113 protein-coding genes and 1 tRNA gene (2 of these 114 cut by a window edge) are annotated in these 112,859 nt (G+C 63.8%); 45 read left to right on the top strand and 69 right to left on the bottom strand.

What is annotated here, in order from left to right; genetic code table 11:
• The 8 genes from radA to M8744_RS02175 all read left to right on the top strand — a co-directional run.
• Positions 1–1,055, top strand: partial view of a DNA repair protein RadA gene (gene radA, locus M8744_RS02210; protein ID WP_251408721.1) — the 3' portion only. 310 nt of this gene lie to the left of the window's left edge; only the last 1,055 of its 1,365 coding nucleotides appear in the window; the start codon falls outside the window, past its left edge; the stop codon is at positions 1,053–1,055.
• Between the two features lie 20 nt (positions 1,056–1,075).
• Positions 1,076–1,642 carry a CvpA family protein gene (locus tag M8744_RS02205; protein ID WP_251408718.1) on the top strand — a complete coding sequence of 189 codons (567 nt, stop codon included), beginning with the start codon at positions 1,076–1,078 and terminating at the stop codon, positions 1,640–1,642.
• Positions 1,643–1,754: 112 nt separating this feature from the next.
• Positions 1,755–3,239, top strand: coding sequence for an amidophosphoribosyltransferase (gene purF / locus M8744_RS02200; protein ID WP_251410010.1), 1,485 nt, complete (start codon positions 1,755–1,757; stop codon positions 3,237–3,239).
• A 121-nt stretch (positions 3,240–3,360) separates the two neighbouring features.
• A complete protein-coding gene (locus M8744_RS02195) occupies positions 3,361–3,621 on the top strand; it encodes an amidophosphoribosyltransferase (protein WP_251408715.1) in 261 nt (86 codons plus the stop codon).
• A 52-nt stretch (positions 3,622–3,673) separates the two neighbouring features.
• Positions 3,674–4,315, top strand: a complete 642-nt coding sequence (locus M8744_RS02190; protein WP_251408713.1) for an SDR family NAD(P)-dependent oxidoreductase — start codon at positions 3,674–3,676, stop codon at positions 4,313–4,315.
• A gap of 146 nt (positions 4,316–4,461) precedes the next feature.
• Positions 4,462–5,244: a 5'/3'-nucleotidase SurE gene (surE, locus tag M8744_RS02185; protein ID WP_251408710.1), complete on the top strand. Its 783-nt coding sequence runs from the start codon at positions 4,462–4,464 to the stop codon at positions 5,242–5,244.
• Positions 5,241–5,897, top strand: a complete 657-nt coding sequence (locus M8744_RS02180) for a protein-L-isoaspartate(D-aspartate) O-methyltransferase (RefSeq protein WP_251408707.1) — start codon at positions 5,241–5,243, stop codon at positions 5,895–5,897. Before surE ends, M8744_RS02180 begins: the two co-directional genes overlap by 4 nt.
• Before the next feature lie 81 nt (positions 5,898–5,978).
• Positions 5,979–7,187, top strand: a complete 1,209-nt coding sequence (locus M8744_RS02175; protein WP_251408704.1) for a peptidoglycan DD-metalloendopeptidase family protein — start codon at positions 5,979–5,981, stop codon at positions 7,185–7,187.
• A 145-nt stretch (positions 7,188–7,332) separates the two neighbouring features.
• Here M8744_RS02175 and M8744_RS02170 read toward each other — a convergent pair whose 3' ends face one another.
• The 6 genes from M8744_RS02170 to M8744_RS02145 all read right to left on the bottom strand — a co-directional run bounded on the left by M8744_RS02170 (position 7,333) and on the right by M8744_RS02145 (position 12,024).
• On the bottom strand, positions 7,333–8,175 hold the full coding sequence (locus M8744_RS02170; protein ID WP_251408701.1) for an ATP-binding protein: 843 nt from the start codon (positions 8,173–8,175) through the stop codon (positions 7,333–7,335).
• Complete coding sequence (tatC, locus tag M8744_RS02165) at positions 8,175–9,086, bottom strand: twin-arginine translocase subunit TatC (protein ID WP_251408699.1); 912 nt, start codon at positions 9,084–9,086, stop codon at positions 8,175–8,177. The genes M8744_RS02170 and tatC overlap by 1 nt, the downstream gene beginning before the upstream one ends.
• The gene (gene tatB / locus M8744_RS02160; RefSeq protein ID WP_251408696.1) at positions 9,083–9,565 is read right to left on the bottom strand and encodes a Sec-independent protein translocase protein TatB; all 483 of its coding nucleotides are present in this window, start codon (positions 9,563–9,565) and stop codon (positions 9,083–9,085) included. The genes tatC and tatB overlap by 4 nt, the downstream gene beginning before the upstream one ends.
• A gap of 3 nt (positions 9,566–9,568) precedes the next feature.
• Complete coding sequence (locus M8744_RS02155) at positions 9,569–9,793, bottom strand: twin-arginine translocase TatA/TatE family subunit (RefSeq protein WP_251408694.1); 225 nt, start codon at positions 9,791–9,793, stop codon at positions 9,569–9,571.
• A 206-nt stretch (positions 9,794–9,999) separates the two neighbouring features.
• A complete protein-coding gene (locus M8744_RS02150; RefSeq protein WP_251408691.1) occupies positions 10,000–11,127 on the bottom strand; it encodes an ABC transporter ATP-binding protein in 1,128 nt (375 codons plus the stop codon).
• Between the two features lie 117 nt (positions 11,128–11,244).
• Positions 11,245–12,024, bottom strand: a complete 780-nt coding sequence (locus tag M8744_RS02145; protein WP_251408689.1) for an SDR family oxidoreductase — start codon at positions 12,022–12,024, stop codon at positions 11,245–11,247.
• 159 nt (positions 12,025–12,183) lie between these two features.
• Here M8744_RS02145 and M8744_RS02140 point away from each other — a divergent pair, with 159 nt between their 5' ends.
• Complete coding sequence (locus tag M8744_RS02140) at positions 12,184–13,197, top strand: Hint domain-containing protein (RefSeq protein ID WP_251408684.1); 1,014 nt, start codon at positions 12,184–12,186, stop codon at positions 13,195–13,197.
• 6 nt (positions 13,198–13,203) lie between these two features.
• Here the strand turns inward: M8744_RS02140 and M8744_RS02135 are convergent, their stop codons facing one another.
• Entirely contained in the window at positions 13,204–13,632 is a 429-nt protein-coding gene (locus tag M8744_RS02135) for an Lrp/AsnC family transcriptional regulator (RefSeq protein ID WP_251408681.1), read from the bottom strand.
• 117 nt (positions 13,633–13,749) lie between these two features.
• Between M8744_RS02135 and rocF the strand changes: the two genes are divergently transcribed.
• Entirely contained in the window at positions 13,750–14,676 is a 927-nt protein-coding gene (rocF, locus tag M8744_RS02130) for an arginase (RefSeq protein ID WP_251408678.1), read from the top strand.
• A gap of 13 nt (positions 14,677–14,689) precedes the next feature.
• A complete protein-coding gene (ocd, locus tag M8744_RS02125; RefSeq protein WP_251408675.1) occupies positions 14,690–15,736 on the top strand; it encodes an ornithine cyclodeaminase in 1,047 nt (348 codons plus the stop codon).
• Positions 15,737–15,771: 35 nt separating this feature from the next.
• Here the strand turns inward: ocd and M8744_RS02120 are convergent, their stop codons facing one another.
• From M8744_RS02120 to putA, 4 genes are all read right to left on the bottom strand, one after another.
• Positions 15,772–17,178: a TRAP transporter large permease gene (locus M8744_RS02120; protein WP_251408672.1), complete on the bottom strand. Its 1,407-nt coding sequence runs from the start codon at positions 17,176–17,178 to the stop codon at positions 15,772–15,774.
• 3 nt (positions 17,179–17,181) lie between these two features.
• Positions 17,182–17,811, bottom strand: a complete 630-nt coding sequence (locus M8744_RS02115; RefSeq protein WP_251408669.1) for a TRAP transporter small permease subunit — start codon at positions 17,809–17,811, stop codon at positions 17,182–17,184.
• 88 nt (positions 17,812–17,899) lie between these two features.
• Positions 17,900–18,916 carry a C4-dicarboxylate TRAP transporter substrate-binding protein gene (locus tag M8744_RS02110; RefSeq protein WP_251408666.1) on the bottom strand — a complete coding sequence of 339 codons (1,017 nt, stop codon included), beginning with the start codon at positions 18,914–18,916 and terminating at the stop codon, positions 17,900–17,902.
• Between the two features lie 105 nt (positions 18,917–19,021).
• Entirely contained in the window at positions 19,022–22,540 is a 3,519-nt protein-coding gene (putA, locus tag M8744_RS02105) for a bifunctional proline dehydrogenase/L-glutamate gamma-semialdehyde dehydrogenase PutA (RefSeq protein WP_251408663.1), read from the bottom strand.
• Positions 22,541–22,657: 117 nt separating this feature from the next.
• Here putA and M8744_RS02100 point away from each other — a divergent pair, with 117 nt between their 5' ends.
• Positions 22,658–23,140: an Lrp/AsnC ligand binding domain-containing protein gene (locus M8744_RS02100; protein WP_251408660.1), complete on the top strand. Its 483-nt coding sequence runs from the start codon at positions 22,658–22,660 to the stop codon at positions 23,138–23,140.
• Positions 23,141–23,441: 301 nt separating this feature from the next.
• Here M8744_RS02100 and M8744_RS02095 read toward each other — a convergent pair whose 3' ends face one another.
• The gene (locus M8744_RS02095) at positions 23,442–24,455 is read right to left on the bottom strand and encodes an NAD-dependent epimerase/dehydratase family protein (protein WP_251408645.1); all 1,014 of its coding nucleotides are present in this window, start codon (positions 24,453–24,455) and stop codon (positions 23,442–23,444) included.
• A 30-nt stretch (positions 24,456–24,485) separates the two neighbouring features.
• A complete protein-coding gene (locus M8744_RS02090; protein ID WP_251408642.1) occupies positions 24,486–25,901 on the bottom strand; it encodes a pyridoxal phosphate-dependent decarboxylase family protein in 1,416 nt (471 codons plus the stop codon).
• Positions 25,902–26,472: 571 nt separating this feature from the next.
• Between M8744_RS02090 and M8744_RS02085 the strand changes: the two genes are divergently transcribed.
• From M8744_RS02085 to M8744_RS02055, 7 genes are all read left to right on the top strand, one after another.
• Positions 26,473–27,669, top strand: a complete 1,197-nt coding sequence (locus tag M8744_RS02085) for a tyrosine-type recombinase/integrase (protein ID WP_251408639.1) — start codon at positions 26,473–26,475, stop codon at positions 27,667–27,669.
• Complete coding sequence (locus M8744_RS02080) at positions 27,666–28,250, top strand: hypothetical protein (RefSeq protein WP_251408636.1); 585 nt, start codon at positions 27,666–27,668, stop codon at positions 28,248–28,250. Before M8744_RS02085 ends, M8744_RS02080 begins: the two co-directional genes overlap by 4 nt.
• An 81-nt stretch (positions 28,251–28,331) precedes the next feature.
• The gene (locus tag M8744_RS02075; protein WP_251408633.1) at positions 28,332–28,511 is read left to right on the top strand and encodes a helix-turn-helix transcriptional regulator; all 180 of its coding nucleotides are present in this window, start codon (positions 28,332–28,334) and stop codon (positions 28,509–28,511) included.
• 195 nt (positions 28,512–28,706) lie between these two features.
• The gene (locus M8744_RS02070) at positions 28,707–29,588 is read left to right on the top strand and encodes a toprim domain-containing protein (protein WP_251408629.1); all 882 of its coding nucleotides are present in this window, start codon (positions 28,707–28,709) and stop codon (positions 29,586–29,588) included.
• Entirely contained in the window at positions 29,585–31,081 is a 1,497-nt protein-coding gene (locus tag M8744_RS02065; protein WP_251408627.1) for a YfjI family protein, read from the top strand. Before M8744_RS02070 ends, M8744_RS02065 begins: the two co-directional genes overlap by 4 nt.
• On the top strand, positions 31,071–31,391 hold the full coding sequence (locus tag M8744_RS02060) for a hypothetical protein (RefSeq protein WP_251408624.1): 321 nt from the start codon (positions 31,071–31,073) through the stop codon (positions 31,389–31,391). The genes M8744_RS02065 and M8744_RS02060 overlap by 11 nt, the downstream gene beginning before the upstream one ends.
• Before the next feature lie 86 nt (positions 31,392–31,477).
• The gene (locus M8744_RS02055) at positions 31,478–35,011 is read left to right on the top strand and encodes a class I SAM-dependent DNA methyltransferase (protein ID WP_251408621.1); all 3,534 of its coding nucleotides are present in this window, start codon (positions 31,478–31,480) and stop codon (positions 35,009–35,011) included.
• 365 nt (positions 35,012–35,376) lie between these two features.
• Here the strand turns inward: M8744_RS02055 and M8744_RS02050 are convergent.
• Together M8744_RS02050 and M8744_RS02045 are read right to left on the bottom strand one after the other, a co-directional pair.
• Positions 35,377–35,452, bottom strand: a tRNA-Thr gene (locus tag M8744_RS02050).
• Positions 35,453–35,499: 47 nt separating this feature from the next.
• Positions 35,500–37,158 carry an ABC transporter permease gene (locus M8744_RS02045; RefSeq protein WP_251408618.1) on the bottom strand — a complete coding sequence of 553 codons (1,659 nt, stop codon included), beginning with the start codon at positions 37,156–37,158 and terminating at the stop codon, positions 35,500–35,502.
• Positions 37,159–37,247: 89 nt separating this feature from the next.
• On the opposite strand from M8744_RS02045, the gene M8744_RS02040 reads away from it, so the two are divergent.
• Positions 37,248–38,123 carry a hypothetical protein gene (locus tag M8744_RS02040; RefSeq protein WP_251408615.1) on the top strand — a complete coding sequence of 292 codons (876 nt, stop codon included), beginning with the start codon at positions 37,248–37,250 and terminating at the stop codon, positions 38,121–38,123.
• Between the two features lie 12 nt (positions 38,124–38,135).
• Here M8744_RS02040 and M8744_RS02035 read toward each other — a convergent pair whose 3' ends face one another.
• Positions 38,136–38,405 carry a DUF2312 domain-containing protein gene (locus tag M8744_RS02035; protein WP_251408610.1) on the bottom strand — a complete coding sequence of 90 codons (270 nt, stop codon included), beginning with the start codon at positions 38,403–38,405 and terminating at the stop codon, positions 38,136–38,138.
• Between the two features lie 140 nt (positions 38,406–38,545).
• Between M8744_RS02035 and M8744_RS02030 the strand changes: the two genes are divergently transcribed.
• The gene (locus M8744_RS02030; RefSeq protein ID WP_251408608.1) at positions 38,546–38,761 is read left to right on the top strand and encodes a hypothetical protein; all 216 of its coding nucleotides are present in this window, start codon (positions 38,546–38,548) and stop codon (positions 38,759–38,761) included.
• A 15-nt stretch (positions 38,762–38,776) separates the two neighbouring features.
• Here the strand turns inward: M8744_RS02030 and M8744_RS02025 are convergent, their stop codons facing one another.
• From M8744_RS02025 to M8744_RS02015, 3 genes are all read right to left on the bottom strand, one after another.
• Entirely contained in the window at positions 38,777–40,858 is a 2,082-nt protein-coding gene (locus M8744_RS02025; protein WP_251408605.1) for a 3-hydroxyacyl-CoA dehydrogenase NAD-binding domain-containing protein, read from the bottom strand.
• Between the two features lie 113 nt (positions 40,859–40,971).
• Positions 40,972–41,190, bottom strand: a complete 219-nt coding sequence (locus M8744_RS02020) for a hypothetical protein (RefSeq protein WP_251408602.1) — start codon at positions 41,188–41,190, stop codon at positions 40,972–40,974.
• Between the two features lie 27 nt (positions 41,191–41,217).
• Positions 41,218–41,544 (bottom strand): TraR/DksA family transcriptional regulator, encoded by a 327-nt coding sequence (locus M8744_RS02015; protein WP_251408599.1) that lies wholly within the window; start codon positions 41,542–41,544, stop codon positions 41,218–41,220.
• A gap of 131 nt (positions 41,545–41,675) precedes the next feature.
• On the opposite strand from M8744_RS02015, the gene M8744_RS02010 reads away from it, so the two are divergent.
• The 4 genes from M8744_RS02010 to M8744_RS01995 all read left to right on the top strand — a co-directional run bounded on the left by M8744_RS02010 (position 41,676) and on the right by M8744_RS01995 (position 43,928).
• Complete coding sequence (locus M8744_RS02010; protein WP_251408596.1) at positions 41,676–42,539, top strand: MBL fold metallo-hydrolase; 864 nt, start codon at positions 41,676–41,678, stop codon at positions 42,537–42,539.
• A gap of 85 nt (positions 42,540–42,624) precedes the next feature.
• The gene (locus tag M8744_RS02005; RefSeq protein WP_251408593.1) at positions 42,625–43,050 is read left to right on the top strand and encodes a YeeE/YedE family protein; all 426 of its coding nucleotides are present in this window, start codon (positions 42,625–42,627) and stop codon (positions 43,048–43,050) included.
• On the top strand, positions 43,050–43,484 hold the full coding sequence (locus tag M8744_RS02000; protein ID WP_251408590.1) for a YeeE/YedE family protein: 435 nt from the start codon (positions 43,050–43,052) through the stop codon (positions 43,482–43,484). The genes M8744_RS02005 and M8744_RS02000 overlap by 1 nt, the downstream gene beginning before the upstream one ends.
• 9 nt (positions 43,485–43,493) lie before the next feature.
• Entirely contained in the window at positions 43,494–43,928 is a 435-nt protein-coding gene (locus tag M8744_RS01995) for a protein tyrosine phosphatase family protein (protein ID WP_251408588.1), read from the top strand.
• 43 nt (positions 43,929–43,971) lie between these two features.
• On the opposite strand, the gene M8744_RS01990 is transcribed toward M8744_RS01995, so the two are convergent.
• The 5 genes from M8744_RS01990 to M8744_RS01970 form a co-directional block, all read right to left on the bottom strand.
• Positions 43,972–45,093 (bottom strand): FliM/FliN family flagellar motor switch protein, encoded by a 1,122-nt coding sequence (locus tag M8744_RS01990; RefSeq protein WP_251408585.1) that lies wholly within the window; start codon positions 45,091–45,093, stop codon positions 43,972–43,974.
• 69 nt (positions 45,094–45,162) lie between these two features.
• Positions 45,163–47,838, bottom strand: a complete 2,676-nt coding sequence (locus M8744_RS01985) for an ATP-binding protein (RefSeq protein WP_251410007.1) — start codon at positions 47,836–47,838, stop codon at positions 45,163–45,165.
• 8 nt (positions 47,839–47,846) lie between these two features.
• Positions 47,847–48,125 (bottom strand): hypothetical protein, encoded by a 279-nt coding sequence (locus tag M8744_RS01980; RefSeq protein ID WP_251408582.1) that lies wholly within the window; start codon positions 48,123–48,125, stop codon positions 47,847–47,849.
• Positions 48,122–48,490, bottom strand: a complete 369-nt coding sequence (locus M8744_RS01975; RefSeq protein ID WP_251408578.1) for a response regulator transcription factor — start codon at positions 48,488–48,490, stop codon at positions 48,122–48,124. Before M8744_RS01975 ends, M8744_RS01980 begins: the two co-directional genes overlap by 4 nt.
• 72 nt (positions 48,491–48,562) lie before the next feature.
• The gene (locus M8744_RS01970) at positions 48,563–49,870 is read right to left on the bottom strand and encodes a helix-turn-helix transcriptional regulator (protein ID WP_251408575.1); all 1,308 of its coding nucleotides are present in this window, start codon (positions 49,868–49,870) and stop codon (positions 48,563–48,565) included.
• Between the two features lie 226 nt (positions 49,871–50,096).
• Here M8744_RS01970 and M8744_RS01965 point away from each other — a divergent pair, with 226 nt between their 5' ends.
• The 6 genes from M8744_RS01965 to acs all read left to right on the top strand — a co-directional run bounded on the left by M8744_RS01965 (position 50,097) and on the right by acs (position 57,412).
• On the top strand, positions 50,097–51,440 hold the full coding sequence (locus M8744_RS01965; RefSeq protein ID WP_251408572.1) for a substrate-binding protein: 1,344 nt from the start codon (positions 50,097–50,099) through the stop codon (positions 51,438–51,440).
• Positions 51,441–51,546: 106 nt separating this feature from the next.
• Entirely contained in the window at positions 51,547–52,578 is a 1,032-nt protein-coding gene (locus M8744_RS01960; RefSeq protein WP_251408569.1) for a branched-chain amino acid ABC transporter permease, read from the top strand.
• Between the two features lie 3 nt (positions 52,579–52,581).
• Positions 52,582–53,787, top strand: coding sequence for a branched-chain amino acid ABC transporter permease (locus M8744_RS01955; protein ID WP_251408566.1), 1,206 nt, complete (start codon positions 52,582–52,584; stop codon positions 53,785–53,787).
• A 10-nt stretch (positions 53,788–53,797) separates the two neighbouring features.
• Positions 53,798–54,553, top strand: a complete 756-nt coding sequence (locus tag M8744_RS01950) for an ABC transporter ATP-binding protein (protein WP_251408563.1) — start codon at positions 53,798–53,800, stop codon at positions 54,551–54,553.
• Between the two features lie 68 nt (positions 54,554–54,621).
• On the top strand, positions 54,622–55,377 hold the full coding sequence (locus M8744_RS01945) for an ABC transporter ATP-binding protein (protein ID WP_251408560.1): 756 nt from the start codon (positions 54,622–54,624) through the stop codon (positions 55,375–55,377).
• A gap of 85 nt (positions 55,378–55,462) precedes the next feature.
• Complete coding sequence (gene acs / locus M8744_RS01940; protein WP_251408557.1) at positions 55,463–57,412, top strand: acetate--CoA ligase; 1,950 nt, start codon at positions 55,463–55,465, stop codon at positions 57,410–57,412.
• A 111-nt stretch (positions 57,413–57,523) separates the two neighbouring features.
• On the opposite strand, the gene M8744_RS01935 is transcribed toward acs, so the two are convergent.
• Positions 57,524–59,059: an AMP-binding protein gene (locus M8744_RS01935; RefSeq protein WP_251408554.1), complete on the bottom strand. Its 1,536-nt coding sequence runs from the start codon at positions 59,057–59,059 to the stop codon at positions 57,524–57,526.
• A gap of 311 nt (positions 59,060–59,370) precedes the next feature.
• Between M8744_RS01935 and accB the strand changes: the two genes are divergently transcribed.
• From accB to aat, 3 genes are all read left to right on the top strand, one after another.
• The gene (accB, locus tag M8744_RS01930) at positions 59,371–59,859 is read left to right on the top strand and encodes an acetyl-CoA carboxylase biotin carboxyl carrier protein (protein ID WP_251408553.1); all 489 of its coding nucleotides are present in this window, start codon (positions 59,371–59,373) and stop codon (positions 59,857–59,859) included.
• 7 nt (positions 59,860–59,866) lie between these two features.
• A complete protein-coding gene (gene accC / locus M8744_RS01925) occupies positions 59,867–61,216 on the top strand; it encodes an acetyl-CoA carboxylase biotin carboxylase subunit (protein ID WP_251408552.1) in 1,350 nt (449 codons plus the stop codon).
• Positions 61,217–61,305: 89 nt separating this feature from the next.
• A complete protein-coding gene (gene aat, locus M8744_RS01920; protein WP_251408551.1) occupies positions 61,306–61,962 on the top strand; it encodes a leucyl/phenylalanyl-tRNA--protein transferase in 657 nt (218 codons plus the stop codon).
• Here aat and M8744_RS01915 read toward each other — a convergent pair.
• The 5 genes from M8744_RS01915 to M8744_RS01895 all read right to left on the bottom strand — a co-directional run bounded on the left by M8744_RS01915 (position 61,926) and on the right by M8744_RS01895 (position 65,374).
• Complete coding sequence (locus M8744_RS01915; protein ID WP_251408548.1) at positions 61,926–62,282, bottom strand: DUF2155 domain-containing protein; 357 nt, start codon at positions 62,280–62,282, stop codon at positions 61,926–61,928. The genes aat and M8744_RS01915 overlap by 37 nt on opposite strands.
• Positions 62,279–62,731 (bottom strand): outer membrane lipid asymmetry maintenance protein MlaD, encoded by a 453-nt coding sequence (gene mlaD / locus M8744_RS01910; protein ID WP_251408543.1) that lies wholly within the window; start codon positions 62,729–62,731, stop codon positions 62,279–62,281. The genes M8744_RS01915 and mlaD overlap by 4 nt, the downstream gene beginning before the upstream one ends.
• A 4-nt stretch (positions 62,732–62,735) precedes the next feature.
• Complete coding sequence (locus M8744_RS01905) at positions 62,736–63,119, bottom strand: NADH:ubiquinone oxidoreductase subunit NDUFA12 (protein WP_251408540.1); 384 nt, start codon at positions 63,117–63,119, stop codon at positions 62,736–62,738.
• A 218-nt stretch (positions 63,120–63,337) separates the two neighbouring features.
• Positions 63,338–64,603 (bottom strand): ATP-dependent Clp protease ATP-binding subunit ClpX, encoded by a 1,266-nt coding sequence (clpX, locus tag M8744_RS01900; protein ID WP_251408537.1) that lies wholly within the window; start codon positions 64,601–64,603, stop codon positions 63,338–63,340.
• 138 nt (positions 64,604–64,741) lie between these two features.
• On the bottom strand, positions 64,742–65,374 hold the full coding sequence (locus M8744_RS01895) for an ATP-dependent Clp protease proteolytic subunit (protein WP_251408534.1): 633 nt from the start codon (positions 65,372–65,374) through the stop codon (positions 64,742–64,744).
• Between the two features lie 157 nt (positions 65,375–65,531).
• Here M8744_RS01895 and M8744_RS01890 point away from each other — a divergent pair, with 157 nt between their 5' ends.
• The 7 genes from M8744_RS01890 (at position 65,532) to M8744_RS01860 (ending at position 73,961) form a co-directional block, all read left to right on the top strand.
• A complete protein-coding gene (locus tag M8744_RS01890; RefSeq protein ID WP_251408531.1) occupies positions 65,532–66,728 on the top strand; it encodes an FAD-binding domain-containing protein in 1,197 nt (398 codons plus the stop codon).
• Positions 66,729–66,803: 75 nt separating this feature from the next.
• The gene (locus tag M8744_RS01885; protein WP_251408528.1) at positions 66,804–68,411 is read left to right on the top strand and encodes a peptide chain release factor 3; all 1,608 of its coding nucleotides are present in this window, start codon (positions 66,804–66,806) and stop codon (positions 68,409–68,411) included.
• Positions 68,412–68,415: 4 nt separating this feature from the next.
• The gene (locus tag M8744_RS01880) at positions 68,416–69,024 is read left to right on the top strand and encodes a hypothetical protein (protein ID WP_251408525.1); all 609 of its coding nucleotides are present in this window, start codon (positions 68,416–68,418) and stop codon (positions 69,022–69,024) included.
• A gap of 43 nt (positions 69,025–69,067) precedes the next feature.
• Positions 69,068–69,559, top strand: a complete 492-nt coding sequence (locus M8744_RS01875) for a DUF6869 domain-containing protein (protein WP_251408523.1) — start codon at positions 69,068–69,070, stop codon at positions 69,557–69,559.
• A gap of 44 nt (positions 69,560–69,603) precedes the next feature.
• Positions 69,604–71,361 carry a glycosyltransferase family 2 protein gene (locus M8744_RS01870; protein WP_251408520.1) on the top strand — a complete coding sequence of 586 codons (1,758 nt, stop codon included), beginning with the start codon at positions 69,604–69,606 and terminating at the stop codon, positions 71,359–71,361.
• A complete protein-coding gene (locus M8744_RS01865) occupies positions 71,358–72,332 on the top strand; it encodes a glycosyltransferase family 2 protein (RefSeq protein ID WP_251408517.1) in 975 nt (324 codons plus the stop codon). Before M8744_RS01870 ends, M8744_RS01865 begins: the two co-directional genes overlap by 4 nt.
• Positions 72,333–72,503: 171 nt before the next feature.
• Positions 72,504–73,961, top strand: a complete 1,458-nt coding sequence (locus tag M8744_RS01860; protein WP_251408514.1) for a DEAD/DEAH box helicase — start codon at positions 72,504–72,506, stop codon at positions 73,959–73,961.
• Positions 73,962–73,967: 6 nt separating this feature from the next.
• On the opposite strand, the gene gph is transcribed toward M8744_RS01860, so the two are convergent.
• From gph to M8744_RS01675, 37 genes are all read right to left on the bottom strand, one after another.
• A complete protein-coding gene (gene gph, locus M8744_RS01855; protein ID WP_251408511.1) occupies positions 73,968–74,612 on the bottom strand; it encodes a phosphoglycolate phosphatase in 645 nt (214 codons plus the stop codon).
• On the bottom strand, positions 74,609–76,276 hold the full coding sequence (locus M8744_RS01850) for a ribonuclease J (RefSeq protein ID WP_251408508.1): 1,668 nt from the start codon (positions 76,274–76,276) through the stop codon (positions 74,609–74,611). The genes gph and M8744_RS01850 overlap by 4 nt, the downstream gene beginning before the upstream one ends.
• The gene (locus M8744_RS01845) at positions 76,273–77,052 is read right to left on the bottom strand and encodes a type III pantothenate kinase (protein ID WP_251408505.1); all 780 of its coding nucleotides are present in this window, start codon (positions 77,050–77,052) and stop codon (positions 76,273–76,275) included. The genes M8744_RS01850 and M8744_RS01845 overlap by 4 nt, the downstream gene beginning before the upstream one ends.
• The gene (locus M8744_RS01840) at positions 77,036–77,812 is read right to left on the bottom strand and encodes a biotin--[acetyl-CoA-carboxylase] ligase (RefSeq protein WP_251408502.1); all 777 of its coding nucleotides are present in this window, start codon (positions 77,810–77,812) and stop codon (positions 77,036–77,038) included. The genes M8744_RS01845 and M8744_RS01840 overlap by 17 nt, the downstream gene beginning before the upstream one ends.
• A 63-nt stretch (positions 77,813–77,875) precedes the next feature.
• On the bottom strand, positions 77,876–79,315 hold the full coding sequence (gene nuoN, locus M8744_RS01835; RefSeq protein WP_251408499.1) for an NADH-quinone oxidoreductase subunit NuoN: 1,440 nt from the start codon (positions 79,313–79,315) through the stop codon (positions 77,876–77,878).
• Between the two features lie 13 nt (positions 79,316–79,328).
• A complete protein-coding gene (locus tag M8744_RS01830; protein ID WP_251408496.1) occupies positions 79,329–80,873 on the bottom strand; it encodes an NADH-quinone oxidoreductase subunit M in 1,545 nt (514 codons plus the stop codon).
• Positions 80,873–82,939, bottom strand: coding sequence for an NADH-quinone oxidoreductase subunit L (gene nuoL, locus M8744_RS01825; RefSeq protein ID WP_251408493.1), 2,067 nt, complete (start codon positions 82,937–82,939; stop codon positions 80,873–80,875). Before nuoL ends, M8744_RS01830 begins: the two co-directional genes overlap by 1 nt.
• Before the next feature lie 6 nt (positions 82,940–82,945).
• Complete coding sequence (gene nuoK, locus M8744_RS01820) at positions 82,946–83,251, bottom strand: NADH-quinone oxidoreductase subunit NuoK (protein ID WP_251408491.1); 306 nt, start codon at positions 83,249–83,251, stop codon at positions 82,946–82,948.
• 72 nt (positions 83,252–83,323) lie between these two features.
• On the bottom strand, positions 83,324–83,932 hold the full coding sequence (locus tag M8744_RS01815) for an NADH-quinone oxidoreductase subunit J (RefSeq protein ID WP_251408488.1): 609 nt from the start codon (positions 83,930–83,932) through the stop codon (positions 83,324–83,326).
• On the bottom strand, positions 83,929–84,336 hold the full coding sequence (locus M8744_RS01810) for a carboxymuconolactone decarboxylase family protein (protein ID WP_251408485.1): 408 nt from the start codon (positions 84,334–84,336) through the stop codon (positions 83,929–83,931). Before M8744_RS01810 ends, M8744_RS01815 begins: the two co-directional genes overlap by 4 nt.
• Complete coding sequence (nuoI, locus tag M8744_RS01805) at positions 84,333–84,827, bottom strand: NADH-quinone oxidoreductase subunit NuoI (RefSeq protein ID WP_251408482.1); 495 nt, start codon at positions 84,825–84,827, stop codon at positions 84,333–84,335. Before nuoI ends, M8744_RS01810 begins: the two co-directional genes overlap by 4 nt.
• 12 nt (positions 84,828–84,839) lie before the next feature.
• Complete coding sequence (gene nuoH / locus M8744_RS01800) at positions 84,840–85,871, bottom strand: NADH-quinone oxidoreductase subunit NuoH (RefSeq protein ID WP_251408479.1); 1,032 nt, start codon at positions 85,869–85,871, stop codon at positions 84,840–84,842.
• Between the two features lie 9 nt (positions 85,872–85,880).
• Positions 85,881–86,291 (bottom strand): YNQ4 family lipoprotein, encoded by a 411-nt coding sequence (locus tag M8744_RS01795; RefSeq protein ID WP_434481338.1) that lies wholly within the window; start codon positions 86,289–86,291, stop codon positions 85,881–85,883.
• The gene (gene nuoG, locus M8744_RS01790) at positions 86,291–88,273 is read right to left on the bottom strand and encodes an NADH-quinone oxidoreductase subunit NuoG (RefSeq protein WP_251408476.1); all 1,983 of its coding nucleotides are present in this window, start codon (positions 88,271–88,273) and stop codon (positions 86,291–86,293) included. Before nuoG ends, M8744_RS01795 begins: the two co-directional genes overlap by 1 nt.
• 6 nt (positions 88,274–88,279) lie before the next feature.
• A complete protein-coding gene (locus M8744_RS01785; protein WP_251408473.1) occupies positions 88,280–88,693 on the bottom strand; it encodes a DUF5333 domain-containing protein in 414 nt (137 codons plus the stop codon).
• A 59-nt stretch (positions 88,694–88,752) separates the two neighbouring features.
• Positions 88,753–89,094, bottom strand: coding sequence for a hypothetical protein (locus M8744_RS01780; RefSeq protein ID WP_251408470.1), 342 nt, complete (start codon positions 89,092–89,094; stop codon positions 88,753–88,755).
• A gap of 5 nt (positions 89,095–89,099) precedes the next feature.
• Complete coding sequence (gene nuoF / locus M8744_RS01775) at positions 89,100–90,398, bottom strand: NADH-quinone oxidoreductase subunit NuoF (RefSeq protein WP_251408467.1); 1,299 nt, start codon at positions 90,396–90,398, stop codon at positions 89,100–89,102.
• 4 nt (positions 90,399–90,402) lie between these two features.
• On the bottom strand, positions 90,403–90,624 hold the full coding sequence (locus tag M8744_RS01770; RefSeq protein ID WP_251408464.1) for a DUF5337 domain-containing protein: 222 nt from the start codon (positions 90,622–90,624) through the stop codon (positions 90,403–90,405).
• Positions 90,625–90,636: 12 nt separating this feature from the next.
• Positions 90,637–91,815: an NADH-quinone oxidoreductase subunit E gene (locus M8744_RS01765; protein WP_251408461.1), complete on the bottom strand. Its 1,179-nt coding sequence runs from the start codon at positions 91,813–91,815 to the stop codon at positions 90,637–90,639.
• Positions 91,815–92,126 carry a hypothetical protein gene (locus M8744_RS01760; RefSeq protein WP_251410001.1) on the bottom strand — a complete coding sequence of 104 codons (312 nt, stop codon included), beginning with the start codon at positions 92,124–92,126 and terminating at the stop codon, positions 91,815–91,817. The genes M8744_RS01765 and M8744_RS01760 overlap by 1 nt, the downstream gene beginning before the upstream one ends.
• Positions 92,126–93,349, bottom strand: coding sequence for an NADH-quinone oxidoreductase subunit D (locus M8744_RS01755; RefSeq protein WP_251408458.1), 1,224 nt, complete (start codon positions 93,347–93,349; stop codon positions 92,126–92,128). The genes M8744_RS01760 and M8744_RS01755 overlap by 1 nt, the downstream gene beginning before the upstream one ends.
• The gene (locus M8744_RS01750) at positions 93,346–93,549 is read right to left on the bottom strand and encodes a hypothetical protein (RefSeq protein ID WP_251408455.1); all 204 of its coding nucleotides are present in this window, start codon (positions 93,547–93,549) and stop codon (positions 93,346–93,348) included. The genes M8744_RS01755 and M8744_RS01750 overlap by 4 nt, the downstream gene beginning before the upstream one ends.
• On the bottom strand, positions 93,546–94,160 hold the full coding sequence (locus tag M8744_RS01745; protein ID WP_251408451.1) for an NADH-quinone oxidoreductase subunit C: 615 nt from the start codon (positions 94,158–94,160) through the stop codon (positions 93,546–93,548). Before M8744_RS01745 ends, M8744_RS01750 begins: the two co-directional genes overlap by 4 nt.
• Positions 94,157–94,774, bottom strand: coding sequence for a NuoB/complex I 20 kDa subunit family protein (locus tag M8744_RS01740; RefSeq protein ID WP_251408448.1), 618 nt, complete (start codon positions 94,772–94,774; stop codon positions 94,157–94,159). Before M8744_RS01740 ends, M8744_RS01745 begins: the two co-directional genes overlap by 4 nt.
• Positions 94,765–95,130: an NADH-quinone oxidoreductase subunit A gene (locus M8744_RS01735; protein WP_251408445.1), complete on the bottom strand. Its 366-nt coding sequence runs from the start codon at positions 95,128–95,130 to the stop codon at positions 94,765–94,767. Before M8744_RS01735 ends, M8744_RS01740 begins: the two co-directional genes overlap by 10 nt.
• A gap of 332 nt (positions 95,131–95,462) precedes the next feature.
• On the bottom strand, positions 95,463–96,248 hold the full coding sequence (locus tag M8744_RS01730) for a crotonase/enoyl-CoA hydratase family protein (protein WP_251408440.1): 786 nt from the start codon (positions 96,246–96,248) through the stop codon (positions 95,463–95,465).
• Positions 96,249–96,267: 19 nt separating this feature from the next.
• A complete protein-coding gene (locus M8744_RS01725; protein WP_251408437.1) occupies positions 96,268–96,645 on the bottom strand; it encodes a hypothetical protein in 378 nt (125 codons plus the stop codon).
• Positions 96,642–97,496: a hydroxymethylglutaryl-CoA lyase gene (locus tag M8744_RS01720; RefSeq protein WP_251408434.1), complete on the bottom strand. Its 855-nt coding sequence runs from the start codon at positions 97,494–97,496 to the stop codon at positions 96,642–96,644. The genes M8744_RS01725 and M8744_RS01720 overlap by 4 nt, the downstream gene beginning before the upstream one ends.
• Positions 97,489–98,139, bottom strand: coding sequence for a glutathione S-transferase family protein (locus tag M8744_RS01715; protein WP_251408431.1), 651 nt, complete (start codon positions 98,137–98,139; stop codon positions 97,489–97,491). The genes M8744_RS01720 and M8744_RS01715 overlap by 8 nt, the downstream gene beginning before the upstream one ends.
• A gap of 211 nt (positions 98,140–98,350) precedes the next feature.
• Positions 98,351–100,294: an ATP-binding protein gene (locus M8744_RS01710; protein ID WP_251408428.1), complete on the bottom strand. Its 1,944-nt coding sequence runs from the start codon at positions 100,292–100,294 to the stop codon at positions 98,351–98,353.
• Between the two features lie 208 nt (positions 100,295–100,502).
• Positions 100,503–102,107 carry a carboxyl transferase domain-containing protein gene (locus M8744_RS01705; RefSeq protein WP_251408425.1) on the bottom strand — a complete coding sequence of 535 codons (1,605 nt, stop codon included), beginning with the start codon at positions 102,105–102,107 and terminating at the stop codon, positions 100,503–100,505.
• A 46-nt stretch (positions 102,108–102,153) separates the two neighbouring features.
• A complete protein-coding gene (locus tag M8744_RS01700; protein ID WP_251408422.1) occupies positions 102,154–102,741 on the bottom strand; it encodes a hypothetical protein in 588 nt (195 codons plus the stop codon).
• Positions 102,738–104,303, bottom strand: coding sequence for an AMP-binding protein (locus M8744_RS01695; RefSeq protein ID WP_251408419.1), 1,566 nt, complete (start codon positions 104,301–104,303; stop codon positions 102,738–102,740). Before M8744_RS01695 ends, M8744_RS01700 begins: the two co-directional genes overlap by 4 nt.
• The gene (locus M8744_RS01690; RefSeq protein ID WP_251408416.1) at positions 104,297–104,587 is read right to left on the bottom strand and encodes a hypothetical protein; all 291 of its coding nucleotides are present in this window, start codon (positions 104,585–104,587) and stop codon (positions 104,297–104,299) included. Before M8744_RS01690 ends, M8744_RS01695 begins: the two co-directional genes overlap by 7 nt.
• A 31-nt stretch (positions 104,588–104,618) precedes the next feature.
• Positions 104,619–105,782 carry an isovaleryl-CoA dehydrogenase gene (locus M8744_RS01685; RefSeq protein ID WP_251408413.1) on the bottom strand — a complete coding sequence of 388 codons (1,164 nt, stop codon included), beginning with the start codon at positions 105,780–105,782 and terminating at the stop codon, positions 104,619–104,621.
• Positions 105,783–105,953: 171 nt separating this feature from the next.
• Positions 105,954–107,147, bottom strand: coding sequence for a DegT/DnrJ/EryC1/StrS family aminotransferase (locus M8744_RS01680; protein ID WP_251408410.1), 1,194 nt, complete (start codon positions 107,145–107,147; stop codon positions 105,954–105,956).
• A 137-nt stretch (positions 107,148–107,284) separates the two neighbouring features.
• Positions 107,285–107,956 carry an HAD-IA family hydrolase gene (locus M8744_RS01675; protein ID WP_251408407.1) on the bottom strand — a complete coding sequence of 224 codons (672 nt, stop codon included), beginning with the start codon at positions 107,954–107,956 and terminating at the stop codon, positions 107,285–107,287.
• Positions 107,957–108,097: 141 nt separating this feature from the next.
• Between M8744_RS01675 and M8744_RS01670 the strand changes: the two genes are divergently transcribed.
• Positions 108,098–108,784, top strand: a complete 687-nt coding sequence (locus tag M8744_RS01670) for a DNA alkylation repair protein (protein ID WP_251408404.1) — start codon at positions 108,098–108,100, stop codon at positions 108,782–108,784.
• A gap of 62 nt (positions 108,785–108,846) precedes the next feature.
• Here the strand turns inward: M8744_RS01670 and M8744_RS01665 are convergent, their stop codons facing one another.
• Positions 108,847–109,335: a hypothetical protein gene (locus tag M8744_RS01665; RefSeq protein ID WP_251408401.1), complete on the bottom strand. Its 489-nt coding sequence runs from the start codon at positions 109,333–109,335 to the stop codon at positions 108,847–108,849.
• An 83-nt stretch (positions 109,336–109,418) separates the two neighbouring features.
• On the opposite strand from M8744_RS01665, the gene moaA reads away from it, so the two are divergent.
• The 3 genes from moaA to M8744_RS01650 are packed head-to-tail and all read left to right on the top strand — an operon-like array spanning position 109,419 to position 112,767.
• Complete coding sequence (gene moaA / locus M8744_RS01660) at positions 109,419–110,429, top strand: GTP 3',8-cyclase MoaA (protein ID WP_251408398.1); 1,011 nt, start codon at positions 109,419–109,421, stop codon at positions 110,427–110,429.
• A complete protein-coding gene (locus M8744_RS01655) occupies positions 110,426–111,715 on the top strand; it encodes a 3-deoxy-D-manno-octulosonic acid transferase (RefSeq protein WP_251408395.1) in 1,290 nt (429 codons plus the stop codon). The genes moaA and M8744_RS01655 overlap by 4 nt, the downstream gene beginning before the upstream one ends.
• Positions 111,712–112,767: a glycosyltransferase family 4 protein gene (locus M8744_RS01650; protein ID WP_251408392.1), complete on the top strand. Its 1,056-nt coding sequence runs from the start codon at positions 111,712–111,714 to the stop codon at positions 112,765–112,767. The genes M8744_RS01655 and M8744_RS01650 overlap by 4 nt, the downstream gene beginning before the upstream one ends.
• Here M8744_RS01650 and M8744_RS01645 read toward each other — a convergent pair whose 3' ends face one another.
• A protein-coding gene (locus tag M8744_RS01645) for a M20 aminoacylase family protein (RefSeq protein ID WP_251408389.1) crosses the window boundary here: on the bottom strand, positions 112,768–112,859 show its end. It continues 1,072 nt past the right edge of the window; 92 of the gene's 1,164 nt are visible here — the last part of the coding sequence; its start codon lies beyond the right edge, outside the window; its stop codon occupies positions 112,768–112,770.

The following is a 112,859-nucleotide window of genomic DNA, read 5'->3' as shown; positions in this document are numbered from 1 at the left end:
TTCTGTTGCAAGCCGCCGCGCGGTTTGCGCAGGCGGGTCTGAAAACGCTCTACGTCAGCGGTGAAGAGGCCAGCGCACAGGTGCGCATGCGCGCCCAGCGGCTAGGCCTGGGCGATGCGCCGGTGAAACTGGCCGCCGAAACGAACCTGCGCGACATCCTGACAACGCTCGATGCCGAACGCCCGCAACTGGTGATCATCGACTCGATCCAGACGATGTGGGCCGACAATGTCGACAGCGCCCCGGGCAGCGTCAGCCAGGTGCGCGCCGCCGCCCATGAGCTGACGACATTCGCGAAACGACGCGGCGTCAGCGTGGTCCTCGTGGGCCATGTCACCAAGGAAGGCCAGATCGCGGGGCCCCGCGTGGTCGAGCACATGGTCGACACCGTCTTGTATTTCGAAGGCGAGCGCGGCCACCAGTTCCGCATCCTGCGCAGCGTCAAGAACCGTTTCGGCCCCGCCGACGAAATCGGCGTGTTCGAGATGACGGGCGGCGGCCTGGCCGAGGTGCCAAACCCCTCGGCGCTGTTCCTTTCGGAGCGGGGCGAGCCCAGCCCCGGCTCGGTTGTCTTTGCCGGCATCGAGGGCACGCGCCCCGTTCTGGTCGAATTCCAGGCGCTGGTCGCGCCCAGCCCGCACAGCCAGCCCCGCCGCACGGTCGTGGGTTGGGATGGCGGGCGCCTGGCGATGATCCTTGCCGTGCTCGAGGCGCGTTGCGGCATCCCCTTTACGGGGCTCGATGTCTATCTGAACGTGGCCGGCGGGCTGAAAGTGGGTGAGCCCGCGGCCGACCTGGCCGTGGCCGCCGCACTGCTTTCCGCGCGCGAAGACGCCGCCCTGCCCCCGGAAACGGTGGTTTTCGGCGAAATAAGCCTGTCGGGCGCGCTGCGCCCCGTCGGTCAGGCCGAAAACAGGTTGAAAGAAGCCCGAAAACTTGGTTTCAACGCGGCAATCGTTCCGGCAGGTGGAAAACTGACGGGCGATGGTGGCCTGACACTGACCCGAATGAAGGATCTGGCCACCTTCGTCGGAGACGTGTTCGGGGCAGGTTAGCGCGGCAGGCGGGGAGTGCCATGGAAGGCTTCACATTAATCGACGGCGTCGTGGCGCTGATCATCGTTGTTTCGGCGTTGCTGGCCTATGCACGCGGTTTCGTGCGCGAGGCACTGGCCATCGCCGGCTGGATCGTCGCCGGCATCCTGGCCTTCATCTTTGCCCCGCAAGTGCAACCACTGGTCAAGGAAGTGCCCATGGTGGGCGCGATGCTGGCCGACAGTTGCGAATTGTCGATCATCGCCGCCTTTTCCGCCGTGTTTGCCGTGGCGCTTGTTGTGGCATCGCTGTTCACGCCGCTGTTTTCATCGCTGGTGCAACGCTCGGCCCTGGGCGGGCTCGACCAGGGTGTCGGCTTCCTGTTCGGGGTGCTGCGTGGCATCCTGTTGGTGGCCGTGTCCTATTTCGTTTACGAAACGGTCATTACCAACCAGGATGTTGCAATGATCGACGACTCGCGCTCGGCCCGCGTGTTCGGACGACTTGCCGACAACATCCAGGGCCGCAACCCCGAGGCCGCCCTGGGCTGGGTCACAGCGCAGTATGAGCAGTTGGTCGGCGTATGCGACGCCCCGGTGAGCGAATAATCGTGCAAGCCGTCTTGGCAATTGTGATCCTTTCGTGACACGGGCGCCACAAGCCCTTATGAGTGGCGCGTAAGCAGGCCACACGGAATCGGAGCTGCCCTTGTCCAAGCATATGCCCCCCGCTCATCCTTTCGACTTTGACGCCTGGAACCCAGATCTGGGCGACGACAAGCTGCACGAGGAATGCGGCGTTTTCGGTGTCAACGGTGTCAGCGACGCCGCGAATTTCGTGGCTCTTGGCCTGCACGCCTTGCAGCATCGCGGGCAAGAGGCCGGCGGCATCGTCAGCTATGACCCGGAAAGCGGGTTCAACAGCGCCCGCCGCTTTGGCTACGTGCGCGACAATTTCACCAAGCAATCGCTGATGGAAACCCTGCCCGGCGCGCTGGCCATAGGGCATGTGCGCTATTCCACTGCCGGGTCCAAGGGCGCGACGCAAATCCGCGACGTGCAGCCGTTTTTCGGCGAGTTCAGCATGGGCGGCGCGGCGATCGCGCATAACGGCAACATCACCAATGCCGACGCCCTGCGCCGCGAGCTGATCGAGCGCGGCTCGATCTTCCAAAGCTCATCCGACAGCGAATGCATCATCCACCTGATGGCCCGGTCGCTGCAACGCAAGGTGCCCGAACGCATGATGGACGCGCTGCGTCGCGTCGAAGGGGCGTTTTCCATCGTCGCCATGACCCGCACCAAGCTGATCGGCGTGCGCGACCCGCTGGGCGTGCGGCCCCTGGTGATTGGCAAGATAGGTGACGAAGGCTGGGTGCTTTCGTCGGAAACCTGCGCTTTGGATATCATCGGGGCGGAATACCTGCGCGACGTTGAGCCAGGCGAAATGGTCGTGATCGAGGATGGTGAATTGACCAGCCTGCACCCGTTCATGCCCGCCGCGCCCCGTTTTTGCATATTCGAACATGTCTATTTCTCGCGCCCCGATTCAATCATCGGGGGGCGTTCGGTCTATGAAACGCGCCGCCAGATCGGCGTGGAACTGGCGCGCGAGGCCCCGGTCGATGCCGACCTGGTCTGCCCGGTGCCCGACAGCGGCACGCCCGCGGCCATCGGCTATGCCCACGAAAGCGGTATTCCCTACGGCATGGGCATCATCCGCAACCAGTACATGGGCCGCACCTTCATCGAACCGACCGAGCAGATCCGCAACATGGGCGTGCGGCTGAAGTTGAACGTCAACCGCGCCCTGATCGAGGGCAAACGCGTGATCCTGGTCGATGACAGCGTGGTGCGCGGCACCACCAGCCGCAAGATCAAGGAAATGATTCTCGATGCCGGTGCGGCAGAGGTGCATTTCCGTATCGCCAGCCCGCCGACCTCGTGGCCCTGTTTCTACGGGGTCGACACGCCGCAGCGCGAAAAGCTGTTGGCCGCCACCATGAGCGAAGACGAGATGCGCGAACACCTGGCCATCGACAGCCTGAAATTCATCTCGCTCGACGGGCTTTACCGCGCGGTGGGCGAAGCGCAGGGCCGCGATGTCAAATGCCCGCAATATTGCGATGCTTGTTTCTCGGGCGACTATCCGGTTGCGCCCTCGGACATGATCGAAAAGGGCTTTGAACTGAAAGCGGCCGAGTAACAGGCGACATCCCGCCACCAGGTCGGCAAGGGCGCGCGCATGGCCTGCACGCGCCCTTTTCGCTGCCGCAGCATTGCCATATCTGCCCGGTTCGACTTACCCAGCAACGGACAGATTCAAAATGGCCAACTCCACGCAGACTTCCCAGAAGGTGGCCGAAATCGCCACCAACAGCATACGCATGTCACGCGACGCGATGCTGATCGGCACGTTCGGACACGAGGCCGACAGCACGGCGTTGCTGCGCCTGCCCTCGGGGCGGGTCAAGCGCGTGCAGATCGGCGATCGCGTGGCCGGGCTGCGCGTCACGGCCATCATGCCGGGCCAGTTGCAAGCCACCAAGCGTGGCCAACCCGTGACGCTGACCATGCCCGGCCAATAGGCCACGTGCGCACCGCTTGACGCCCCGGTGCAAAAGGCGCAAAGCACGCCCCATGGAACAGAAGATCGCCCTTGTCACCGGGGCCTCGCGCGGGCTTGGCGCCGCGCTGGCCGAAACGCTTTGCGACACCTACCACGTCGTGGCCGTGGCGCGCACCACCGGCGCGCTCGAAGAACTGGATGACCGCATCCAGGCCCGAGGCGGCAGCGCAACGCTTGCGCCCATGGATATCACCAACACCGACGCGATGGCCCAGCTTTGCCGCTCGATCTTCGACCGTTGGGGCCGGATCGACCTTTGGGCACACACCGCCGTACATGCCGCCCCCATGGGCCCGGCCTTCTTTCTAGACCAGAAGGATTGGCGGAAATCCGTCGACGTGAACGTGACCGCCACTGGCGTGCTGATCCCGTTCGTCGCGCCCCTGCTGGGCGAGGCGGGCACGGCCCTGTTTTTCGATGACACCCACGCGGGCGAGAAATTCTTTGGTGCCTACGGTGCCAGCAAGGCCGCACAGATCGCCTTGGCGCAAAGCTGGGCTGCCGAAACGGTCAGAACCGGCCCGCGCGTGCATGTCTTGTCGCCCGCGCCCATGCCAACCGCCACGCGCGCGCGCTTCTTTCCCGGTGAAAACCGTGACGGGCTGGCCCGCCCGATGGACGAGGCAAAACGCCTGCTCGCCGGTCTGGCCTGATCTTCACCCTTCCCGGCCCCGGCCGTGCCGCAGCTTGCGACGACGGGGCAACGGTCTCCTTGCGCGTGTGATGGCGCGCGCCGCCACGCTTGCCCTGATCGCCCCCGTCCACTAAGGAAATCCAAGGGCAAGACAGGGGCAGGACATTGCGTATTCTGGTAACGAACGACGACGGCATAAACGCGCCGGGGCTGAAGGTGATGGAAGAGATCGCCGCCGAACTGGCCGGCCCCGAGGGCGAGGTCTGGGTGGTGGCGCCCGCTTTCGAGCAATCGGGCGTTGCCCATTGCATCAGCTACACCCACCCGACCCTTCTGGCCAAGATGGCCGAGCGCCGCTTTGCCGCCGAGGGCAGCCCTGCCGATTGCGTGTTGGCCGGCCTGCATGACGTGATGATGGAGGCCCGCCCAGACCTGGTGCTTTCGGGCGTCAACCGGGGCAACAATTCCGCCCAGAACGCGCTTTATTCCGGCACGCTTGGCGGCGCGATGGAGGCGGCGCTGCAGGGCGTGCCCGCGATGGCGCTGTCCCAATACCTGGGCCCGCAGAACTTCACAGCCGAGAACCAGTTCGAGGCCGCCGGCGTTCACGGCCCGGCCCTGATCCGCAAGTTGCTGGCCGCCATGCCCGAAGAGGAGGCCGATTACCGGCTGTTCTTCAACATCAACTTTCCGCCCGTCGGCGCCGAAGATGTTCTGGGCGCGGTTCTGGCTCCCCAAGGGTTCCGGCGCCACGCCCCTTTCAAGGTCGAACCGCACCTGTCGCCCTCGGGGCGGCGGTTCCTGTGGATCAAGGGGGGCGATCAGCATGTCCAGACCGAGCCCGGGTCGGATGCCGCGGTCAACCTCGATGGATATATCTCGGTCACGCCGATGCGCGCCGACCTGACCTGTCACACCACGATAGAGGCGCTGAAAGACACCCTATGAACGACGAGCCCGACGCCATCGCCGAACGCAAGATGCAGTTTCTTTTCGCGCTGCGTTCGCGCGGGGTGACGGATGCGCGCGTGCTGGGTGCGATGGAAAAGATCGACCGCGCGCCTTTCGTGCGCGGGATCTTTGCCGACCGGGCTTACGACGACATGCCGCTGCCCATCGCCTGCGGGCAGACGATCAGCCAGCCCTCGGTCGTGGGCTTGATGACCCAGGCGCTGAACATCCAGCCACGCGACAAGGTGCTCGAGGTTGGCACAGGCAGCGGGTACCAGGCGGCGATCCTCAGCCAGTTGGCGCGGCGCGTCTATACCGTCGATCGCTATCGCCGGCTGGTGCAGGCTGCGCGGCATATCTTTGAAACGATGGGGCTGGTGAATATCACCGCCGTCACCGCCGATGGCTCGTTCGGGCTGCCCGACCAGGCTCCGTTTGATCGCATTCTCGTGACCGCCGCCGCCGAAGACCCACCCGGCCCGCTCTTGGCTCAATTGAAGATCGGGGGTATCATGGTCGTGCCCGTGGGCCAGTCGGACACGGTGCAAAGCCTGATCCGCGTGACGCGCCACGACACGGGCTTTGAGTATGACGAACTGCGCCCGGTGCGCTTCGTGCCACTGGTCGAAGGGTTGGGCCGCGATGAGTAAGGGGGGTAACGGCCCCCGTGTCGAACGGTGAACAGGTGCAAAGCCCCGGCTACAAGGGGCACCAAGTATGAGGATATCGAGATGACAGACACCCACCCCCCTGTCCGCCTGCCGCGCAGCCGACGCGTGGTTTTGCCACTGGTCGCCACCGCCCTGCTGGCCGGCTGCCAGTCACCGCTGGATTTCGACCTGCGCGGTAATTTCGGCAATGCGCCATCAACGGCCGAAGCCGCGCGACAGGCCACCGCCAGCCGGCCCGCCCCTGATGATCGTGGCGTGATCTCGTATCCCGGCTACCAGGTCGCCATCGCTGAACGCGGTGACACCGTGCAGGACGTGGCGTTGCGCGTCGGCACCGACGGCGCGGCGCTGGCGCGCTATAACGGGCTGCGGCTTGACGACAAGCTGCGCGAGGGCGAGGTGATCGCCCTGCCCAACCGCGTGGCCGAACCCTCGACCGCCACGGGCGCCCCCGCCGGAGTCGATATCACCACGCTGGCCGGCAACGCCATTGATCGGGCCGGACCCGACGAACGCGCGCCGGTCCAGGCCGCGGGCAAGGACGGTGTCGAACCGGTTCGCCACCAGGTCAAGCGCGGGGAAACCGCCTATACCATCGCGCGGCTTTACAACGTGACCGTTCGCTCGCTGGCAGAGTGGAACGGGCTGGGCCGTGATTTCTCGGTGCGCGAGGGGCAGTATCTGCTGATCCCCGTGGCACAATCGCAAAGCGACGACACCGCCAGCGAACCTGTTGCAGCCGCCGCACCGGCCACAACCACCACCACGCTGGACACGGCCGCGCCCGGCACCGGCAGCCCCACGCCGACACCGCCCTCGGCCTCGAAACCGCTGCCAGACGACAACGAAGCCGCATCCGAGCCCGTCACCGCCGCGACTCCCGACCTGGGCGGCGCGGACGCCGCCACGAGCAATTCCGGCGCGCGCATGGGCTACCCGGTGCAGGGCAAGATCATCCGCGATTACGCCCAGGGCCGGAACGAGGGCATCGACATCCAGGCCGCCTCGGGCAGCGCCGTCAAGGCAGCGGCGGACGGCACGGTGGCCGCCATCACCTCGGATGCCAACGAGGTGCCCATCGTGGTGGTCAAGCACCCCGACAACCTGCTGACCGTCTACGCCAACGTGTCCAACATCCGCGTCAAGAAGGGCGACAGTGTCAGCCGCGGGCAAACCATCGCACAACTGCGTGACGGCAATGCCAACTACGTGCATTTCGAGGTGCGCGACGGCTTTGACAGCGTCGACCCCAACCCGTACCTGAACTGACTCGCGCCCGCGTAACACGGCCCCGCGCGGGGCCGTGCCACCTGCGTGTCACGTCAGGCCGCAGAGCGCCGGCCAGCAACATTCATCTGGCTTCAACAACCGTGAGGAAAGCCGGACACCGTCCGGGGTTGGCAAGCGTGTCGCGTCAGACGCGCACGCCCTTGCGACCGGCCAGGTCGGTAAAGAACTGCCACGCCACCCGGCCCGAGCGGCCACCGCGCGTGGCCTGCCACTCGATGGCCTCGGCGCGTAGCGTTTCATCGTCGATCTCGACCCCATGCGCATCGCAATAGCCGCGGATCATCGCCAGGTATTCATCCTGGTCGCAGGGATGGAAGCCCAGCCACAGCCCGAACCGATCCGACAAAGACACTTTCTCCTCGACCGACTCGGACGGGTTGATCGCGCTTGAGCGTTCATTCTCGATCATGTCTCGGGGCATCAGGTGGCGGCGGTTCGACGTGGCATAGAAGATCACGTTGTCCGGCCGTCCTTCGATCCCGCCATCCAGCACGGCCTTGAGGCTTTTGTAATGCTGGTCGTCATGGGAAAACGACAGGTCGTCGCAGAACAGCACGAACCTGTGCCGAGGCGCGGCACGCAGGATCGACAGCAATCGGCCCACGGTGGGCAGATCCTCGCGCTGCAACTCGACGATCTTGAGCGCCAACCCCTCGGCCAGCACGGCCGCATGGGCCGCCTTGACCAGGCTGGATTTGCCCATGCCCCGTGCGCCCCACAAAAGCGCGTTGTTGGCCGGCAGACCCTGGGCAAACTGGCGCGTGTTGGCAAGCAGCGTATCCCGCGACCGCCCGATCCCCACCAGCAGGTCGATATCCACCCGGTTGACGTCTGGCACCGGCACAAGCCGGTCAGGCGAAACGTGCCAGACAAAGGCATCGGCCCTGTCGAAATCGGGGGCCTCCATGGGCGCGGGCGCAATGCGTTCCAGCGCCTCGGCGATGCGGGTCAGTTCAGTGCTCTCCATCAGTCGCGGTTCACCGTTCCAGGATCGTCATCACCTTCGTCGAACTCGCGCATCAGCGGATCGTCGAACTCTTCTTCGTCATCCTCGAACCACAGCCCCTCTTCTTGCAGCTTTTCCTTGCGCTTTCGTTCAACCCGGCGCACGAGGAAAATCGAGACTTCGTAAAGGCCATAGACGACGACGAAAAGGATCACCTGTGTGATCACGTCGGGGGGCGTCACCAGCGCGGCCAACACCAGGATGCCGACCACGGCGTATTTGCGCACCTGTTTCAGGCCCTCCGAGCTGACCAGCCCGGCCTTGCCCATCAAAGTCAGCAAAACCGGCAGCTGGAAACACAAGCCGAAGGCGACGATGAACTTGATTGTCAGGTTCAGGTATTCCTGGGCCGAACCCTGGAAGACCACCGAAAGGCCCTGTTGCACCTCTTCGCCGACCACGGCCTCGCCTTCCTGGCCGAATTGCTGGAAGCCCAGGAAAAAGTCGTAGGCCAACGGCGTGACCACGTAGAACGCGAAAGACGCGCCCAGAAAGAACATGAAGGGCGACGCCACGAGGAAGGGCAAGAACGCGCCCTTTTCCGTCTTGTAAAGCCCCGGCGCCACGAACCGCCACATCTGGTTGGCGATATAGGGAAAGGCCAGGATGAACCCGCCGAGAAACGAGATCTTGATGGCGACAAAGAAACCTTCCTGCGGGCTGATGAAAATCAGGTCGCAATCCTGGCCGCGGCTGGCCAGCACCTCGCACAGGGGCGCTGTCAGGAAGTTGAAGATCGGCGTGGCAACGGTGAAACAGATGATCATGCCCACCAGAAAGGCCACGACCGAGTGGATCAGCCGGTTGCGCAACTCGGCCAGGTGCTCGATCAACGGGGCCGAGCTGTCTTCAATCTCGTCAGTGTCGCTCATGCGCTGTCCTTGGGGGTGGTGTCGGCCTTGGACGTATCCGCCGTTTCACCATCGGTTTTCAGGGCGGATTCGGCGGCGTCGGCCTTGGCCTTCGCCTCTTCCGCCTCGCGCTGCATCCGCTCGGCGGCCTTCCGGGCGGCGGCGGCCTCGATCTTTTTCTTGGCTTCCTGGCGCTCGGCCGATAGCCGGCCAGTGGCGCTGTCCGGGTCAATGTCGGTCAGCGACTTGGCCGCATCCTTGACACCGTCCATCGCGGTGCCAACCGGGTTGGTGGCGCTGCGGATGGTCTTTGTCACGTCACGCATTCCGCTTTCGTCGGCCGCATCTTCCATCGCGCGGCTGAATTCGCGCGCCATACCCTTGGCCTTGCCCACGAAGCGCCCGACCGACTTGAACAGGCCCGGCAGGTCTTTCGGACCCACGACAATCAGGGCCACGATGCCAATCAGCAGCAGCTCGGTCCAGCCAAGGTCCAGCATGGGTTACGCCTTGTCCTTGTCGCTCTCGGAGGTCACGTCCTTGGCGGAGTCGACCGTCTCTTCGTCGGTTTCCTCAAGCTCCTTGGTGCCTTCGGCGACGCCTTTCTTGAACGAGGTGATCCCCTTGCCGACCTCACCCATCAGCGAGCTGATCTTGCCACGGCCGAACAGCACCAGCACGACGACGGCAATCAGTAGAAGGCCGGGAAGGCCGATATTGTTGAGCATCTCATCTCTCCCTTGGTCCGGGCCACCCTGCTGCGACCCTGCAAAAATCATTTCCCGTATCTAATGGTGATAACGCGCACATGGAAGAACCAAAGCGCCGCAGCGGCGGGAAATTGAACATCCAGGCCCAAGTTATGGCCCGGCACCGGCCCAAGCCCCCCCTGCCGGCCCGGATTTGGCCCCGCGCATGGGGCGATTCGGCTGGTTCAATCGGTGGCGGGAAACACGAAACAGCGGTCACGCCGGATCATCAGCCACAGTGGCTTGCCCGGCGCCGGCAGGAACACGTTTGGAACCGTCGCCTTCAGGATGGAGCCGTCGTAATCCATGCGGATCTCGACCAGGCTTTCCGCGCCCATGAACCGTGCGCGCACCACCTCACCGCGCGCGGCGACCCCGTCCTGCGCGGTCGGGCTGGGCCCGCGACCGCCCCGGTCAAGGTCAAGCTTGATGTGCTGGGGTCGGATCACGATGTCCACCTCGGCGCCGTCAGGCACCCCCGGGGCCAGGAACTGGCCAAAGGGCGTTTCGGTCAGGGCACCGCGAACTGTTCCTCGTATAACATTGATATCGCTGAAAAATGCGACTGACTGCTTGTCGGCGGGCGCATTGTAGACGTTATAGGGCGCACCCTGTTGCACGATCCTGCCATCGCGCATCAGCGCGATCTCGTCGGCCATGCGCATCGCCTCTTCGGGTTCATGCGTGACCAGCAGAACGGCGGCATCCTCGGCCTTGAGCACGTCAAGCGTTTCGTCACGGATGTCGTCGCGTAAGCGATTGTCGAGCCCCGAGAACGGCTCGTCCATCAGCATGATCCGCGGTCGCGGCGCCAGCGCGCGGGACAGCGCAACGCGCTGCTGTTCGCCGCCCGACAGGCTGTAGGGGTATTCGTCGATGAACCGCAAAAGCCCGACCTTGCCCAGCAGTTCTTCGACGCGGGCGCGCTTGGCCTCGGCGGCGCCTTTCAGGCCGAATCCAACATTCTCACCAACGGTCAGATGCGGAAACAACGCGAAATCCTGGAACATCAGCCCGATATGGCGACGCTCGGGCGGAACGCGGAAAACGGTGTCGCAGATCAGGTTGCCATCAACATGAATCTCGCCCGCATCCTGCATCTCGACACCCGCGATCATGCGCAGCGTCGTGGATTTACCGCAACCCGAAGGGCCCAGCAGGCAGGTCACCTGTCCCGGCATCACCTTGAGCGACACGTTATCGACAACCAACTGCCCGCCGAAAGAGCGGCTCAGGTTGCGGATTTCCAGGCGCGGCACCGGCGGCGCCTTCCGCGCGCTGTCATGTCCTGGCCTTGGCGCGTCATGTTTCATGGGGGCGGCTTTGCTGATGAATTCTGTCGGGAATGACTAGCAACTTCGCCGACCATGGGCAAGCCCACCGCATGTGCGGCAGGTCGCCGGGGCATGGGCCCCGGCCCTGCCTGCCGATCAGATCGTCGCGTTGGTGGCACCGCCATCCAGCAGCACGTTCTGCCCGATCATGAAACCCGCATGTTGCGAACACAGGAACGCGCAGGCCGCGCCGAATTCCCCGGGCGTGCCGTAGCGGCGTGCGGGAATCGTGGCCTCGCGCTGCGCGCGGGCCTCGTCCATGGTGATGCCCTGTTTCTCGGCCACGCCACTGTCCAGTGACACGGCGCGGTCAGTGGCATGGATGCCGGGCAGAAGGTTGTTGATCGCCACGCCCCTTTCGGCCACTTGCCGCGCGGTGCCGGCGACATAGCCCGTCAGACCGGCACGGGCCGAATTCGACAGGCCCAGCACGGCGATGGGTGCCTTGACCGATTGCGAGGTGATGTTGACCACCCGCCCCCAGCCCCGGTCCATCATGCCGGGCACCAATGCCTTCATCAGCGCGATCGGCGTCAGCATGTTGGCGTCCAGCGCCTTGATGAAATCTTCGCGTTCCCAATCGGTCCACATGCCCGGCGGCGGGCCACCCGCGTTGGTCACCAGGATGTCGACCTGGCCCGCGGCCTCCAGCACGCGGGCCCGGCCCTCGTCGCTGGTGATATCTGCGGCCACGGCCGTCACCTCGACCCCATGTGCCTCGCGGATGGCCTGCGCGGCCTCTTGCAGCGGGCCATCGCTGCGCGCGTTCATCACCAGGTGCACGCCCTCGGCTGCCAGCGCCTCGGCGCAGCCCCGGCCCAGACCCTTGCTGCTTGCGCAGACCAATGCGCGCTTTCCCTTGATGCCCATATCCATATGTGTTGCTCCTTCCCTGATCGCATGATGAACAGCTAGCCCAGCGTTGGCCGGGCTGCAATGCCCGCAAATCTCCCTTGCGTTGACCGGCCCTTGCCACAATCCTAACCTAGCACAAATGAACACTGACAATTTTCAGCACGGGAAACAGAACCGCAAATGAGCCTTGCCGAGCAGAATGCAACATTTTCGCTGCCAGTCTTCCGATCGGCAGACCTGATGGTTGTGAGCGGGGCAAACACGGGCGACGCGCTTTCTTTTGCCGAAGAGCTGGAACACAGCGATGTCTACAACCTGTCGAAAGGCGCACGGATGACCCGGCTCAGCGTGCAGCCCCGGCACGACGAGACGCTTGTGATCGCAAGCGATACCGGCGCAGGCCATCCCGGTGCGCTTCTGCATCTCGACAGTTGCCTGACGTTGATGTCCCCCGATGGCCAGACCACCGAAGTGTTGCTTCTGGTCGAGGTCGATGACGAGGGCGGCGTGGTCGAGATCTACGCCCTGCCGCTGGCCGCGCTGCATTTCAAGACCGACTATTCGCTGGTCACCATCGACCGCGACAGCACCCGCGCCAAGCTGGCCGAACTGGCCTGCGTGTTCTTCACCCGCGGCACGCATATCACCATGGCCAACGGCGCGCAGAAACCGATAGAGGATCTGAAGGTGGGTGACCGGGTGCTGACGCGCGATGACGGGCCACAGGAAATTCGCTGGATCGGCCAGAATACCGTGCGCGCCGTGGGCGAATATGCCCCCATCGTGATCACGGCCGGCACGCTGCACAACGAACATGACCTGGTCGTCAGCCCCGAACACCGGCTGTTCATCTACCAGCGGTCCGATGCGCTGGGGGCCGGCCGGTCGGAATTGCTGGTACGCGCGCGCCACTTGGTCAACGGCCACAGCGTCTATCGTCAGGATGGCGGTTTCGTCGATTATTTCCAACTGCTGTTCGACAGCCACCAGATCATCTATGCCGAGGGCATCGCCGCCGAAACCCTGCTGATCGACCCGCGCACGCGGCCTGCGCTGCCGGCGGAACTGGCCGAAAAGCTGTCGGCGACGCTCAGCGTCCATGCGCAGAAACCGCACCTGGCCTACGAGGTGAAAGAGTCATTGCTTGACCGGCCCGACGCGGCCGAGATCTTGCGCCGCGCCTCGACGCGGTAGCGCGCCCTACCCGCCCGATTTCACCGTCGACAACAGCAGGCTGGTTTCGCTGGTCGCCACCCCGTCGAACCGCCGGATGGCGTTCAGCACGCCGTCAAGCTGCGCCAGGGTTTCCGTGCCCAGTTCCACGATCAAATCCCAGCGTCCGTTGGTGGCATGCACCGCCTGAACCTGCGGCAGCCCGGCCAGTTGCCGCTTGATCCGGTCGGCGCCGCGCCCCTCGATCCCCAGCATCATCAAGCCGCGCACCGGGTCGCGCGCCACGTCACCTTTCAACAAAACGGTAAACCCGACGATCTCGCCCGATTGGCGCAGCTTGTCGATCCGCGCACGCACGGTGGCCCGCGACACGCCCAAAAGCGCCGAAAGCGATGACAGGGGCGCGCGCGCATCCTGGCGCAACGCCCGGATCAGCGCATGATCAAGATCATCCATATCGAAACATTTATCTCTCTTTTTGGCATATTACTGACCATTATGCGCAAAATGCAGGCTTCATTCCATCACGAAATGGCGCAATACAGGGCACATCGCAACAAGAATGGCCGCTCAATGACTGCTGAAACCTGTATTCTCGTCGGCGCACCGATGGATTGCGGCAAACGCACCCATGGATGCCTGATGGGGCCCGATGCCTTTCGAACCGCCGGCTTGACCGATGCCTTGCAGGCGCTGGGGCACAAGGTTCTGGATATCGGCAACCTCGCGCCTGCGGCCCATGCGCCCGACGCGCCAGACACACATATTTTCCGGGCAAACGCCTGTATCGGCTGGACCGCAAAGCTGTTGGAAACGGCGCAATGGGCCATGTCGAAGGGCACGCCGATCTTTCTGGGCGGTGATCACGCGCTGTCGCTGGGCTCGGTCGCGGGGGTGGCGGCCCATGCCGCGCAGGCCGGGCGCCCGCAATTCGTGCTTTGGCTGGATGCGCATGCCGATTTTCACACGCCCCGAACCACGCAAAGCGGCAACCTGCACGGCACGCCGCTGGCCTATGTGACCGGGCAAACGGGGTTTGACGGCTTTCCGGCGGTGCCTGCGCCGGTGCCGCCGGAAAACATCTGCATCCTAGGGCTACGCTCGGTCGATGGCGCCGAAAAACAGGCGCTGCAAAAGGCACGAATTTCCCGACACGACATGCGCGAAATCGACGAAACCGGTATCGCACGGCCGCTCAAGGCGTTTCTCGATCGTGTCGCCGCGGCCGGTGGCGCGTTGCACGTGTCGTTGGATGTCGATTTTCTCGACCCAGCGGTGGCGCCCGCCGTGGGCACCACCGTGCCCGGCGGCGCCACCGTGCGCGAGGGTCATCTTGTTTGCGAGATGCTGCATGACAGCGGGCTTGTTACCTCGATCGACCTGGTCGAACTGAACCCGTTCCTGGACGAGCGCGGCCGCACCGCGCAGTTGATGGTCGACCTCTGCGCCAGCGCCATGGGCCGCCGCGTGTTCGACCGCCCTACCCGCGCCTATGCCTGAAGGAGCACACACCATGACCCAGCCATCAGACAAGGCGCTGGTGCCTTTCGTCTCGGTCGACAACATGATGCGGCTGATCCACCATGTCGGGATCGAACCCATGCTGCGCGATCTGGCCGCCTATATCGAAGAGGATTTCCGCCGCTGGCCCGAGTTCGACAAGACGGCGCGCGTGGCAAGCCATTCCGAGGTGGGCGTGATCGAGCTGATGCCCGCATCCGATGGCACGTCCTACGGTTTCAAATATGTCAACGGCCACCCCAAGAACACCAGCGAGGGGCTGCAGACGGTGACGGCGTTCGGCCTCTTGGCGGACATGTATACCGGATACCCGGTTCTGCTTACGGAAATGACGTTGTTGACCGCGCTGCGCACGGCGGCGATGTCGGCGCTGGCCGCAAAACACCTTGCCCCGGCTCAAGCCCGCGTCATGGCGATGATCGGCAACGGCGCACAGGCCGAATTCCAATGCCTGGCCTTTCGCGCCCTTTGCGGAATCGAGGAAGTGCGGCTTTACGATATCGACCCCGCCGCCACGGCAAAATGCGTGCGTAACCTGGCACGGTCCGGCCTGCGCGTGGTGCCCTGTGACAGCCCCGAACAAGCCACGCTTGGTGCACAGATCATAACCACCTGCACTGCCGACAAGCAATATGCCACGATCCTGACCGACAACATGGTTGGCGCTGGCGTGCATATCAACGCGATCGGCGGCGACTGCCCCGGCAAGACCGAACTTGCCCCCGCGATCCTTCACCGCGCGGATATTTTTGTAGAATATTCCGAACAAACGAGAGTCGAGGGCGAGATCCAGCAACTGCCATCCGACCATCCCGTGACCGAGCTTTGGCAGGTCATCGCCGGGCAGGCCACGGGACGACGCGAGGCCGTGCAGATCACGCTGTTTGACAGCGTGGGTTTTGCCATCGAGGATTTCAGCGCCCTGCGCTACATCCGCGACCGTATCAAGGGCACCGACCTGTTCGAGCCGCTCGACATGCTGGCCGACCCCGACGACCCGCGCGACCTGTTCGGAATGGTTCAGCGGGCGGCGGGCTGACGGGTGGGCGACATGCCCACCCGTCAGCCTGCTGTTTATCCTGCCGCCAGCGAAGGCAACCACAAGACGATGGCCGGAAAGGCCACCAGCAGCGCGATGGTAATCCCGTCGGCGATGAAAAACGGCGTGACGCCCTTGAACACGTCCTGCACGCTCAAATCGTCGCGCACGCCGGCCACCACGAAACAGTTCAGGCCGATGGGCGGCGTGATCAGACAGAACTCGGCCATTTTCACCACCAGGATGCCGAACCAGACCGCGCACATCGGGCCGGACATTCCGAATGTGCTGTCGGCGGCGCTCACGAACTCGCCCCCGTTCAGCGCCATGACCGCAGGGTAGACCACCGGCAGGGTCAATAGCAGCATCCCTATGGCATCCATGAACATGCCCAGCACGGCGTAGGCCAGCAGGATGCAAACCAGGATCAGCATCGGCGACACGGTAAGCGAGGTGATCCAGTCGGCAAAAGCATCCGGCAACTGCGCAAAGCCCAGAAAGCGCACGTAGATCAGCACGCCCCAGATGATGGTAAAGATCATCACGGTCAGCTTTGCGGTTTCGATCACGGCTGATTTCAGCTCGGTCCAGCGCATACCGCGCCCCAACGCCATAAGGAACACGATGAAGGCACCCAGCGCGCCGCCCTCGGTCGGTGTGCCCCAGGCATCTTCGCCAAAGGGGTTGTAGACGAAGAATATGATGATCACGACGACCAGCAAGATTGGCATCGCCGCTGGCAGCGATGCGAACCTCTGCCCCCAGGTAAATCCGCGTACGGGCGGACCCACCGACTTGAACACCACCGCGATGGTCACGATCAGCGTGGCGTAGACAAGCGCCGAGAACACACCAGGCACGAAACCTGCCAGCAACAGCTTGCCCACATCCTGTTCAACGATGATCGCGTAGATCACCAGGATAGCCGATGGCGGAATAAGGCTGGCCAGCGTGCCCCCAGCAGCCACCACGCCGGCGGCGAATTGCTTGTTGTAGCCGATCTTGAGCATCTCAGGGATGGCAATGCGGGCAAAGACCGCTGCCGTTGCGACCGATGCGCCCGACACGGCGGCAAACCCGGCCGTGGCAAAGACGGTCGATACGGCCAGCCCGCCAGGCAACCAGGCGATCCAGCGTTTCGCCGCCTCGAACAACGCACGGGTCAACCCCGCGTAATAGGCAAGGTACCCGATCAGGATGAAAGTCGGGATCAGGCTCAGCTCATGGCTGGCCACCTTGGAGTGCGGCACCTGGCCGGCCGTCTTCGCCGCCACGGTGATCGCCCAGCCCATTTGTTCGGGGTCGAAACCACGCTTTGACCAGAAGATCAGGAAAAGACCCACAAGCCCCGCGAGAGCGGCAGCAAAGGCCACGCGCATACCAAAGATCACGAGCAGCAACAGCCCGCCCGACACCCAAAGGCCGATTTCGATGGGTTCCATGGGTTATCCCTTCCTGTCCAGGGCTTCGGCCTCGGCTGCGGCTTGCGCCGCGGCGTCCAGCACCAACGGCACGGCAACGGGGTTTTCGAGCCCCAGGACCAACGCACGGCCATATCCCACGGCCTGGATGCACAGCCGAAGGCTGATGATGAAGAACGCGAGCGGCACCAACAACTTGGACGGCCAGATCGGCAGGCCGATGTCGATGGTGCTGTCACGGCTCCACAACGGGGCGTTGAAATCGAAACTGCGAATGAAATGCGCCCAACTGCCCCACAGCAGCATGATCATCAGCGCAAGGATCAGAAGAACCGAAAACAGTTCGAAAAACCACAAGGCCCGGCCCCGCAGAAAGCCCACGACCAGGTCCATGCGGATATGGGTGCCGTCGCGCTGCGCAAAGGACACCGCGAGAATCGCGATCAGGGGCATCAATTGCATGATCCAGTCGACATAGCCCGACAAGGGCGCGTTGAAGAGAACGCGCCCCCCGACCGAGCGCACGGCAAGAAACATCAATGCCAGCACACCAAGGCCGGCGATCAGCGCGAAAAACCGTTCAAGTTTCAAAAGCCCTACGTCAAGACGGCTCAGCAGGCTGCCGTCTTCCAATACGGGCGATGCCCCTGCCATGCGTGGCCTCCCATGTTCCGAAGTGTCGGAAAACACCGAAAAACCGCGCCCGGGGAATTCCTGGGCGCGGTCAGACTTTCAAATGGCATCAATTGGATGCGCGGTGCTCTTCAAGCGTTTTGAAAACCAGGTCATACAGCTCTTGCGCGGGCATACCCTGGGCCGACATGTCAGCGATCCACTTGTCATGGATTGGCTGACCGGCCACTTCGCGGAACTTCGCCAGCTCCTCGTCCGAGATCATGACCTTTTCAACGTCCTTTTCGGCCAGTACGTCATCCCAGCGCTGCAGCAGCTTTGCGTAGTTTTCCAGGTAATAATCGATCGACTCGGGCACTGATTCGTCCAGCACCTTGCGGTGCTCATCGCTGAGCGCTTCGTAGGCGTCGATATTCACCACGATCGGGCAGTTCACCGTGCCGGGGTTCAGGTTCGCGGTCCACCAGTCGGCCTTGTTGATCGTGCCAAAGGAAAGATGCGCGTGCTGGGCAAAGGCCACCGTGTCGACAACACCGGAATCCATCGCCTGGTATGCCTCGGAGCTGGTTACGCTGGTCGGAACGGCACCCACGGCGCGAAATGCCTCGCCCAGGCCGCCGGTGGCGCGCACGCGCATGCCTTCGAAATCGGAGAGCTCGTCACGCGGTTCGCCGGTGCCCACGATGTTGTATTGCGGCATCGGGCTGGTCATCAGCATCTTGGCGTTCCACTGGGCCATTTCCTCGGCGACTGCCGGGTGCTCATAGACCGCGTGGCTGACAGCCACCTCTTCGTCCAGGTTGCTGACCCCGATGAAGGGCAATTCCAGCACCGTGATCGCGCGGTTCTTGTCGGGGTGGTAGCCTGCGCAGAACTGCGCGACCTCGAACGCCCCGATGCTGATGCCGTCAAGGTTGTCCGTGTTCTTGGACAAGCCACCATAGCTGACATTCATGGTGAATTCACCGTTTGTCTTTTCCGACACCAGTTCGGCCAGCTTTTCCACATGCTCGGTAAAGGCGCGTCGCTTGCCCCAGACCGAAACGTTCCATTCCGTTGCCATCGCCTCGGTGGCAAAAGCGGTGGCAAGGGCCGCAACGGCGACCCGCGAAAACATCTTGTTCATTATCTCACTCCCTGATTTGCGGTTCGTTTTCCGAACCATTGCGTGCGAACCTAGCCCGTGATGCGGCGCGTGCCAAGAATTTTACGAACCAAATTCGTGCCGGTCTCAGCCAAGCTCCGAGACCGCGCCTGGCTGCGCCTGATCCGCTTCGGCAGCCAGCAACGCGGCGTTGCCGCCAGCGGCGGTGGTGTCGATGCAGATATGGCGCTCCAACCGGCAGCGCGCGGCCAGGCCATCCGGGCCGACCGCCAAGGGAATCAACGCCCCATCGCGGGCCGCCAACGCGCGACGCGCGGTTTCCAGATCCTCACCGCGCGACCAAAGCGCCACGACGGCGGCGCCCTGCAAGTCGGTCAACGCCTCGCGTGGCAAGACCCCGTCCAGCCCGTCGCCCGATGCCGCGCCGGGTGCAACGCGTAGCGCCGGACAGCCTGCCTTGTGCGCGAGCCTTGCCTGTTCCTCGGCATCTGCCGCAGTGGGGCCAAGGCAAAGAACCGGCCCGCGCCCGAACACCGACAGGCGGTTCGATTCGCCGGTGGGCCCGGGCAAGTCGGCCACCGACAGGCGCGGCATCTCCTGGTCCGCGACCCGGTCAAGCCACGCCTGCACCCGGCCCTTGTCAACCACTTGGCCCGGCACAATCTCATGGGCCGGCAACTCGGTGCGGGCAAAACGCGGCACGTAATGCGGCCCCCCCGCCTTGGGCCCGGTGCCCGACAGCCCCTCGCCGCCAAAGGGCTGGCTGCCAACGACAGCCCCGATCTGGTTGCGGTTCACATAGGCATTGCCCACGCGCAGGCGGCTGGTCACCTGCTCGACCCGGCCGTCGATGCGGGTGTGCAGGCCGAATGTCAGGCCATACCCGCTGGCATTCACGGCATCGACAACGGCATCCAGGTCCTCGGCCCGGAACGTGGCGATGTGCAGCACGGGGCCGAACACCTCGCGCGTCAGGTCGCCAATGCCGTCAACGCGGATCGCGGCAGGCCCGATGAAATGGCCCTGTTCGGGTGCGTCCAGCCGTTTCAGCACCCGCCCCTCGGCCCGGGCCGCCTCGATATAGGCGGCAAAATCGGCCTGCGCGCGCGCGTCGATCACCGGGCCGACATCGGTGCTGTGATGCCAGGGATCGCCCAGGCGCAGCTCGTCCATCGCGCCGTAAAGCATGGCCAGGAACCGCGGGGCAATATCGTGCTGCACGTAAAGGCAGCGCAGCGCCGAACAGCGTTGGCCCGCCGATTGAAACGCGCTGGCCACGATGTCGCGCACCGCCTGTTCGGGCAGCGCGGTGCTGTCGACGATCATCGCGTTCAGCCCGCCGGTTTCGGCAATCAGTGGCGCGTCGGCGGCCATGTGGCGGGCCATGGCGCGATTGATGGCCTGCGCCGTGTCGGTTGAGCCGGTGAAACACACGCCGTTCACGCGACGGTCGGCCGCCAGCGCCGCCCCCACATCGCGCCCGTGCCCAGGCAACAACTGTATCGCATCACGCGGCACACCTGCGCGGTGCATCAGCCGCACCGCCACATGCGCGGTCAGCATCGTCGCCTCGGCAGGTTTGGCCAGCACCGCGTTGCCCGCTGCCAGCGCCGCCGCGATCTGCCCGGTGAAGATGGCCAACGGAAAGTTCCAGGGGCTGATGCAGGTAAAGATGCCGCGCGGCCCTGCCGACAGATCCTTCCCCCGCGCCGCGTAGTAGCGCAGGAAATCCACCGCCTCGCGCAGCTCGGCCACGGCATCGGCGGGCGTCTTGCCCGCCTCGCGCGCGACGACGGCGAAGATCTCGCCGAAATTCTCTTCGTAGAGGTCGGCCAGGCGGTTCAGCACATCGGCCCGGTTGGCCGCATCCGCCCCCCAGGGCCGCGCGGCCGCAAGCGCGGTGTCCACATCCCCGCCCGAGGCCAGCGTGACCTGCCCCACCACGTCATCGGGCCGTGCCGGGTTGATCACCTGGTGCATGGCGCCGCCCGCCACGTCCCCGGCCAAAAGCGGCCCGGCCTGCCATCGCGCTTGGGCAAAAGGCGCGCGCGCGTCCTCGATACGGGCCAGGTCGCGCGCATCGTGCAGGTCGAACCCTCGCGAATTCGCCCGCTCGGGGCGAAACAGGTCGGTCGGGTCGCGCACCGCGTCAGATCGCCGAACGCTTTGCAACGCCTCGAACGGGTCAGCCGCCACGACAGCCGGCGGCACCTCCTCGTCAACGATCTGGTTGACGAAGCTGGAATTGGCCCCGTTTTCCAACAACCGCCGCACCAGGTATGCCAAAAGATCACGATGCGCCCCCACGGGGGCATAGATGCGGCACCGCGTGCCTGCCTGCGCCATGACCAGGTCGTGCAGGGATTCGCCCATGCCATGCAGGCGCTGAAATTCAAAGGCGTCCCGGTCATCGGTCATTTCCAGGATCGCCGCCACCGAGTGGGCATTATGCGTGGCGAATTGCGGATAGATCCGGCCCGTCATGCCCATAAGTTTGCGCGCGCAGCACAAAAACGAAACATCGGTGGCCGGCTTGCGGGTGAAAACCGGGAAGCTGTCCAGCCCCTCGACCTGCGCCCGCTTGACCTCGGTGTCCCAATAGGCCCCCTTGACCAGCCGCACCATCAGCTTGCGGTCAAGGGTTTCGGCCAGCGCATGCAACCAATCCAGCACCGGGCCCGCGCGCTTGCCATATGCCTGCACCACCACGCCGAACCCATCCCAGCCAACCAGCCGCGGATCGCGCAGAACCGCCTCGATCACGTCAAGCGACAGGTCCAGCCGGTCGGCCTCTTCCGCGTCGATATTCAGGCCCATATTGGCCTTTCGCGCCATCAGCGCGAGCTCCAGCGTGGTGTCGACCAGCTCTGTCATGACGCGGTCGCGCTGTCCCACCTCGTAGCGCGGATGCAGCGCGCTCAGCTTGATCGAGATACCGGGGTTGTCGCGCACATCATCCGATGCGCATTGCGCGGCAAGGGTCCGGATGGCGTCGGCATAGGCGGTTTTGTAGGCCTGCGCATCCTGAGCGGTCAGCGCCGCCTCGCCCAGCATGTCATAGGAAAACCCGTAGCCCTGCCGCGCCCGCTCGGCCCCGCGTTTCACCGCTTCATCGATGTCGCGGCCCAGAACGAACTGGTGGCCCATCTCTTTCATCGCGCGGGCGACAGCCGAACGGATCACCGGTTCGCCCAGGCGCTTCACCGCGCCATGAAGCACGTTGGCGATGCCCGGCTGTTCGTCCTCTTTCAGAACCCGGCCGGTCAGCATCAGGGCCCAGGTCGAGGCATTGACCAGGCTTGAGGACGACCGGCCCAGATGCGCGCCCCATTCCGAGGGCGCGATCTTGTCTTCGATCAGGTCGTCGATTGTTTCACGGTCGGGCACGCGCAACAAAGCCTCGGCCAGGCACATCAGCGCGACGCCTTCCTTGGTGGAAAGGCCGTACTCGGCCAGGAACACCTCCATCAGGCCAGCACGCCCGGTGCCGCGGATACCTTCGACCAGGGCGCGAGCCCGGTCATGCGCCGCGGCGCGCTGCCCGTCGTCGAGACGATGATCGGCTTGCAAGTGCTGCAACACCGTCTCCTCGGACGCGTGGTGCGCGGTGCGGATGGCTTGGCGGATCTGGTCAAGACGGGACATGCGCTGCTTCCTTTAGGGCATGGAACGATATCACGGTCATGATAGCAGAACCGCGGGCACCGATTGTCCTGTTGATCGTAAATTTGCCAGACGTTAGAATTTTAAATGAAACCAAAAATGGGACGATACATGCAAGACAGCTCGAATGCAGGCCACTTGGACCGGATCGACCGAAACATCCTGCGCGTTCTGTCCACCGAGGGCCGGATACCAATCGCCGAACTCGCCCGGCGGGTGGGGCTGTCGAAAAGCCCCGCCCAGGTGCGCATGAAACGATTGCAGGCGCAGGGGTATATCCAGGGCTTTCGCGCGGTTCTTGACCCCGCGAAACTGGACCTGAACCATGTCGCCTTTGCCGAGGTGAAACTGACCGACACGACCGAAAAGGCGCTGACGGCCTTTAACCGTGCAGTCGCAGATGTGCACGAGATCGAGGAATGTCACATGATCGCAGGCAGCTTTGACTACCTGATCAAGGTGCGCACGAAAGATATCCAGAGTTATCGCCGGGTGCTGGGCGAGGTCATCTCGGCCCTGCCCCATGTGGGCGCCACCTCAACCCATGTGTCGATGCAGGCGGTCAAGGAAAGCGGTGTCTGAGGAACTGCGCCGCGGGTTTTGCCCGCGTCGCCCGTGTTGGGGGCTCTGCCCCCAAACCCCCGGGATATTTTCCGAGAGAGGAAACAAGGGGGCCGCGCAAAACGACCCCCTTGCGGAAAGCTGTGACGCTTCCCCTCTCACGATCATCGGCGTCCCCGCCTGTACCGCGGCATCAGGAAAACCGATCCATGTTAAAAAATGGTTTCCTCTCTCCTGAAATATCCCGGGGGTTGGGGCAGCGCCCCAAGGCCCGCGCGGCCCGAGCGCAATCAAACATGTGCGCCGCAGGCGCGCCTTTGGGTCACACCCGGTAATAGTCCCGATACCACGCCACGAACCGCGCGATGCCCTCGCGGATCTCGGTTTGCGGGCGATACCCTGTCAGATCGTGCAAAAGCGTTGCATCGGCCCAGGTGGCAGGCACATCGCCTTTCTGCATCTCCATCAGGTTGCGCCTTGCAGGCATGCCAAGCTCTCGTTCGATCGCTTCGACGAAATCCAGCAGCCGCACGGAGTTGGAATTGCCGATATTGACCACGCGCCAAGGCGCGGCTTGCGACAGGCTGTCGCCCGGCGCAATATCCTCGGGCTTGTTCGGGCGCGCGGGCACCGTGTCGATCAGCAGGCGGATTCCGTGCACGAGATCATCGATATAGGTGAAATCGCGATACATCTCGCCACGATTGTAGATATCGATGGGCCGATCATCGAGGATCGCTGCCACGAACTTGAAAAGCGCCATGTCAGGCCGCCCCCAGGGGCCATACACCGTGAAAAACCGGAACATCGTCGTGGGCAACCCCCACAAATGGGCATAGGCGTGGCCCATGACCTCGGTCGCCTTTTTCGTGGCTGCATAGATCGTCAGCGGCGTGTCGGCCTTGTGGGTTTCGGCGTAGGGCAAGTCGGTATTCGCGCCGTAAACCGAGCTTGTCGAGGCCATCAGCAGATGATCCACCGCGTGGCGGCGCGCGGCCTCCATCACGTTGAAAGTGCCAACCACGTTCGCGTCGATATAGGCGCGCGGGTTTTCAAGGCTGTAGCGCACGCCGGCCTGCGCAGCGAGATGCACGATCACGTCAGGCGCGCAGGCATCCACCGCCGCGTCCAGCGCGGCTGTATCCTCCAGCATCGCCTCGGTCGCGGTGAAATGCGGATGCTGGCGCAACATCGCGTGGCGGCGCCGTTTCAGGGTGACATCGTAATAATCGGTCATCCCGTCAAAGCCCGCGACCTGCCAGCCCTCGTCCAGCAAGGACCGCGCCAGGTGATAGCCGATGAACCCCGCCGTGCCGGTGATGAAAGCCTTGCGCATCCTGCTGCCCCCTGCCTGCCTGCCTAGGGCTTACCGCGCATCTCGGGCACGGGCAACGGCGGCGATGGCGCGATCTACATCCTGTGCTTGTGTTCGATGGTTGGTAATCGCCGCGCGCAGGCCGGTTACGTCGCCGATGGTGACGGTCGAGAAGACCGCCTCGCCGGAAAGCTGCAGATCTTGCGCGATCCGGGTGTTGAGCGCTGATTGCCCCACTGTATCAAGCCGCGCGTCGGCGGTGAACACGCAAAGGTTCGACATCACCGGGGCAATCAGCGCCATGTGCGGATCGCCTGCGACCAGCGCCCCCATCTGGGCGGCCCGCGCGCAATTATCGGTGATCGCCGCGCCCAGCCTGTCGGGCCCATAGGCCACCAGCGCGGCCCAGACCTTGAGCGCGCGATTGCCCCGCGACAGGTCGGTGCCATAGTCACAAAACCACGGCTCGCCACCGGCCAGCCCGCGCGACTGCCCCGCAAGATAGGAGGGTCGCGCCGCAAAGGTGGCGCGGTGTTCGGCCTCGTCGCGAACCAGGACCATCCCGCAATCATAGGGCACATACATCCACTTGTGGAAATCGCAGGCCAGGCTGTCGGCGCGTTCGATCCCGTCGGTCAGCCCGCGCCAGGGTGCCCCGGCGAGCCGTGTCCAGGCACCGAACGCGCCGTCGACATGCAGCCACAGCCCCGCCTCCTGCGCGAGGTCCGCCAGCGCATGAAAATCGTCGAACCGCCCCAGGTCGACGGTGCCGGCGCTGCCGATGATGGCAAATGGCCGCGCGCCTGCCGCCCGGTCGGCGGCGATGGCCGCGCGCAGCGCCGCGATATCGACGCCCGCCGCGGTTTCGGGCACCGCGCGCAGGTTGTCGCCCCCCAGGCCCAGAAGCTCCAGCGCCTTTTTCGCCGCGTTGTGCACGCCCGCCCCGGCATAGGCGGTCAGCCAGGCGCCGCCTTGCCCATGCGCGCGGCAATCGGGCCCCAACGCGCGCATCCGGGCACAGGCCAGCGCGATCACCGTGGCCTGGCTGGTGCCGGTGACCATGACACCGCTGGACCCTTGCGGAAACCCGAACACGCTGCGCGCCCAGTCGATCACCGCGCGCTCGATATCGACCGCCCCGTGATCACGCCCGCCCAGATTGGCATTCATCGTCGCGGCCACCAATTCCGACATCAGCCCCGAGGCCAGCCCGGTGCCATGCACCCAGCCGAAGAAACGCGGATGCGTGTTGCCGGTGCCGTGGGGTAACACCTCGGCGGCAAGGCGTTGGGCCAGTTCCGCCTCGCCCACGCCAAGGCCGTGATCCAGTCGGTAACCATCGCGCACCGCCTGCGGCACCGGCTGCCAGGGATGGTCGCGCGCTGCCTCGAACTGGTCAAGGCAGGCATCGAGCAGCCGGTGGGCGGCGCGGCGGAACGCCTCGGGGTTCTCGGGATCAAGGGTCATGGCGTGCTCCGTCCTGCGTCAACGCAGCTTCGGCCAGGATTGCGGCGATGCCAAGCCCTTGTCATGCCACGCGACGCAAGATGGCCGTTGCTGCTCTGGTATGGGCTGTCTGCAGCATTCATGGCCCGCGCAGCCGGGTAGGCCCCAGGGGCGCGCATCCAAACCGCAAACGCGCCCCGCGTCGCCGCGCTGCCGGGCGTTGGGTATTGGGGAAAGGCCGAGGCCATGACTCGCACAAGCAAGCGGATGCCATGTATCCGCGCAAAAGCCGCTTGCCCTCAAGACACACGGCCTGATCAATCTTAAAGACAGGGCAAGCCCAAAACGCCAAGCCACCCAATGAAAACAATGCTTAACGTGGATGAAGTGGCGCCCCCACACGGAACCAAGTAACTGCTTTTTAATGTTTTTTTATTTCCATATTTGCGCGTATCCCCCTAAAGATATGGCATCAACTGTCCTGTCTTGTCTTGCTGTGTCCGCCCTTGTCCACTAACCTAGGGGGGATATTTGGGTGGATATAGATTGGCCGTCTGTTCGATTGCCAATCGGTGGATAGGAAAAATCGAACATGCGTGCACGTAATCGACTCTCTCCAGCCTTCCTTCGCAAAGCCCCGATGGGAAAATACTGTGATGGGGCGGGCCTTTGGCTGATTGTTCGTAACGATGGCGGCGCGCAATGGGTGTTGCGCGTGACCGTTCACGGCAGGCGGCGCGAGATGGGTTTGGGTGGATATCCTGAAATCGGACTCGCAAAGGCCCGTGAGATTGCCGACCGCTGGCGAGCAATGGCGAAGGATGGCCGCGACCCCATCAAGGAACGTGAACGCGAGATACGGGCAGCGCGGCGCGAGGATATATCGCTTGCCATCATCACGGCGGATGCGTTCGAAGCGCGTAAGGCCGAATTGAAGGGAGATGGAACAGCGGGCCGGTGGCTGTCGCCTCTGACCCTTCACGTTTTGCCGAAGCTGGGCAAGGTGCCGGTAACAGACCTGGACCAGCGCGACATTCGCGACACGCTGGCCCCCATTTGGCACACCAAGGCCGACACCGCACGCAAAGCCCTGAACCGACTTTCAATCGTCTTGCGCCATGCGGCGGCGCTGGGCTTGGACGTGGATTTGCAGGCGACCGACAAAGCAAAGGCGCTTTTGGGTAAATCGCGCCACAAGCCGAAGAACATACCCGCTATGGACTGGCGCGATGTGCCGGGTTTCTATGCCAACCTTGAAGAACCGACCCTGACCCATCTTGCCTTGCGCTTACTTATCCTTACCGGCGTTCGCTCGGGGCCGCTGCGCAATCTGCGGATTGAACAAATCGAAGGCGACGTGTGGACGGTGCCTGCCGAAGCAATGAAGGGCCGCAAAGGTGCGACCGATGATTTCCGCGTGCCCCTGTCGGCAGAAGCCCAGCGCGTCATTGACCTTGCGCGCCCACACGCCCGCAACGGCTATCTGTTTCCGAACACGCGCGGCGGCGTGATTAGCGACATGACGCTTTCACGGCATATGGAACGCAAGGGGCTGGAAGCGCGCCCGCATGGGTTTCGCACCAGCCTGCGCACATGGCTGGCCGAGGCAACCGACGCCCCGCACGAAGTGGCCGAGGCGATGCTTGCGCATGTGGTGGATGGCGGCGTGGTGCGGGCCTATCGGCGCACCGATTACCTAGAACAGCGCGCCAAGCTGGCCGAACGCTGGGCCGACCATGTAACCGGCGGCGCTGGGCAGGTGGTGAAGCTGGCGGGGGCCGCAAAATGAGCGATGAACCGCGCCAGAACTGCTACTTGCGCCTACTTTCCGAGGAGAGGGCGGCTTTCGAGCGCGCGTCCAAAGTGCCAGATGCGGACCGCGCAAGGCGAACAATTCTATCGCGCGAATGGTTCGAAGCATTGCATAAACTCTTGAATGAGTATTGCCACTCGCTAATGCAACCCGAAGAAACTGGACCGTTAAAACCATTCCCCTCCGACGCAATTCTCGCTTGCTCGAATATAGCGCAAATGCTTGCGTCCGGTAACATTCCACAGCCGATCAAAGATATTAATCTAATCGGCGGATCACCGGACCGTTGGCCTGGGGAGTGCCGGGATATTGCCACAGCTCTGGACTATATCGAGCATGCGCGGGCTGGCACAATAAGGGATCGAGCGTTTATCGTCAGCGTTTCGACTGTCTTTCAAGTGGATCGCACAACGGTTCGAGATTGGCAGAATGCCAGCGAACAAATCCGAACCGGGTTTGAGAAAATACCTGCCCACCAGTTTCCAAATGCACTTCTGAAGGCTGGCGCTCGCTACCATTTCAACCGCAAGGGCGAACGAACCGAGGGGGTGGAATAACCCTTGGGGTTTCCCCCGCAGGCACGAAGGCTTGAAACAAACATATTCGCATCTCCTGACACCTGAATGGATGAATGCGATATGAAACACCTCACTCTGACCGAACTGCGCACCAAGCTGGGCAATCGCTCACGCAGCGCAATCTATGCCGACCTCGCGGCGGGCCGACTGCCCCAGCCTATCAAGCTTGGAGGCCGGATTTACTGGGCCGAAGAAGACATTGACGCCCATCTGCGCAGCCTGCGCGACAAGGCCGCTTAAAATGGCCGGTGAAAACGAAATGGCCCGGAACCTGTTGCAGCAGGTTCCGGGCCGGGAAAATCGCCATGCGACTGCGGCGTATGCCCCGATACTAGCACAAAAAACGAACATGCAAACGCGCTTTCTCGTTCGGGCGCACGGCCTAACCGAAGCGCACGCTCACGCGCTTGCCCCGCTAATTTGGGGGGCAGGCCAATGAGCGATGCACGCGACCTGACGCAAGCGCTGGGCGGCAAATGGTATCGGAGTTACGGGGCGGCACCTTGCCCCGTGTGCCAGCCGCAACGCAAAAAGGGCCAGAACGCCCTGACCTTGGCTGATGGCCGCAACGGGCGGCTGCTGCTGGATTGCAAGAAAAGCGGTTGCGCCTTTCTGGACATTCTGGCGGCGGCGGGCGTGCGGACGGGGGATTACATTCCCCCGGACGCGGCAACGCTGGCCCAGCGCGAAGCGGAAAAAAGGGCCGAAGCCCAAAAGCGGGCGGCGCAAGCCAAACAGGTTTGGACCGAAGCCAAGCCCATCGCGGGCACAGTGGCGGAAACTTATCTGCGCGGGCGCGGCATCACCTGCGACTTGGGCCAGGTGTTGCGCTTTCACGACGAATGCTGGCACGGGCCGACTGCCAAGCGCTATCCGGCAATGGTGGCGGCGGTGCAGGGCGCAAGCCTTCCTGCGGTGCATCGCACCTACCTGCGTGCCGATGGCTCGGGCAAGGCCGACATTGACCCCGGCAAGCTGATGCTGGGGGCCGTTGCTGGCGGCGCTGTATGGCTCACTGAGGGGCCGGGGCCGCTGGTGGTGGCCGAGGGCATAGAAACCGGGCTTAGCCTTGCCTCTGGCCTTCTGCGCACGCCCGCGACCGTTTGGGCGGCGCTGTCCACATCCGGCATCCGGGGGCTGCGCCTGCCTGCCCAGCCGGGGCGGCTGACCATCGCCCCCGATGGCGACAAGGCGGGCCGTGAAGCTGCGAACGCATTGGCCGCACGGGCACACGCGCTGGGCTGGCAAGTCTCGCTCTTGCCTGCCCCCGATGGTCGCGACTGGAATGATATTCAAATGAAAGGGGAAACCGCATGACCGCGCCCCATGCAATTCAATACACACCCGAAGGGCCGCAACCGCTGGTGCGCGACATTGCGCCCGGTGTAGCCTATCCCGTTCACGCTTTGGGGCCGCTGCGCAACGCTGTGGAAGCGGTGCAAGGCATCACGCAAGCCCCTATCGCCATCCCGGCCCAATCGGCGCTATCGGTCGCCTCACTGGCGGTGCAGGGATTTGCCGATGTGGAAACCTTGGGCGGGCCGCGTGCCTTGTCGCTCTATGCGTTGACCATCGCCCGAAGCGGGGAACGAAAATCAGCCTGCGACGCGCCCCTGATGGCCGCGCTGCGCGACCATGAACGGGAACAGGCAACCGCCCAGCGCGACGCCATGGAAAGCTGGCGCAATGCGCAAGCGCTCTGGAAGGGAGAACGCGACCGCATCCTTCTGGACGCCAAGAAAGGCAAGGGCGAAAAGCGCACGGCGGCACAAGCCGACCTCGAATCGCTGGGGCCGGAACCCGACGCCCCGCAATCGGCTGACCGGACCGTGACCGAACCGACATTCGAAGGGCTGACCAAGCTTTTCGCAACAGGCCAGCCCAGCCTTGGCCTTTTCTCGGATGAAGGCGGCCAATTCCTTGGCGGGCACGCCATGAACTCGGACAACCGGCAAAAGACGCTGGCGGCGCTGAATGACCTTTGGCAGGGCAGTCCGATCCGGCGCACACGCTCGGGGGATGGGCACGCAACGCTCTATGGGCGGCGACTGGCGGTGCATCTAATGGTGCAGCCAACTGTCGCGCGTGCCTTCATGGCCGACCCGCTCGCAGCCGATACGGGCTTTCTGCCCCGCTTTCTGATGTGCGAACCGCCCAGCGCCATCGGAACGCGGATGCAAGCAAACGCACGACGCGATGACATGGCGCTTGGGGCGTTCGGTGGGCGGCTGCGTGCCACCCTCGAAACGCCCATGCCGATGGACCCGGACACCCGTGAATTGCAACCGCGCATCCTTGGCCTTGCCCCCGACGCCCGCACATTGCTGGCGGGCTTTGCGGATGCAACCGAAGCCGCGCAGGCCCCCGGTAGTGACTTGGCGCATATCACTGGCACGGCATCGAAGGCGGCGGAACAGGCGGCACGCATTGCGGGCGTGCTGACCTTGTGGCGCGACCTAGACGCCCATCAGGTGCAGCCCAGCGACATGGCCGACGCCATCACGCTGGCGCAATTCTACCTCTCTGAGGCGTCGCGGCTGGCAAGCGCTGCAACGGTATCTGCGGAAATCGACAAGGCCGAAAACCTGCGACGGTGGCTTCTGGAAGGCTGGCCGCATCCCGACGTGATGGCACGCGACGTGGTGCAAATGGGGCCGAACGCTTTACGCGAGACACCGAAGGCGCGGGCCGCGCTGGGCATCCTTGAAAAGCATGGATGGCTGGTGCGACTGGACGCGGGCACGGTGGTGCGTGGGGCGGCGCGTGCCGAAGCGTGGCGCATCGTGCGGGGCGGTGGCGATGTGGTTTGACGCGCAAGCGGAACTGGCAAAGCTGGGCGGGGGCCGCGAAAGCGATGCTTGCACCCCTGCTACACTCGCTACATCTGCTACACAGCGCGACCGTGTAGCGATTGTAGCGGATGTAGCACCGCCCCGGCCCAGCGCAAAGCCGGATACCCCCGGCCCGGCACCCTATTGCGAAAGCCCCGGCGGGCGGGCGCTGACATGGACGGGCCGCGTTGTGTCGCTCGACGCATGGCGCGCGCTGACCGAATGGGAGCGGCGCGGGCCGCACGGGCGGCGCTGGAACGGCATCACGCGGCAATGGGATGACGTGTGACTGAACAAAAAAACCAGTTTCACAAAGCCCCTTTCTATCGGCTTTCAACCGTTGCAAGAATGAGCGCGTGACCAGGTAACAGGGGCATGGTTTTGCAGGTTGAAGAATTTATCACCCGCTGGCAGCGATCCGGGGGCAGCGAACGGGCCAATTTCCAGACCTTCGCAAACGAGTTGTGCGACGTGCTGGACGTGCCCAGGCCGGCCCCGGCGACGGAAACCGTCACGGCCAATGCCTATAACTTCGAAACGCCCGTGACCTTCATTCATACGGGCAGCCAGACGCGGGGCTTTATCGACCTTTACCGCGCGGGCCATTTCGTCATGGAAGCCAAACAGGGTGTCACGGGCGAGGCACCCGAGGAGGACGCGCAACCTGCCCTGCTGGCGGACGTGCCGAAGCAAATTCGCAAGGGCCATGGCACGCGGGGCACGCGGGGCTGGGATGATACCATGCTGCGCGCACGCGGGCAGGCCGACAACTACGCCCGCGCCGTGTCGCGCACCGATGGCTGGCCCCCCTTCCTTCTGGTGGTGGATGTGGGCCACCTAATCGAGGTTTACGCCGATTTCTCGGGGCAAGGCCAAGGCTACACGCAATACCCGGACGGGAACCGTTATCGCATCACGATGGATGACCTGCGCGACGAACGAATCCGCGACCGGCTGCGCACCATCTGGACCGATCCGCACGCGCTGGACCCGTCAAAACTGACCGCCCAGGTCACCCGCGACGTGGCCGACCGCCTGGCGGCGCTGGGCAAATCCTTTGAAGGGCAAGGGCACAAACCCGACGCCGTGGCGAATTTCCTGATGCGGTGCCTGTTCACCATGTTTGCCGAGGATGTGGACCTTATCCCGCATGGCAGCTTCACCGACCTTCTGACGCGCCTGCGCGGGCATCCCGAACACGCGGCCCCAGCGCTCAAGGCGCTATGGGAAACCATGAACACGGGCGGATTTTCCGCCGCGCTGACAACCGACCTGAAACGCTTCAACGGCGGGCTGTTCAAAGAGGCCGACGCCTTGCCCCTGTCCGAGGTGCAACTGTCGCTGTTGATCGAGGCCGCGAAAAAGGATTGGCGCGAAGTCGAACCGGCGATTTTCGGCACCCTGCTGGAACGCGCGCTGGACAAGCGGCAACGCCACAAGCTGGGCGCGCATTACACGCCCCGCGCCTATGTCGAACGGCTGGTGGTGCCCACCATCATGGACCCTTTGCGCAGCGATTGGCGCAATGTGCAGGCGGCGGCGCTGACCTTGGCGAACCAGGGCAAGATAGAACAGGCCCGCGACACGGTGCGCGCCTTTCACGCCCAGCTTTGCGAAATCCGCGTGCTGGACCCGGCTTGCGGCTCGGGCAACTTCCTTTACGTCGCGCTCGAACTGATGAAACGGCTCGAAGGCGAAGTGACCGCGCTTCTGGCCGAACTGGGCGAGGAACAGGCGGCACTTTCGCTGGCGGGCCACACGGTGGACCCGCATCAATTCCTGGGGCTGGAATTGAACCCTTGGGCGGCGGCGGTGGCCGAACTGGTGCTGTGGATTGGCTATCTGCAATGGCATTTCCGCACCCATGGCAAGGCCAGCCCATCGGAGCCGGTGCTGCGCGATTTCCACAATGTCGAAAACCGCGACGCGGTGCTGACCTGTCAGGGCACGCAACCCCGGCTGGATGACACGGGCGCGCCTGTCACCCGGTGGGATGGCTTTTCCACCATCACCCACCCCGTGACGGGCGAGGATGTGCCAGACCCCGAGGCCCGCGTGGCGGTGCTGGACTACATCAAGCCCCAGCCCGCCAAGTGGCCCGAGGCGGATTTCATCGTGGGCAACCCGCCCTTCATCGGAAAAGGGGCAATGCTGCGCGATGCCCTGGGCGATGGCTATGCAGAGGCGTTGTGGAAAGCCTACCCGAAAATGCCGCACAGCGCCGATTTCGTCATGTTCTGGTGGGAAAAGGCGGCACTGGCGGCGCGCGGCTGGAAACCGGCAACCGCCAAGGCCCGCGCCAAGGGCACGCGACGTTTCGGGTTGATTACCACCAATTCCCTGCGCCAGACCTTCAACCGCAAGGTGCTGGAACCGCACCTGGCCGACCCGAAAACCGGCCTGTCCCTGACCTTCGCCATTCCTGACCACCCTTGGGTGGACGCGGGCGACGGCGCAGCGGTGCGTATCGCCATGACCGTGGCGGAAAAGGGTCGCGCAGCGGGGCGGCTGCTGACCGTGGCAGAGGAGGTGAAGGCCGGGCCAGAGGCCGAGGGCCGTTTGGTGCGCTTTGATATTCAGAAGGGCAAGATTTTCAGTAATCTTCGCATCGGGGCAGATGTAGCCGGGGCAAACCCACTACACTCAAATGATGGCCTGTCATCATTTGGGATGATGCTTGCGGGGCAAGGCTTCGTGATCTCTAAGGCGCAGGCTTACTCGCTTGGTCTCGGTATCAAGAAAGGCCTAGAGAGGTATGTTGGCCCATATGTGAAGGGGGGTGAGCTTGTCCAAGTAAGGCAAGAACGTTGGGTGTTAGACTTCTACGGACTATCCGAAAGTGAGTTATCATCACGGTATCCCGAGGCTTATCAATATCTGAAAGACAACGTGTTTCCAGAAAGGCAGGTTAAGAACGACAAAGGCTTCAGAGAAAAGTGGTGGGTTTTTGGTCGTCCGCGAACCGAACTTCGACCCGCGCTAGAAGGACTGTCACGCTTCATTGCGACTACAGAGACAACAAAGCATCGGATTTTCATGTTTCTTTCGGAGGGAACTCGACCCGATCACGCCATCGCTGCAATCGCGCTGGATGACGCCGCAGCACTTGCGGTGCTGTCATCGCGCTTTCATGTTTCTTGGGCGCTGGCCGCCGGTGCCCGACTGGGTTACGGAAATGACCCGAGATATTCAAAATCCAAGTGCTTCGACCCCTTCCCCTTCCCAGACCCGACCGACGCTCAGAAAGCCCGGTTGCGCAGCCTTGGGGAACAACTCGACGCGCATCGCAAGGAACGTCAAGCCGCCCACCCCAAGCTGACCCTGACGCAAATGTATAACGTGCTGGAAAAGCTGCGCGCGGGCGACCGGATCGAAGGCAAGGATCGCGAAATCTATGACCAGGGGCTGATCGGCATCCTGCGCGACATTCACGACCAGATCGACGAAGCGGTGGCCGACGCCTATGGCTGGCCCGCCGACCTGTCGGATGATGACATCCTGCACCGGCTGGTGGACCTCAACTTTGAGCGCGCAGCCGAGGAAGCGCGCGGGCATATCCGCTACCTGCGCCCCGATTACCAGAACCCCGATGGCCGCACGGCACAGGCCAAGGGCGAACAAGGCGCGCTCGACATTGGCCCCAAGGACACGACGCAAAAGGCCCCCTGGCCCAAATCCCTGCCCGAACAGATCGCGGCGGTGCAGGCCGCGCTTGCCGACCTTGGCGAAGCCACCCCCGAACAGATCGCGGCGGTGCAGGCCGCGCTTGCCGACCTTGGCGAAGCCACCCCCGAACAGATTGCCCGCCAATTCAAACGGGGCCGCGCGGCAACCGTGCAACCCCTTCTGGAAAGCCTGACCGCACTGGGGCAGGCAAGGCCGACCGAAGGCGGGCGGTTTGCAGTGTAACCTGACGTAGCCCGCTGTCGAGCGGCTGTGGTATCATGACACCACATCAACAGGCGATGCCAGGGGATACCGCGATGACGCATGAAAAGGACAAGACGGAAAACGACGCCATAAGTGTGGCGGAACGCCAACCGCCCCGCGCGGCGCTCGACTGGCCTGCGGGCGGGGCATGGGGGCCGAAGCGGCGGCGCGGTGGCTTTGCGATAGTTGGCCAATGAATTGAGCCGTGAATCGCGCGGTTTGGTGGATTCGATGAAGTGGCCGAAACCGGCTGGCATCAAGGATTTGAAAGGGGATAATTAGGGGGATAAAGAAATTCAAATTTCGTGAATTTCTTTTAAAATCAACCGTTTATATAATTAAGATGGTGCCCCCACACGGACTCGAACCGCGGACCTACTGATTACAAATCAGTTGCTCTACCAGCTGAGCTATAGGGGCACAGGCGCGGAATACGAAAAGCGGCGCGCCCGTGCAAGAGGGAAAGATCATCGATTTGCGCGCGCCAGCAACCCCACCGCGGCCAGCCCCACCCCGATCACCAGGATCGCGGCCGGCGCGGCATCGCCCAGGTTCTCAAGGCTGGCCTGTTCATGCACCCGCGTGGCCAGCGTATCGTAGTTGAAGGGGCGCAGCAGCAACGTCGCGGGAAGCTCTTTCACGCAATCCACGAAAACCAGCAGCAAAGCCGAGCCCACCGACGCCCGGATCAGCGGGTAATAGACCTGCCCCAAGACCTGGCCCTGCGTGCGCCCCAGGCTGCGCGCGGCCATCGGCAGGCTGGGAGAGACACGCCCCATCGCCGCATCGGCCGCGCCCTGCGCGATGGCGAAAAAGCGCACCGTGTAAGCCAGCACCAATGCAAAGGCGGACCCCGTCAACACCAGCCCGATATCGACGCCGGTCAACGCTTCGACACCGTCGGCCAGCCCGTGGTCGAGCGTGGCCAGGGGAATCAGGATGCCCACGCCCAGCACCGCCCCCGGCGCCGCGTAGCCGATGGTGGTCAACGGCAAAAGGATACGCGGCAGGCTGCGCCCGGACAGCCGGACACCATAGACCATGAACACCCCCGCCAGCACCGTCACGCCCGCCGCGATGCCGCAAACGACAAGCGTGTTCCACAGCGCACCCATCAATTCAGGGTCGGCCCATCGTTCGGCATTGGCCAGCGCATGGCTGCCGATCACCGTTGCGGGCAGAACGAAGCCTATGGCAAAGGGCAGCGCGCAGGCGAGGAAGGCCAGCCATCCCTTCAGCCCGGGCAAGGGCTGGCGCGGCACGGCGCGATGACGGCCCGACATGTTGAAAAAGCGCAACCGACGCCGGCCGAATTTTTCAAGCGTGACAAGCAGGATCACCAACACCAGCACCACGCTTGCAATCTGTGCGGCGCCCCCAGCGTTGTTGCTTTCCAGCCAGACACTGAAGATGCCGGTGGTCAGGGTTTGAACGGCGAAGTAATCGACCGTGCCGAAATCGTTGACCGTTTCCATCATGACAATGGCAACGCCCGCGGCGATGGCGGGCCGCGCCAGCGGCAGGCCGACACGCCAGAACCGCGACCAGGCGCCCGCGCCCAGGCTGCGCGCCACCTCTTCGCTGGCGCCCGATTGCTCACGAAAGGCCGCCCTGCTCAACAGGTAGACATAAGGGTAAAGCGCCGCCGTCAGCACCACGATCGCCGCACCGATCGAACGTATCTCGGGGAACCAGTAATCGCGCGCGTTCTGCCAGCCCATCACCTGGCGCAACCCCGTCTGCACGGGGCCGGCATATTCCAGCAGGTCAACCAGTGCATAAGCGCCGATATAGGCCGGGATCGCCAGTGGCAGCAGCAGCAGCCACTCAAGCCAGCGCGAGAACGGAAAGCGGTAGCGCGCGATCAGCCAAGCCGACCCTGTGCCCACCATGCCAGACAACATCCCGACCGCAAGCATCAGGATGGCGGTGTTGCCCAGGTAGCGCGGCAGCGTGGTGGCGATCAGGTGCGGCCAAATGTTTTCCTTCGGCGTCAGCGCGATGACCAGAACCGACACGATCGGCGCCATGACAACGATGGCAATCACCGCAGCCCCGATCGACCACAGGCCGCCACCGGGCAGGACGCGGCGCGCGCCCGCGGAGATCGTTGTTGCCTCGCTCATGCCGTTCCTCTGCCCGAAAGCGGTTTAACTGTCCAGAAAAGAGCGTATATTACGCCCTTGTCAGGCCCAGAAGAAACCGGAAAATCCCGATGCAAATCGTCTTACATGCAGGCGCGCATAACACCGACGAGGACAGGTTGGTCAAATGCCTTTTGCGCAACCGCGACGATTTTCGCCAGCGCGGCATCGCCGTGCCGGGGCCGTCGCGCTATCGCCGGCTGTTGCGCGACACGCTGCACGCCATGTCGGAGGGCGCGTTGGCGCCCGATGCGCGCAATATCCTGATGGATGCCATGCTTGAGGATGAGCAGCCCGAACGCGTGCTGTTGTCGAACGACAATTTCTTTTCCGTTCCGAAACTGGCGGTATCCAAAGGCGTGTTCTACCCTCGCGCCGAGGTCAAGATGGCCCAGGTGACCGAGATATTCGAGCGCGACCAGGTCGAACTGTTCCTGGCCATTCGCAACCCGGCGACATTCCTGCCGGCCGTTTTCAGCCAGGCCCCCGATGAGAGCATGGACGAGTTCCTGGCCGGCGCCGACCCGCAAGACCTGCGCTGGTCAGAGCTGGTTGCCCGCATCCGCGACCATGTGCCCGGCATCGCCATCACCGTCTGGTGCAACGAAGATACGCCCCTGATCTGGGCCCAGTTGATCCGCGAGATGGCCGGGCTGGAGCATAACGAAAAGATCGTCGGCGGATTCGACCTCTTGTCCGAGATCATGTCGAAGACAGGGATGAAGCGGTTCCGCGCCTATCTGAAGGAACACCCCAACATGAACGAGATCCAGAAACGCCGGGTCATCGCGGCATTCCTGGACAAGTTCGCGATCGACGACGAGATCGAGGAAGAGCTGGACCTGCCCGGCTGGACCGAAGAGCTGGTCGATACCCTGACCGAACAATACGACGACGACGTGTTCGACATAAGCCGGATGCAGGGCGTGACGATGATCGCGCCCTGACGCCGCGGCGGCTCAGCCCATGCCGAGGGCCGATTTGTACATCTCCAGCACCGCCTCTTCCTCGGCAATGTCGTCGGGCTCGCGCTTGCGCAGGGCGATCACCTTGCGCATCACCTTGGTGTCGTAGCCGCGCGACTTGGCCTCGGCCATGACCTCTTTTTGCTGGTCGGCGATGTCCTTTTTTTCCATCTCAAGCCGCTCGAAGCGCTCGATGAACTGGCGCAGTTCGTCCGCTGTCACGCGATAGCTGGCGTCGCCCGGGGTCTCGTTTTCGTCGATCATCGCTTTGTCCTGCTCGTGAAAAGATGGCTCAAGACCCCTTTCCTATCGCCCGGCCCCGCCCCCCGCAAGAGGCATGCGTTGCGCCCTGCCGCGCGATGCGCTAGGCCCCGCGCAGCGCAAAAACGAAAGGGCGTGACGCGATGGAAATCCTGGTCTGGATCGGGGCGGCGGTGTCGTTTGTGGGGCTCTTGGGGCTGGTCTGGTGCATCCTGCGCGTGGCACGGGCCAAGCGTTCGGGGCTGGATGACGACGCGCTGCGCGCCGAGGTGCAAAAGGTCGTACCGCTGAACATGGGCGCGTTGATGCTGTCGGTGCTTGGGTTGATGATGGTGATCTTGGGGATCTCGCTAAGCTGATGGGCGCTGCTGGCGTCAGCCCGGTATGCTGCGCCGGTTGCGCCCCGTCTTGTTGAGCGCGTCAAAATTCTCGCCGTTCCTGACCAGCGCGGCAAAGCCGGGGTCGGGGTCGTAAAGCGCGGGCCATTCCCCGGCCAGCCTTTCCAGCGCGCGTTGCACGGTGAACAGGCCCAGTAGGTCGGCCGCCTTCATCGGGCCGCCGCGCCAGCGCGGGAATTGCGCGCCCAACACGCAGGCCACGTCGATATCGGACGGGCGCAGCGCCTGCGTCGCCCGCAACATGCGCGCCCCCTGGTTGGCCATGGCCGCGACCACGCGCAGGCAAATCTCCTCTTCTTCCACGCGGTAGGCCGCGGGCGCGCTGCCGAACAGCACCGTGCCCAGCCTGTCATCGGCATGGGCATGTCCGTCTTCATCCCAGCGATAAAACCCCTGCCCCGCACCGCGCCCCTTGCGACCGGCCTGCACCAGAAGGTCAAGCGCATCGAGATGCGCTGCGGGGAAGCCACCTGCCCCGTCACCGGCAAGCAGGCGCCCACGGTTCACCATCACCTCGGGTCCGATAATGTCGATCTGGCGGAAAATGCCTTGCGGCAGGCCCCATTGAGCCATGACCCGGTCGATACGCTCGATCGGGACACCTTGCGCCAACATGGTCAGCCCCGCATCGCGCGCGGCGGCCATGATCGGCTCGGCCAGGGTGCCGCCGCCGGTGCCCGCGCGCACCACGACACGGCCCAGCGGCCCACGCACAAGGGCCGCGACGCTGGCGATCGCCCAGTCGGCACTTTGGCTGCCGGGGATAACCTCGACCAGCCGGGCCGGGCCGATGGGCGCGTGGAAATGCAGGCCCAGGACATGCTCGGGCTGGTCGCTGGCCTGTGCGATCGGGTCGATCGGCAACAGGCCCGACTGGGTGGCCAGGATCGTACCCTCGCCCGCCACCTGGCCAAGCGCGGCAAAAACCTGTGCCTTAGTGCGGGGCACCTCGGCAACCGCCTCGATGACAAGCTGCGCCCGGCCCAGGTCGGCCAGAGCGGTGGTGCCCTGCCAGCGCTCCATCCTGCCGCGCTGATCGCCGCAGATTTTCATCACCCGGTCTTTCGCCTCGGTGACCGCCTCGGGCGTGCGTTCGAACTGGATCACGGGCAGACCCGCCGACAGGAACAGCCCGGCGATTCCACAGGCGGCGACACCGCCGCCGACAATGGCCACCTGCGTGATGGGCCGCGCCGCGCCGGGTCGGGTTTCGGGCATGTGGACGGCGCGCCGCTCGGCGATGACGACATGGCGCTGCGCGTGCGATTGGGGCGAGGCGACGGAATCGGCGAATACCTCGGCCTCCATCGTCAGGCCCGCCTCGAACGGCAGCAGCAACGCCGCCTCGACCGCCGCGACGATGTCACGCGCAGCGGGGATGGGGCTCAAAGCCACCTTGTCGCGGCGCCGGGCGATTTCCGCCTGGTAGGCGGCCGGATCGTCGAACCCGTCGTTTCGGTCGCGCGTGGCCGGGCGCGGGGCGGCGATGCAGGCCTGTGCCACCTCGATCGCAGCCGCCGCGGCGTCTTCCGCCTCGACCTGGTCGAAAAGGGCCGGCATTCGCGCAGCGCCTTGCGGGCGGGCGTGCAGCATCAGATCAAGCGCGGCGCGTGCCCCCACGATGCGCGGCAATCGCTGCGTGCCCCCCGCGCCGGGCGTCAGGCCCAGCCCGAGATCGGCCAGAGCGATCTGCGTGCCCCTTTGCGCCACCCGCGCGGTCGCCGCCAGCGCCAGTTCGAACCCCGCGCCCAGACACATGCCACGCAAGGCCGCGACCACGGGCTTGCCCAATGTTTCAACCTGGCTGGCAAGGTCGCTGGGGGTCGGCGCCCGTATCGGGCCGTCAAGCTCGCGCAGGTCCAGACCATAGCTGAAATGCGCGCCCTGCCCGACCAGCACGATGGCCGCAACGGCGCTGTCTGCGGCCAGCTCGTTCAAGCTGTGATGCAGGGCTTCGCGCAGGGCCAAACCCAGCACGTTGACCGGCGGAGCCGCGAAGGTCACGATGGCGATATTGCCCTGACGGTCGACCCGAACCAGTTCCGTTGCCTGTGCCACACGTGCCTCCTGCGGGGTGCCCCGCTATTCTGCTTGGCCCGTATTTGACGAAAGCAGGCGCACAAAGGCAAGCCCTGGCTGCGATGGCAAGCCAATCGGCGCGACGGCCAAGACTAGACCGGAATGTTGTCGAACGTGTCCTCGATGCGGGAAGCGGCCAGCATATCGTCCAGCTCGTGCATCCGCTGCGGCACATGGCAGCCCTGTGCCTCGAACCTGGCAAGCACGACATGCAGGCGCTTGTGCACCTGCCTGCGGGCATCTTCCGAACAGGATGCCACGGCGTGCTCCAACTCTTCGAACATGGGCACCAGCTTGGGGTCCTTGACCATGGTCCGCCTCCTTTCAGGCTCGGCGCGTTACCCGGTGGCAGCCGCGCATTTGCGGCAAAGCGGCGTGTCTGGCAAAACATCCAACCGCTCGGCCGAAATCTCTTCTCCGCAATTCGCGCAATAACCGTATTCACCATCACGGATGCGCTGTAGCGCGGCGCGGATGCGGCGAATTTCGTCCTGCCCCGCCTGGCCCAGGTGCTCCAGAACCTCGTCGCCCTCACGCTCGATCGCAGCGTCATCCCAATCCTTGGTATGTTCCGTATCCAGCTCGGCTTCGATCGTGTGAAGACGGCTGTCGAGCTCCGACAGGCGTTTCAGCAAGGTCTGACGACGATCTTCGATGGTGGTCATGCGCGTATCTCCCTTTTGACTGGGCCAAAGATCACATGCGCCCGCAAGAATTGCATTGATGCAAGTCAATCGAGCCTCTTGAAACATATTCGTCTTATCGTATATGTTGGCACGAAACGGAGGAGCCACTCATGAAGCCAGACGTCACCGCCTTTTTCGACGACGCGACCAACACCATTTCCTACGTGGTCAAAGACCCTGCGGGCAGCAGCTGCGCGATCATCGACAGCGTGCTTGATTTCGATTACGCCTCGGGCCGCACCGATACCAAGTCGGCAGACGAGGTGATCCAATACGTCAAGGACAACAACCTGACGGTAGAATGGCTGCTGGAAAGCCACGTGCATGCCGACCACCTGTCTGCCGCGCCCTATATCCAGGAACAGGTCGGCGGCAAGATCGGTATCGGCGACCGAATCAAGATCGTGCAAGACACGTTCGGCAAGGTCTTCAACGAAGGAACCGAGTTCCAGCGCGACGGCAGCCAGTTCGACAAGCTGTTCCAGGAAGGCGACAGCTTTCACATCGGCCAGTTGCGCGGCGACGTGCTGCACACGCCCGGCCACACGCCCGCCTGCCTGACCTACGTGATCGGCGATGCGGCCTTTGTCGGTGACACTCTGTTCATGCCCGATTTCGGCACCGCGCGCTGCGATTTCCCCGGCGGCTCGTCCGAGACGCTTTACAACTCGATCCAGAAGATCCTCGCGCTGCCCGACGACACCCGCATTTTCGTGGGTCACGATTACAAGGCGCCCGGACGCGAGGATTATGCCTGGGAAACCACCGTCGGCGAGCAGAAGGCCGCCAACATCCACGTGGGCGCCGGCAAGGACAAGGACGCCTTTGTCAAGATGCGTGACGAGCGCGACGCGACGCTGGCAATGCCCAAGCTGATCATCCCGTCGCTTCAGGTGAACATGCGCGCGGGGCAGATGCCGCCCGCCGATGAACAGGGCGACGTGTTCTTGAAGGTGCCGGTCAACAAGCTCTGACCGGCACCTTCCAGCCGGCGCGCGCCCCGCGAACGCGCGCGCCGCGTATGGATAAGCAAACAGGACGAAAACAGGAAACGCGATAATGGAACAAGACTGGATTTGGGGGCTGATCGGCGGTTTGCTGATCGGCACAGGGGGTGCCGTGTATCTGTTGGCCAATGGCCGGATCATGGGCGCCAGCGGCATCATCGGCGGGTTGGTGGACGGCACCGCCCGCGACACGAAATGGGAAAAGCTGGCCTTTCTGGCGGGTGTATTCCTGCTGCCCATCATCATCTTCCCCGTCTACAGCGACATCGACACCCACGTGACCGACAACTGGGCGGTGCTGATCGCCGGCGGGCTGCTGGTGGGCATCGGCACACGCTTTGCAAATGGCTGCACCTCGGGGCACGGGGTGTGCGGCATGTCACGCTTGTCGCTGCGCGGTTTCGTCGCGACGGTGGCCTATATCATGGCAGGCGGGATTGGCGTCATCCTGTTCCGCCACCTTCTGGGGGTGATCTGATGCGCAACATTTTCGCATTCCTCGCAGGCGGCCTGTTCGGTGCGGGCCTGTTCATTTCCGGCATGACCGACACCGCCAAGGTGCAAGGTTGGCTTGATATCTTCGGTGACTGGGACCCGACGCTTGCCTTCGTGATGGGCGGCGCCATGATCCCGATGGCCATCGCCTGGGTCTTGCGCAACCGGCGCAGTTCGCCCGTTCTGGGCGGCAGTTTTCCACCCGCCCCGCCGCAGCGCATCGACCGCACATTGGTGACGGGGTCGGTCATGTTCGGGTTCGGCTGGGGCCTTGTCGGGCTTTGCCCGGGGCCGTCGGTGGCCTCGCTCAGCTATGGCGGTGTTTCGCATTGGGTGTTCTTCGCCGCGATGGTCGCCGGAATGGCGCTGACGCCGGTCTTGCGCCGGGCGCTGGACAGGCAGGCGGCAACCGCCTAGATGACAGTCATGGATATACGCGAAATTTCCCCTGACTACGCGGTTTCGCCGCAGATCGAACCGGGCGACCTGCCCGCCATCAAGGCGGCCGGGTTTGCCGCGGTCATCTGCAATCGCCCGGATGCCGAGAACCCGCCCGCCTTGCAGGCCGATGAAATGGCCCGCGCGGCCAAGGCAGCGGGCCTCGATTTCCACGTGCTCGAACTGACGCATCAAACCATGACGCCCGAGAACATCGCCCGGCAGCGCGATCTGATCGCTGATGCAGATGGCCCGGTGCTGGCCTATTGCGCAAGCGGCACGCGCTGCTCGGTGATCTGGTCGTTGGGCCAGGCCGGGCACATGCCGGTTGACGATATCCTCGCCGCCACCGGCAAGGCCGGCTACCAGCTGGAACAGTTGCGCCCCGCGCTCGATGCCATGGCCGCACAAGCCAAGGGCTGATCCCAATCCAGGCGTGCCCCGCCCCCAGGCGGTGCGGGGCCGCCTATCCAGCATCGCCCGGGAAATCGTCTTTCTCCATTGGAAACGACAGATCGGCGGCCCCGTCCGAGACGGTGTCACCCGCGCCAGGTTCGGCATCCAGCCCGAATTCCGACAGGTCCGGCATCCCCTCCGCGGGGTCGATCCGGCCACCCGGGTCGCGCGCGTGTGTGTCCGGGGCCCAAGGCGCCGGGCTCGGCGCATCGTCGGGCGCATCCGTCATGCCTTCGCGGCCCAAGGCCTTCAGCGCATTGCTTGGGGGCAGGCCATGAAGCCGCAGGGCGCGTTGCCCGCTCATTTGCCCCAGAACGCCGCGTGCCACCGTCTTGCCCGGGGTCGCCTCAAGCCGGGTGTCCCGCAACACGCCGGCGGAAAGGGGCAGCACGTCACCGGGTTTTAGCCCGCGTGTTTGCGCAAGGGGCAGCGACATCCGGCACAAAACCGCATCAAGCCGCGCCGGCGCGGTCATCAGCCGGGCGCGCAAGGGGGTGGTGGCAGGGGCAATATCGGCCTTGTCGGGATGGGTGTCATCCGGCGCGGGCGGCGCCGGAACGGGCAACGCCAACAGCATCTCGCCGCCACGATCTGCGCCAAGGGAATAGCCCACCCGCATCATCCGGTATTCACACGTGCCCAGGGCCAGCGCCAGGCCACCGCCATCGTCGATCATCGCGCCAAAGCGAAACCCGCGAACATGCGCACCGTCTTCTTCCAGCAGCTCGGCAAACCGCGCCAGCCCCCCTTCGACAAACGGGGTAGCAATGGCTGCATCGGTGCGCGTGGGGCCGCGCGGCGCGGCGGCGCGCGCGTTCACGCGGGCCATGGTCTGCGCCTCGACCAAGGCGGCGGTCAGTTGCAGGTCGAGCACCATGACGCCGGGCACGCCCTCGGCCCCGTCAAGCAGCAAGATCAACGCATGTTCGGGCAATTCGGGGGCCAGCGCGTCGGCCATGGTGGTGGCCTGCTCAACCCCGGTGACCGACAGGCGAACCCCCAGGTCCTTGGCCGCGCAGCGCTCGAACGCCAAGCGCAATGCGCGCTGCGGCGACATCGCCCGCGCCTCTTGCGCCTTGCGGGCTGCCTGCGCCTTGCGGCGCAAAACCATCTGTTTGCCCTGATCCGCCATACCCTCCGCCGTCAGTTTCCAGAACGCAGGGGCAGGCTATATCGCGCAGTATTACCAAAAGATTGAGCGTTACTGTGCCGCCACGCGCTGTGCGACCGGCAAGGTCACGCGAAACGCCGCGCCCCCCTGCCCCGGCAGGTAGGTGATAGAGCCATCCAGCCGGGCCATGATCTCTCGGCAGATCGCCAGGCCCAGCCCCGCGCCGCCTGCATTCTGGTCGCTGACACGGCTGAACTTCTCGAATACCAGCGCCTGCGCCGCGCGCGGGATGCCCGTGCCGTTGTCGACAAAATCGATCATCAACCGGCCGTTTCGCACCTGCACCGACACCGTCAGCCGGGGGGCAGCGGCATCGCAATATTTCCGGGCATTGGCGATCAGGTTGATGAACACCTGCGCCAGGCGGTCAAGATCGGTTTCCAGCATCACCTCTTCGGCCTGGCGGTCACGCACCAGCCGCAGCGGGCCATTCTCGACGCCGGTCGCGGCCACCGCGTGATCGATCACCTCGGCCAGAACGCCGGTACGCAGGTTCAGGTTGACCTGCCCGTTTTCAAGCACGCTCAGATCCAGCAGATCGTCCAGCAGACGGGTCAGGCGGATCGCCTCGCCGTGGATGATGTCGGCATATTTCGCCCGCGTTTCGGCATCCAGCGCCCCGCCATCGCGCAATATCTCGGAAAAGGCCCGGATCGAGGTCATTGGCGTGCGCAGCTCGTGGCTGATCTGGCTCAGAAACGCATCCTTCTGCACCGATAGCTGGGTCAATTTCTCGTTGGCGGCGCGCAGTTGGCGCGCGGTGCGTGTCAGTTCTTCGGATTTCGCCTCAAGCTGGCTGGAATATTCCATCATCTGCGCGGTCTCGTCGGCAACAGCCAGCAGATCATCGACCGAAACAGTGGCCGCGCCCATGATCTGCCCGACCATCGCATGGGCCGTTGCCGCCCCGACCGAGCCCGACAGCTCTCGCTCCAGCCGGGCCAGGAAATCGGGGCTGGGTTCAGGGAGGTAGCCCACAAGCCCCTGGCGCCGCGCTTCTTCCTGGAACAGCGCCTGCGATTGCGCGGGGCCCAGGATGCGCTGCGCCATGACCATCAGATCCTCGCTTTGGGCGGTATCGCCGGCCCAGTTCTGCGTGCGACCGGAATGTTGGAACACGTTGACGAACTGCGCGCCCTGCAGCCGCTCCAACGGGGTGGGAAAGCTGATCAGCGACGCCAAGGTGAACCCACCCGCGTTGAAAAGCATCGTCCACACGATCGCATGCACCAGCGGATCGACACCGGACAGCCCGAACAGCGCATAGGGCCGCAGCCAGCCGATGCCCCAGGGCCCCGCGGCCATCACCGATTCAGAAATGACGACGCCGGTGCCGAAGCTGGGCAGCAACAGGCACCACACCCACAGCACGAAACCCAGGCTCAGCCCCACCAGCGCACCCGTGCGCGTGGCGCCGCGCCACAGGATACCGCCCAGCAGGGCCGGCAGAAACTGCGCAACGCCGGCAAACGAGATCAGCCCGATCGCCGCCAGCGCGGCACCGCCGCCCGACAGCCTGTAATAGAGGTAGCCAAAGCCCAGCACCGCCGCGATCGACACCCGGCGCGACAGGATGACGACATGACGCACATCGCCTGAAATCACCGCGCCACCGCCGGTCAGGCGCAGCCAGATCGGCATCACGATATGGTTCGACACCATCGTGGCCAGCGCGATCGAGGCCACGATCACCATCGAGGTGGCGCTGGAAAACCCGCCCAGAAACGACAGCATCGCCAGCGTGTTCTGGCCCTGTGACAACGGGACCGTCAGCACGAACTGGTCGGGATTGGACCCCGCCGGCATGATCTCCAGGCCGACCACGGCAATCGGCACGACGAACAGGCTGATCAGCATCAGGTAAAGCGGAAAAGCCCAGCTTGCGGTGCGCAGGTGACCTTCGTCCTCGTTTTCCACCACCAGAACCTGGAACATGCGCGGCAACGTCAGAAAGGCCGCCGCCGCCAGGAAGGTCAGCCCCGCCCAACGCGCGCCGTCGACCTGCCACTGCCCACGCGCGCTGGCATCGATCCGGGCCAGCGTTTCACCCAGCCCGCCACCCAGGCCCCAGACCACGAAGACCCCCACCGCCATCAGCGCTGCCAGCTTGACCACCGCCTCGACGGCGATGGCCATCACCACGCCGTGATGGCGTTCGTTCGCATCAAGGTTGCGGGTACCGAACAGGATCGTGAACAAGGCCAGCCCGGCGGCCACCCACAACGCGATGTTACGGTTGTCGTCAAGCGAGGCGGCATTCGGGTCGGCCTGCGCGATACTGGCGAAAGACGCGGTCACCGATTGCAGTTGCAGCGCGATATAGGGCGTCGTGCCAATCACCGCGATCAGGGTCACGAATACCGCAAGAAGCGTCGATTTGCCGTAGCGCGACGAGATCAGGTCAGCGACCGAGGTCACGCGCTGGGTGCGTCCGATGCGCACCAGCTTGCGCAGGCCCCACCACCAGCCGATCATCACCAGCGTCGGCCCCAGGTAGATCGTCAGGTACTCCAGCCCCGAACGCGCTGCATACCCGACCGCGCCATAAAAGGTCCAGGCGGTGCAATAGATCGACAGCGACAGCGTGTAGACCACCGGCGATCGCAGCCACCCGCCACGCCCGCGCAGCGCCGCGCGTTCCGCCACGAACGCCACCAGGAACAGCAGCGCCACGTAGCCCAGGCAAACCGCGACCAGCAGGTTCATGCTGGCGGTCACGGCCGGCCCTCGTCATTCGTGTCCGTGCTGCCGTCGCCCTCGTCCTCGACCTTGCGCGAAATCACGAACGCCAGGCAGACCAATATGAGCCAGACCCCGAACACGTACAGGATCGACGACGATGTCCTGACCGCATCCTCGGCGCCGCGGGGCCACAGCAACGGCAAACCGAACAGCACCGCCCCCAGTACCGGCAAAAGCCGCGCGGCGTCGATGACGCGGCGCTGACGATAGCTGCGACGCTCAAGAAACAACGGCGTCGGCTTGCCGGTCATTGCGGAACCAGGTCGCGCACCGCATCCAGCACGTCGGCATTCGAAAACGGCTTGGTCATGAAGCGGTTGGCACCCAGCCGCTCGGCCATATCGCGATCCTTGTTCTGGCCGCGCGCGGTCAGCATCAGAACAGGCAGCGCGGCGGTCTCGTGGTGGTTGCGCAGGTCGGTTAGTATGTCATAGCCCGACCGCCCGGGCAGCATCACGTCCAGGATTACAAGGTCGGGGCGCTTGGACAGCACCGTGTCCATCGCGTCACCGCCGTTTGAATGCGTATCAACCTGCCAGCCATCTCGGCTTAGGATAAAGCTGATCGCCTCGATGATGTTCGGCTCATCCTCGATCACAAGGACATGCTTGCCCATGCCATCGTCCCCTCCCTTTATGCGCGTTTTGCGCTTTGTTTGGCGTAGTTAAACGCGAAGCGCCGGCGCAAGTCAAAACCCATCCGCAAGGATCGAGGGCTCGCGCCGCGCCCCACAGTCGGTGCGCGGGCAGATACGGCAGCTTGCGCCCACCGCGCGGGCAGGGCCATCGCGCTCGGCCCCGGGCGGGCGCGGTACGATCAGCATATGCGCCTCCAGAACAGGTGGCACGCCGAACTCGACCTCGCCCTGCGGCAGCGCGACCGCGTAGCAAAGATACCTGACCGTATCGCGGCCCGGTTGCTCCACCACGGTGCGCAGCGGCACCATCGGCTGGCTGAGCGCCGAGAACAGCGGCCAGAGCGGGCAAGCCGAACCAAAGCGCGGCACCGTGAACCCGTCGACCGGCTTGCGAAAGGTCAGCGTGCCAGAGGCATCGCAACTGACCATGCCCAGCGCGCCCGTCGGGCCATCCGCCGGCAGGCTGGCCAGCCGGCGCATCGCCACGGGCAACGACACGCCGAAGGCACGCGCAACCTTGCCCGGATCGGGCGCATTGTCGGCGCACCAGCGTTGCAAGGCCCCGCCTGGCAGCTGCGCGGCCTCGTCGGCATAGCGGTCGAGCCAGGCCCTGGCCTGCGCGCGCGCGGGCGCCGATGACAACGCGTCGGCCTGTTCACGCAGCGCGTCTGCGGCCTCTGGCGTGTCCGCTTCCAGCGCGGGCAGATGCCAGCCCAGATCGGCAAGCCATGTGTCCAGCTCCTCCTGTGGAGCGGCGGCCTCGGTGCTTTCCCCCTCGCGGTCGAGAAAGGTGACAAGCGCCTGCACCCGGTCGGCCAGCCGGGCGGCGTCTTCGTTCATGTTGCGTTGAAAACGGTCGCGCCACTCGGGCTCGATTTCGCGGGTATCGGCCAGGATCGCCGCGGTCGAGCGGATCGACGTTACGGTAGACAGCACCTCGTGCAAGGCGGCGGCAAGGTGCGGGTCATGGGTAAGCCGGTCTGTCAGGGTTTCGACGGTGCGCTCCAGCGTGGCCACCCGGCGATGGCTGCGCGCCAGCACCTCGGCCCAGCCCGGAAAGCGCCCGGCAAGCTCCTCGGCCTGCTCGGTTTCGGCGCCCGCGCCGGTATGGGTCGCGCGCGCTTCGCGCAGGGTTGCGATCAGCGCGGCCTCGGCTCCTTCGGTCAATTGGGCGGGTTCGACATCCAGCTCTTGCGCGATGGCGATCAGAACCTTGCCGCCGATTCTGCGCTTGTTGTGCTCGATCAGGTTGAGATACGAGGACGATATTCCCACCCGACCGGCCAGTTCGGCCTGGCGCAGCCCCGCCCGCAAGCGTCTTTCGCGAATACGCGTGCCCGTCAATTGACGTTGCGGCATCCCCAAGCTCCTTCTTTATCGCGCGAAATCAACGGTTTTCTGCAGCGCGAAATAATTAATTTACAATCTACACAGATTCCTTGTGCAATTTTTTACAAAAAAAATGTTTCGCCACAAGCAGTTGTTGCGAAGTTTTCTGACCTGACCCGATAATGTATTTGCACAATAGTGCATGCGGGCACGTCTGGAGGAGGCAACCCCGCAATTCACGAAACGGGAGGATGAAATGTCCAAGATCAATCTGACGCGCCGTGGCGTGCTGAAAACCGGCGCCGTGGCCGGCGCCGGCCTGGCGCTGCCCACCTACCTGTCGGCCCAGGACAGCGGCTTTACAAATGCGCCCACCGGCTCGACCGTGACGCTGGGCTTCAACGTGCCCCAGACCGGCCCCTATGCCGACGAGGGCGCCGATGAACTGCGCGCCTACGAACTGGCGGTCGAGCACCTGAACGGTGGCGGCGACGGCGGCATGATGAACACCTTCAGCTCCAAGGCACTCCAGGGCAACGGCATCCTGAGCAAGAAGGTGGAATATGTTACCGGCGACACCCAGACCAAGTCCGACGCCGCGCGGGCATCGGCCAAGTCGATGATCGAAAAAGACGGCGCCATCATGATCACCGGCGGCTCGTCCTCCGGCGTGGCCGTGGCGGTGCAGGCGCTCTGCCAGGAGGCGGGCGTGATCTTCATGGCCGGCTTGACACATTCCAACGACACCACGGGCAAGGACAAGCGCGCCAACGGTTTCCGCCACTTCTTCAACAGCTACATGTCCGGTGCGGCATTGGCGCCGGTGCTGGCCAGTGCCTACGGAACCGACCGCAAGGCCTATCACCTGACCGCCGACTACAACTGGGGCTATACCACCGAGGAAGCGATCCGCGCCTCGACCGAAGCGATGGGCTGGGAAACGGTGGCTGCGGTCAAAACACCGCTCACGCAGACCGATTTCAGCAGCTACATCGCCCCGGTCCTGCAGTCAGGGGCCGACACGCTGGTTCTCAACCACTATGGCGGCAACATGGTCAACTCGCTGACCAACGCAGTGCAATTCGGACTGCGCGACAAGCAGGTGAACGGCAAGGATTTCCAGATCATCGTGCCTCTTTATTCGCGCCTGATGGCCCGCGGCGCGGGCGAGAACGTGAAAGGCATCTTCGGATCGACCAACTGGCACTGGTCGCTGCAGGATGAAGCATCGAAAGCTTTCGTGCAGTCCTTTGGCACCAAGTACGGCTTCCCGCCCAGCCAGGCGGCGCATACCTGCTACGTGCAGACGTTGCTTTATGCCGACGCGGTCGAGCGCGCGGGCTCCTTCGCGCCCTGCGCGGTCGCCGAGGCGTTGGAAGGCTTCGAATTCGACGGGTTGGGCAACGGCAAGACGCTCTATCGCGCCGAAGACCACCAGTGCTTCAAGGACGTGCTGGTTGTGAAGGGCAAGGAAAACCCCGACAACGAATTCGACCTTCTGGAAATCGTCGAGGTGACCCCGGTCGAACAGGTGACATATGCCCCCGATCACCCGCAATTCGCGGGCGGTGCGCTTGGGTCGTGCAACAACGGCGCCTGACGCCGCGCGGGGTGGGCCAAGCGCCCGCCCCGCTTTCGCTTCCCGTCGCGGCTGACCGCCGAATTTCGACCGACCTTTCCACACGCCTGCATCAAAGGGTGGGACAATGGACGCAATTATCCTGCAAATCCTGAACGGGCTCGACAAGGGCTCGGCCTACGCGCTTATTGCGCTGGGGCTTACACTGATCTTCGGCACGCTGGGCGTGGTGAACTTCGCCCATGGCGCGCTGTTCATGATCGGCGCCTTCTGCGCGGTCACGCTCAGCCGCATCCTGAGCATATCGCGCACCTATGTCGACGAGACGCAAAAAGACTTTCTGGGGCGTCCGCTCGAGGTGAAGGTGCCCTATGCGCACGACATCTTCGGGCCGGAAATGGGGGCGGCTATCATCGATTGGGCGGTGCCACTTTCCATTCTCTTCGCCATACCCGTGATGATCGCCGTCGGCGTGATCATGGAACGCGGCCTGATCAAGCATTTCTACAAGCGTCCACATGCCGACCAGATCCTGGTGACATTCGGCCTGGCCATCGTCTTGCAGGAAATCATCAAGTATTATTACGGTGCCAATCCGATCCCGACGCCAGCACCGGCGGCCTTCAAGGGGTCGTTCGATTTCGGCGCCGTCATCGGTTTTGACGCCAACACGATCATTTACCCCTATTGGCGCCTTGTCTATTTCGCCTTTGCTGCCGTCATCATCGGCGCCGTCTTTGCATTTTTGCAATTCACCACCTTCGGCATGGTGGTGCGCGCGGGCATGGCCGATCGTGAAACCGTGGGGCTGCTGGGCATCAATATCGACAAGCGGTTTACCATGATGTTCGGCCTGGCGGCAGCGGTGGCCGGGCTTGCCGGCGTGATGTACGCGCCCATCAATTCGCCCAACTATCACATGGGGATGGATTTCCTCGTGCTCAGCTTTGTCGTGGTTGTGGTCGGCGGAATGGGTAGCCTGCCCGGCGCGGTGCTGGCCGGGTTTCTTCTGGGCATCCTGGAAAGCTTTGCCTCGATGAAAGAGGTCATCAACATCCTTCCCGGCATCAACCAGATCATCATCTATCTGGTCGCCATCATTATTCTGCTGACGCGTCCGCGCGGCCTGATGGGCCGCAAGGGCGTGATGGAGGAGTGAGCCATGCTTGGTCTTGGTAAAAAAGACACAACCCTCGTGCTGCTCGTCGCCTGCCTGACGATGCTTGCGCCGTTCCTGCTGAACCCCTTTCCCGAGGGCTCGGCCATGGCGCAATTCAACGCAGGCTATCCCGACCTGATGCAACGTTTCGTGATATTCGGGATCTTTGCCATCGGCTTCAACATCCTGTTCGGCCTGACGGGCTATCTCTCCTTCGGACACGCGGCGTTCCTGGGCATCGGTTCTTACGCGGCGGTCTGGATGTTCAAGCTGCTGAGCATGAACGTTATCCCCGCCATCTTGCTGGCGGTCGTCATGTCTGGGCTTTTCGCGCTGCTGATCGGCTTTATCAGCCTGCGCCGGTCGGGGATCTACTTTTCGATCCTGACGCTGGCCTTCGCGCAGATGATGTTCGCGCTGGCCTATTCGGTGCTGACGCCGATCACCGGTGGTGAAACTGGGTTGCAACTGGCGCCGGACGACCCACGCGTGCTCGACACCGCGACATCTGCGAGCGGCAATATCCCGGTGCCCGGCCTTTTCGGCATGGAAATGCGCGACACCGCGAAGCTGGAGCTGGGCAGTTGGGTTTTCACCTTCAACGTCGGCTACTATTTCTCGGCCATCGTGATGCTGATCTCGTTCTACCTCGCGATACGCATCTTTCGCTCGCCATTCGGCATGATGCTGCGCGCGGTGAAATCGAACCAGCAGCGGGTGAACTATACCGGCCTCAACGCGCGGCCCTACACGCTGGCGGCCTTTGTCATCTCGGGCATGTATGCAGGGCTGGCCGGGGGGCTCATGGCATCGATGGACCCGTTGGCGGGCGCCGAACGGATGTTCTGGACAGCAAGCGGCGAGGTCGTTCTGATGACGATCCTGGGCGGCGCGGGCACGCTTATCGGGCCGGTTCTGGGCGCGGGCATGATCAAGTACATGGAGAACATCATTTCCAAGATCAATTCCGACATCCTGCACAGCTGGTTCGCCTTCCTGCCCGACGGGCTTGAGGATTTCATGGTTGCGATCGTCTATCCGTTCATCGGCAAGGGCTGGCACCTGACGCTGGGGATCATCTTCATGCTCGTGGTGATCTTCTTGCCCGGTGGCCTGGTCGAGGGCGGTCAGCGTATCGCGCGGCTGTTTCGTCGCAAGAAACAGGCCAAGGGCGATGACGCGTCCAAGGCCAAGCAACCTGCGGAATAAGGGGGGACCAATGGGTATCCTTGAAGTCAAAGGCGTCAACAAGCGCTTCGGCGGTCTGCAGGCCCTGGGCGACGTGAACCTGAGCGTGCAAGAAAACAAGGTGCACGCCATCATCGGGCCGAATGGCGCGGGCAAGTCCACGCTGCTGAACTGCCTGGTGGGCAAGCTGATCCCCGACACCGGGTCGGTGATGTTCAAAGGCCAGTCCGTGCTGGGGCGCAAGCCCTATGAAATCAACCAGATGGGCATTTCCCGCGTGTTCCAGACGCCCGAGATATTCGGCGATCTGTCGGTGCTGGAAAACGTCATGATCCCCTGCTTTGCCAGGCGCGACGGTGCATTCAGAATGCACGCCATCGAATCCGTCCAAAGCGAACACGAGATCATGGACATGGCGATGACCATGCTGGAAGACGTGAACATGGCCGAAAAGCGAGACATGCACGCCGCCAGCCTGTCACGCGGCGACAAGCGGCGGCTGGAAATGGCCATGTGCCTGGTGCAGGAACCCAGCTTGCTGCTGCTTGACGAACCCACCGCCGGCATGGCGCGCGCGGACACCAACAACACCATCGACCTGCTGCGCGAGATCAAGGAAAAGCGCGACATCACCATGTGCATCATCGAACATGACATGCATGTTGTGTTCAGCTTGGCCGACCGGATCACCGTTCTGGCGCAAGGCACGCCGCTGGTCGAGGACGCGCCGGAAAACATCAAGGGCAACCCCAAGGTGCGCGAAGCGTACCTGGGCGAAAGCGCATAAGGAGGGATCACTCAACCCGGAAAGTGGGAGCCGGTTTTCGGACAAGTTGAGTGAGAAAGGATAAACAGATGAACGTCAAACCCGACTTTTCCAAGGGCAAGAACTATGCCGAAACCGCGCCCGCCTTTCTATCGGTGTGGGACATCCACGCCTATTACGGCGAAAGCTACATCGTGCAGGGCGTCAATTTCAACGTGCACGAGGGCGAGATCCTGGCCCTTTTGGGCCGCAACGGCGCGGGCAAGACATCGACCTTGCGCGCGATTGCGCGGCTCGATGATCCGCAGATCACCCATGGCGAGGTCTGGCTGGATCACCAGCCGCTGCACCTGAAAAACAGCCACCAGGCCGCGCAACTGGGCATCGGGCTGGTGCCCGAAGACCGCCGGATCATTGCCGGCTTGACGGTTGAAGAGAACTTGAAACTGGCCCAGATCGCCCCGCCCATCGGCTGGTCGCTCGAGCGCTTGTATGAACTCTTCCCGCGCCTTGGCGAACGCCGCAATCAAGAGGGCGTGACGCTGTCGGGCGGTGAACAGCAGATGCTGTCCATCGCGCGCGCGCTGGCGCGCGACATCAAGGTGCTGCTGCTTGACGAACCGTATGAGGGTCTGGCACCCGTTATCGTGGACGAGATCGAAAAGACCTTGCGCCTGATCAAGGAACAGGGGATCACGACCGTGATCGTCGAACAAAACGCGGTGCGCGCGCTGGAACTGGCCGACAGATCGGTTATCCTCGATACCGGCACCGTCGTGTTCGACGGAGCGGCCGGCGAAGTGTTGGAAAACAAGGAGCTGCGCGAAGAATACCTGGCCATCTGATGGCCCGTCCGGCCCGCCCGATACCACGGCCTGCCGGGTGGGCGCCTGAACTCACTTGATAAAGATAAGGGACACAAGTCGAAACATGTCTGACAAAACCTATCCTCCCTCGGCGGATTTCGCGGCCAAGGCGCATGTCGATGCGGCCGGATATGCCGAGATGTACAAAACGTCGATCGACAACCCCGAAGCGTTCTGGGCCGAGCACGGAAAGCGCATCGACTGGATCAAGCCCTTTTCCAAGGTCAAGGACGTGAATTTCAACTTCGGGGAGGTCTCGATCAAATGGTTCGAGGACGGCACGCTGAACGTGGCCGCCAACTGCATCGACCGCCACCTGGAAACCCGCGCTGATCAGACCGCCATCATCTGGGAACCGGACGACCCGAATGATGACGCCCTGCACATCACCTACCGCGAATTGCACGAACAGGTCGGCCGCATGGCCAACGTGCTGAAATCGCTGGGTGTCGGCAAGGGCGACAGGGTGGTAATCTATCTTCCGATGATCCCCGAGGCCGCCTATGCCATGCTGGCCTGCGCGCGCATCGGCGCGATCCATTCCATCGTCTTCGCCGGGTTTTCGCCCGATGCCCTGGGCGCGCGGGTCAATGGCTGCGACGCCAAGCTGGTCATTACCGCCGACACCGCCCCACGCGGAGGCCGGCAGACCAAGCTGAAAGACAACGTCAACCAGGCGCTTTTGCATGACACGACCGATGTGAAATGCCTGGTCGTGCGCCGCACCGGCGACCAGATCGCCTGGCGCCGCGACCTTGATTTCTGGTGGCATGAAGAGGCCGAGAAGGTCAGCGCCGATTGCCCGCCCGAAGAAATGGGCGCCGAGGATCCGCTGTTCATCCTTTATACCAGCGGCAGCACCGGGCAGCCCAAGGGCGTTGTGCATACATCGGGCGGCTATCTTGTCTATGCCGCGATGACGCATCAATACACCTTCGATTATCACGATGGCGACATCTTCTGGTGCACGGCCGATGTGGGCTGGGTGACGGGGCACAGCTATATCATCTATGGCCCTCTGGCCAATGGCGCGACCACGCTGATGTTCGAAGGCGTTCCCACCTATCCCGATGCGGGCCGGTTCTGGGCGGTATGCGAAAAGCACAAGGTCAACCAGTTCTACACCGCCCCCACCGCCATCCGCGCCTTGATGGGCCAGGGCAATGATTTCGTCACCCGGTACGACCTGTCCGATCTCAAGGTTCTGGGCACAGTCGGTGAGCCGATCAACCCCGAGGCGTGGAACTGGTACAACGAGGTGGTGGGCAAGGGCAATTGCCCGATCGTCGACACCTGGTGGCAGACCGAAACCGGCGGCCACCTGATCACCCCTCTGCCCGGCGCCACGGCAACCAAACCCGGCTCGGCCACCCTTCCGTTTTTCGGGGTGCAGCCGGTGGTGCTGGAACCCGAATCCGGCAAGGAGATCACCGAAACCGTGGCCGAGGGCGTGTTGGCCCTGAAAGACAGCTGGCCCGGCCAGATGCGCACCGTCTGGGGCGATCACGACAGGTTCCAGTCGACATATTTCCAGCAATACAAGGGCTATTACTTTTCCGGTGATGGCTGCCGCCGCGATGCCGACGGCTATTACTGGATTACCGGCCGCGTCGATGACGTGATCAACGTGTCGGGCCACCGCATGGGCACGGCCGAGGTGGAATCGGCGCTGGTGGCCCATGCCAAGGTGGCCGAGGCGGCCGTGGTGGGCTATCCGCATGACATCAAGGGTCAGGGCATCTATGCCTATGTCACCCTGATGACCGGCGAAGAACCGACCGACGCGCTGCGCAAGGAACTGTCGGAATGGGTTCGTCACGAGATCGGCCCCATCGCCAAGCCCGACCTGATCCAGTGGGCACCGGGCCTGCCCAAAACACGCTCGGGCAAGATCATGCGCCGCATCCTGCGCAAGATCGCCGAGAACGATTATGGCAGCCTTGGCGACACGTCGACACTGGCCGATCCTAGCGTGGTCGACGAGTTGATCGAGAACCGCATGAACCGCGGCTGAACGCCAGCAAGCCACAAGAAAGCCCCCGTCGGCACCCGTGCCGTCGGGGGCTTTTCTTTACGATCGCGGGCCCGCCGTCCCTTGTTTCCGACCCGATGGGGGCGCTTGCGGTCAGCCGGTCTTGGCGTCTGCCTCTGCTGCCAGACGTTTGCGCAGCTCGGTCTTCAGAACCTTGCCATAGTTGTTCTTGGGCAGTTCCGACACCTCGACATACGATTTCGGGCGCTTGAACCGGGCAATCCGCGCAAGGCAATGCGCATCCAGAACAGCGTGGTCCACGCCGTGCCCGGCAGCAGGCACGACAAAGGCCACCACCAGTTCGCCCCACTCGACATCGGGCTGGCCGACCACGGCCACTTCTTGCACGCTGTCATGGATCAGCAGCGCCTCTTCCACTTCGCGCGGGTAAATGTTGGTGCCGCCCGAGATGATCATGTCTTTCGAGCGGTCCTGCATGGTGACGTATCCCTCGTCATCCATGAACCCTACGTCCCCCGTGCACAGCCAGCCATCCACCAGCGTTTTCTCGGTCGCTTCGGCGTTTTGCCAATAGCCCGGCATCACCGTATCGCCGCGCACCATGATCTCGCCAGCCTGCCCGCGTTGCAGCTCCTGGCCGGTTTCATCCCCGATCTTGACCATGACCGAGGCTTGCGCCCGCCCGACCGAGCCCAACCGCGCGCGCCAGCGCGGGTGGCTGCGGTCGGCCACCTCTTCGCGGCTCAGTGCGCTGATCGCCATCGGGCATTCACCCTGGCCATAGATCTGGACGAAGATGGGGCCGAACACGTCGGCCGCCTCAACGATATCGGCCACGTACATCGGCCCGCCCCCGTAGACGATGGTGCGCAGGCCCCTGCCCGTCTCACCACTTTTCTGGGCCGCCAGCGTCATGCGCTTGACCATTGTGGGCGCGGCGAACATGTGCACCCGTTCGAAATAGCGGGCGAGGTCGAAAATCTCGTCGGGTTCGAACCCGGCCGACACCGGGCAGACATGGCGCGCGCCCATCTGGACATGCATCAGGTTGTATATGCCCGCCCCGTGCGACAAGGGCGCGGCATAAAGCGCGGTGTCCGCTCCTGTCACGCGGTCGACATCGACCTGGTAATCGAGCGCCATGTTTATCAGCATCCGGTTGGTGATCATCACCCCCTTGGGCCGTCCCGTCGTGCCCGAGGTATAAAACAGCCAAACCAGATCATCCGCCGCCCGTTCCGCCACGGTCGCGATGGGCGCATGGCCACGCGCGTGGGCAAATTCCGCGCCCGTGGTGTCGATCACCCGGGCAGCGCTGCCCGCCTCCTTCAGGGCCTCGGCCAGCGCGGGCGTGGCGAATGCCAGCTTGGTACGACTGTCTTCCATGATCCACGCCGCCTCGCGCCCGTGCAGCTTGGCATTGATCGGCACCACCACGGCACCGGCATACCACGCGCCGTATTGCACGATCAGGTAGTCGGGCGTGTTTTTCATGAAAATCGCCACCCGGTCGCCGGGGGCCACGCCTTGCGCGGCCAGCCAACCGGCCAAGGCCCGCGCGCCCGCGTCAAAGCCCGCGTAATCGGCCACCAGATCGGTGCCCAGGTAAAGCGCGGGCCGCGTGGGCCAGCGCGTTGCACTGCGTTCCAGCCACAGTCCGATATTCATTTGCGGTATCCCCCTCGTTCTGGTGTCAGAAAACCACCCCGCCGCGCCGCGATCAATCGCCATCCGGGCACGGGCGGGTAATTAACGCCAAGAAACCCCGGACGCGCCGTTACGAAACTTTCCAGGCGCGGGCACGGATGCGCGAAAAGCCGCGTCATGCACCGCCTGCCCCTCGCAATTCAGCGGAAAAACCGCCAGATTCCGTTAAACGCGCCGCTTTTCGTCAGGTCAGCGATAGCCTATAAGCGGCGCAGGCAAAGGGCGGCACAGACGATGCTCCCGCGCAGACCAGTAACCGGCGAGGACACGAAATGAACAAGAAAACCCACGAGGCCGATGTCAGCTTTATCCAGGCGCTGGCCGAGCTGTTGCGCGACAACGACCTGACCGAGCTCGAGGTGATGCGCGAATACAGCGAGAATGACAGCCTGAATGTCCGCGTCAGCCGCGGCGGCACCGTCGTGGCACAGCCTGCGGCCCCCGCGCCCCTTGCCGCGGCTGCGCCTGCTGCACCGTCTGCCCCGGCCCCGGCCGCAGACAGCGCCATGGCCGACCCGGCCAGCCACCCCGGCGCCGTGACTTCGCCCATGGTGGGCACCGTCTACCTGCAGCCCGAACCGGGCGCGCCTGCTTTTGCCGGCGTCGGCGACAAGGTGGCCGAAGGCGACACGTTGCTGATCATCGAAGCCATGAAAACGATGAACCACATCCCCGCCCCGCGTGCCGGCACGGTCAAGCGCATCCTCGTCGAGGATGGCGGCGCGGTCGAATACGGCGCCCCCCTGATGATCATCGAGTGAGGCGCATATGTTCGACAAGATCCTGATTGCCAACCGCGGCGAAATCGCCTTGCGGGTGATCCGCGCCTGCCGCGAAATGGGCATCCAGTCGGTCGCGGTGCATTCCACCGCCGATTCCGACGCGATGCATGTGCGCATGGCCGACGAATCCGTCTGTATCGGCCCGCCTTCAAGCACCGAAAGCTACCTGTCGATCCCCGCGATCATCTCGGCCTGCGAGGTGACAGGCGCGCAGGCCATTCACCCCGGCTATGGGTTCCTGTCGGAAAACGCCAACTTCGTGCAGATCGTCGAAGATCATGGCCTGACCTTCATCGGCCCCTCGGCCGAGCACATCCGCATCATGGGCGACAAGATCACCGCCAAGGAAACTGCCAGGAACCTGGGCATTCCGGTTGTGCCCGGCTCTGAAGGCGGCGTGCCCGACCTTGCTGCGGCCAAGCAGATCGGCGCCGATTTCGGGTATCCCGTCATCATCAAGGCCACCGCCGGCGGCGGCGGGCGCGGCATGCAGGTCGCCCGCTCCGACGCCGAGATGGAGCGCGCGTTCCAGACCGCCCGTTCCGAGGCCAAGGCGGCCTTTGGCAATGACGAGGTCTACATCGAGAAATACCTTCAAAAACCGCGCCATATCGAATTGCAGGTCTTTGGCGATGGCAAGGGCGTTGGCATACATCTGGGCGAGCGTGACTGCTCGCTTCAGCGGCGCCACCAGAAGGTGTTCGAAGAGGCGCCCGGCCCCTCGATCAGCCCCGAGGAACGCGCGCGTATCGGCAAGATCTGCGCCGATGCCGTGGCCACCATGGGCTATCGCGGCGCCGGCACGATCGAGTTCCTGTACGAGGATGGCGAATTCTACTTTATCGAGATGAACACCCGCCTGCAGGTCGAACACCCGGTGACCGAGGCGATTTTCGGCGTCGACCTGGTGCGTGAACAGATCCGCGTGGCCGAAGGGCTGCCAATGTCATTCGGCCAGGACGACCTGTCGATCAACGGTCACGCCATCGAGGTGCGCATCAACGCCGAGAAGCTGCCGAACTTCGCGCCCTGCCCCGGCAGGATCACCCAGTACCACGCGCCGGGCGGACTGGGCGTGCGCATGGATTCGGCGCTTTATGACGGCTATTCCATCCCGCCCTATTACGACAGCCTGATCGGGAAACTCATCGTGCATGGCCGCGACCGGCCCGAGGCGCTGGCACGGCTGAACCGCGCCCTGGGCGAATTGATCGTGGATGGGGTGGATACCACGGTGCCCCTGTTTCATGCGCTGCTGCAAGAGCCTGACATCCAGTCGGGAAATTACAACATCCACTGGCTGGAACGCTGGCTGGAAACCAATTTGCAGGCATAGCGCCCACGAAAGATGCAGCGGGCCGCCGCCGGCGGCCCGCGTCGAAATCGCTCCTCGCCATTCGCCGCGCCATGCGGCACATTGCGATCATGCCGCGCGACGACCCCGACATCACACCCGACCTTCTGTTGCATGCCTATGCGGCGGGCGTGTTTCCCATGGCGGAAACCCGCGACGACCCCAACCTTTTCTGGGTCGATCCCCGCCGGCGCGGGATAATGCCGCTCGATGGGTTCAAGGCTGCGCGCAGCCTGCGCCGCGCGGTGCGCCGCAAGGATTACCAGGTCAGCCTGAACCGTGATTTCGCCGGTGTCGTCGATGGCTGCGCCGACCGCGAAGAAACCTGGATTTCCGACCGTATAAGAACGCTTTACCTGTCGCTGTTCGACCTGGGGCACGCCCATTCGCTGGAGTTGTGGGATGCCAGCGGCCAGCGACTGATCGGCGGGGTCTACGGCGTCACGCTGGGGCGCGCGTTCTTTGGCGAAAGCATGTTTTCACGCAGGCGGGATGCCTCGAAAATCGCGCTGTTGTACCTGGTCGACCACTTGCGGCGCTGTGGTTTCGCCCTGTTCGACACGCAATTCCTTACGGCGCATCTGGCCTCTCTGGGGGGTGTCGAAATAACACGGGCCGAATACCGCGCACGCCTGGCCGAGGCATTGGAGGGCGACGCCGATATCACCGCGCATGAGGTCGATCGCGACCCTCAGGCCGTCTTGCAGCGGATCACCCAGACATCATAGCGCGGATGATCCAGCGCGCTCAGTGCCGGGGACGAGGCGATCATCCAACCCGAGAACACCGTCTCGGCCTCGGTGTCGCGCACCATGACATAGGCATAGGCATCGCCTGCCGGGTTCTCCTCGGGGTAACGACACTCGCCCAGTTCCAGAAGCAACCGCCCAACGGGTGCGCCGCCGCCATTGTCCAGTTCGACATCGCGCACGTCGCCTGACAGCTTGTCGAGAACGCGCAAAACCGCCCCGGTGCCCCGGTTGGTCGGCTCGGCCCAGCCCGCGCCAGCGCCCAGGATCAGAGCGGCGGCAAGCGCCAGCCGGCTCATTCCTCGTCTCCGCCGCCCGACACGTATTTCAGCAGCAGCGTGACCAGGCTGACCGAGCTTTGAGTATCTTCGATCTCTGCCCCCGGCTCCAGCGGGAACAACGAGCCGCCGGGCATGATCTCGATGAAATTGCCGCCCAGCAGCCCCTCGGACGACACGATCACCGCGCTGTCGTCGGGGATTTCAACGTCCTGCGCGACGGTGAACGTGGTGTCGGCGCGAAAGGTTTGCGGGTTCAGGTCGATACCCGTGACCGTGCCGATCTTGACCCCGGCCAGGCGCACATCGGTGCCGACATTGACCCCCTCGACCGAGCGAAACGAAGCCGTCAACGGATAGCCCGCGCCCGCGTTGGTGAATCCGGTGCTTTCGCCGGTATAAACCACGAACCCGATCGCAGCCGCCAAAACCGCGCCACCCACAAGTATTTCCGCTTTAGAATGCGACATGCGCTTATTCCGGGCTCCACGCCTCGTAATCGCGGCGCTCCACTGGTTCGACGCGGCGAATCGAGCCGGCAGGGGCATAGGCCAGCGGAGTGCCGGTCAGGTTTTCCTGGTGCGGCTTTTCCCACGACCTGTGCCGGAACGGCTTGTCCGTGGGCGGCGCATCAAAGGTATGGTGCAGCCAGCCATGCCAATCGGGGCTGACGCGGCTGGCCTCGACCTCGCCGTTATAGATCACCCAGCGGCGCTTGCCGTCATGCGAGCGATAAAAGATGTTGCCCTGCTCATCTTCGCCAACCTTTTCGCCGTAGCGCCAGGTAAACAGCTGCGTGCCAAGCGTCTGGCCGTCCCACCAGATGAAGACACGCTTGAGGAAGTCGCCAATGCTCATCTTTGCCTCCGAAAGATACTGCCCCCGATATGGCGTATCGGGGCGCAAACGTCCAGTGCGAAACCGGGCTGGTCGCCCGCCCGTGGGCGGCATTTCCCCGGCCCGATCCCTGTTCACCCCCTGACGGTCGGCCCGTTGGGACGGTTTTGAAACCCGCTCCGGGGAACCATGAAAAAGGGGCCCGAAGGCCCCTTTGTGATGACAGGACGCGGGCAGCCTTACCCCGCGGTCGCGCCCTCTTTCTTCTTGTCCGAATAGATCAACAGCGGTTTGGCTTCGGATGTTACCGCCTCGTCATTGACCACGACCTCTTGCACGTCTTCCAGGCTGGGCAGGTCGAACATGGTATCCAGCAGGATATCCTCAAGGATCGAGCGCAGCCCGCGCGCACCGGTCTTGCGCGCGATGGCCCGTTTGGCGATGGCCTTCAGCGCATCATCGGTAAAGGTCAATTCAACGTCTTCCAGTTCGAACAACCGCTGGTATTGCTTGACCAGGGCATTCTTGGGCTGGGTCAGAATGGTGACCAGCGCATCCTCGTCCAGGTCTTCGAGCGTTGCCAGAACAGGCAGACGGCCGACGAATTCAGGGATCAGGCCGAATTTCAGCAGGTCTTCGGGTTCCAGATCCTGGAACACCTCGCCCACGTTGCGTTCATCAACGTCGCGCACATCGGCGCCAAAGCCCATTGCGCTGCCCTTGCCGCGCTGCGCAATGATGCGGTCAAGCCCTGCGAAGGCGCCGCCGCAGATGAAAAGGATGTTGGTCGTGTCCACCTGGAGGAATTCCTGCTGAGGATGCTTGCGCCCCCCCTGCGGCGGGACAGAGGCAACGGTGCCTTCCATCAATTTCAATAGCGCCTGCTGCACCCCCTCGCCCGACACGTCTCGGGTGATCGAGGGATTCTCGGACTTGCGCGTGATCTTGTCGACCTCGTCGATATAGACGATGCCGCGCTGCGCGCGTTCGACGTTGTATTCGCTGGCCTGCAACAGCTTGAGGATGATGTTTTCCACATCCTCGCCGACATACCCCGCTTCGGTCAGCGTGGTTGCGTCGGCCATGGTAAACGGCACGTCCAGGATGCGCGCCAGCGTCTGCGCCAGCAACGTCTTGCCGCAGCCGGTCGGGCCGATCAGCAAGATGTTCGACTTGGACAGCTCTATATCGCTGGATTTCGCCGCGTGGTTCAAACGCTTGTAGTGGTTATGCACCGCGACAGACAAAACGCGCTTGGCCATGGCCTGGCCGATCACGTAATCGTCCAGCACATCGCAGATATCCTTGGGCGTCGGCACGCCGTCGGTGGCCTTTAGCCCCGCGCTCTTGGTTTCCTCGCGGATGATGTCCATGCACAGCTCGACGCACTCGTCGCAGATGAACACCGTCGGACCCGCGATCAGCTTGCGCACCTCGTGCTGGCTCTTGCCGCAAAAGCTGCAATAGAGCGTGTTCTTGCTGTCGCTGCCGGAATTCGTTGCCATATCGTCCCTTTCAGGCCTCGTCCTGCATCGGCTTGGGTCGGGGCCGATGCTGTATTCTGTCCAAAGCGTAAAGCAGCGGACCCGCGCCGACAATGCGAAAATTTTTGCCGCGCAACGCGCTTGCGCGGCGTTCAGGTGTTACGCTTCGTCCCCGTCGCCCTTGGCGCGGCTTTCCACTATCTCGTCGATCAGGCCCCATTCCTTGGCGTCTTCGGGGCTCATGAAATTGTCACGTTCCAGCGCGGCCTCGACCTTTTCAAGGGTTTGGCCGGTGTGCTTTACGTAGATCTCGTTCAGCCGACGCTTCAGTTTCAGCGTCTCCTCGGCATGAATCATGATGTCGGTCGCCTGACCCTGGTAGCCGCCCGAGGGCTGGTGCACCATGATACGGCTGTTGGGCAGCGAAAAGCGCATGCCCTTTTCGCCTGCCGTCAGCAAAAGCGACCCCATCGACGCCGCCTGCCCGATCACCAGCGTGCTGACCTTGGGCTTGATGTATTGCATCGTGTCGTAGATCGACAACCCGCTGGTCACAACGCCGCCGGGGCTGTTGATATACATCGAGATTTCCTTGGAGGGGTTCTCGGCCTCGAGGTGCAGCAACTGCGCCACGATCAGGCTGCTCATGCCGTCATGCACGGGGCCGTTGACGAAAATGATCCGCTCTTTCAGCAGCCGGGAAAAGATATCATAGGCCCGCTCGCCCCGGCTGGTCTGCTCAACCACCATGGGAACGAGGGTGTTCATGTATGTTTCAAATGGGTCTTTCATTTCCGCCTGCCTGCTAAAGGTGTATCGCCGATGGTTAGTCGTCAGTTCCTAACCGAGTCTTAGTGATGCGCCCAAGGGGCTGCAAGGGGCGGCGACGTTGTTGCCCGCCCCCGACGATGACCTAGCTGCGCCGCTGTCGTTACAAGGCAAGAGCAGCATGACCGAATTTCCCGCCACGCGCACCGCCGCGCTTGAAAAACTGAACGCCTTCGTGCCCCGCGCAGGGGCCGATTACGCCAGGCTGCGCAACTTCGATCACGGGGCCGGACGTCACGAAAACGTGTCCGGCCTGTCACCCTATATACGCAATCGCCTTCTGACCGAACACGAGGTTCTACAAGCCGTTCTGGCCCGTCATTCGGTGCGGGGTGCAGAAAAATTCATCGCCGAGGTCTATTGGCGCACTTATTGGAAGGGCTGGCTGGAAATGCGCCCATCGGTATGGCTTGATTATCGCGCCGGGGTGATGCGTTCCTGGGACAGGGTCCAGGTTGAGTCCGGCCTGCGCAAGAGATGGGAGACCGCCTGCCACGGCCGCACCGGCATCGACGCTTTCGATCACTGGGCGCAAGAGCTGGTGCAAACCGGCTATCTGCACAACCACGCGCGGATGTGGTTCGCCTCGATCTGGGTTTTCACCCTGCGCCTGCCGTGGCAGTTGGGGGCTGATTTCTTCCTGCGCTACCTGCTTGATGGCGATCCGGCCTCGAACACGCTGGGCTGGCGCTGGGTGGCGGGCCTCCAGACAAGGGGCAAGACCTACCTGGCGCGGCCCGCGAACATCGCGAAATACACCGGCGGTCGGTTTCATCCGCAGGGCCTGGCATCCGCCGCACCCGCGCCCGACAGCGCGCCGCACCCGGCACCGCTGCCCGCGCCCGGCAGTGACAGGGCTGCTTTCAACACGCCGACAGCGCTGGTCCTTCATGAGGATGACCTGAGCCCCGGCTACTTACTTGACCGGGGCCTGCAACCCGTGGCCACCGCGTTGGTGCAGGCCAGCGCGGCGCGCAGCCCCTTGAACGTGTCGGAAAACGTGCATCGCTTTACCGCCGGTGCTTTGCAAGATGTGCAGGCTAGGTGGAGCGGGCGGCTGGGCCCGATCACCATGATCGGCGATGCCACCGCCCTGCGCGCCTGGGCTGCCGATACCGGCGCCGCGCAGATCGTTACCCCCCACGCCCCCGTCGGCCCGGTGGCCGAGATGCTGGATGCGCTGCAGATCGATCAGCCCGTGCACCGCATCCTGCGCGATCACGACGCACGCGCCTGGCCCCATGCCACGCACGGGTTTTTCCGTTTCAAGCAGGCCATCCCTGACCTGCTGGCCGCCGCCGGGCTGACAAAGACATGAGCATGCGCCGCAAGCCATCACCGTCAACGCCGGGATTTCTTGCAAAGGGCGCAGAGCTTACCTATACGCGCGAACATGCTTGACGCCGCACCAAACCGCCCCGACCTGCCGCCCGAAATCGCGCGGCGCCGCACCTTTGCGATCATCTCGCACCCGGATGCGGGCAAGACAACGCTAACCGAGAAATTCCTGCTTTACGGCGGCGCCATCCAGATGGCCGGACAGGTGCGTGCGAAGGGCGAGGCTCGGCGCACGCGCAGCGACTTCATGAAGATGGAGCAGGACCGCGGCATTTCGGTTTCCGCATCTGCAATGTCATTTGATTTCAAGACGTTCCGATTCAATCTTGTTGACACGCCCGGCCACTCGGATTTTTCCGAAGACACCTATCGCACCCTCACGGCGGTGGACGCGGCGATCATGGTGATCGACGGCGCCAAGGGCGTGGAAAGCCAGACCCGGAAATTGTTCGAGGTCTGCCGCCTGCGTGACCTGCCCATCCTGACCTTCTGCAACAAGATGGATCGCGAAAGCCGCGATACCTTCGATATCATCGACGAGATCCAGGAAAACCTGGCCATCGATGTCACGCCGGCCAGTTGGCCCATCGGCGTGGGCCGCGATTTCCTGGGATGCTACGACATGCTGCATGACCGGCTAGAGCTGATGGACCGCGCCGATCGCAACAAGGTGGCCGAATCCATCAAGATCAACGGCCTGGACGACCCGAAGCTGGCCGAACACGTACCCGCCCACCTGCTTGCGCAACTGCGCGAAGAGGTCGAGATGGCGCGCGCGTTGCTGCCAACACTCAACCCGCAATCGGTGCTCGAAGGGCATATGACGCCGATCTGGTTCGGCTCGGCCATCAATTCCTTCGGCGTCAAGGAATTGATGGAAGGCATCGCCCGATACGGCCCCGAACCGCAACCGCAGCAAGCCATCCCACGCCAGATTTCCCCCGAGGAAACAAAGGTTTCCGGCTTTGTGTTCAAGGTGCAGGCCAACATGGACCCAAAGCACCGCGACCGCGTGGCTTTTGTCCGGCTGGCCTCGGGCCATTTCAAGCGCGGCATGAAACTGACCCACGTGCGCACCAAGAAACCGATGACGGTGTCAAGCCCGGTGCTTTTCCTCGCCTCGGATCGTGAACTGGCCGAAGAGGCCTGGGCCGGCGACATCATCGGGATTCCCAACCATGGCCAGTTGCGCATCGGCGACACCCTGACCGAGGGCGAGGCGCTACGCGTCACCGGCATCCCCAGCTTTGCGCCCGAACTTTTGCAAACGGCCCGCGCCGGCGACCCGATGAAGGCCAAGCACCTGGAAAAGGCATTGATGCAATTCGCCGAGGAAGGCGCGGCAAAGGTGTTCAAGCCCAGCATGGGAGCGGGTTTCGTGGTGGGCGTGGTCGGCGCGCTGCAATTCGAGGTGCTGGCCAGCAGGATCGAGCTGGAATACGGCCTGCCCGTGCGTTTTGAAACCTCGCAATTCACCTCGGCCCGCTGGGTCAACGGCCCGAAAGAAGCGGTGGACAAGTTTATCGCCGCCAACAAGCAGCACATCGCGCATGATAACGATGGCGACATCGTTTACCTTACGCGGCTGCAATGGGATATCGACCGGATCGAACGGGATTATCCCGATGTGACCCTGTCGGCGACCAAGGAAATGATGGTCTAGCGCCATGCCGCTGCAAAACCGCGTGCTGCCAACTGGTCAAATCGTGGCGCACCCGGCCCGCGGCACGATGATGGGCAATCGGGGCATCCTGCATGATGACGCGCGGCGGCTGGGCCCGGCGCGCTGGCGCCACCCGCACTGGATCTGCTGCGTGTTGAGCTTCAAGGGTCGGCACAGGCAGATCATGCATCCCAAACGCTATACCGAGCTGTTTTTCCTGGATGAAGCGGTCGCTCTCGCGGCCGGGCATCGCCCCTGCGCCGAATGTCGCCGCGCCGATTACACCCGTTTCCGAAAGCTGTGGGAACAGGCGCATGGGCCGGTGGCAACCGCGGCCGCGCTAGACCGGGCATTACATCGGGCGCGTGTGACACGCGACAGGCAACAGGTGCGCCACCATGCGGCAGCGCGGGATGTGCCCGCTGGCAGCTTCATCGCTGTGAACGATCAACCGCACCTCGTGGTAAGCGACTGTATTTTTCCCTTTACATTAGATGGTTACGGATCACCTTTCATCTTGCCGAAAGGCATGACAACCGTGCTGACACCCGCACCTCTGGTTGCCGTTCTGCGCCTTGGATACGCGCCCCAACTTCATCCCAGCACCCGCTGATCGCGCCTTGCGCAGCGCGCATACCCGCGTCATCCTTGTCACCATGACCGGTATTCCCCGCCCCCTCGTGGCCAACCTTCTTGGCGTGGACGAATCCACGCTGCCTCCGGGCGACCTGCCCGTTGATCGGCTGGCCGCGCATTTGCTGGCCTATCTGCGCGACACCGCAGATGACGACCCGTCTGAATCCAGCCTGCGCGCGCATCCGAAGGCCTGGGCCTATGCCTTGACCGATGCGCTATGCGCAAACGCCCCCGAACACGCGCTGACGCTGGTACAGGCGGCGGTTGCTCAGGCCGCCGCCCCTGATGACGTGGCCATGATCGCCGCCGGCCCGCTGGAAGACCTGCTTGCGCGGCACGGCGCCGATGTGATTGCCATGATCGAAACGCTTGCCAAAGGGTCGGCCCGTATGCGCTTTGCCCTGTCGGGCGTCTGGCCCGAACAGGTCAACCCGATGGTCTGGGCCAGGGTCGAGGCCGCCCGTGCCCCCGGCCCTGAGCTTGACGCGGGCGACGCGATGCCGCCTGCCTGACGCGGGCGCTTGCGCAATTTCGCCCGTCAGGCCATCTTCGCCGCATGAATAGCGACCAGCCCACCTATCCCGGCGGCTTTCCCGCGATCCTGACCCAGATGGAGGGCCGGCGCGCGCCCCTGGTCTATGGACCCGGCGAGGCGCTGCCGCCGCTCGACGTCGATTTTGCACCGCTCAAATCTGCCCGCGTCGATGGCCGCGCCCCTGAAATGCGTGGCAGCCGCAGCTCTTATGCACGTAAATTCAGGGACTTGTCGGAAGAATTTGATTCTTTGCCTGAACTTTTATGCCTGCACGGTCTGCTGATCGCCAACCTGCGCCGCCGGGGCCAGCCCGATCATTGCGCGGCCCTGTTCCAGCGCCTTTGGGCCGAAGAGGCCGATTACCTGCTCGCCCGGCTGGATGCGCGCTGGCTCGTTTCGGCTGTCACCACCTTCGGCGATCATGGTCAGACCGAAACCCAGCGCCGCGTGGGCCAGTCGTTGACCGTGCTGTTCGGGATGATGAAACTCTATGAAACCGAGCGGCTGTATTCCGGCGCCAAGCCGGACCAGCCCTTTGCCCTCAAAAAGAAATCCTCGCGAACGCTGCCAATGCAGATGGACGCCTATGCCATCGTCGGCGGCGGGCTTGATGTGAACCTGCTGGGCCGGTTGTGGCAAGAGGCGCAAGATGACGCGGTAATCGCCCCGCTGGCCCATCATCTGCTCGACCAGCTTATCCACGACCCCGGCGGCATCTTTCGGCGTCTGCGCATCATGCGGGCGCGGCGGGAGAAACAGCTTGCCGACGATGGCATCAGGAAACAGAAGGCGCAGAATGACACTGCGCCGGTCGACGCTCCGGTTGACCATGCCCGCGTGAAAACCAGCCCAAGGTCAATCCGCTGGGGGACCGTCACGCTCACCAATGAGCCCCTCGCGCGCATTGCCCGTTTTGCCGCGCACCACCTGGAACTGGGCGCGGCACGGGTGACGATCTACCTTGATGCACCCGACGCTCTGGCGGAAGAAACCTTTTCAAGACATCCTGATGTCGAGGTGATCACCTGCGATGACGCATGGTGGGCGCGCCAGAAGAAACCGCGCATGAAGGCGCACCAATTGCGGCAGGTCTGGGTTGCAACGCAATGCTATAATCTCAGCGATCTCGATTGGCTCGCCCATGTGGACGTGGATGAGTTCCTTCTGCCTGACGGCCCGCTGCCCGACCTGCTGGCGGCCGTCCCCGCCGACCAGGCCGCGCTGCTTGTTCCACCGGCCGAGCTGTTGGCCGGCAGCCAGCCCGAGGCGTTCAAGTTGACGCCGCGCATGGCCGGGCAGGACAAATCCGCGCTCACCCATCTCTACCCCACGTTCGGCAGCCATCTACGCGGCGGTTTCGTCAGCCACCTCGAGGGCAAGCTGATAACGCGCACCGGCATCCCGGGCCTGCGCCTTGGGCTGCACACGCTGACGCACGAGGGTGCGCCGGTGCAAAACCGCCTGCGATCCGAACAGATCCTGCTGGGGCACGCCCACGCCCCTGACTGGGACACGTTCCGCCGCCATCTCGACTTTCGCATGACACGCGGCAGCTATCGCAAGGCCGAGGCCGACAGGTTCAAGCTGCGCGACGTGCTGGCCTTTCTTGTCGAAACCGAGGGCGAACCCGGCCTGCGGGCCTTTTTTGACGAGGTCTGCGCCGCATCGCCTACCCTGGTGAAAGAGCTGCGCGCGCGCGGCATGTTGGTTGAACGGCCGCTGAACCTGGATCAAGCGGTTGCACGCCATTTCGGGCCGCTACCGGGGGCCAGGCCATGACGCAACCGACATGGGGCATCGTGGCAACCATCAAGGCGCCGCCGCGCGCGGTGCTGGATTTCGCGGCGCATCACCTCGATCTCGGGGCGCATCGCTTGTTCATCTATCTTGACGATGACAACCCTGCCGCTTTCGACGCGCTCAAGGCGCACCCGAAATGCCGCCCCCTGCTGACCGATGACGCCTATTGGCGCAAGCTGGGCATGAAAAGGCGCGTGAAGCACCAGTCACGACAGTTCGAAAACGCCCGCCACGCCTATGGGCGCGCCATCGGACAGGTCGATTGGCTGGCCCATATCGACGTTGATGAATTCCTCTGGCCCGACCGCCCGATGTCCGATCAATTGGCCGCCCTGCCCGAAACCTGCATGGGCGCGCGCATCCGCCCGGCCGAGGCGCTGGCAGGCGAAGGCCCTGTAACCCATTTCAAGACGTGCGCCGCCGATCGCCCCACCCGTGACAGGCAAACCGCGGCCATCTGGCCCGATTACGGCGCGCATCTGAATGGTGGCTTCCTCAGCCACGTGGCCGGCAAGATGATCTATCGCACCGGCATCGACGGGCTGAAGGTGCAGATCCACAACATCTGGGTGCACGACAAGATGAACCCCGGCGAAACCACGCTGGCCGATACCACCTTGCTGCACATGCATGCAGAAAGCTGGCCGGCCTTTCGCGCCGCGCTGGAGTATCGCCTTGAAAAGGGATCATACCGGGCCGAGCTGAAACCGGGCCGGCAAGGCGCCCTGACCATGCACGCCCTGCTGCAAACCCTGCGCACGGAGGGAGGCGAAGACGCGATCAGGCAGTTCTATGACGCGGTCTGCACCGCCCGCCCCGATCTGTTGGCGCGACTGCGCGAGCACGGGCTATTGCGCAGTCACGCGCTTGAGCTTGACCGAAAACGCGCGCGGCACTTTCCCGGGATTGCTGCCTGTCAAGAAACAATCCACCCGATTTTCCCCGATTAAGCCGCCAAGTGACCCGAGTCTCACCTTAACGGCCCCACGCGCATTGACCGCACACCGGCTTTGGGGTAAGTCGCCCCAAGTGGATCACCACGCGAAAAACCGCGGGGCCAGACGGGCCTGATCCCGATCAGACGCTACGGGCCAAGATGTGTCCGTAACCAACGGATACCCATGACGAAGTTTTCCGATCTCAATCTAGACCCGAAAGTCCTAAAAGCCGTCGAAGACGCCGGCTATGAAACCCCAACCCCGATTCAGGCAGGCGCCATACCCCCGGCCCTTGCAGGGCGCGACGTTCTGGGCATTGCCCAGACCGGCACCGGCAAGACGGCCAGCTTTACGCTGCCGATGATCTCGATGCTGGCCAAGGGCCGGGCGCGCGCGCGCATGCCGCGCAGCCTTGTGCTATGCCCCACGCGCGAGCTTGCCGCCCAGGTGGCCGAGAATTTCGATACCTATACCAAGCACCTGAAATTGACCAAGGCGCTGCTTATCGGCGGTGTCAGCTTCAAGGAGCAGGAACAGCTTATCGACCGCGGCGTTGACGTGCTGATCGCCACCCCGGGCCGCCTGCTCGACCATTTCGAACGCGGCAAGCTGTTGCTGACCGGCGTGCAGATCATGGTAGTGGACGAAGCTGACAGGATGCTCGACATGGGGTTCATCCCCGACATCGAACGCATCTTTTCCCTGACGCCCTTTACCCGCCAGACGCTGTTTTTCAGCGCCACCATGGCACCAGAGATCGAGCGGATCACGAACACCTTCCTGTCCGCCCCCGAGCGGATCGAGGTCGCCCGCCAAGCCACCGCCGGCGAGAACATCAAGCAGGGTGTGGTGATGTTCAAACCGTCACGCCGTGACCGCGAAGGCAGCGAAAAGCGCCACGTGTTGCGCGCGCTGATCGAATCAGAGGGCGCGGGCTGCAAGAACGCCATCATCTTCTGCAACCGCAAGACCGACGTGGATATAACCGCCAAAAGCCTCAAGAAACACGGCTATGACGCGGCACCGATCCATGGCGATCTTGACCAGAGCCAGCGGATGCGCACGCTTGACGAGTTCCGCGATGGCACATTGCGGTTCCTGGTCGCTTCTGACGTGGCCGCGCGCGGGCTGGACATTCCAGATGTCAGCCACGTGTTCAATTTCGACGTTCCCAGCCACGCCGAGGACTACGTGCACCGCATCGGCCGCACGGGCCGCGCAGGCAAGAAGGGCACCACCCTGATGATCTGCACCCCGCGCGACGAAAAAACCTTCGACGCCATCGAACGGCTGCTGCAACAGGAAATCCCGCGCATCGAAAACCCGCTGGGCGACGCGATGCCCGATGACAACAAGCGGGATGCCGAAGCCCCACGGGATGAAAAGAAACCGCGGCCGAAACGCAGCCGCGCAAAAAAACCCGATGCCGACGCCCCGAAGGACGTGCAGGCCGACACACCGGCACCCGAAAAAGCGGACAAACCCGCGAAACCGGATGACAGCCCGAAACCGACCGACCGCCCCAAGCCCGACCAGAACCGCAGCCGTGGCGGACGGGGCAAGGATGACAAGGTCGTTGGCATGGGCGATCACATGCCCAGCTTCATCGCGCTGAGTTTCGACGAACGCCGCGCGGGCTGACAGAGGTCAGATCAACGCGCGGCAAATCGCCGGAAGCTGTGAAAAATCGTCGAATGCCTTGTCATGGGGCATTTCGTCCAACGCGACGGTGCGGATACCCCCGGTAAACAGCACAAAAGGCACGTTCGCCGCCCGGGCCGTTTCAGCGTCCACGGGGCTATCGCCCACGAAGATGCCAGTCGCCGCGCCAAGACCATCAAGCGTATGGCGCAGCGGCGCCGGGTCGGGTTTGCGCCTATCCAGCGTGTCACCCGCAACGATCGTGTCGAACGCCCCATCCAGTTCCAGATGATCCAGAACCGCACGCAACGGCCCTGTGGGCTTGTTGGTGCACAGGCCAATGGTCCAACCGTCGGCCCGCAACTGACAAAGCGCCTCGCGCGCGCCGGGAAATGCCCCGGTCATTTGGGCCGCATTCTTGTAATGCAGGATAAACCGCTCCATCAGCCTGTCGAAACGCGCCGGATCAAGCCCGCCCGCCGCGATAAGCCGCTTCAGAAACACGATTTCCCCCAGCCCGACAAACCCGGCGATATCGCCCTGCGGCAAGGTGGGCCGCCCCTCTTCTTGCAAAAGGGTATTGGCCGCATTGGCAATGCCCGGCAAGCTGTCGATCAGCGTGCCGTCAAGGTCGAAGACGACAGCCTTCATTCCAGCCGGCTGACGATCACTGTCACTTCGGCCTTCTTCCCGACCTCGTCCATGCAGGTCTTGCGCGCGATGCGTTTCAGACCCTCTTCCAACTTGTCGTCATCGGCGCGGGTCTTGGTGCCGGCCCGGCGCAGGAACTGGTCAAGATCTTCTTCCAGCACGTCCTGCAGCGGCGCATTGGACCGCCCGGTTTCCGCCAACCCCTTGATCTCGCACCAGGGTTCCCCCAGCGGCTCGTCATTTTCGTCCAGGATTACCGACACCACGACATGCCCGTTGAGCGCCATGCGAATACGGTCGCGCACGATGCCGTCCAGCGCGCCGATCTGCACCGAGCCATCCAGGTAGGTGCGCCCAGTTTCAACGTAGCCCGCCACCTTCGGCGCGTTGCCCGACAGCGATACCATCGTGCCATTGACCGCCAGGATCGATTGCACGCCATTGGCCTTTGCCAGTTTCGAATGTTCGCGCAAATGGCGGTGTTCACCATGCATCGGGATAACGACTTGCGGCTTCATCAGCTTGTGCATGGTCGTCAGGTCGGGGCGGTTCGCGTGGCCCGACACGTGATAGCGCCCGCCCTGATCGTCGACCACGTCAACGCCCATCTCCGAGAACGCGTTGATGACGCGAATGACACCGCGTTCATTCCCGGGGATGGTTTTCGACGAGAACAGGAACAAATCGCCCTCTTTCAACTTCATGCCCAGGTATTTGCCATTGGCCAACTGCGCGCTGGCTGCGCGCCGCTCACCCTGGCTGCCGGTGACCACCAGCATCACGTTCTCTCGCGGTGTCTGCGCGGCATCCTCGGGGCTGATGACCGACGGAAAATCCGACAACACGCCGGTGGTGACAGAGGCCTCGACCATCCTGCGCATGGCCCGCCCCATCAGGCAGATCGAGCGGCCCGCACGCACGCCTGCTTCGGCCAGGGTTTTCACCCGAGCGACGTTGCTGGCAAAGGTGGTGGCCACCACCATGCCGTTTGCCTCGGCAATCAAGGCCTCGAGATTGTCGGCAATGTCGGTTTCAGACCGCCCCGGATCGGGCGAAAAGACGTTGGTGGAATCGCAGACCAGCGCCTTGATGCCGGGTTTGGCGACCTCGGCCCAAGTCTCCGGGTCCCATGCCTCGCCCACGATCGGGGTCGAATCCAGTTTGAAATCGCCGGTATGCACCACGCGGCCTTCGGGCGTGTCGATCACCAGCGCGCTGGTTTCGGGGATCGAGTGCGAGACCGGCAAGAATCCAACGGTAAAGGGCCCCGCCGTCACGGTTTCGGGCCATTTCGACACGGTGGTTACCGCCTTGTCGGAATGACCATGCTCGGCCATCTTGCCGCGCGCGATATGCGCGGTAAAGGCACGGGCATAAATCGGTGCACCCAGGCGGTCATACAAATGGCCCACCGCGCCCACGTGATCTTCGTGGGCGTGGGTGATGAAAATCGCCTCGATCCTGTCGCGGCGTTCTTCCAGCCAGGCGATGTCGGGCAGGATCAGGTCAACGCCCGGCGTGCCGTCCATGTCGGGAAAGGTGACGCCCAGGTCGACCACGATCAGCCGCTCGTCATCCTTGGGGCCATATCCGTAGACATAGCAATTCATGCCCACTTCACCGGCGCCGCCGAGGGGAAGGTAAATCAGTTTCTTGCTGCTCATAAGCTGCCGTTTTCCTTGTTATACGCGTATATCACGGTCAAACCGTGCATTGTCAGATCTTCTTCTATGCAATCGAACAGGTCTTCGGCCTGTGCGAAAAGCGGGGCAAGCCCGCCGGTGCCGACCACTTTCATGGGGCGACCATATTCTTCTTTCACGCGGGCGGTGATGCCCTCGATCAGCCCGGTATATCCCCAGAACACGCCCGACTGGATACAGGCCACCGTATTGGTGCCGATCACACGGTCAGGCTGGGTGATGTCAATATGCGGCAGAGCCGCTGCTCCCATATGTAGGGCCTCGAGGCTCAGATTCACACCCGGCGCAATCACGCCGCCGACATAGGCGCCATCCACCGCGACCACGTCGAAATTCGTTGCGGTGCCGAAATCCACCACCACCACGTCGCCGCCGTGCCTGTCAAACGCGGCCACCGCATTGGCCAAACGGTCAGGCCCCACCTGCGTGCCCGGATCGACGCGGGGCGGTTGGGGCAGCAGGCAATCGGGCTTGCCCACCACCAGCGGACGCACGCCAAAAAAGCGGTCGGTGAACACGCGCAGGTTCCAGACCACGCGCGGCACGGTCGAGGCAATGACCACATCGGTGATATCCGCGTCAATGCCGTAATGCTTCACGAGGGTGGAAAACCAGGTGAAATAGGCATCGGCCGTGCGGGCGTGATGGGTCGAGGTGCGCAGCGTGCACAGAAATTTCTGTCCGTCCCAGATCGAGAAAACCGTATTGGTGTTGCCGCAGTCAATCGCCAGAAGCATGCCCGCCCCCTTCAAAAAAAATCTCGGCCGCGGGTATCGCCGCACGGCCCTGCGCCGTCAAAAGCACCAGATTGCCCCGGTCGTCAATCGTCTCGAACGTGCCTTCCAGCGTGTCGCGCAGGGTGCGCGCGATGATCGGCGCCCCCAACCGCGCCGCGCGGGCCAGCCAAGCCTCGCGTATCGGCGCAAAGCCATAGGTATCAAACTGGGCCCGCCTTTGCGCAAATGCCGGCGCCAGTTGGTCAAGAAAATCATCGGGCGTGATTGCCACCCCGGTTTCCGACAATAGCGAAACCGGGCGCAGCGCCTGCGGCTCAACCGTGGCCTGTGTTGGCACATCGCGCAGGTTGACCCCGATACCAATGGCCAGATGTGCCACACCGCCCCCCGTGCCTCCCATGCTTTCCAGCAAGATTCCGGCCAGTTTGCCGCCGTTGAGCAGCACGTCATTGGGCCATTTCAACGCGAAACGCGCGGGCTGGCCGGTGACCGTGCTGCACGCGTCATGCAGCGCAAGCGCAGCCACGAAGGAAAGGAGCGCCACGTGATCGGGCCGTCCCTTGGGCCGCAGCACCAGCGTGGCCGCGAAATTTCCCACGGGGTCACGCCACGGCCGGCCCCGGCGCCCGCGTCCGGCCGTCTGCCGGTGCGCCAGTATCCACTCGGGCCCGGCCAGGCCCGGCGCGATGCGCGCGGCCTCGGCATTGGTGCTGTCGACCTCGGTCAGGATGCGGCGCCCGTATCCGTCGGGCCAGGTCATGCGCAGGGTGCCCTAACGCGAACGGCGCCCATTGGGCGCCGCCACGTGCGATATGCGGAGCGCTTAGTTGACAAGCGTCGCTGCGGCGGCGGCGGCCGCACCCTCGATCCCGAAGAGGTTTATGATACCCAGAACCATCACCGCAGCCGAGCCCATCAGGCAAACCCACAGAACCGGCGCACGGCCTGTTTCCAGCGTTTCGCCCTCTTCACCAAAATACATGTAGTAGACGATGCGCAGGTAGTAGAAGGCGCCGATGGCCGATGCGACAGCCGATGCCACCACCAGCCAGACCATGTCGGCGTCCAGCGCCGCGCGCCACACGCCCAGCTTGGCGAAAAAGCCCAGCATCGGCGGAACGCCCGCAAGGCTGAACATCAGCACCAGCATGGCCAGCGCACGGCCCGGTTCGCGCTTGGCATACATGTTCAGCGCGCTGATATCGGTGACCGGCTTGCCGTCTTTCTCCATCGACATGATGAACGCGAAGGTGCCTATATTCATGGTCACGTAAATCGCCATGTAGATCAGCATGGCCTCGACGCCCAGGGCGGTGCCCGCTGCGAGGCCGATCATCGCGTACCCCATATGCGCGATGGACGAAAATGCCATCAGCCGTTTTATGTTGGTCTGGCCGATGGCGGCAATCGCGCCAAGGAACATCGACAGAACCGCCAACAACGACACGATCTGCCCCCAATCGTTGCTGACACCGCCAAAGGCATCGTGCATCACGCGGGCAAACAGCGCCATGGCCGCGACCTTTGGCGCCGTGGCGAAAAAGGCCGTGACCGGCGTGGGCGACCCTTCGTAGACATCCGGCGTCCACATGTGGAAGGGCACGGCAGATACCTTGAACGCAAGCCCCGCGATCATGAAGACCAGGCCGAACAGCAGCCCCAGCGGCGCTTGCCCGTCACCTGCGGCCCCGATGATGCCCGAAAACAGCGTGGTCCCCGCAAAGCCGTAAATCAGCGACGCGCCATAAAGCAGCAGACCCGAGGACAACGCGCCAAGAATAAAGTATTTCAGACCGGCCTCGGTGGATTTCATGCTATCGCGGCGCAAGCTGGCCACGACATACAAAGCCAGCGATTGCAGCTCCAACCCCATGTAAAGGGCAATAAGGTCGCCGGCGCTGACCATCATCATCATGCCCACCGCCGACAGTGTAACAAGTACCGGGTATTCGAACCGCAACATGCCGCGACGCGCCATGTAATCCTGGCTCATGACCAGAACCACCGCCGCGCTCAGCAGGATGGTGACCTTGGCGAAACGGGCAAAGGCATCGTCGTGGAACATGCCGCCGAAAGCCACGTTGACGCCCTCGCCCGTCAACCCGATCCACAACGCGACCAGCGCCAGAACACCGGCCGTAACCCATGTCAAAAGGCCAGCGGCGCGGTCCTTGGCGGTATAGACGGTCCCCACCAGGGCCGACATCGCAAAGACCGACAGGACGATTTCCGGCAGGATAATATTCAGATCAGCCTGGATCATTGTCGTTATGTCCTTATTCCGCTGCGGCGACCTGGGTGGCAGATGCGCCATCGGCCAGGGCCATGTCATAGTTCTGGATCAGCGCCTCGACCGAGGGGCCGATGATGTCGGTCACCGCGGCCGGGTAAACCCCCAACCACAGGGTCATGAAGATCAGCGGCGCAAAGATCGCCTTTTCCCGGCGGGTCATGTCGCTGATCGTTTTCAGGCTTTCCTTGATCAGGTCACCCAGCACCACCCGGCGATAGAGCCACAACGCATAGGCTGCCGACAGGATCACGCCGCTTGCGGCCACCGCCGCAACCCATGTGTTGACCTGGAAAATGCCCATCAGCGTCAGGAACTCACCGACGAAACCGCTGGTGCCAGGCAGGCCCACATTCGCCATGGTGAAGAACATGAAGATCAAGGCATAGGCCGGCATACGGTTCACGAGGCCGCCGTAAGCGTCGATCTCGCGGGTGTGCATCCGATCATAGATCACGCCCACGCACAAAAACAGCGCGCCCGAGATGAAGCCATGGCTGATCATCTGGAAGATTGCGCCGTCGATCCCCTGCTGGTTCGCGGCAAAGATACCCATCGTGACATACCCCATATGGGCAACCGACGAATAGGCGATCAGTTTCTTCATGTCCTCCTGCACCAGCGCGACGAGGCTGGTATAGACGATGGCGATCACGCTCATCCACAGCACCAGCGGCGTCAGCACGTCAGCGCCGACAGGGAACATGGGCAGCGAGAAACGCAGGAAGCCATAGCCCCCCATCTTGAGCAGGATCGCCGCCAGGACAACCGACCCTGCCGTAGGCGCCTGAACGTGCGCATCGGGCAGCCATGTATGCACGGGCCACATCGGCATCTTGACCGCGAAGCTGGCAAAGAACGCCAGGAACAGCAGCGTCTGCAAGCCGCCAACGACCTGGATGCCCAGCACGCTGAAGGTTTCGGACCCGAAGCTGTGCCGCATCAGCGTGGGAATGTCGGTGGTGCCCGCATCCGCATACATCGCCACCATGGCCACCAGCATCAGCACCGAACCGAGAAACGTGTAAAGGAAGAATTTGAAGCTGGCATAGATGCGGTTCTTGCCGCCCCAGATCCCGATGATCAGGAACATCGGGATCAGACCGGCCTCGAAGAACAGGTAGAACAGCACCAGGTCCAGCGCCATGAAAACGCCCAGCATCAGTGTTTCCAACACCAGGAAGGCGATCATGTATTCCTTGACCCGGCTGTTCACGTTCCAGCTGGCCGCGATGACAAGCGGCATCATGAAGGTGGTCAGCAGAACGAACAGAACGCTGATCCCGTCAACGCCCATCTTGTAGGTCATGCCCATCAGCCAGTCACGCTCTTCCACGAACTGGAACCCGGTATCGGCGGGGTCGAACTGCGCCAGGATGAACAGCGAAACGAGGAAGGTCACGCTGGTCGCGATCATCGCCAGCCACTTGGCATTGCGCTGTGCCGCCGCGTCTTCGCCGCGAAGAAAGATGGCAAGGATGGCCGCTGCCAGCGCCGGGATGAAGGTGACGATGGAAAGAAGGTTGTCCATTACTGTGCCCCCCCGGTGAGCGACATCCACGTCACCAGCACCGCGATGCCGATGACCATCCAGAATGCATAGGTAAAGATGTACCCCGACTGGGCACGCCCGGCGAGGCGGGTGACGAACGGGATCACACCCATCGACACGCCATTGATCGCCCCGTCGATCACGTTACCATCGCCGCGCTTCCAGAAGAAGCCGCCGATCCATCTGGCCGGCTTCACGAAAACGAAGTCGTATATCTCGTCGAAATACCACTTGTTGAGCAGGAACAGGTAAAGCGGGCGGTTCACCTCGGCCACGCGCTTGGGCATCGCCGGGTTCACGATGTAGAACCACCAGGCAACCGCCAGCCCCAGGATCATCGCGATGAACGGGCTGACCTTGACCCATTTCGGCACCTTGTGCGCATCGTCCAGAACGGTGTTGCCTGGGGCCACGTGAATGGCACCCTCGCCCGGCGCGCCGGTCAGAACATAATGATGCTCGCCCTCGGCTGCCGCCTCGCCCTCGGCGTCGCCATGCGCCTCGGCCTCGGCATAGGGCACGCCGAAGAACTTGCCGACGGTATCGGTGTGACCAAAGAAGCTGTTGTACCACACCATCCCAGAGAACACCGCGCCGATGGCCAGAACGCCCAAGGGCACCAGCATCACGGTCGGGCTTTCATGGGCGTGCTCATGCGTGTGCTTGTCGCCGCGCGGCTCGCCCCAGAAGGTCAGGAACATCAACCGCCAGCTGTAGAAGCTGGTGAAAAGCGCCGCGATGACCAGCATCCAGAAGGCATAGCCGCCATTGGTGCCGGCATAGGCGCTTTCGATCACGGCATCCTTCGACAGGAACCCGGCAAAGCCGATCGTCGTCAACGGAATCCCGACGCCGGTGATGGCCAGCGTGCCGATCAGCATTGCCCAGAACGTCATCGGGAATTTCTTGCGAAGCCCGCCATAGTTCCGCATGTCCTGCTCGTGATGCATCCCGTGGATGACAGAGCCGGCGCCCAGAAACAGCATTGCCTTGAAAAAGGCATGGGTCAGCAAGTGGAACATGGCGACCGAATAGACACCCACGCCGGCGGCCACGAACATGTAACCCAACTGCGAACAGGTCGAATAGGCGATCACGCGCTTGATGTCATTCTGCACCAGGCCCACGGTGGCGGCGAAGAACGCGGTGGTGGCCCCGATATAGACAATGAATGTCTTGGCCTCGGGCGCGTATTCGAACACCGGCGACATGCGACACACCAGGAAAACGCCCGCCGTCACCATGGTGGCCGCGTGGATCAGGGCCGACACCGGGGTCGGGCCTTCCATCGCGTCAGGCAGCCAGGTGTGCAGGAAAAGCTGCGCCGACTTGCCCATAGCGCCGATGAACAACAAAAACGCGATCAGGTTCGCGGCGTTCCAATCCGTCCAGAGAAAGGTTAGCTGGGTTTCCGCCAACTGCGGTGCCGCGGCAAAGACATCATCCATCTTGATGCTGTCGACCAGGAAATACAGCGCGACAATCCCCAGGACAAAGCCGAAATCGCCCACGCGGTTGACGACGAACGCCTTGATCGCGGCCGCGTTTGCGCTGGGTTTCTTGTAGTAGAAACCGATCAGCAGGTAGGACGCGACGCCCACGCCTTCCCAGCCAAAGAACATCTGGACCAGGTTGTCAGCCGTCACCAGCATCAGCATGGCGAAGGTAAAGAACGACAGGTAGGCAAAAAAGCGCGCCTTGTAATGCTCACCCTCTTTCCAGGCATGGTCATGCGCCATGTAGCCAAAGGAATACAGGTGAACGAGCGCCGAAACGCTCGTCACCACGATCAGCATGATGGCGGTCAACCGGTCCAGCCGGATCGACCAGGCGGTATCAAGCGTGCCCGAGCGAATGAAATCAAGAATATGGATCTGCTGTGTCACGCTGGCATCCAGCGTCAGGAACACGACCCAAGACAAAAGACACGACAGGAACAAAAGCCCCGTGGTAAGCCACTGCGCCGCCGTTTCCCCGATCAGCCGCCAGCCGAAACCGGCGATCAAAGCCCCGATCAGGGGCGCGAAAAGAATGATCTGTGCCATGATCGGTCAGCCTTTCATCACGTTGACGTCTTCGACGTCGATGGTGCCGCGCGTCCTGAAGAAGCACACGAGGATCGCAAGGCCGATGGCGGCCTCGGCGGCGGCCACGGTCAACACGAAAAGCGTGAATACCTGCCCCACCATGTCGCCCAGGTAGCTTGAGAACGCGACAAGGTTGATGTTCACCGCCAGCAGCATCAACTCGATGCTCATCAGCAGGATGATCACGTTCTTCCTGTTCAGGAAGAGCCCGAAAACCCCGATGACGAACAGCGTCGCCGCCACGGTTAGATAATGTTCCAGTCCGATCATTGTGTCCGTCCCATCGTCCGTCCGGTTTATGAGGGGCCCGTCTGGCGCGGGTGCCCCGTCCGGTTCAATTCGTCAGAGGCCCTGCCCCGGTTTCACGTCTTTCAACTGCATGGCCTTGGCCGGGTCGCGGTACATCTGCGCCAGCACGTCCTGCCGTTTGACATCCGCGCGGTGGCGCAGCGTCAACACGATCGCCCCGATCATCGCCACCAGCAAGATCAGGCCCGACAGTTGGAAGATCAGGAAATACTGATCGTAAAGCAGCAGACCCAGCGCGGCTGTGTTCTCGATCCCTTCGGGCGTGACGGCAGCGCGCGCCGCGTCGGCCCCTTGCGACGTTTCCCAAGCGCCAAAGGCAATGGCGAACTGCATCAGCAGGACAAGCCCGATCAGCAACGCCAGGGGCATGTATTTCGCCATCTCGGCCTTCAGCCCGGCGAAATCCACGTCCAGCATCATCACGACGAACAGGAACAGCACAGCCACCGCGCCCACGTAGACGATGACCAGCAGCATGGCCACGAATTCCGCCCCCAGAAGCACGAACAGCCCCGCCGAAGACAGAAACGCAAGGATCAGCCAAAGCACCGAATGTACCGGGTTGCGGCTGATCACGGTGAACAGCCCCCCCGCGATCGCGCAGATGGCGAAAAGGTAAAATGCCAGTGCGACAATGGTCATGTCTCGTCGTCCTTTTCTTCGTCCATCACCTCGCGCGCAAATTCCATCGCACGGGTCATGGCGGGTATGCCGGCGAACATCGACATCTGGGCGATGGTCTCGGCGATTTCATCCTTGGTTGCCCCGGCCTCGCGGGCGTGGCGCACCGTCATGCGGATCTGCGCATCAGCTTGCGCGCCCTGCATCGTCAGCCCCGCCAGCGTCAACAGCAGCCGGGTCTTTGCATCCAGCCCGTCCTTGCTGATCCCCCTGCCAAAGGTCATTTCCATCATGTCCCTTGGCATGGTCGGCCACATCTTTTCGAACCCCTGCGGGTCGAACGATGCCAAGGCGGGATTCATGGCTTTCGCCATGTCCTGCGCTTGCTGCATCATCAGCTCGAAAGGGGTTTTCGCATCGCTCATCTGTATGGCGCGTCCATTTCAAGGTTGCGGGCGATCTCGGCTTCCCAACGGTCGCCGTTATCCAACAGCTTGGCCTTGTCGTAAAACAGCTCTTCGCGGGTTTCGGTGGCAAACTCGAAATTCGGCCCCTCGACGATGGCATCGACGGGGCATGCCTCCTGGCAGAAGCCGCAATAGATGCATTTCGTCATGTCGATGTCATAGCGCGTGGTGCGGCGGCTGCCGTCCTCGCGCGGTTCGGCGTCGATGGTGATCGCCTGCGCGGGGCAGATCGCCTCGCACAGTTTGCACGCGATGCAGCGCTCTTCGCCATTGGGATACCGGCGCAGGGCGTGCTCACCGCGGAACCGCGGGGAAAGCGGGCCTTTCTCGTGCGGGTAATTGATGGTCACCTTCGGTGCAAAGAAATACCGAAAGCCCAGCTTGAACCCCTGGAAGAAGTCCGACAACAGGAAATAACCTGCGGCGCGTTTGTAATCAATCTGCGTCATGCATCAGCTCCCTCAGCCCCAGCGCGCGAACGCGCCCCAGAACCATTCGAATTTTGCGGCAAATGCCACGAAAACCACCCAGAACAGCGACATTGGCAGGAACACTTTCCAACCCAGACGCATCAGCTGGTCATAGCGGTAGCGGGGCGTGATCGCCTTCACCATCGAGAACATGAAGAAGACGAACAGCATCTTCAGGACCATCCACAGGATGCCATCGGGCAGCCCCGGGATGGGCGACAACCAACCGCCAAAGAACATCAGGCTGACCAGTGCGCACATAAGCACCACGGCCACCAGCTCACCGATCATGAACAGCAGGAACGGGGTCGAGCTGTATTCGACCTGGTAGCCAGCCACCAGTTCCGATTCCGCCTCGGGCAGGTCGAAGGGTGGGCGATTGGTTTCCGCCAGTGCCGAGATGAAGAACAGGAACAGCATCGGGAAATGCGGCAGCCAGTACCAGCTGAACAGCCCGTAATTGCCATCCTGCGCCTGCACGATCGACCCGAAATTCATCGACCCGGTCGAGATGATCACCCCGATGATGATCAGGCCGATCGACACCTCGTAGGAGATCATCTGAGCAGCCGAACGCAACGACCCAAGGAACGGGTATTTCGAGTTCGACGCCCAGCCCCCCATGATCACGCCGTAAACCTCAAGCGAGGATACCGCGAAGACATAAAGGATGGCCACGTTGATATCCGAGATCACCCAACCGTCGTTGAACGGGATCACCGCCCAGGCGACAAGCGCCATCACCAGCGAAATCATCGGTGCCAGCAGGAAAACAGCGCGGTCGGCCCCGGCGGGGAACACCACCTCTTTCACCATGTACTTGATGAAGTCGGCAAAACTCTGCAGCAGGCCAAATGCGCCCACCACGTTGGGGCCACGGCGCATCATGACGGCCGCCCAGATCTTGCGGTCGGCATACATAAGGAAGGCCAGCGCCACCAGAAGCGGCACGAGCAAGGCCAGAATCTGCGCGACGATGACGAGAAACATGCCCAGATAGGTGTTGGTAAAGAATTCGACCATTGTTGCCCTCTACACCGTCGGTATTCCGTTTTCATTGCAGGCTGCCGTCACCACCTCGGCATCGATGGTGCGCGTGCCCCGGGGCAGCGCGGGCGAGATCGTATAGACCGCATCGCCCGTCCAGCGCCCGTTATTCTCATCCACCGTCGTGCGCAACTGCCGCGCAAAACCAAAGCCGCGGATAACGGCGTATTGCGCGGCGGCACATTCGGCATAGGCCGTCACATCGTCGGGCCCGCGCGCGCCGCGCATGGTGACGATGAAATTCACCAGTTCGCCATCCAGCAGCCGGGTTTGCACGCCCTCATACACCGCCCCTTCGGGCGCGGCCAGACGCGTTTCAGTCATGGCCTCTTGCGAGGTCATGCAACCGGCCAGCACCGCGCCGGCAAGCGGCGATATGACAACCGCCGCGCGCATCACTCGGCCGCCATCTCCATTGCGCGCGCCTGCGCATTGCGGCTCAGCTCGGCCATCAGCTCGCTTGCCCGCGCGATCGGGTTGGTCAGGTAGAAATCCTTTATCACGTAGCGGAAATCCGCAGCACCCAGGCTGCCCTTCGGCAGCAGTTGCCAGTCGTTTTCGGGCACCGTGTCGATCTGGGCCAGGTGCGGCACTTCGACCACCAACGCCTGTCGCAACTGGGCAAGACTGTCCCAAGGCTGTGTCGCGTCGATCTCGCCGGACAGCGCGCGCAGGATGGCCCAGTTTTCCTTGGCTTCGCCCGGCGCGAAACCGGCGCGCAGCGCCAGTTGCGGGCGGCCCTCGGTATTCACGAACAGGCCCTGCTCCTCGGTATAGGCGGCACCGGGCAGGATAACGTCGGCGCGATGCGCGCCCCGGTCGCCATGGCTGCCCTGGTAGATGACAAAGGCCCCTGCGCCGATCTCGACCTCATCGGCGCCAAGGTTGAAGATCACGTCGGCCTCTTGCACGGCTTCCATGCAACGTTCGGCGGTGGCGCCCGCATCCATCGCACCCACGCGGGATGCGGCGGTGTGCAGCACCAGCATCCGGCCGGTCAGGGCCTGAGCCGCGGCCAGAACGGCAGCACCATCCGCTTCGTTCAGCGCACCTTGTCCGACGATCACGATGGCATCGTCTTGTGGCTTCAGCCCGGTCAGAGCCTTGCGATCGGTGCCCGCATGCGTGACATCATAAGTCAGGTCAACCGCCGGCCCGACCACGACCACCTCGGCCCCTTTAAGCCAGGCCTTGCGGATACGCGCGTTCAGCACAGGCGCTTCTTCACGCGGGTTGGTGCCGACCAGGATGATCTGCCGGGCGTCCTCGATATCTTCGACCGCGACGTTGCCGACATAGGCCGACCGGTTCCCAGCGGGCAGTTTCGCGCCATCGGTGCGGCATTCCACGACACCGCCCTGCCCCTCGATCAACTGTTTCAGCGCATACGCAGCCTCGACCGGGGCAAGATCACCCACAAGCCCGGCCAGCTTGGTCGCGCCCTTGATCGCCTCGCCCGCCTTGGCCAGGGCTTCGCCCCAATTGGCCGGGCGCAGCTTGCCGTTTTCGCGCACGTAGGGGCGGTCCAGACGCTGTCGACGCAGCCCATCCCAGACAAAACGCGTCTTGTCGGAAATCCATTCCTCGTTCACGCCGTCATGGTTGCGCGGCAGGATGCGCATGACCTCGCGCCCCTTCGTGTCCACCCGGATGCTGGAACCAAGCGCATCCATCACGTCGATGGTTTCGGTCTTGGTCAGTTCCCACGGGCGGGCGGTAAAGGCATAGGGTTTCGACACCAGGGCCCCCACCGGGCACAAGTCGATGATATTGCCTTGCAAGTTGCTGTCGAGCGTCTCGCCCAGGTAGGCGGTAATCTCGGCATCCTCGCCCCGGCCGGTCTGGCCCATTTGGCTGATGCCCGCCACCTCGGTGGTAAAGCGCACGCAGCGCGTGCAGGAAATGCAACGCGTCATGTGGGTTTCGACCAGCGGCCCCAGGTCCAGGTCTTCCACCGCGCGCTTGGGTTCGCGGTAGCGGCTGAAATCCACGCCATAGGCCATTGCCTGGTCTTGCAGGTCACATTCACCACCCTGGTCGCAGATCGGGCAATCGAGCGGGTGGTTGATCAGCAGGAATTCCATCACGCCCTCGCGGGCCTTCTTGACCATGGGCGAGTTCGTCTTGACCACCGGCGGCTGGCCTTCGGGGCCCGGGCGCAGGTCGCGCACCTGCATCGCGCAACTGGCTGCGGGCTTGGGCGGGCCGCCGACCACCTCGACCAGGCACATGCGGCAGTTGCCCGCGATCGAAAGACGCTCGTGATAGCAAAAGCGCGGCACCTCGATACCGGCCTGCTCACAGGCCTGGATAAGGGTCATCGCCCCTTCCACCTCGATCTCGTTATCGTCGATGATAATCTTGCGGAGATCCGTCATTGGTCCTCACTTCGCTCTTAGGAAGGCGCCGATCTGGCTACCCTTCTGAATTTCGTCACGCCCCAGTTCGCACAGGTCGTCATCATTCGTCGGGTCCAGCCCGCGGACGCGCATGTACTCTTCGCCGCGCTCGCGGATGCGGTCTTTCTCGGCTTCGCTGTCGACATAGGCGCGGATCACATCATCGGAATAGCCCAGGTCGCTGGCGCGTTCCTTAAGTTCCCACAGGAAAGACAGCCCCTTGAGCCTGCGCGGCGCGATGCTGTCGCAGCGGTCGCTGATTTCGATGGCCAGTGCCACCCACAGCATGTTGTCGTCAATCTCGGGCACATCGCGCAGCGGCTGCAAAGCCAGCGCCGCGTTGGCAAGACCGGCCGTCAACGCAGCCGCCGCCAGCGTCAGGCGCAGACCATACCGCAAGCGTGCCCACGCCAAACCAGCGCGCGCCCGGCCCGCAGGCCACTGATATGACAAGCGGGTCACCATCCGGCGCATTGCCCTTGCATGATCAGGTTGCCATTCTCGATGCGCAGATCGGCATCATCGGCATCCGGCCCCTGTAGCCACGTCATGCGCGAGTTTCCGAAAGTTTCGATACAGTAACGCACTGCCTCGTAGCGGCCTGCCTCGCGCGCGCCTGCCAGCGATTTCCCGGCATCGCGCACTTCGACCACGAAATCATGCGGGGCCTCGCGGTCGGCATCCAGCGAGGCGCGGAATGTCATGCCATCAAAGGTCTGTGTGGTTTCATCTCCGCATCCCGCCACGAACAGTGCAGCGCAAAATGCAAAACCAAGCTTGCGTGGATATGCCCCGATCATGGATGTCACTCCGCTGCCATGGCGCCGCTACGGCCCGATTTCTGTGCCTTGATCCGGTCCTCGATCTCGTCGCGGAAATTGCGGATCAGGCCTTGGATCGGCCAGGCCGCCGCATCGCCAAGCGCACAGATCGTGTGGCCCTCGACCTGCTTGGTCACGTCGAACAGCATGTCGATTTCCTCGACCTCGGCCTCGCCCCGCACCAGGCGCTCCATCACCCGCATCATCCAGCCAGTGCCTTCGCGGCAGGGCGTGCACTGGCCACAGCTTTCGTGTTTGTAGAACTTGGCCAGCCGCCAGATCGCCTTGATGATATCGGTCTGCTTGTCCATCACGATCACCGCCGCCGTGCCAAGACCGCTGCCCAACTCGCCGCGCAGGTAATCGAAATCCATGATGGCGTCGCGCATGCTTTCGCCGCGCACGCATGGCACAGACGACCCACCCGGGATAACGGCCTTCAGGTTATCCCATCCGCCGCGGATGCCGCCGCAATGCTTTTCGATCAACTCCTCAAAGGTGATCGACATCGCCTCTTCCACGACGCACGGGTTGTTTACATGGCCCGAGACCGCGAACAGCTTGGTGCCCGCGTTGTTCTGGCGGCCAAACCCGGCAAACCAGGACGCGCCGCGCCGCAGGATCGTGGGCACAACGGCGATGGATTCAACGTTGTTCACCGTCGTCGGGCAGCCATAAAGGCCCGCCCCCGCCGGGAACGGCGGCTTCATCCGGGGCATCCCCTTCTTGCCTTCGAGGCTTTCCAGCAGCGCGGTTTCCTCGCCACAGATATAGGCGCCCGCGCCGTGATGGAGGTAAAGGTCGAAATCCCAACCGCTGCCGGCGGCGTTTTTGCCCAGCAGCCCGGCCTCGTATGCCTCGTCGATCGCGGCTTGCAGGGCCTCGCGCTCGCGAATGTATTCACCGCGAATATAGATATAACAGGCATGCGCGTTCATCGCGAAACTGGCGACCAGGCACCCTTCGATCAGCGTGTGCGGATCGTGGCGCATGATTTCACGGTCCTTGCAGGTGCCGGGCTCGGATTCGTCGGCATTGACCACCAGGTAGGCCGGGCGCCCGTCGCTTTCCTTGGGCATGAAAGACCATTTCAACCCGGTGGGAAAGCCGGCACCGCCACGCCCGCGCAGGCCCGATGCCTTCATCTCGTCGATGATCCAGTCGCGGCCCTTCTGGATCAGACCGGCGGTGCCGTCCCAATGCCCACGGGACTGCGCGCCTTTCAGCGTGCGGTCATGCATACCGTAGATATTGGTAAAGATCCTGTCTTCGTCTTTCAGCATCCGCTTACCTCTGATCGTTTTGGCGCGCGCGCCAGATTTGATAGATCATCACGATGGCCAGAACGAACCCGGCCAAAGCGATCAGGTCGAACAATGCGCGGGTGCGCATGCTCCACCCCATTTCCGCCCCGATGAGCGTGGCAAGAATCCAGAACATCCCGGTGCCCGCGATCAGGATGGCCGTACGCCGCCCCTTGCGTGCCTGTTGTCGTTCCGTATCCGCCATTGCCCACCTTCGTCAGTACACGTCGCCCTTGTCGACGCGCTTGGAAAACTCGGTATCCCCACCTGCGGCCAGGATCTTGGCCTGCGCCACCCAGTCGTCACGGCTGACCCGCCCCTTGAAACCCGTCAGGTTCGCATCGACCCATGCAACCTCGTCCGCGGTCCAGCCGGCGATCTGGTCGAAATGGTAAAAGCCCATCTCATTCAGCATTTTTTCAAGCTTGGGGCCGACGCCCTTGATTTCTTTCAGGTTATCGGCCGCACCGCCACGCGGGGCCGACAGCGTTTCAGGCTTGGCGCCGGTATCTTCGTCGGCCGGCACCGGCGTGGGCGCGGCCTTGGCCTTGGCGGCGGGTTTGGCTGCGGTCTTGGCCGGGGCCTGCTGCTTCTGGATGCCGGTTTCGTCGGCGGTGTGACCGTTCGAACGGTCGGCCTTGTCCGCGCCGATACCCGTTTTGCCCCCGGCAGGCGCGCGGCTCGTCTTGCCCGACAGCCAAGGAGTCAGGATCGGCACCTCGGTTCCGTCGATACGCTTGACGGTGTCGCCCAGTTCCGCCGCCAGCGCAACGCTCGCATTTTGCGGCATCCGTCCGCTTTCATGATCTTTCAGGCTGGTCAGCCCAGACGCGGGTTCAGACGCGTAGCGACCATTCTGCGGCCCGGGCGTGGGCACCTCGCCCGCGCTAAAGGCGTCGATGATCTCGCCAAAGCGTTCGGCGGTCAGGTCCTCGTAATAATCCTTGCCGATCTGGGCCATGGGCGCGTTGGCGCAAGCGCCCAGGCATTCCACCTCTTCCCAGCTCAGCTTGCCGTCTTCGGACAGTTCATGCGCATTGGGCGCGATCTTTTCGCGGCACACGGCAATCAGGTCTTCGGCGCCGCAGATCATGCAGGACGTGGTGCCGCATACCTGGATATGCGCGACCGCACCAACCGGCTGCAATTGGAACATGAAATAGAAAGTCGCAACCTCGAGCGCACGAATATGCGCCAGGCCCAGCATGTCCGCCACCGTCTCGATCGCCTTACGGCTAAGCCAGCCCTCTTGTTCCTGCGCGCGCCACAAAAGCGGAATGATGGCGCTGGCCTGGCGACCTTCGGGGTATTTGGTGATCTGCGCCTCGGCCCAGGCAAGGTTCTCGGGCGTAAAGGCAAAGCTGTCGGGCTGTTCGTGGTAAAGGCGGCGCAACATCAGGCACAAGCTCCGGTCGTCAGGGCGATCCCGCCGCTTTCAAGGCTCTGGGCCTGGTCAGCGGCAAGTTTGTATTTGGCAAGTTCCAGCACTTTCTCGCGCGGCAGGCCGGTCTGCAATTCGACGGCAAGGTAATCGGCCTCGGTCACCAAACGGCATTCGATCGAGGCGACAGCGGCATCGAAATCGGCGATGTTCTGGGTGCTGACACCCTGTGGCGGTATCGCGCAGGCGGCAAGCAGCCCTGCCACGGCAAGGCCGGCAAATACGCGGGGCGCAGGGATGCTCGGTTTCACGCTGGTAAAGATCATCACCGGTCAATCTCCCCAAACACGACATCGAGCGATCCGAGAATGGCGCTGGCATCGGCCAGTTGGTGCCCGCGGCACACATGGTCCATTGCCTGCAGATGCGGATAGCCCGGCGCGCGGATCTTGGCGCGGTAGGGCCGGTTGCTGCCATCGGCCACCAGGTAGACACCGAATTCGCCCTTGGGCGCCTCGACGCAGGCGTAAACTTCGCCCTCGGGCACGTGGAACCCCTCGGTATAAAGCTTGAAATGATGGATAAGCGCCTCCATCGAGGTCTTCATCTCGCCCCGTTTTGGCGGGGTGATCTTGCCGCGCGACAGGATCTCCCCCTGGTTCTCGGGCATGCGCAGCTTGTCACATGCCTGGCGGATGATCTTGGCGCTTTCGCGCATCTCGGCCACCCGGCACAGGTAACGGTCGTAACAATCGCCATTGGTGCCGACCGGAATCTGGAAATCGAACTCGTCGTAGCATTCGTAAGGCTGCGCCCGACGCAGATCCCAAGCCAGCCCCGAGCCGCGCACCATCACGCCGGAGAAGGCGTAGTTCTGGATATCTTCCTCGGTCACGACGCCGATATCGACGTTACGCTGCTTGAAGATGCGGTTCTCGGTCAAAAGCCCCTCGATATCGTCCAGAACCTTGGGGAAAACCTCGGCCCAGGCGTCGATATCGTCGATCAGTTCGGGGGGCAGATCCTGGTGCACGCCACCGGGGCGGAAATAGGCTGCGTGCAGACGCGCGCCGCAGGCCCGCTCGTAAAAGATCATCAGCTTTTCGCGTTCTTCGAACCCCCAAAGCGGCGGGGTCAGCGCGCCCACGTCCAGCGCCTGCGTGGTCACGTTCAGCAGGTGGTTCAGGATTCGCCCGATTTCGCAGTACAGAACACGGATCAGCGAGGCACGGCGCGGCACCGCGGTGTCGGTCAGCTTCTCGATGGCCAAAACCCAGGCATGTTCCTGGTTCATCGTGCCGACGTAATCAAGCCGGTCGAAATAAGGCAGGTTCTGAAGATATGTCCGGCTTTCCATCAGCTTCTCGGTGCCGCGATGCAGCAGGCCGATATGCGGATCGCAGCGTTCAACGATCTCGCCGTCCAACTCCATCACCAAACGCAGCACACCGTGCGCCGCCGGGTGCTGGGGGCCGAAATTTATGTTGAAATTGCGGATCTTCTGCTCGCCCGTCAGGGCGTCTTCGAAACCTTTGGAGCCGTCCATCATGCACGGCCTCCGTCGATCTTGTCCTTGAAGGCCATGACCCACAGCAGGATCAGCGCGACAAACGGGACAATCGTGAAAATCGCCACCCAGTTCGGAATTCCGAAGCGGGGCAAAAGCCGCCAGAATGGCACGATGACCAGCAAACCAATGATCAAAAGCCCCAGCAGGCCGCCACCGCCCATGCCATATCCACCCATCATTTCTTGGCCTCCTCGCCCTTTTCGTCGCCCGGCAGGATGTATTCCGCACCCTCCCATGGGCTCATGAAATCGAACTGACGATACTCTTGCACCAGGTTTACGGGTTCATAGACGACGCGTTTGAGCGTGTCGTCATACCTTACCTCGGTATAGCCAGTGGTCGGGAAATCCTTGCGCAGCGGATGCCCTCGGAACCCGTAATCGGTCAGGATGCGGCGCAGGTCGGGATGCCCCGTGAACAGGATGCCGAACATGTCGAACACTTCCCGCTCGAACCAGTCCGCGCTTGGATGCGTTCCAGTGATCGAGGCCACCATTTCATCTTCGCGCACGGCCATTTTCAACCGCACACGGTGGTTCTGGTACATCGACAGGAAGTGATAGACCATTTCGAACCGCCGGGGCCGTTCGGGCCAATCGACAGCGGTGATATCCACGAGGGTCGAGAACTTGCAGGTCGGGTCGGATTTCAGGAACTCGACCAGGCCCGCGATGTTGGCCGGCGCCACCTCCATCGTCAGCTCGCCATTGGCGATGCCCCAGCCCAGAATGCAATCGGGCCGCTTGGTTTCGATATGGGTGGCCAGGTCTGTCAACGCATCATCATTCATCTTACGATCGTCCCCGTGCGGCGGATCTTGCGGGCCAGTTGCAGGATGCCGTAAAGCAGCGCCTCGGCCGTCGGCGGGCAGCCAGGCACGTAAATGTCTACCGGCACGATGCGGTCGCAACCGCGTACCACCGAATAGCTGTAATGGTAATAGCCGCCGCCATTGGCGCAGCTGCCCATCGACACCACGTAACGCGGCTCGGGCATCTGGTCATAGACCTTGCGCAGCGCGGGGGCCATCTTGTTGGTCAGGGTGCCTGCCACGATCATCACGTCCGACTGGCGCGGGCTGGCGCGCGGCGCGATACCAAAGCGTTCCGCGTCGTAGCGCGGCATCGAGGTATGCATCATCTCGACCGCGCAACAGGCCAGACCAAAGGTCATCCAGTGCAGGCTGCCCGTGCGCGCCCAGTTGACCAGGTCTTCCGACGCGGTCAGCAGAAAGCCCTTGTCTTGCAATTCGCGGTTCAGCGCCTGTGTCGCCACATCCTTGTCACCCCCGGCACTATAGGCACCATAGGGCGACTTGACCGAGGGGGCAGATTTCGTGCGGGCCGTTTGCTGCCCGTCGCCCTGCACGTCGGTGACAAGCGGTTTATCGTCGCTCACTCCCATTCCAAGGCCCCTTTCTTCCATTCGTAGGCAAAGCCGATGGTCAGCACGCCCAGGAACACCATCATGGACCAGAACGCGACCATGCTGATGTCCTGAAACGCCACCGCCCAGGGAAACAGCATCGCGATTTCGAGGTCGAAAATGATGAACAGGATCGACACCAGGTAGAACCGCACGTCGAATTTCATGCGCGCGTCGTCGAACGCGTTGAAGCCGCATTCATAGGCGCTGACCTTTTCGGGGTCGGGGTTGCGCACGGCAAGCACGATGGCGGCCAAAATCAGGACAAGACCAATGGCAATGGCAAGCCCAAGGAAAACAAGTATGGGAAGGTATTCCCGCAGCATTTCTTCCACGGAACGGCTCCTTTCAGACACGGCAAGGCGTGCAGACTGCTGGCGACAGTGTCTCGTGCTGGGGTTTACCCCTGCCCCTTGCCGGGGTCAACCGAACGCAGATCACATTCGCATTGCGGAAAGTGTATATGTTTCGCCTATGTATACAATGGCACACCTCTGGTTTTCGACAAAAAACGCAGCGGCCCGAAGGTAAAATTTTTCTGCGCCGACCCAGCGTTTTTCTGCGTTGCGGCAAACCCCGAGTCGTTGGGATTGCCGCATTATCCGAAGGGTAGCACGCGAGTGTGCGCAAACCATACCCGTCTTGTCGCAACGCGCGCCGCGGGCGATCAACCGGCCGCCCAGCCCGGCTTGCGCTTGTCGAAAAAGGCGCCGATGCCCTCGGGCGCCTCGTCGCCCTCCCAACAGGCCACCAACTCGTCGATGGTATGGCTGATCGTGGCCTCGTCGATCACCGGGCCCAATCGGCGCAGCAGCGCCTTGGCGCGCGCCACCGCATCGGGCGCGCAAGACAGGTAAGGCGCAACCTCCGCCTCGATGGCGGTATCAAGTTGGTCGGCCTCAACCACGCGTGCCAGGAGGCCAAGCTCTACCGCTTCGTCGGCGCCGAAACGGCGACCCGACATGAAAACACGCCGCGCCCGCGCCTCGCCCATACGGGCGCAGACATAAGGCCCTATCGTGGCCGGGATCAGCCCCAGCCGGGTTTCCGTCAATGCCATCTGCACCTCGGGCGTGCCAATGCACACGTCGCAAACACTGGCCATCCCCAGCCCGCCACCGAAGGCGTTGCCCTGCACCCGGCCAATCAACGGCTTGGGCAGGGTATTGAGCGCCTGCAACATCCATGCCAGCTTGCCCGCCTCTTCGCCACGTTCCCGCGGGGTGGCGACCATTTGTGCCCGCATCCAGGCCAGGTCACCGCCCGCGCAAAACGTGCGTCCGCGCGCCGCCAGCACGACCACGCGCACCGTGTCGTCCGCCGACAGATCATCCACCGCCGCGCGCATCTGTGCAATCATCTCACCCGACAGCGCGTTATGCTTGTCGGCGCGATCCATCCACAGGGTCGCCACCCCGCGCGCATCGCGTTCAACCGTTACCAGCCGTTCCATGTTTCCTGTTCCTTCCGTTTCAACCCCCGACAACCATCACGTAGGTTGCCAGCGCCAGCATGATCGAGTTGACCGGCCCCCATACGGCCCTTTCGGGGGCCGTGCGCGAGACCCAGTTCAGCGCGCAAAGCGCCGCTGTCACCAGAACCGCCGCCCAGCCCGTCCAGCGCGGCCAGAAACCGCCCGCGAACCCGGCGGCCGAGACTACGGCCAGCGCCATGCATACCAGCACCCTGATCGACAGCGCCGCCAACGCCCGCGCCCGCCACGGCAGCACACCCGGATGACGCCCGCCTTGCGTCCATTCGCCCAGTGGCAACCCGGCGATCAATGCCACCTGGAAAAACACCGCGCCCAGGCAGAGCGTGGCGTAAAGATGGGCGATCTGCACCGTCATGGGCTGCGCATCGCCCTTGCCATGTCTGCGCCGCGCAACAGCACGTCGCGGTCAAGCCCGGTATCGAACCCCAGGACGGCAAGGCGATCATGCACCGCCTCGGTCGCGACATTGCCGGCAGCACCCGGCGCGTAGGGGCAGCCACCCAGCCCCCCCACGGCGGCATCGAAGACGCGCAGCCCCTTGTCCAGCGAAACCTCGATATTCGCCAACGCCCTGCCCGCCGTGTCGTGGTAATGGCCCGCAAGCCGGCCGGCCGGAACCACGTCCAGCACGGCATCCAGCATTTCCGCGATGCGCGCGGGAGTGCCCTGCCCGATCGTGTCGCCCAGGCTGATCTCGTAACACCCCATCGCGTCCAGCCGCGCCGCGACCTCGGCCACCTTTTCCGGCGCCACAGGCCCGTCATAGGGGCAATCCGTGACACAAGAGATATAGCCCCGCACCGGCAGCCCCGCCTCTCGCGCGGTCTGCGCAACCGGCGCGAAACGCGCAAGGCTTTCGGCGATGGTCGCGTTGATATTGGCCTTGGAAAACCCTTCGGAGGCCGCGCCGAAAATCGCCACCTCGTCGGCCCGCGCGGCAATCGCCCGCTCCAACCCCTTCATGTTGGGGGTAAGCGCCGCGTATCGAACCGCCTCGGCGCGCGCGATACCGGCCATAACCTCGGCGCTATCGGCCATCTGCGGCACCCATTTGGGGCTTACAAAGCTGGCCACCTCGATCCGCCGGAACCCCGCCGCGCTCAGGCAATCGACCAGCGCAACCTTGTCTGCGGTGGGAATCTGGCGTTTCTCGTTCTGCAACCCGTCGCGCGGGCCCACCTCGAAGATTTCGACCCTGTCAGCCATCCGGCACCTCGTATCTTTCTTGCATGAACAAGCGTGCGGCCCCCTCGGCGGGCAGCGCCTCGGCAAAACTGTCGCGTTCGGTGATACGCGCGTACCAGGCGGCCAGTTCGGGAAAATCGTCCGGCTCAAGGAAATGCCGGGCCATATAGACCGCCTGGCCCACAGCGATATCGCAGGCCGAGAAGCCGCTGGTCAGCAGGTAATCGCGGTTTTCCAGCGGTGTCGATAACCGCGCCTCTATCGCGTCATAGGCCACGCGCAGGCGGGCCAGTTCGTCGCGCATCAACTCACCCGCCCCGGCCGCCCAGCCACGGTGCAGAATATCGACACTGCCGGTCACGGTTTCCGAAAAATGCAACCACACCAGCCATGCCATGCGATCAGGGTCGTCCGGGGTGCGGCCCAACCCGCGTTCGGGAAAGCGTTCGCACAGGTATTCGATGATGGCGGTCGCCTCGAACATCCGCTCGCCGTCGATTTCCAGCGCGGGCACCCGGCCGGCGGGCGACAACGAAAGGAAGCCGGGCGCGCGCAAACTGCGATCGAGCGGATGCGCCACGATACCGAACGTGACCTCAAGCTCGTTGAGCAGCCAAAGCACCCGCATCGAGCGGCTTTGCGGTATGTGATGAAGGATGATCATTGCGATGGCTCCTTGCGCGCGCGTTTGCTTGCCCCGCTGCAACACAGGCAATAGCGTTTCCAACCCTGCACATGCAAATCCGCGATCCCTGGGCGGGCAGCCAGACCACGCGAAGGGCACCGGCCGCCGCCGGGAACGTCGGGAACCGGCATCCTGCCACAATGCCCAGGCTTGGCGCGCGGTGCACGGGGGCTCAAGGGCGCGGCTGCGATCAAGCCGTTTCCTCCATTGCGTCCTCCAGCCGGATCAACGGCGCGCCCGCCTCGACCTGGTCGCCCTCGCCCACAAGCACCTCGGCGATCACGCCGTCGCGGGCGGCCAGCATGGTGTGCTCCATCTTCATCGCCTCCAGCACGGCCAGGCGATCGCCCGCCGCCACCGTTTGCCCGGCCGCCACATGCACCGACACGACCCGCCCCGGCATCGGCGCAAGCGTCACCGCGTCGCCCATCCCGGCTGCGGCGGCGCGTGCCAGCGGATCGATGATGTCGAAGCTGCGGCCATAATCGGCAAAGACGGTCACCCGGCCCGGCTCCACCTGGGCGGTTGCGGCGGGCTTGCCATCGAACACCCAGGCCTGGCCGCGCCGCTCGGCCAATACAGTGGCACCGGACAGCACGATCTCGACGCGGTCGGGGCCTTGAACGCGCAAGGTAACGGGCAGGTCTTCTTCGCCTTGGCGCAGCACCAGCGCGCGGTTCAACGGTTGCCAGAGTGTAAACCCGGTCAATGGCCCTGCCCCGATCCCGGCGGCCTCCAACGCGGCCTGCGCGACGGTTTCAGGGCGCAGCGCGGGCTGCGCTGTCAACGCATCAAGATCGCGCGCGATCAGCCCGGTATCAACCTCACCCGTCGCGAACCCGGCGTGGTCGGCCAGCGCCCCTAGAAAGGCAAGGTTCGTCACGGTGCCCGCTACCCGCGTGCCACGCAAGGCCCGCGCCAGTTTGCGTAGCGCCACCGCGCGAGTGGGCCCATGCACGATCAGCTTGGCGATCATCGGGTCGTAGAAGGGTGAAATGGCATCGCCCGTCCGCACGCCGCTATCGGCGCGCGCATCCGCCGGAAAGGCCAGGTGTGACAGCGTGCCCGTGGCCGGCAGAAAGCCCGCTGGCACGTCTTCGGCGTAAAGCCGCGCCTCGAAGGCATGGCCGGTGATGGCCAGATCGCGCTGCGCGGCGGGCAGCGGCTCGCCCGACGCCACGCGGATCTGCCATTCTACCAGGTCGACCCCGGTAATGGCTTCGGTCACCGGATGTTCGACCTGAAGCCGCGTGTTCATCTCCATGAACCAGAACCCGTCGGCGCGCAGCCCGTCCGAGCCGTCAACGATGAACTCGACCGTGCCCGCCCCCTTGTACCCGATTGCCTCGGCGGCGCGCACGGCGGCGGCCCCCATGGCGGCGCGCATTTCCCCGGTCATGCCCGGCGCGGGGGCCTCTTCGATGACCTTCTGGTGGCGCCGCTGAAGCGAGCAGTCGCGCTCGAACAGGTGCACCGCCCTTTCCCCGTCGCCAAACACCTGCACCTCGATATGGCGCGGTTGCTGAATGTATTTCTCGATCAACACGTCGGGGTTACCAAAAGCCGTGCGGGCCTCGCCCATCGCCGAGGTCAGCGCATCTGCGAAATCGGCTGGCCGTTCGACAAGGCGCATCCCCTTGCCGCCGCCGCCCGCCACGGCCTTGATCAACACCGGGTAGCCGATGGCATCCGCCGCGCCGGACAGGTGTTCGGGGTCCTGGTTGGCGCCGTGATAGCCCGGCACGACGGGAACGCCTGCCTTGTCCATCAACGCCTTGGCGGCATCCTTGAGCCCCATCTTTCGAATGGCGTCGGCCGAGGGGCCGATGAAGGTCAGGCCCGCCGCATCGATCGCGTCGACGAAATCAGGGTTTTCCGACAGGAACCCATAGCCCGGATGGATCGCCGCCGCGCCGGTTTGCAACGCCGCGCGAATGATCGTGTCGCCACGCAAGTAACTGTCGGCGGGCGCCGGGCCGCCGATATGCACCGCCTCGTCAGCCAGCGCCACGTGGCGTGCATCGCGATCGGCATCGGAATAGACAGCGACGGTGCGCAGCCCCATCGCCCGTGCGGTTTCCATCACGCGGCACGCGATCTCGCCCCGGTTGGCAATCAGGATCTTGTCAAACATCCGCCTCTCCCATTGTCATGCGCCCCTGTTGTTTCCTGTTTCCGCATCGGTCTTAGGGGAATTGGCCCAAAGCAAAATAGGCGCAACGCCCCGACCACATCGGACCAGCGCGCCACCCAGGGCATCGGCGCCCGCGTGCGCGACCTGCGCCCGGCAGCGGGGGGCCGTCCCAGATCATTGGCGTGGCAAATCATTGGAATCTTCATCCTCACATCCTGAACACGCCAAAGCGCGTTTCGGGGATCGGCGCGTTAAGCGCCGCCGACAGGCTGAGGCCAAGCACATCGCGCGTCTTGCGCGGGTCGATGATCCCGTCATCCCAAAGCCGCGCGCTGGCATAAAGCGGGTGGGATTGTTCCTCGAACATCTCGATGGTGGGGCGCTTGAACTCGGCCTCATCCTCGGCCGACCATTCACCGCCCGCCCGTTCGATCCCGTCACGCTTCACGGTTGCCAGCACGCCCGCCGCCTGCTCGCCGCCCATCACCGAGATACGCGAATTGGGCCATGTCCAAAGGAACCGGGGGCTGTAAGCCCGCCCGGCCATGCCGTAGTTGCCCGCACCGAACGAGCCGCCCACCAGCATGGTGATCTTGGGCACCGACGTGGTGGCCACCGCCGTCACCATCTTGGCGCCGTGGCGCGCGATACCTTCGTTTTCGTATTTCCGGCCGACCATGAAGCCGGTGATGTTCTGCAAGAACACCAGCGGAATCCGCCTTTGACTGCACAGCTCGACGAAATGCGCGCCCTTGACCGCCGCCTCGGAAAACAGCACGCCGTTATTGGCCACGATCCCCACCGGGCAGCCCCTGACATGTGCAAAGCCGGTGACCAGCGTTTCGCCGAAACGCGGTTTGAACTCGTCAAAGCGCGAGCCATCGACCACCCGTGCGATCACTTCGCGGATATCGTAGGGCGTGCGCAGGTCGGCCGGCACCACGCCCAGGATTTCATCGGGGTCATAGGCAGGCTCCTCGGGGCTGGCCCAGTCAACGGTTTCGGGTTTGCGCCGGTTCAGGTGGCTGACCGCGCGGCGGGCCAGCGCCAATGCGTGGGCGTCATCCTCGGCCAGGTAATCGGCCACGCCCGACAGGCGCGTATGCACGTCGCCGCCCCCCAGGTCTTCGGCGCTGACAACCTCGCCCGTGGCAGCCTTGACCAGCGGTGGACCGGCCAGGAATATCGTGCCCTGCTCTTTCACGATGATCGTCACGTCCGACATGGCGGGCACATAGGCGCCGCCCGCCGTGCAACTGCCCATTACCACGGCAATCTGGGGTATTCCCTTGGCCGACATGTTGGCCTGGTTGAAGAAGATGCGGCCAAAATGGTCGCGGTCGGGGAATACCTCGTCCTGCTGGGGCAGGTTCGCGCCGCCCGAGTCGACGAGGTAGATACAGGGCAGGTTGTTCGCTTCCGCGATCTCTTGCGCGCGCAGGTGTTTCTTGACGGTCATCGGGTAATAGGTGCCCCCCTTAACCGTCGCGTCGTTGCACAGGATCATGCATTCATGCCCGCTGACACGCCCGATGCCCGCGATCACGCCCGCGCAAGGCGCCGCGCCATCGTAAAGACCATGCGCCGCCGTGGCGCCTATTTCCAGAAAGGGCGCGCCGGGATCAAGCAGGTTGGCCACCCTTTCGCGCGGCAGCATCTTGCCCCGGCTCAAATGCCGGTCGCGCGATTTTTGCCCGCCCCCCGCGGCGGCCATTTCGGCGGCCTCCTGCACGATGCGCAGCGCCTCGAGATGGCCGGTGCGGTTTTGCTGGAACTGCGCGGACGAGGGCAAGGCTTGCGATTGCAGTTTCATGGCGTGTCCTTCTTGTTATCTGCGGGGGCGCCGCTTTGTGCGGCGTTCATTCCAGGTCTTCGCGCGCGCGGGGGCGCGTGGGCGGTGGCAGGCCGGCCCAGCCGGCAGTGATAGCATCGGGCGCCGCACCCAGGTAGCGCGCCAGGAACCAGGCCCGCGCCGCGATACCAAGGCTCAGCGCGGCCTCGCGCACCTCGCAGCGCAGGGCCTCACCTTGGGGCAAGCCGGCACAGTCAGGGCCCGCCGATTTCCCCTGCGCCAACACTCGCATCCGGGGATAAAGTTGATCGGACCAGACCCCGCGCAGCCCCGCCACGGTTTCGGGCGCGGGCAATGTTTCAAGCACGGCATCACGCAACGCGTTCTGCCGATCGACCAGAGCGGCCAGGCAGGCGGCGGGCGCCGGAGTGGCAGCACAATGCCACGCGCCAAGCTCGCCGCAATGGTGAAAATGAAACACGTCTCCTACGCCGAACCGCTCGGCAAACGGGCCTGCCCGGTGCCAGGACAATTCGCGCTCGAACCGGGCAGCGGCGATGTCGATGCAGGTGTCGAACTCGGGCACGGCGTCTTCGGCCAGTGCCGGCAAGGCGCCAAGCGCCAGCGCGATGGCGGCAAGCATGGTTTTCTTCATGCCTCGCCCTCCGCCTCTTGGGTGGCACGCGCTTTCAAATCTTTGCGGATGACCTTGCCGGTAACGGTCATCGGCAGCACGTCCAGGAAGGCGATTTCGCGGGGGTAGGAATGCGCGGCCAAGCGTTCTTTCACCCATGATTTGAGCGCGTCTGCCAGCGCGTCATCGGCGCCAACACCCTCCTTGACCACGACGTAGGCCTTGACGATCTGCGTGCGCAGGCGGTCGGGCTTGCCCACCACGCCCACCGTGGCCACGGCCGGGTGCGTCAGCAGGCAATCCTCTATCTCGGCGGGGCCGATACGGTAGCCAGCGGATGTTATCACGTCATCCTCGCGTCCCACGAAGCGGATGAATCCATCCTCCATCACGCCCCGGTCGCCCGTCAGCATCCATTGGCCGCGAAACTTTTCCGCCGTCGCCTGCGGCTTGCGCCAGTATTCAAGCATCATTGCGGGGGTGCCCGCGCGCACGGCGATATCGCCCTCGCCATCGGTGATGTCGCCCGCCGCATCGATCACCGCGACTCGGTGCCCCGGTGCCGGGCGCCCAATGAACCCGGGGCGCGGGTCGAACAGCACCCCGGCGGAGCTGGCGACCATGTTACATTCGGTCTGGCCGTAGAACTCGTTGATCGTCAAGCCAAAGGCTCCCCGGCCCCAGTCCAGCATTTCCGCGCCCAGCGGCTCGCCGCCGCTTGCCACGCTGCGCAGCCCGGTGACCTGGCAGTCGGCGGCCTTGAGCATCCGCAACGCGGTGGGCGGAAAGAACGCGTTGCGCACACCGCCCTGGTCGACAATGCGCGTGGCACCCTTTGGCGTGAATTTCTCCATCCGGGCGGCCACGACCGGCACACCCAGCGCCAAGCCCGGCATCAGCACGTCGAACAACCCGCCGATCCAGGCCCAGTCAGCCGGCGTCCACAGGCAATCGCCTGGCTGGCCCAGGAAATCATGGCTCATCTCGACGCCCGGCAGGTGGCCCGTCAGCACCCGGTGGCCATGCAACGCCCCCTTGGGCGCGCCGGTGGTGCCGCTGGTATAGATCAGAACCGCCGGATCGTCGGGGCCGGTCTCGACCCCGCCGCTGGCCTGCGTGCTGTCAGGCAGATCCTGCTGGCGGATCACGGCCAGCCCCATGCCCCGCACCATCGCGGCCCCGTCGTCGTCGGTCACCACCACGCTCGCACCGCTGTCATCCAGCCGCGCGCCCAATGCCTCGCCACGAAACAGCTTGAACAGCGGCACGCTGATTGCCCCGATCCGCCAAGCCGCGATATGGGCCGCGGCGCACAGGAACGACTGGCTGAGCAGCACGCCCACCCGGTCACCACGCATCACGCCCCGCTCGAGCAAAGCGTTCTCCACCCGTCGCGACAGGCGCCACAATTCGCCATAGCTGATCTGCCGCCGGATTCCATCGGTCACGTCGATGATCGCAACGCGCCCCGGATCGCGCACCGCCCAGCCATCGCAGACCTGGTGTGCCATGTTCAGCCGCTCGGGCATGTCCCATGCGAACCCATCGCACAGCGCGGCGTAGTCAGGCGCGGGTGTCAGCATTGCGCAAGATCCCCCTCGACCCGACGATGCGCCAGGCGGCCAAAATCGTCCACGAAATATTCATGTACCGTGCCATCACAGGCGCAGCGCACCACCAACCACAGCCCGTCGCTCGCCGCCGGGCGCGCGGCACAATCGCTGATCTGCCCGCCCTCTTCGGCATAAAGCGCGGCCATACGCGCGATCACGGCGGTTTCATTGGGGGCCGTGCTGCGTGCGCCCATCAGCCAGCCCAGCACCCCCGCCAGGGCGACAAGCGCGGCCACCGGGGCCCATATGCGCATGGCCGAGATCATCGCCGCCCCCGCGCCGGACCTACTGCATTGCCCCCATCAATTCGCGCCCCACCAGCATACGACGGATTTCGCTGGTGCCCGCGCCGATTTCCATCAGCTTGGCATCGCGGAAAATGCGGCTGACCGGGCTGTCGTTCAGGAATCCGGCACCGCCAAGGGCCTGCACGGCCTGATGCGCCACGGTCATCGCGACCTCGCTGGCATATAGCACGCAGGCCGCCGCGTCCTGGCGCGTGACCTCGCCCCGGTCACAGCTTTTCGCCACCTCGTAGACATAGGCGCGCGCGCTGTTCATGGCGGTGTACATGTCGGCAATCTTGCCCTGCATCAACTGGAAATTCCCGATGCTCTGGCCGAATTGCTTGCGTTCGACCATGTAGGGCATCACCTCGTCCAGGCAGGCCGCCATGATGCCGGTGCCAATGCCAGACAACACGACGCGCTCGTAATCCAGCCCCGACATCAGAACGGCAACGCCACGCCCTTCTTCGCCCAGCACGTTTTCAAAGGGCACTTCGCAATCCTCGAAGATCAGCTCGCCGGTGTTGCTGCCCCGCATGCCCAGCTTGTCGAAATGCGGCCCCTGGGCGAAGCCCTTGAACCCCTTCTCGATGATGAAGGCGGTGATGCCTTTCGGCCCGGCCTCGGGGTCGGTCTTGGCGTAGACCACCAGCGTGTCGGCATCGGGGCCATTGGTGATCCAGTACTTGTTGCCGTTCAGCACGTAATACCCGTTGCGCTTTTCCGCGCGCAATTTCATCGACACCACGTCGGACCCGGCGCTTGGCTCGGACATGGCCAGCGCACCGACATTCTCGCCCGAGATCAGCCCGGGCAGGTACTTGCGCTTCTGCTCTTCGGTGCCGTTCAGCTTGATCTGGTTGACACAGAGGTTCGAATGCGCGCCGTAAGACAGCGATACGCTGGCGCTGGCGCGCGCCACCTCCTCCACCGCGATGGTATGGGCAAGGTAGGTCATGCCCGCCCCGCCGTATTCCTCGTCCACCGTCACCCCCAACAGGCCCATCTCGCCGAACTCGCGCCACAGGTGGGGGGGGAATTCGTTGGTCTTGTCGATCTCGGCGGCCAGGGGCTTGATGCGCTCCTGCGCCCAGCGGTGCGTCATTTCACGCAGGGCATTCACATCGTCGCCCAGGTCGAACTTCATCGTTGCATTGAACATGCCGGCCCCTCCGGAGAGTTTATTGAACACTTGTTCATTAAAGGACACCAAAGCGCGAGTCGGGTCAAGCCGCTTGCGCGCGGCCCGCCTGATCCGCCTTGGACTGGCCGGAACCATTCGGAAAAAGGGGCCCCAAGCCCGGACCAACCCGCGGCAGCGCCGCGCAACGGCTCATCCGCTCTGGAACACGGCCCCCGCCTCGGCGCGGATGATGCGCGCGATCACCTGGCAATCTTCGACGCTGAAGGTCAGCGGCAGGCGCATGTCGATCAACCCGGCCAGGACCCGATCGGTCGCGGGCATCGCGGTGGACGGGGCATAGCGCCAGCTGTCATAGCGACTGGTAAAGCCAACCGGCTCGGCACCGCCGAACCACTTCAGCTCGACCCCGCGCGCGGCACAGCGGCGCAGCACCTCTTGCACGGCGGCCGGCGCCCAGTCGAGCAACAGGAACTGGATCGAGCTCCCCACGAAATACTCTTCCTCGGGACGGTCGACCACGCGCAGGCCGGGCGTGTCGCGCAGCCCGTCCTCGACCGCGCGATACCGCGCGTTCCAGCGGTCGCATTGCGTGGCAAGGTCGCGCAGTTGCGGGCGCAGAATGGCGGCGCGCAAATGGTCCATCCGCCCCGAGATGTTGGGCATGTCATAGCGGATACGCTCGAACACCTCGGGCCCCGGTGCGGCAATATGCCGGTCGTACAGCATGTAACTACCCGACAGCATCACCGCCCGCGCCATGACTTCGGCATCATCGGTAACCAGCAACCCGCCCTCGCCCGAGTTCAGATGCTTGTACGTCTGGGTCGAATAGCAGCCAATCACCCCGTCGGTGCCCGACAACCGCCCGCGCCAGCGCGCGCCCATCGTGTGCGCGCAATCCTCGATCACGCGAATGCCGGCGGCGGTGCAGATCTCCATCAGCCGGTCCATGTCGGCCAGGTGCCCGCGCATGTGGCTGAGCATCAGCACATCGGCCTCGCCCGCCTTGGCAGCGAGGTCGTCAAGGTCAATCACCAGGTCTTCGGTCACGCCGACGAAAACCGGCACCGCGCCGACGCTGGCAATCGCCCCCGGCACCGGCGCCAGCGTAAAGGCGTTGGTCAGCACCTTGTCGCCCGGTCCGACGCCCAGTGCCCGCAAGGCACAAGACAAGGCATAGCCGCCCGAGGCCACGGCCAGGCAATAGCTCACCCCCATCGCCTGCGCGAATTCCTGTTCCAGCAGGGCCACCTCGCCCGGCTCGCCCTCGGCCACGTTGTAGCGGTGCAACCGCCCCGAACGCATGACGCGCAGCGCCGCCTCGATCGCCGCCTCGGGGATCGGTTCCTGCTGGGTAAAATTGCCCTTGAACACCTCGGTCATGGCGCAAGAGATGCGCCAACCCCACGGTCAGGTCAATGTCGTGGCGCCAGTTTTTCAGCACCGCGCGCATCGAGCATCGTTCCCCAACCGCGTGCAAGGGGGCGCGCAACGGGGGGGGACGCCACGCCGAAATCCGGCTAGGCCGGGCCGAAAAGCCCTGCAACCACCCCGGCCAATTCATCGTAATGGCCGATATGGGCCTCGGGCTTCAGCGCCAGAACGGCATCGCCCGATGGCCCGAACGTCACCAGGACCGAGGGCACACCCGCCGCGCGCGCGGTCTGGCGGTCGGTATCGGTGTCACCGATCAGGCAGGCCCGTCGCATGTCTCCGCCCGCGCGCGACACCGCCTCGGCCAGCGGCGCGGGGTCGGGCTTGCGCACCGGCAGCGTATCCGCCCCCACGAGCGCGGCAAAGCTGTCGCGCACCCCCAGCCGGCGCAGCAGCGTATCGGCCAGAGCCTCGGGCTTGTTGGTGCAGATGCCCACGCGGTACCCGGCCGCTTGCAGGGCCGCGACCGCCTCCATCGCGCCGGGATAGAGCCTGGTGTGCACGTCGATCGCGTCGCCATATGCCTGCAAAAGCACCGGGTAGTACCGCCCGACCTGGCCTGCCACGTCGGCATGGCCCGCGCGGGTCAAGCCCAGCGTCAGCATCGCGCGCCCGCCGTGAAACGCAGTCAGCGCATCCCCCGCCGGATCAAGCAGATCACCCAGCCCCATGTCGCGAAAGCAATGGTTGGCCGCCGCGATCAAGTCGCCGCTGGTATCAGCCAACGTGCCGTCCAGATCGAAAATCACCGTGCCCATGCCGCGCCCTTCCCGTGCCGCAATGCCCAAATCATCCGGGGCGATCCGTGCCCCGCTTGCGTCGCGGGTGCAAGCCCTTATAACGGCCGGACGCCACAAGGAAGGGATACGCACCATGACCCAGGCTCCGGTGATACCGCAATGACCCGCGACGAGGCGCTCGCCCAGCTAGAAGCAGCCGCCGAACCCGGCCGGGCCGAAGGCATGGCCGCCTATCACAAGGCACCGCGCCGCTACCTTGGCGTGCCGAACCCGGCGTTGAACGACATCACCAAGGCATGGCGAAAGGCCCTTCCCGGGCCCGCGCGCGTGGCCCTGGCCGATGCGCTGTGGCAGACCGACATTTTCGAGGCACGACTGGCCGCCGCCAAACTGTTGACGCAGGCCCGCATGCGCCCCGATGACAATGCCGCCTGGGAATTGATCATGTCCTGGGTGCCCGATTTCGACAGTTGGGCAATCGCCGATCACGCCATGACGGCCGGGCAGAAACGCCTGGTGGCCGATCCGGCACGCATCGAAACCGTCGAAAGCTGGACCCACGCTCAAAGCCATTGGACCCGCCGCGCCGCGATGGTCGTCACCTTGCCTTTCGCAAAACAGAACCACCCGTCCGAGGCCGGGCGCGCGATCCGCGAACGCGTGCTGGGTTGGGCCGATGCCTATGTCCGCGACCCGGATTGGTTCATCCAGAAATCGGTGGCATGGTGGCTGCGCGACCTGTCGAAACACGACCCCGACCGCGTGCGCGCCTTCATGGCCGAAAATGGCCGCTACATGAAACCCTTTGCCCGTAAAGAGGCCGAGAAACACCTGCCACCCCGGTAAGGTGCGCTTTCCTTGCCGCAAGGGCAGCGGGTGAAATCTTGGTTCAGGATCTCACCGCCCGGTCAGTTGTCAGCGAAAACGGCGACCGTGGGCAACCCGGTCAGCGGTGCGCCAACCAGGCGCATCGCGGCAAGGCTGAGGCGGCTGCCGCCCGAGGGGGGGCCGTCGATCGGGATCAGGTCGACCCGGGCGCTCTTGCCCTGGTATTCCACCCGGCCCGTCGCCGCGCTGCGCACAAGCGGCGTTTCCAACCAGAACCCCGACCGCGCCGGATCGCCCAGCGAGGCCACCGTGCGGCCAAGGTCGCGCATTTCCGGCGTGGCCGGTTCCGACGCGGTGGCGCGTTCCTCGGCGCTGCTTGTGTCCAACGCCTCGGCCGTGCGGGCACCGGCGCGCGGCGAACGCTCGGCCGGGGCGTCGGGCCGCGCCACGGGCCGGGTTTGCCCGCTGGCGGTTTCGGCGGAGGGCGCGGGGCGCTGCATCCGCTCGGGCAACAACGCGCAGCCGGCAAGCAGCGGGACGATCAAAACGGTAACGAGACCATGCTTCATGACTGCAAGGGTACGGCGAATGACGGATCGCTGCAACGCAATCCCACTTGCCCCGGCACCCTGCCGCGCTTAGGTTCCATCCCATGACAGATGCTCCACTGATAGATCCCTTTGCGCGCGCCATCACTTATCTGCGCGTCTCGGTGACCGACCGCTGTGATTTCCGCTGTGTATATTGCATGTCGGAAAACATGACCTTTCTGCCCAAGAAAGAGTTGCTGACGCTGGAAGAGCTTGATCGCATGTGCTCGACCTTCATCGGGCTGGGCGTGCAAAAGCTGCGCATAACGGGGGGCGAACCGCTCGTTCGGCGCGGGATCATGTCGTTTTTCGACAACATGACCCGCCACCTGGACAGCGGCGCGCTGCAGGAACTGACGCTGACCACCAATGCAAGCCAGCTCGACCGTTTTGCAGACGACCTGTACGCCGCCGGCGTGCGGCGGGTGAACGTGTCGATGGACACCTTGGATGAGAAGAAATTCGCCGATATCACCCGCTGGGGCCGCCTGCCCCAGGTATTGCGCGGCATCGACGCGGCCCAGCGCGCGGGTTTGCGGGTGAAGATCAACGCCGTCGCGCTCAAGGGATTCAACGAGGACGAATTGCTGCGCATGACCGAATGGTGCGCGGAGCGTGACATGGACCTGACCTGGATCGAGGTCATGCCGATGGGCGATATCGGCAACGAGGACCGGCTGGATCAATACTGGCCGCTCAAGGATTTGCGCGCCCGCTTGGCCGAGCATTACACCCTGACCGACCTGGCCGAACGCACGGGCGGCCCGGCACGCTATGTGCGGCTGGAGGAAACGGGCCAGAAAATCGGCTTCATCACGCCACTGACGCATAATTTCTGCGAAAGCTGCAACCGCGTGCGCCTGACCTGCACCGGCGAGCTTTACATGTGCCTCGGTCAAGAGGACATGGCCGACCTGCGCGCGCCGCTGCGCAACCATCCCGACAGCGAAGAACCGCTGAAAGAGGCGATCCGCGCCGCCATCGCGCACAAGCCAAAAGGTCATGACTTCGACTATTCCCGCCAATCGGTTGATGGGCGCGTCAGCCGGCACATGAGCCACACCGGGGGATGATCCGTCGCCCGTTGCCGCTGGCGTTTTACGCGGCGTTGTCGGCCTTGGCCTATCCGCTTTTCGCCCGGCGCGAGCGGGCCAAGCTGGCAGACGCGGGAATGGGCGCGCGCGCGCAAGAACGGCTTGGCCATGCCGGCGCGCCGCGGCCCGCGGGCCGGCTTGTCTGGCTGCACGCTGCCAGCGTGGGTGAAGCCCTGTCGGCGCTGCCCCTGATCCGGGCCCTTGGTACGGCGCGACCAGGCTGGTCGTTCCTGCTGACCTCGGGCACGGTTTCCTCGGCGCAGATCGTGGCCGATCGCCTGCCCCCCCGCAGCCTGCACCAGTTCGCCCCGATAGACGGCCGCCCCGCGCTGCGGCGCTTTCTTGACCACTGGCACCCCGATGCCGTCGTGTTGATCGAGTCGGAACTGTGGCCCAACCTGTTGGACATGCTGGCCCAGATGGCCATCCCGCGCGCGCTGTTGAACGCGCGGATTTCCGACAAAACCGCGCGCAACTGGGGCCGGGCGCCCCGCACCGCGCAGGCGCTGCTGGGCGGGTTTGCCATGATCCATTGCCAGGACAGGCGCACCGCCGACCACCTGCGCGCGCTGGGGCTGCAAGCGGCATCGGCCGGGCAGAACCTGAAATCCGTGGCCGGGCCCCTGCCCGTCGACGAGGCTGGCCTCGCACGGTTGCGCGATATGCTGGGCCAAAGGCCGGTCTGGGTGGCCAGTTCGACCCATCCGGGCGAAGATGAAACCATGATCGCTGCGCATCGCGCGCTGCTGCTCGATCATCCCGACCTGCTGTTGATTCTCGTGCCACGCCATCCCGAACGTGCCGACGGGATCGAGGCGTTGATTGCCGACGCCGGATTGAGCGTGACCCGCCGCAGCCGGGGCGAAGGCCCGGGCGGGGCGGTCTACCTGGCCGACACGTTCGGCGAAACAGGGCTTTGGTATGCGCTGGCGCCCATCGTCTGCCTGTGCGGCTCGTTCACGCCGGTGGGCGGGCACAACCCGTTCGAACCCGCACATGCCGGCGCGGCGATCCTGCATGGCCCGCTTTATGCCAATTTCGCCGAGGTTTACGCCGATTTCGCACAGGCTGGCGGCGCCACCGAAGTTGCCGACGCCCAAGCGCTGGCGCGGGCTATCGACGGGCTGCTGACGCATCCCGCCAGGCTGGCCGCCGAACGCACCGCCGCGCGGGCTTTTGCCGCGGCGCAGGCGCGCGCGCTTGACCAACTGGTGGCGCAATTGGCAACTGCGTTGGAGCCCCCCACAGCACAGGCGACGCCATGACAGACCCCGCACAGATCGACGTTATCGCGCCCAATTTCAAACGGCGCCTGTCGGGGGTCACCTCTACGGTGATCCGGCTTGTGCCCTTGCAGGCGCGCAATATCGCCATCGCCACCACCGGGCCGGCTCTACCCGCCGAGATGCCGCAAATTCCGCCGTCCAAACTGCTGCTGATGTCGCGGCGCGGCCCGTCGGGGGCGCGGGTGTGGCACGCGCGCCGCAATATCGAGATGCTGGCAGGGCTGGCGCTGAAACACCTGCTGCGCAAGCGGCTGCGGCTGGTGTTCACCTCGGCGTCGCAACGCAACCATACCGGGCTGACGAAATGGCTGATCCGGCGCATGGATGCGGTGATCGCCACGTCGGAAAAGACGGCAAAATACCTGGAACGCCCCGCCACCGTGATCCGCCACGGCATCGACACCGACGGGTTTTGCCCCGCAGACGACAAGCCCGCCCTGCGTCGCGACCTGGGCCTGCCCGAAACCGGCCCGATCATCGGCTGCTATGGCCGCATCCGCGCACAAAAGGGCACCGATGCCTTTGTCGATGCCATGCTGCGCGTGTTGCCCGATCACCCCGACGCCACCGCAATCGTCATGGGCCGCGCAACGGAAAAACACCAGGGCTTTGAACAGGGGCTCAAGACACGGGTCGCGCAAGCGGGCATGTCCGACAGGCTGCTGTTCCTGCCAGAGGTGCCGGTATGGGAAATGGCGCGCTGGTACCAGGCGCTTGATCTGTATATCGCCCCCCAGCGTTGGGAGGGCTTCGGGCTGACGCCGCTCGAGGCGATGGCCTGTGCCGTGCCTGTCATCGCAACCCGCGTCGGTGCGTTCGACGAACTGGTGATCGACGGCGAGACCGGCGCGCTGATCGACGCGGGCGATGTAGCCCAGATGGCGCATGCCACCGACGCCATACTGCGCGATCCGCCTCGCCTCGAGCAATGGTCACGGTCGGCGCTGCGGCGCGTGCGCGATCACTTCCGGATCGAACAAGAAGCCGCAGCGATCACCGCGATCTACCGCGATTTGCTGGCGCGGGGCTGATCAGCCCGCGGGCATCCGCTTTTCAACGATCTCGGCCCACCAGCTGCATCCTGCCGGGATCGCCTCGTCATCGAAATTGTACTCGGGATGAT

Source organism: Lutimaribacter degradans, from assembly GCF_023703375.1.
GTDB classification, from domain to species: Bacteria; Pseudomonadota; Alphaproteobacteria; order Rhodobacterales; family Rhodobacteraceae; genus Lutimaribacter; species Lutimaribacter degradans.
The sequence above is the reverse complement of the archived record's forward strand: the minus strand, read 5'-3'. Positions and strand labels throughout refer to the sequence as shown.

Bases quoted from the DNA above. Each gene is read 5' to 3' on its own strand.
- M8744_RS02205 (WP_251408718.1), top strand. From the start codon at position 1,076: ATGGAAGGCTTCACATTAATCGACGGCGTCGTGGCGCTGATCATCGTT.
- purF (WP_251410010.1), top strand. From the start codon at position 1,755: ATGCCCCCCGCTCATCCTTTCGACTTTGACGCCTGGAACCCAGATCTG.
- M8744_RS02195 (WP_251408715.1), top strand. From the start codon at position 3,361: ATGGCCAACTCCACGCAGACTTCCCAGAAGGTGGCCGAAATCGCCACC.
- M8744_RS02190 (WP_251408713.1), top strand. From the start codon at position 3,674: ATGGAACAGAAGATCGCCCTTGTCACCGGGGCCTCGCGCGGGCTTGGC.
- M8744_RS02180 (WP_251408707.1), top strand. From the start codon at position 5,241: ATGAACGACGAGCCCGACGCCATCGCCGAACGCAAGATGCAGTTTCTT.
- M8744_RS02175 (WP_251408704.1), top strand. From the start codon at position 5,979: ATGACAGACACCCACCCCCCTGTCCGCCTGCCGCGCAGCCGACGCGTG.
- M8744_RS02170 (WP_251408701.1), bottom strand. From the start codon at position 8,175: ATGGAGAGCACTGAACTGACCCGCATCGCCGAGGCGCTGGAACGCATT.
- tatC (WP_251408699.1), bottom strand. From the start codon at position 9,086: ATGAGCGACACTGACGAGATTGAAGACAGCTCGGCCCCGTTGATCGAG.
- tatB (WP_251408696.1), bottom strand. From the start codon at position 9,565: ATGCTGGACCTTGGCTGGACCGAGCTGCTGCTGATTGGCATCGTGGCC.
- M8744_RS02155 (WP_251408694.1), bottom strand. From the start codon at position 9,793: ATGCTCAACAATATCGGCCTTCCCGGCCTTCTACTGATTGCCGTCGTC.
- M8744_RS02150 (WP_251408691.1), bottom strand. From the start codon at position 11,127: ATGAAACATGACGCGCCAAGGCCAGGACATGACAGCGCGCGGAAGGCG.
- M8744_RS02145 (WP_251408689.1), bottom strand. From the start codon at position 12,024: ATGGATATGGGCATCAAGGGAAAGCGCGCATTGGTCTGCGCAAGCAGC.
- M8744_RS02140 (WP_251408684.1), top strand. From the start codon at position 12,184: ATGAGCCTTGCCGAGCAGAATGCAACATTTTCGCTGCCAGTCTTCCGA.
- M8744_RS02135 (WP_251408681.1), bottom strand. From the start codon at position 13,632: ATGGATGATCTTGATCATGCGCTGATCCGGGCGTTGCGCCAGGATGCG.
- rocF (WP_251408678.1), top strand. From the start codon at position 13,750: ATGACTGCTGAAACCTGTATTCTCGTCGGCGCACCGATGGATTGCGGC.
- ocd (WP_251408675.1), top strand. From the start codon at position 14,690: ATGACCCAGCCATCAGACAAGGCGCTGGTGCCTTTCGTCTCGGTCGAC.
- M8744_RS02120 (WP_251408672.1), bottom strand. From the start codon at position 17,178: ATGGAACCCATCGAAATCGGCCTTTGGGTGTCGGGCGGGCTGTTGCTG.
- M8744_RS02115 (WP_251408669.1), bottom strand. From the start codon at position 17,811: ATGGCAGGGGCATCGCCCGTATTGGAAGACGGCAGCCTGCTGAGCCGT.
- M8744_RS02110 (WP_251408666.1), bottom strand. From the start codon at position 18,916: ATGAACAAGATGTTTTCGCGGGTCGCCGTTGCGGCCCTTGCCACCGCT.
- putA (WP_251408663.1), bottom strand. From the start codon at position 22,540: ATGTCCCGTCTTGACCAGATCCGCCAAGCCATCCGCACCGCGCACCAC.
- M8744_RS02100 (WP_251408660.1), top strand. From the start codon at position 22,658: ATGGGACGATACATGCAAGACAGCTCGAATGCAGGCCACTTGGACCGG.
- M8744_RS02095 (WP_251408645.1), bottom strand. From the start codon at position 24,455: ATGCGCAAGGCTTTCATCACCGGCACGGCGGGGTTCATCGGCTATCAC.
- M8744_RS02090 (WP_251408642.1), bottom strand. From the start codon at position 25,901: ATGACCCTTGATCCCGAGAACCCCGAGGCGTTCCGCCGCGCCGCCCAC.
- M8744_RS02085 (WP_251408639.1), top strand. From the start codon at position 26,473: ATGCGTGCACGTAATCGACTCTCTCCAGCCTTCCTTCGCAAAGCCCCG.
- M8744_RS02080 (WP_251408636.1), top strand. From the start codon at position 27,666: ATGAGCGATGAACCGCGCCAGAACTGCTACTTGCGCCTACTTTCCGAG.
- M8744_RS02075 (WP_251408633.1), top strand. From the start codon at position 28,332: ATGAAACACCTCACTCTGACCGAACTGCGCACCAAGCTGGGCAATCGC.
- M8744_RS02070 (WP_251408629.1), top strand. From the start codon at position 28,707: ATGAGCGATGCACGCGACCTGACGCAAGCGCTGGGCGGCAAATGGTAT.
- M8744_RS02065 (WP_251408627.1), top strand. From the start codon at position 29,585: ATGACCGCGCCCCATGCAATTCAATACACACCCGAAGGGCCGCAACCG.
- M8744_RS02060 (WP_251408624.1), top strand. From the start codon at position 31,071: ATGTGGTTTGACGCGCAAGCGGAACTGGCAAAGCTGGGCGGGGGCCGC.
- M8744_RS02055 (WP_251408621.1), top strand. From the start codon at position 31,478: ATGGTTTTGCAGGTTGAAGAATTTATCACCCGCTGGCAGCGATCCGGG.
- M8744_RS02045 (WP_251408618.1), bottom strand. From the start codon at position 37,158: ATGAGCGAGGCAACAACGATCTCCGCGGGCGCGCGCCGCGTCCTGCCC.
- M8744_RS02040 (WP_251408615.1), top strand. From the start codon at position 37,248: ATGCAAATCGTCTTACATGCAGGCGCGCATAACACCGACGAGGACAGG.
- M8744_RS02035 (WP_251408610.1), bottom strand. From the start codon at position 38,405: ATGATCGACGAAAACGAGACCCCGGGCGACGCCAGCTATCGCGTGACA.
- M8744_RS02030 (WP_251408608.1), top strand. From the start codon at position 38,546: ATGGAAATCCTGGTCTGGATCGGGGCGGCGGTGTCGTTTGTGGGGCTC.
- M8744_RS02020 (WP_251408602.1), bottom strand. From the start codon at position 41,190: ATGGTCAAGGACCCCAAGCTGGTGCCCATGTTCGAAGAGTTGGAGCAC.
- M8744_RS02015 (WP_251408599.1), bottom strand. From the start codon at position 41,544: ATGACCACCATCGAAGATCGTCGTCAGACCTTGCTGAAACGCCTGTCG.
- M8744_RS02010 (WP_251408596.1), top strand. From the start codon at position 41,676: ATGAAGCCAGACGTCACCGCCTTTTTCGACGACGCGACCAACACCATT.
- M8744_RS02005 (WP_251408593.1), top strand. From the start codon at position 42,625: ATGGAACAAGACTGGATTTGGGGGCTGATCGGCGGTTTGCTGATCGGC.
- M8744_RS02000 (WP_251408590.1), top strand. From the start codon at position 43,050: ATGCGCAACATTTTCGCATTCCTCGCAGGCGGCCTGTTCGGTGCGGGC.
- M8744_RS01995 (WP_251408588.1), top strand. From the start codon at position 43,494: ATGGATATACGCGAAATTTCCCCTGACTACGCGGTTTCGCCGCAGATC.
- M8744_RS01990 (WP_251408585.1), bottom strand. From the start codon at position 45,093: ATGGCGGATCAGGGCAAACAGATGGTTTTGCGCCGCAAGGCGCAGGCA.
- M8744_RS01985 (WP_251410007.1), bottom strand. From the start codon at position 47,838: ATGAACCTGCTGGTCGCGGTTTGCCTGGGCTACGTGGCGCTGCTGTTC.
- M8744_RS01980 (WP_251408582.1), bottom strand. From the start codon at position 48,125: ATGACCGGCAAGCCGACGCCGTTGTTTCTTGAGCGTCGCAGCTATCGT.
- M8744_RS01975 (WP_251408578.1), bottom strand. From the start codon at position 48,490: ATGGGCAAGCATGTCCTTGTGATCGAGGATGAGCCGAACATCATCGAG.
- M8744_RS01970 (WP_251408575.1), bottom strand. From the start codon at position 49,870: ATGCCGCAACGTCAATTGACGGGCACGCGTATTCGCGAAAGACGCTTG.
- M8744_RS01965 (WP_251408572.1), top strand. From the start codon at position 50,097: ATGTCCAAGATCAATCTGACGCGCCGTGGCGTGCTGAAAACCGGCGCC.
- M8744_RS01960 (WP_251408569.1), top strand. From the start codon at position 51,547: ATGGACGCAATTATCCTGCAAATCCTGAACGGGCTCGACAAGGGCTCG.
- M8744_RS01955 (WP_251408566.1), top strand. From the start codon at position 52,582: ATGCTTGGTCTTGGTAAAAAAGACACAACCCTCGTGCTGCTCGTCGCC.
- M8744_RS01950 (WP_251408563.1), top strand. From the start codon at position 53,798: ATGGGTATCCTTGAAGTCAAAGGCGTCAACAAGCGCTTCGGCGGTCTG.
- M8744_RS01945 (WP_251408560.1), top strand. From the start codon at position 54,622: ATGAACGTCAAACCCGACTTTTCCAAGGGCAAGAACTATGCCGAAACC.
- acs (WP_251408557.1), top strand. From the start codon at position 55,463: ATGTCTGACAAAACCTATCCTCCCTCGGCGGATTTCGCGGCCAAGGCG.
- M8744_RS01935 (WP_251408554.1), bottom strand. From the start codon at position 59,059: ATGAATATCGGACTGTGGCTGGAACGCAGTGCAACGCGCTGGCCCACG.
- accB (WP_251408553.1), top strand. From the start codon at position 59,371: ATGAACAAGAAAACCCACGAGGCCGATGTCAGCTTTATCCAGGCGCTG.
- accC (WP_251408552.1), top strand. From the start codon at position 59,867: ATGTTCGACAAGATCCTGATTGCCAACCGCGGCGAAATCGCCTTGCGG.
- aat (WP_251408551.1), top strand. From the start codon at position 61,306: ATGCCGCGCGACGACCCCGACATCACACCCGACCTTCTGTTGCATGCC.
- M8744_RS01915 (WP_251408548.1), bottom strand. From the start codon at position 62,282: ATGAGCCGGCTGGCGCTTGCCGCCGCTCTGATCCTGGGCGCTGGCGCG.
- mlaD (WP_251408543.1), bottom strand. From the start codon at position 62,731: ATGTCGCATTCTAAAGCGGAAATACTTGTGGGTGGCGCGGTTTTGGCG.
- M8744_RS01905 (WP_251408540.1), bottom strand. From the start codon at position 63,119: ATGAGCATTGGCGACTTCCTCAAGCGTGTCTTCATCTGGTGGGACGGC.
- clpX (WP_251408537.1), bottom strand. From the start codon at position 64,603: ATGGCAACGAATTCCGGCAGCGACAGCAAGAACACGCTCTATTGCAGC.
- M8744_RS01895 (WP_251408534.1), bottom strand. From the start codon at position 65,374: ATGAAAGACCCATTTGAAACATACATGAACACCCTCGTTCCCATGGTG.
- M8744_RS01890 (WP_251408531.1), top strand. From the start codon at position 65,532: ATGACCGAATTTCCCGCCACGCGCACCGCCGCGCTTGAAAAACTGAAC.
- M8744_RS01885 (WP_251408528.1), top strand. From the start codon at position 66,804: ATGCTTGACGCCGCACCAAACCGCCCCGACCTGCCGCCCGAAATCGCG.
- M8744_RS01880 (WP_251408525.1), top strand. From the start codon at position 68,416: ATGCCGCTGCAAAACCGCGTGCTGCCAACTGGTCAAATCGTGGCGCAC.
- M8744_RS01875 (WP_251408523.1), top strand. From the start codon at position 69,068: ATGACCGGTATTCCCCGCCCCCTCGTGGCCAACCTTCTTGGCGTGGAC.
- M8744_RS01870 (WP_251408520.1), top strand. From the start codon at position 69,604: ATGAATAGCGACCAGCCCACCTATCCCGGCGGCTTTCCCGCGATCCTG.
- M8744_RS01865 (WP_251408517.1), top strand. From the start codon at position 71,358: ATGACGCAACCGACATGGGGCATCGTGGCAACCATCAAGGCGCCGCCG.
- M8744_RS01860 (WP_251408514.1), top strand. From the start codon at position 72,504: ATGACGAAGTTTTCCGATCTCAATCTAGACCCGAAAGTCCTAAAAGCC.
- gph (WP_251408511.1), bottom strand. From the start codon at position 74,612: ATGAAGGCTGTCGTCTTCGACCTTGACGGCACGCTGATCGACAGCTTG.
- M8744_RS01850 (WP_251408508.1), bottom strand. From the start codon at position 76,276: ATGAGCAGCAAGAAACTGATTTACCTTCCCCTCGGCGGCGCCGGTGAA.
- M8744_RS01845 (WP_251408505.1), bottom strand. From the start codon at position 77,052: ATGCTTCTGGCGATTGACTGCGGCAACACCAATACGGTTTTCTCGATC.
- M8744_RS01840 (WP_251408502.1), bottom strand. From the start codon at position 77,812: ATGACCTGGCCCGACGGATACGGGCGCCGCATCCTGACCGAGGTCGAC.
- nuoN (WP_251408499.1), bottom strand. From the start codon at position 79,315: ATGATCCAGGCTGATCTGAATATTATCCTGCCGGAAATCGTCCTGTCG.
- M8744_RS01830 (WP_251408496.1), bottom strand. From the start codon at position 80,873: ATGGACAACCTTCTTTCCATCGTCACCTTCATCCCGGCGCTGGCAGCG.
- nuoL (WP_251408493.1), bottom strand. From the start codon at position 82,939: ATGGCACAGATCATTCTTTTCGCGCCCCTGATCGGGGCTTTGATCGCC.
- nuoK (WP_251408491.1), bottom strand. From the start codon at position 83,251: ATGATCGGACTGGAACATTATCTAACCGTGGCGGCGACGCTGTTCGTC.
- M8744_RS01815 (WP_251408488.1), bottom strand. From the start codon at position 83,932: ATGACCATTGTCGCACTGGCATTTTACCTTTTCGCCATCTGCGCGATC.
- M8744_RS01810 (WP_251408485.1), bottom strand. From the start codon at position 84,336: ATGAGCGATGCGAAAACCCCTTTCGAGCTGATGATGCAGCAAGCGCAG.
- nuoI (WP_251408482.1), bottom strand. From the start codon at position 84,827: ATGACGCAGATTGATTACAAACGCGCCGCAGGTTATTTCCTGTTGTCG.
- nuoH (WP_251408479.1), bottom strand. From the start codon at position 85,871: ATGGTCGAATTCTTTACCAACACCTATCTGGGCATGTTTCTCGTCATC.
- M8744_RS01795 (WP_434481338.1), bottom strand. From the start codon at position 86,291: ATGCGCGCGGCGGTTGTCATATCGCCGCTTGCCGGCGCGGTGCTGGCC.
- nuoG (WP_251408476.1), bottom strand. From the start codon at position 88,273: ATGACGGATCTCCGCAAGATTATCATCGACGATAACGAGATCGAGGTG.
- M8744_RS01780 (WP_251408470.1), bottom strand. From the start codon at position 89,094: ATGATCGGGGCATATCCACGCAAGCTTGGTTTTGCATTTTGCGCTGCA.
- nuoF (WP_251408467.1), bottom strand. From the start codon at position 90,398: ATGCTGAAAGACGAAGACAGGATCTTTACCAATATCTACGGTATGCAT.
- M8744_RS01770 (WP_251408464.1), bottom strand. From the start codon at position 90,624: ATGGCGGATACGGAACGACAACAGGCACGCAAGGGGCGGCGTACGGCC.
- M8744_RS01765 (WP_251408461.1), bottom strand. From the start codon at position 91,815: ATGTTGCGCCGCCTTTACCACGAACAGCCCGACAGCTTTGCCTTTACG.
- M8744_RS01760 (WP_251410001.1), bottom strand. From the start codon at position 92,126: ATGATCTTTACCAGCGTGAAACCGAGCATCCCTGCGCCCCGCGTATTT.
- M8744_RS01755 (WP_251408458.1), bottom strand. From the start codon at position 93,349: ATGATGGACGGCTCCAAAGGTTTCGAAGACGCCCTGACGGGCGAGCAG.
- M8744_RS01750 (WP_251408455.1), bottom strand. From the start codon at position 93,549: ATGATGGGTGGATATGGCATGGGCGGTGGCGGCCTGCTGGGGCTTTTG.
- M8744_RS01745 (WP_251408451.1), bottom strand. From the start codon at position 94,160: ATGAATGATGATGCGTTGACAGACCTGGCCACCCATATCGAAACCAAG.
- M8744_RS01740 (WP_251408448.1), bottom strand. From the start codon at position 94,774: ATGGGAGTGAGCGACGATAAACCGCTTGTCACCGACGTGCAGGGCGAC.
- M8744_RS01730 (WP_251408440.1), bottom strand. From the start codon at position 96,248: ATGGAACGGCTGGTAACGGTTGAACGCGATGCGCGCGGGGTGGCGACC.
- M8744_RS01725 (WP_251408437.1), bottom strand. From the start codon at position 96,645: ATGACGGTGCAGATCGCCCATCTTTACGCCACGCTCTGCCTGGGCGCG.
- M8744_RS01720 (WP_251408434.1), bottom strand. From the start codon at position 97,496: ATGGCTGACAGGGTCGAAATCTTCGAGGTGGGCCCGCGCGACGGGTTG.
- M8744_RS01715 (WP_251408431.1), bottom strand. From the start codon at position 98,139: ATGATCATCCTTCATCACATACCGCAAAGCCGCTCGATGCGGGTGCTT.
- M8744_RS01710 (WP_251408428.1), bottom strand. From the start codon at position 100,294: ATGTTTGACAAGATCCTGATTGCCAACCGGGGCGAGATCGCGTGCCGC.
- M8744_RS01705 (WP_251408425.1), bottom strand. From the start codon at position 102,107: ATGAAACTGCAATCGCAAGCCTTGCCCTCGTCCGCGCAGTTCCAGCAA.
- M8744_RS01700 (WP_251408422.1), bottom strand. From the start codon at position 102,741: ATGAAGAAAACCATGCTTGCCGCCATCGCGCTGGCGCTTGGCGCCTTG.
- M8744_RS01695 (WP_251408419.1), bottom strand. From the start codon at position 104,303: ATGCTGACACCCGCGCCTGACTACGCCGCGCTGTGCGATGGGTTCGCA.
- M8744_RS01690 (WP_251408416.1), bottom strand. From the start codon at position 104,587: ATGCGCATATGGGCCCCGGTGGCCGCGCTTGTCGCCCTGGCGGGGGTG.
- M8744_RS01685 (WP_251408413.1), bottom strand. From the start codon at position 105,782: ATGTTCAATGCAACGATGAAGTTCGACCTGGGCGACGATGTGAATGCC.
- M8744_RS01680 (WP_251408410.1), bottom strand. From the start codon at position 107,147: ATGACCGAGGTGTTCAAGGGCAATTTTACCCAGCAGGAACCGATCCCC.
- M8744_RS01675 (WP_251408407.1), bottom strand. From the start codon at position 107,956: ATGGGCACGGTGATTTTCGATCTGGACGGCACGTTGGCTGATACCAGC.
- M8744_RS01670 (WP_251408404.1), top strand. From the start codon at position 108,098: ATGACCCGCGACGAGGCGCTCGCCCAGCTAGAAGCAGCCGCCGAACCC.
- M8744_RS01665 (WP_251408401.1), bottom strand. From the start codon at position 109,335: ATGAAGCATGGTCTCGTTACCGTTTTGATCGTCCCGCTGCTTGCCGGC.
- moaA (WP_251408398.1), top strand. From the start codon at position 109,419: ATGACAGATGCTCCACTGATAGATCCCTTTGCGCGCGCCATCACTTAT.
- M8744_RS01655 (WP_251408395.1), top strand. From the start codon at position 110,426: ATGATCCGTCGCCCGTTGCCGCTGGCGTTTTACGCGGCGTTGTCGGCC.
- M8744_RS01650 (WP_251408392.1), top strand. From the start codon at position 111,712: ATGACAGACCCCGCACAGATCGACGTTATCGCGCCCAATTTCAAACGG.